Source organism: Streptomyces sp. NPDC024687 (assembly GCF_055559055.1).
In genome coordinates this window covers 1-111,916 of sequence record NZ_JBVHLJ010000004.1, presented here as the reverse complement: position 1 = coordinate 111,916, position 111,916 = coordinate 1, and the positions used below count along the sequence as shown (strand labels likewise).

Annotated in this window: 111 protein-coding genes, 1 rRNA gene, 1 pseudogene and 1 riboswitch (1 of these 114 cut by a window edge); of the genes and pseudogenes, 52 read left to right on the top strand and 61 right to left on the bottom strand. The window is 71.3% G+C overall.

Annotation, left to right across the window (positions count from 1 at the left end):
• Positions 1-386, top strand: the 3' portion of a protein-coding gene (locus ACZ39I_RS17235; protein ID WP_467245209.1) for a class I SAM-dependent methyltransferase. Its footprint begins 304 nt before the window's first position; 386 of the gene's 690 nt are visible here — the last part of the coding sequence; the start codon falls outside the window, past its left edge; its stop codon occupies positions 384-386.
• Here ACZ39I_RS17235 and ACZ39I_RS17230 read toward each other — a convergent pair whose 3' ends face one another.
• Together ACZ39I_RS17230 and ACZ39I_RS17225 are read right to left on the bottom strand one after the other, a co-directional pair.
• A complete protein-coding gene (locus ACZ39I_RS17230) occupies positions 387-761 on the bottom strand; it encodes a fic family toxin-antitoxin system, toxin component (RefSeq protein ID WP_467245208.1) in 375 nt (124 codons plus the stop codon). It lies immediately after the preceding gene.
• On the bottom strand, positions 758-982 hold the full coding sequence (locus tag ACZ39I_RS17225) for a hypothetical protein (RefSeq protein WP_007380443.1): 225 nt from the start codon (positions 980-982) through the stop codon (positions 758-760). The genes ACZ39I_RS17230 and ACZ39I_RS17225 overlap by 4 nt, the downstream gene beginning before the upstream one ends.
• A gap of 208 nt (positions 983-1,190) precedes the next feature.
• Here ACZ39I_RS17225 and ACZ39I_RS17220 point away from each other — a divergent pair, with 208 nt between their 5' ends.
• From ACZ39I_RS17220 to mug, 10 genes are all read left to right on the top strand, one after another.
• On the top strand, positions 1,191-2,027 hold the full coding sequence (locus ACZ39I_RS17220; RefSeq protein ID WP_467245207.1) for an ABC transporter ATP-binding protein: 837 nt from the start codon (positions 1,191-1,193) through the stop codon (positions 2,025-2,027).
• A gap of 4 nt (positions 2,028-2,031) precedes the next feature.
• On the top strand, positions 2,032-4,599 hold the full coding sequence (locus ACZ39I_RS17215) for an ABC transporter permease (RefSeq protein WP_467245206.1): 2,568 nt from the start codon (positions 2,032-2,034) through the stop codon (positions 4,597-4,599).
• A 49-nt stretch (positions 4,600-4,648) separates the two neighbouring features.
• A complete protein-coding gene (locus tag ACZ39I_RS17210) occupies positions 4,649-5,557 on the top strand; it encodes an LLM class F420-dependent oxidoreductase (RefSeq protein ID WP_467245205.1) in 909 nt (302 codons plus the stop codon).
• Between the two features lie 57 nt (positions 5,558-5,614).
• A complete protein-coding gene (locus ACZ39I_RS17205) occupies positions 5,615-6,040 on the top strand; it encodes a GNAT family N-acetyltransferase (RefSeq protein WP_451471928.1) in 426 nt (141 codons plus the stop codon).
• Between the two features lie 49 nt (positions 6,041-6,089).
• Positions 6,090-7,412, top strand: coding sequence for a hemolysin family protein (locus tag ACZ39I_RS17200; protein WP_467245204.1), 1,323 nt, complete (start codon positions 6,090-6,092; stop codon positions 7,410-7,412).
• Between the two features lie 199 nt (positions 7,413-7,611).
• Positions 7,612-8,625 carry a hemolysin family protein gene (locus ACZ39I_RS17195; protein WP_467245203.1) on the top strand — a complete coding sequence of 338 codons (1,014 nt, stop codon included), beginning with the start codon at positions 7,612-7,614 and terminating at the stop codon, positions 8,623-8,625.
• A gap of 54 nt (positions 8,626-8,679) precedes the next feature.
• Positions 8,680-9,468, top strand: coding sequence for an SGNH/GDSL hydrolase family protein (locus tag ACZ39I_RS17190; RefSeq protein WP_467245202.1), 789 nt, complete (start codon positions 8,680-8,682; stop codon positions 9,466-9,468).
• A 7-nt stretch (positions 9,469-9,475) separates the two neighbouring features.
• Positions 9,476-9,817: a DUF4326 domain-containing protein gene (locus tag ACZ39I_RS17185; RefSeq protein ID WP_467245201.1), complete on the top strand. Its 342-nt coding sequence runs from the start codon at positions 9,476-9,478 to the stop codon at positions 9,815-9,817.
• 59 nt (positions 9,818-9,876) lie between these two features.
• Positions 9,877-11,319, top strand: a complete 1,443-nt coding sequence (gene purB, locus ACZ39I_RS17180) for an adenylosuccinate lyase (RefSeq protein ID WP_467245200.1) — start codon at positions 9,877-9,879, stop codon at positions 11,317-11,319.
• Positions 11,316-11,864 (top strand): G/U mismatch-specific DNA glycosylase, encoded by a 549-nt coding sequence (gene mug, locus ACZ39I_RS17175; RefSeq protein ID WP_467245687.1) that lies wholly within the window; start codon positions 11,316-11,318, stop codon positions 11,862-11,864. Before purB ends, mug begins: the two co-directional genes overlap by 4 nt.
• A 4-nt stretch (positions 11,865-11,868) precedes the next feature.
• On the opposite strand, the gene ACZ39I_RS17170 is transcribed toward mug, so the two are convergent.
• Genes ACZ39I_RS17170 through ACZ39I_RS17160 form a run of 3 tightly spaced genes read right to left on the bottom strand, consistent with a single transcriptional unit; the run spans position 11,869 to position 14,019 of the window.
• Positions 11,869-12,315, bottom strand: a complete 447-nt coding sequence (locus ACZ39I_RS17170) for a hypothetical protein (protein WP_467245199.1) — start codon at positions 12,313-12,315, stop codon at positions 11,869-11,871.
• 56 nt (positions 12,316-12,371) lie between these two features.
• Positions 12,372-13,097 (bottom strand): ABC transporter permease, encoded by a 726-nt coding sequence (locus tag ACZ39I_RS17165; RefSeq protein ID WP_467245198.1) that lies wholly within the window; start codon positions 13,095-13,097, stop codon positions 12,372-12,374.
• Between the two features lies 1 nt (position 13,098).
• On the bottom strand, positions 13,099-14,019 hold the full coding sequence (locus ACZ39I_RS17160) for an ABC transporter ATP-binding protein (RefSeq protein WP_467245197.1): 921 nt from the start codon (positions 14,017-14,019) through the stop codon (positions 13,099-13,101).
• Between the two features lie 108 nt (positions 14,020-14,127).
• Between ACZ39I_RS17160 and ACZ39I_RS17155 the strand changes: the two genes are divergently transcribed.
• The 3 genes from ACZ39I_RS17155 (at position 14,128) to ACZ39I_RS17145 (ending at position 17,242) form a co-directional block, all read left to right on the top strand.
• Positions 14,128-15,297 carry a sensor histidine kinase gene (locus ACZ39I_RS17155; RefSeq protein WP_467245196.1) on the top strand — a complete coding sequence of 390 codons (1,170 nt, stop codon included), beginning with the start codon at positions 14,128-14,130 and terminating at the stop codon, positions 15,295-15,297.
• A 14-nt stretch (positions 15,298-15,311) separates the two neighbouring features.
• A complete protein-coding gene (locus tag ACZ39I_RS17150) occupies positions 15,312-15,974 on the top strand; it encodes a response regulator transcription factor (protein ID WP_403667658.1) in 663 nt (220 codons plus the stop codon).
• Positions 15,975-16,084: 110 nt separating this feature from the next.
• Positions 16,085-17,242 carry an ROK family transcriptional regulator gene (locus ACZ39I_RS17145; protein ID WP_352387025.1) on the top strand — a complete coding sequence of 386 codons (1,158 nt, stop codon included), beginning with the start codon at positions 16,085-16,087 and terminating at the stop codon, positions 17,240-17,242.
• Positions 17,243-17,299: 57 nt separating this feature from the next.
• Here the strand turns inward: ACZ39I_RS17145 and ACZ39I_RS17140 are convergent, their stop codons facing one another.
• Both ACZ39I_RS17140 and ACZ39I_RS17135 read right to left on the bottom strand, forming a co-directional pair.
• Positions 17,300-18,061: a GntR family transcriptional regulator gene (locus ACZ39I_RS17140; RefSeq protein WP_467245195.1), complete on the bottom strand. Its 762-nt coding sequence runs from the start codon at positions 18,059-18,061 to the stop codon at positions 17,300-17,302.
• Between the two features lie 167 nt (positions 18,062-18,228).
• A complete protein-coding gene (locus ACZ39I_RS17135) occupies positions 18,229-19,113 on the bottom strand; it encodes an RNA polymerase sigma-70 factor (RefSeq protein WP_467245194.1) in 885 nt (294 codons plus the stop codon).
• A 170-nt stretch (positions 19,114-19,283) separates the two neighbouring features.
• Between ACZ39I_RS17135 and ACZ39I_RS17130 the strand changes: the two genes are divergently transcribed.
• A complete protein-coding gene (locus ACZ39I_RS17130; RefSeq protein WP_467245193.1) occupies positions 19,284-20,114 on the top strand; it encodes an alpha/beta fold hydrolase in 831 nt (276 codons plus the stop codon).
• A gap of 93 nt (positions 20,115-20,207) precedes the next feature.
• Here the strand turns inward: ACZ39I_RS17130 and ACZ39I_RS17125 are convergent.
• Positions 20,208-20,996 (bottom strand): annotated as a pseudogene (locus ACZ39I_RS17125) (EamA family transporter); the annotation flags it as partial.
• A 47-nt stretch (positions 20,997-21,043) separates the two neighbouring features.
• Between ACZ39I_RS17125 and pdxR the strand changes: the two are divergent.
• The 3 genes from pdxR (at position 21,044) to ACZ39I_RS17110 (ending at position 25,778) form a co-directional block, all read left to right on the top strand.
• The gene (gene pdxR / locus ACZ39I_RS17120) at positions 21,044-22,498 is read left to right on the top strand and encodes a MocR-like pyridoxine biosynthesis transcription factor PdxR (protein WP_467245192.1); all 1,455 of its coding nucleotides are present in this window, start codon (positions 21,044-21,046) and stop codon (positions 22,496-22,498) included.
• A 132-nt stretch (positions 22,499-22,630) separates the two neighbouring features.
• Positions 22,631-24,220, top strand: coding sequence for an alkaline phosphatase D family protein (locus ACZ39I_RS17115; protein WP_467245191.1), 1,590 nt, complete (start codon positions 22,631-22,633; stop codon positions 24,218-24,220).
• Positions 24,221-24,356: 136 nt separating this feature from the next.
• Positions 24,357-25,778: a GNAT family N-acetyltransferase gene (locus ACZ39I_RS17110; RefSeq protein WP_467245190.1), complete on the top strand. Its 1,422-nt coding sequence runs from the start codon at positions 24,357-24,359 to the stop codon at positions 25,776-25,778.
• Here ACZ39I_RS17110 and ACZ39I_RS17105 read toward each other — a convergent pair.
• Positions 25,732-26,934: a trans-sulfuration enzyme family protein gene (locus tag ACZ39I_RS17105; protein WP_467245189.1), complete on the bottom strand. Its 1,203-nt coding sequence runs from the start codon at positions 26,932-26,934 to the stop codon at positions 25,732-25,734. The genes ACZ39I_RS17110 and ACZ39I_RS17105 overlap by 47 nt on opposite strands.
• Before the next feature lie 60 nt (positions 26,935-26,994).
• Here ACZ39I_RS17105 and ACZ39I_RS17100 point away from each other — a divergent pair, with 60 nt between their 5' ends.
• Both ACZ39I_RS17100 and ACZ39I_RS17095 read left to right on the top strand, forming a co-directional pair.
• The gene (locus ACZ39I_RS17100; RefSeq protein WP_467245188.1) at positions 26,995-27,489 is read left to right on the top strand and encodes an Lrp/AsnC family transcriptional regulator; all 495 of its coding nucleotides are present in this window, start codon (positions 26,995-26,997) and stop codon (positions 27,487-27,489) included.
• Positions 27,490-27,522: 33 nt separating this feature from the next.
• The gene (locus ACZ39I_RS17095; protein ID WP_467245187.1) at positions 27,523-29,214 is read left to right on the top strand and encodes a DUF885 domain-containing protein; all 1,692 of its coding nucleotides are present in this window, start codon (positions 27,523-27,525) and stop codon (positions 29,212-29,214) included.
• Positions 29,215-29,274: 60 nt separating this feature from the next.
• On the opposite strand, the gene ACZ39I_RS17090 is transcribed toward ACZ39I_RS17095, so the two are convergent.
• Together ACZ39I_RS17090 and ACZ39I_RS17085 are read right to left on the bottom strand one after the other, a co-directional pair.
• A complete protein-coding gene (locus tag ACZ39I_RS17090) occupies positions 29,275-29,790 on the bottom strand; it encodes an immunity 21 family protein (protein WP_467245186.1) in 516 nt (171 codons plus the stop codon).
• Positions 29,791-29,861: 71 nt separating this feature from the next.
• Positions 29,862-30,347: a rhodanese-like domain-containing protein gene (locus ACZ39I_RS17085; protein ID WP_467245185.1), complete on the bottom strand. Its 486-nt coding sequence runs from the start codon at positions 30,345-30,347 to the stop codon at positions 29,862-29,864.
• Between the two features lie 93 nt (positions 30,348-30,440).
• Here ACZ39I_RS17085 and ACZ39I_RS17080 point away from each other — a divergent pair, with 93 nt between their 5' ends.
• Positions 30,441-30,887 (top strand): Lrp/AsnC family transcriptional regulator, encoded by a 447-nt coding sequence (locus ACZ39I_RS17080; protein ID WP_352387048.1) that lies wholly within the window; start codon positions 30,441-30,443, stop codon positions 30,885-30,887.
• A gap of 18 nt (positions 30,888-30,905) precedes the next feature.
• Here the strand turns inward: ACZ39I_RS17080 and ACZ39I_RS17075 are convergent, their stop codons facing one another.
• The 5 genes from ACZ39I_RS17075 to ACZ39I_RS17055 form a co-directional block, all read right to left on the bottom strand.
• Entirely contained in the window at positions 30,906-33,899 is a 2,994-nt protein-coding gene (locus ACZ39I_RS17075) for an AAA family ATPase (RefSeq protein ID WP_467245184.1), read from the bottom strand.
• The gene (locus ACZ39I_RS17070) at positions 33,896-35,059 is read right to left on the bottom strand and encodes an exonuclease SbcCD subunit D (protein ID WP_467245183.1); all 1,164 of its coding nucleotides are present in this window, start codon (positions 35,057-35,059) and stop codon (positions 33,896-33,898) included. Before ACZ39I_RS17070 ends, ACZ39I_RS17075 begins: the two co-directional genes overlap by 4 nt.
• A gap of 103 nt (positions 35,060-35,162) precedes the next feature.
• Entirely contained in the window at positions 35,163-35,789 is a 627-nt protein-coding gene (locus ACZ39I_RS17065) for a YigZ family protein (RefSeq protein WP_467245182.1), read from the bottom strand.
• Positions 35,790-35,833: 44 nt separating this feature from the next.
• Positions 35,834-36,376: a SixA phosphatase family protein gene (locus ACZ39I_RS17060; protein ID WP_467245181.1), complete on the bottom strand. Its 543-nt coding sequence runs from the start codon at positions 36,374-36,376 to the stop codon at positions 35,834-35,836.
• Positions 36,373-37,089, bottom strand: coding sequence for a hypothetical protein (locus ACZ39I_RS17055; protein WP_467245180.1), 717 nt, complete (start codon positions 37,087-37,089; stop codon positions 36,373-36,375). Before ACZ39I_RS17055 ends, ACZ39I_RS17060 begins: the two co-directional genes overlap by 4 nt.
• Before the next feature lie 178 nt (positions 37,090-37,267).
• Here ACZ39I_RS17055 and ACZ39I_RS17050 point away from each other — a divergent pair, with 178 nt between their 5' ends.
• Both ACZ39I_RS17050 and ACZ39I_RS17045 read left to right on the top strand, forming a co-directional pair.
• Entirely contained in the window at positions 37,268-37,675 is a 408-nt protein-coding gene (locus ACZ39I_RS17050; RefSeq protein WP_467245179.1) for a CoA-binding protein, read from the top strand.
• A 58-nt stretch (positions 37,676-37,733) separates the two neighbouring features.
• Positions 37,734-38,942: a 4-hydroxybenzoate 3-monooxygenase gene (locus tag ACZ39I_RS17045; RefSeq protein ID WP_467245178.1), complete on the top strand. Its 1,209-nt coding sequence runs from the start codon at positions 37,734-37,736 to the stop codon at positions 38,940-38,942.
• Between the two features lie 4 nt (positions 38,943-38,946).
• Here ACZ39I_RS17045 and ACZ39I_RS17040 read toward each other — a convergent pair whose 3' ends face one another.
• Positions 38,947-39,306 carry an ArsR/SmtB family transcription factor gene (locus ACZ39I_RS17040; protein WP_352387062.1) on the bottom strand — a complete coding sequence of 120 codons (360 nt, stop codon included), beginning with the start codon at positions 39,304-39,306 and terminating at the stop codon, positions 38,947-38,949.
• Positions 39,307-39,370: 64 nt separating this feature from the next.
• Between ACZ39I_RS17040 and ACZ39I_RS17035 the strand changes: the two genes are divergently transcribed.
• Positions 39,371-40,411: a cation diffusion facilitator family transporter gene (locus ACZ39I_RS17035; protein WP_467245177.1), complete on the top strand. Its 1,041-nt coding sequence runs from the start codon at positions 39,371-39,373 to the stop codon at positions 40,409-40,411.
• Between the two features lie 40 nt (positions 40,412-40,451).
• Here ACZ39I_RS17035 and ACZ39I_RS17030 read toward each other — a convergent pair whose 3' ends face one another.
• Both ACZ39I_RS17030 and ACZ39I_RS17025 read right to left on the bottom strand, forming a co-directional pair.
• Positions 40,452-41,009 carry a YbaK/EbsC family protein gene (locus tag ACZ39I_RS17030; RefSeq protein WP_467245176.1) on the bottom strand — a complete coding sequence of 186 codons (558 nt, stop codon included), beginning with the start codon at positions 41,007-41,009 and terminating at the stop codon, positions 40,452-40,454.
• A 20-nt stretch (positions 41,010-41,029) separates the two neighbouring features.
• Positions 41,030-41,602: a helix-turn-helix domain-containing protein gene (locus ACZ39I_RS17025; protein ID WP_467245175.1), complete on the bottom strand. Its 573-nt coding sequence runs from the start codon at positions 41,600-41,602 to the stop codon at positions 41,030-41,032.
• A gap of 93 nt (positions 41,603-41,695) precedes the next feature.
• Between ACZ39I_RS17025 and ACZ39I_RS17020 the strand changes: the two genes are divergently transcribed.
• Positions 41,696-42,553, top strand: coding sequence for an EamA family transporter (locus ACZ39I_RS17020; protein ID WP_467245174.1), 858 nt, complete (start codon positions 41,696-41,698; stop codon positions 42,551-42,553).
• A gap of 458 nt (positions 42,554-43,011) precedes the next feature.
• On the opposite strand, the gene ACZ39I_RS17015 is transcribed toward ACZ39I_RS17020, so the two are convergent.
• Positions 43,012-43,800 carry an acyltransferase gene (locus ACZ39I_RS17015; protein WP_467245173.1) on the bottom strand — a complete coding sequence of 263 codons (789 nt, stop codon included), beginning with the start codon at positions 43,798-43,800 and terminating at the stop codon, positions 43,012-43,014.
• 106 nt (positions 43,801-43,906) lie between these two features.
• On the opposite strand from ACZ39I_RS17015, the gene ACZ39I_RS17010 reads away from it, so the two are divergent.
• On the top strand, positions 43,907-44,440 hold the full coding sequence (locus tag ACZ39I_RS17010) for a gamma carbonic anhydrase family protein (protein WP_467245172.1): 534 nt from the start codon (positions 43,907-43,909) through the stop codon (positions 44,438-44,440).
• A 2-nt stretch (positions 44,441-44,442) separates the two neighbouring features.
• On the opposite strand, the gene ACZ39I_RS17005 is transcribed toward ACZ39I_RS17010, so the two are convergent.
• Positions 44,443-45,093 (bottom strand): DedA family protein, encoded by a 651-nt coding sequence (locus tag ACZ39I_RS17005; RefSeq protein WP_467245686.1) that lies wholly within the window; start codon positions 45,091-45,093, stop codon positions 44,443-44,445.
• Positions 45,094-45,192: 99 nt separating this feature from the next.
• On the bottom strand, positions 45,193-46,989 hold the full coding sequence (locus ACZ39I_RS17000) for an RICIN domain-containing protein (protein ID WP_467245171.1): 1,797 nt from the start codon (positions 46,987-46,989) through the stop codon (positions 45,193-45,195).
• A gap of 467 nt (positions 46,990-47,456) precedes the next feature.
• Between ACZ39I_RS17000 and galU the strand changes: the two genes are divergently transcribed.
• Positions 47,457-48,410, top strand: coding sequence for a UTP--glucose-1-phosphate uridylyltransferase GalU (gene galU / locus ACZ39I_RS16995; RefSeq protein WP_467245170.1), 954 nt, complete (start codon positions 47,457-47,459; stop codon positions 48,408-48,410).
• An 82-nt stretch (positions 48,411-48,492) separates the two neighbouring features.
• On the opposite strand, the gene ACZ39I_RS16990 is transcribed toward galU, so the two are convergent.
• Positions 48,493-48,930: a DUF4442 domain-containing protein gene (locus ACZ39I_RS16990; protein ID WP_352387149.1), complete on the bottom strand. Its 438-nt coding sequence runs from the start codon at positions 48,928-48,930 to the stop codon at positions 48,493-48,495.
• A 155-nt stretch (positions 48,931-49,085) separates the two neighbouring features.
• On the opposite strand from ACZ39I_RS16990, the gene ACZ39I_RS16985 reads away from it, so the two are divergent.
• Entirely contained in the window at positions 49,086-50,384 is a 1,299-nt protein-coding gene (locus ACZ39I_RS16985) for an MFS transporter (protein WP_467245169.1), read from the top strand.
• Here ACZ39I_RS16985 and ACZ39I_RS16980 read toward each other — a convergent pair.
• The 3 genes from ACZ39I_RS16980 to ACZ39I_RS16970 form a co-directional block, all read right to left on the bottom strand.
• Positions 50,346-51,191: a spermidine synthase gene (locus ACZ39I_RS16980; protein ID WP_467245168.1), complete on the bottom strand. Its 846-nt coding sequence runs from the start codon at positions 51,189-51,191 to the stop codon at positions 50,346-50,348. The two genes, ACZ39I_RS16985 and ACZ39I_RS16980, sit on opposite strands and share 39 nt — an antisense overlap.
• A gap of 124 nt (positions 51,192-51,315) precedes the next feature.
• On the bottom strand, positions 51,316-52,485 hold the full coding sequence (gene tuf, locus ACZ39I_RS16975; RefSeq protein ID WP_467245167.1) for an elongation factor Tu: 1,170 nt from the start codon (positions 52,483-52,485) through the stop codon (positions 51,316-51,318).
• Between the two features lie 99 nt (positions 52,486-52,584).
• Positions 52,585-52,776: a hypothetical protein gene (locus tag ACZ39I_RS16970; protein ID WP_352387153.1), complete on the bottom strand. Its 192-nt coding sequence runs from the start codon at positions 52,774-52,776 to the stop codon at positions 52,585-52,587.
• A 26-nt stretch (positions 52,777-52,802) separates the two neighbouring features.
• Here ACZ39I_RS16970 and ACZ39I_RS16965 point away from each other — a divergent pair, with 26 nt between their 5' ends.
• On the top strand, positions 52,803-53,570 hold the full coding sequence (locus ACZ39I_RS16965; protein ID WP_467245166.1) for a TVP38/TMEM64 family protein: 768 nt from the start codon (positions 52,803-52,805) through the stop codon (positions 53,568-53,570).
• Between the two features lie 30 nt (positions 53,571-53,600).
• Here ACZ39I_RS16965 and ACZ39I_RS16960 read toward each other — a convergent pair whose 3' ends face one another.
• A complete protein-coding gene (locus ACZ39I_RS16960; RefSeq protein WP_467245165.1) occupies positions 53,601-54,770 on the bottom strand; it encodes a thiolase family protein in 1,170 nt (389 codons plus the stop codon).
• Positions 54,771-54,863: 93 nt separating this feature from the next.
• Between ACZ39I_RS16960 and ACZ39I_RS16955 the strand changes: the two genes are divergently transcribed.
• The 6 genes from ACZ39I_RS16955 to lnt all read left to right on the top strand — a co-directional run bounded on the left by ACZ39I_RS16955 (position 54,864) and on the right by lnt (position 60,105).
• On the top strand, positions 54,864-55,334 hold the full coding sequence (locus tag ACZ39I_RS16955) for a winged helix-turn-helix transcriptional regulator (RefSeq protein WP_467245164.1): 471 nt from the start codon (positions 54,864-54,866) through the stop codon (positions 55,332-55,334).
• Positions 55,335-55,486: 152 nt separating this feature from the next.
• A complete protein-coding gene (locus tag ACZ39I_RS16950; RefSeq protein ID WP_467245163.1) occupies positions 55,487-56,362 on the top strand; it encodes an undecaprenyl-diphosphate phosphatase in 876 nt (291 codons plus the stop codon).
• Between the two features lie 95 nt (positions 56,363-56,457).
• A complete protein-coding gene (locus tag ACZ39I_RS16945) occupies positions 56,458-56,637 on the top strand; it encodes a hypothetical protein (RefSeq protein WP_352392059.1) in 180 nt (59 codons plus the stop codon).
• Positions 56,638-56,734: 97 nt separating this feature from the next.
• Positions 56,735-57,907: an FAD-dependent monooxygenase gene (locus tag ACZ39I_RS16940; protein WP_467245162.1), complete on the top strand. Its 1,173-nt coding sequence runs from the start codon at positions 56,735-56,737 to the stop codon at positions 57,905-57,907.
• Positions 57,908-57,995: 88 nt separating this feature from the next.
• Positions 57,996-58,475, top strand: a complete 480-nt coding sequence (locus tag ACZ39I_RS16935; RefSeq protein ID WP_467245161.1) for a nuclear transport factor 2 family protein — start codon at positions 57,996-57,998, stop codon at positions 58,473-58,475.
• Between the two features lie 64 nt (positions 58,476-58,539).
• Complete coding sequence (gene lnt / locus ACZ39I_RS16930) at positions 58,540-60,105, top strand: apolipoprotein N-acyltransferase (RefSeq protein ID WP_467245160.1); 1,566 nt, start codon at positions 58,540-58,542, stop codon at positions 60,103-60,105.
• Here lnt and ACZ39I_RS16925 read toward each other — a convergent pair.
• The gene (locus ACZ39I_RS16925; RefSeq protein ID WP_467245159.1) at positions 60,029-60,934 is read right to left on the bottom strand and encodes a Gfo/Idh/MocA family protein; all 906 of its coding nucleotides are present in this window, start codon (positions 60,932-60,934) and stop codon (positions 60,029-60,031) included. The genes lnt and ACZ39I_RS16925 overlap by 77 nt on opposite strands.
• A gap of 114 nt (positions 60,935-61,048) precedes the next feature.
• Between ACZ39I_RS16925 and ACZ39I_RS16920 the strand changes: the two genes are divergently transcribed.
• Together ACZ39I_RS16920 and ACZ39I_RS16915 are read left to right on the top strand one after the other, a co-directional pair.
• Positions 61,049-61,561, top strand: coding sequence for a DinB family protein (locus ACZ39I_RS16920; RefSeq protein WP_467245158.1), 513 nt, complete (start codon positions 61,049-61,051; stop codon positions 61,559-61,561).
• Between the two features lie 199 nt (positions 61,562-61,760).
• Positions 61,761-62,219, top strand: coding sequence for a hypothetical protein (locus ACZ39I_RS16915; RefSeq protein WP_467245157.1), 459 nt, complete (start codon positions 61,761-61,763; stop codon positions 62,217-62,219).
• 12 nt (positions 62,220-62,231) lie between these two features.
• On the opposite strand, the gene ACZ39I_RS16910 is transcribed toward ACZ39I_RS16915, so the two are convergent.
• From ACZ39I_RS16910 to ACZ39I_RS16880, 7 genes are all read right to left on the bottom strand, one after another.
• The gene (locus tag ACZ39I_RS16910) at positions 62,232-62,753 is read right to left on the bottom strand and encodes a hypothetical protein (protein WP_352392066.1); all 522 of its coding nucleotides are present in this window, start codon (positions 62,751-62,753) and stop codon (positions 62,232-62,234) included.
• Between the two features lie 128 nt (positions 62,754-62,881).
• A complete protein-coding gene (locus ACZ39I_RS16905) occupies positions 62,882-63,565 on the bottom strand; it encodes a uracil-DNA glycosylase (protein WP_451471995.1) in 684 nt (227 codons plus the stop codon).
• Positions 63,566-63,633: 68 nt separating this feature from the next.
• Positions 63,634-65,214: an ABC transporter substrate-binding protein gene (locus ACZ39I_RS16900; RefSeq protein WP_467245156.1), complete on the bottom strand. Its 1,581-nt coding sequence runs from the start codon at positions 65,212-65,214 to the stop codon at positions 63,634-63,636.
• A 190-nt stretch (positions 65,215-65,404) separates the two neighbouring features.
• A complete protein-coding gene (locus tag ACZ39I_RS16895; RefSeq protein WP_467245155.1) occupies positions 65,405-66,169 on the bottom strand; it encodes an SDR family oxidoreductase in 765 nt (254 codons plus the stop codon).
• Positions 66,170-66,181: 12 nt separating this feature from the next.
• Entirely contained in the window at positions 66,182-66,943 is a 762-nt protein-coding gene (fabG, locus tag ACZ39I_RS16890; RefSeq protein ID WP_467245154.1) for a 3-oxoacyl-ACP reductase FabG, read from the bottom strand.
• A gap of 152 nt (positions 66,944-67,095) precedes the next feature.
• Positions 67,096-67,512: a DUF3037 domain-containing protein gene (locus ACZ39I_RS16885; RefSeq protein WP_393605713.1), complete on the bottom strand. Its 417-nt coding sequence runs from the start codon at positions 67,510-67,512 to the stop codon at positions 67,096-67,098.
• Positions 67,509-68,264 carry a HipA family kinase gene (locus ACZ39I_RS16880; RefSeq protein WP_451471999.1) on the bottom strand — a complete coding sequence of 252 codons (756 nt, stop codon included), beginning with the start codon at positions 68,262-68,264 and terminating at the stop codon, positions 67,509-67,511. Before ACZ39I_RS16880 ends, ACZ39I_RS16885 begins: the two co-directional genes overlap by 4 nt.
• 155 nt (positions 68,265-68,419) lie before the next feature.
• Here ACZ39I_RS16880 and ACZ39I_RS16875 point away from each other — a divergent pair, with 155 nt between their 5' ends.
• Positions 68,420-68,905 (top strand): Rieske (2Fe-2S) protein, encoded by a 486-nt coding sequence (locus tag ACZ39I_RS16875; protein ID WP_467245153.1) that lies wholly within the window; start codon positions 68,420-68,422, stop codon positions 68,903-68,905.
• Here the strand turns inward: ACZ39I_RS16875 and ACZ39I_RS16870 are convergent.
• Positions 68,892-69,548 (bottom strand): cysteine hydrolase family protein, encoded by a 657-nt coding sequence (locus ACZ39I_RS16870; protein ID WP_467245152.1) that lies wholly within the window; start codon positions 69,546-69,548, stop codon positions 68,892-68,894. The two genes, ACZ39I_RS16875 and ACZ39I_RS16870, sit on opposite strands and share 14 nt — an antisense overlap.
• 138 nt (positions 69,549-69,686) lie before the next feature.
• On the opposite strand from ACZ39I_RS16870, the gene ACZ39I_RS16865 reads away from it, so the two are divergent.
• Positions 69,687-70,154: a pyridoxamine 5'-phosphate oxidase family protein gene (locus tag ACZ39I_RS16865; RefSeq protein ID WP_390003913.1), complete on the top strand. Its 468-nt coding sequence runs from the start codon at positions 69,687-69,689 to the stop codon at positions 70,152-70,154.
• Positions 70,155-70,230: 76 nt separating this feature from the next.
• Here ACZ39I_RS16865 and ACZ39I_RS16860 read toward each other — a convergent pair whose 3' ends face one another.
• The gene (locus ACZ39I_RS16860) at positions 70,231-71,133 is read right to left on the bottom strand and encodes a LysR family transcriptional regulator (protein ID WP_467245151.1); all 903 of its coding nucleotides are present in this window, start codon (positions 71,131-71,133) and stop codon (positions 70,231-70,233) included.
• A gap of 74 nt (positions 71,134-71,207) precedes the next feature.
• Between ACZ39I_RS16860 and ACZ39I_RS16855 the strand changes: the two genes are divergently transcribed.
• Positions 71,208-72,131 (top strand): DMT family transporter, encoded by a 924-nt coding sequence (locus tag ACZ39I_RS16855; RefSeq protein WP_467245150.1) that lies wholly within the window; start codon positions 71,208-71,210, stop codon positions 72,129-72,131.
• 92 nt (positions 72,132-72,223) lie between these two features.
• Here the strand turns inward: ACZ39I_RS16855 and ACZ39I_RS16850 are convergent, their stop codons facing one another.
• Positions 72,224-73,555: an aminotransferase class I/II-fold pyridoxal phosphate-dependent enzyme gene (locus ACZ39I_RS16850; RefSeq protein ID WP_467245149.1), complete on the bottom strand. Its 1,332-nt coding sequence runs from the start codon at positions 73,553-73,555 to the stop codon at positions 72,224-72,226.
• A gap of 35 nt (positions 73,556-73,590) precedes the next feature.
• On the opposite strand from ACZ39I_RS16850, the gene ACZ39I_RS16845 reads away from it, so the two are divergent.
• Both ACZ39I_RS16845 and ACZ39I_RS16840 read left to right on the top strand, forming a co-directional pair.
• Positions 73,591-74,274, top strand: a complete 684-nt coding sequence (locus ACZ39I_RS16845) for a pyridoxamine 5'-phosphate oxidase family protein (protein ID WP_451472005.1) — start codon at positions 73,591-73,593, stop codon at positions 74,272-74,274.
• Positions 74,274-74,906 carry an FMN-binding negative transcriptional regulator gene (locus ACZ39I_RS16840; protein WP_467245148.1) on the top strand — a complete coding sequence of 211 codons (633 nt, stop codon included), beginning with the start codon at positions 74,274-74,276 and terminating at the stop codon, positions 74,904-74,906. The genes ACZ39I_RS16845 and ACZ39I_RS16840 overlap by 1 nt, the downstream gene beginning before the upstream one ends.
• Before the next feature lie 43 nt (positions 74,907-74,949).
• Here ACZ39I_RS16840 and ACZ39I_RS16835 read toward each other — a convergent pair whose 3' ends face one another.
• From ACZ39I_RS16835 to ACZ39I_RS16825, 3 genes are all read right to left on the bottom strand, one after another.
• Positions 74,950-75,861 carry a DMT family transporter gene (locus ACZ39I_RS16835; protein WP_467245147.1) on the bottom strand — a complete coding sequence of 304 codons (912 nt, stop codon included), beginning with the start codon at positions 75,859-75,861 and terminating at the stop codon, positions 74,950-74,952.
• A 193-nt stretch (positions 75,862-76,054) separates the two neighbouring features.
• The gene (locus ACZ39I_RS16830) at positions 76,055-77,053 is read right to left on the bottom strand and encodes an EamA family transporter (RefSeq protein ID WP_467245146.1); all 999 of its coding nucleotides are present in this window, start codon (positions 77,051-77,053) and stop codon (positions 76,055-76,057) included.
• A gap of 52 nt (positions 77,054-77,105) precedes the next feature.
• Entirely contained in the window at positions 77,106-77,672 is a 567-nt protein-coding gene (locus ACZ39I_RS16825; RefSeq protein WP_467245145.1) for a Clp protease N-terminal domain-containing protein, read from the bottom strand.
• A 424-nt stretch (positions 77,673-78,096) separates the two neighbouring features.
• On the opposite strand from ACZ39I_RS16825, the gene ACZ39I_RS16820 reads away from it, so the two are divergent.
• Positions 78,097-78,525 carry a type II toxin-antitoxin system Rv0910 family toxin gene (locus ACZ39I_RS16820; protein ID WP_467245144.1) on the top strand — a complete coding sequence of 143 codons (429 nt, stop codon included), beginning with the start codon at positions 78,097-78,099 and terminating at the stop codon, positions 78,523-78,525.
• 128 nt (positions 78,526-78,653) lie between these two features.
• Here the strand turns inward: ACZ39I_RS16820 and ACZ39I_RS16815 are convergent, their stop codons facing one another.
• Positions 78,654-79,277 carry a PadR family transcriptional regulator gene (locus tag ACZ39I_RS16815; protein WP_352392085.1) on the bottom strand — a complete coding sequence of 208 codons (624 nt, stop codon included), beginning with the start codon at positions 79,275-79,277 and terminating at the stop codon, positions 78,654-78,656.
• A gap of 301 nt (positions 79,278-79,578) precedes the next feature.
• On the opposite strand from ACZ39I_RS16815, the gene ACZ39I_RS16810 reads away from it, so the two are divergent.
• Positions 79,579-79,977: a nuclear transport factor 2-like protein gene (locus ACZ39I_RS16810; RefSeq protein ID WP_467245143.1), complete on the top strand. Its 399-nt coding sequence runs from the start codon at positions 79,579-79,581 to the stop codon at positions 79,975-79,977.
• On the opposite strand, the gene ACZ39I_RS16805 is transcribed toward ACZ39I_RS16810, so the two are convergent.
• Positions 79,898-80,788, bottom strand: a complete 891-nt coding sequence (locus tag ACZ39I_RS16805; RefSeq protein ID WP_467245142.1) for an alpha/beta hydrolase — start codon at positions 80,786-80,788, stop codon at positions 79,898-79,900. The genes ACZ39I_RS16810 and ACZ39I_RS16805 overlap by 80 nt on opposite strands.
• Before the next feature lie 196 nt (positions 80,789-80,984).
• Between ACZ39I_RS16805 and ACZ39I_RS16800 the strand changes: the two genes are divergently transcribed.
• Complete coding sequence (locus ACZ39I_RS16800; protein ID WP_467245141.1) at positions 80,985-81,797, top strand: PhzF family phenazine biosynthesis protein; 813 nt, start codon at positions 80,985-80,987, stop codon at positions 81,795-81,797.
• Between the two features lie 57 nt (positions 81,798-81,854).
• On the opposite strand, the gene ACZ39I_RS16795 is transcribed toward ACZ39I_RS16800, so the two are convergent.
• A complete protein-coding gene (locus tag ACZ39I_RS16795; protein ID WP_451472015.1) occupies positions 81,855-82,655 on the bottom strand; it encodes a CPBP family intramembrane glutamic endopeptidase in 801 nt (266 codons plus the stop codon).
• A gap of 184 nt (positions 82,656-82,839) precedes the next feature.
• Between ACZ39I_RS16795 and ACZ39I_RS16790 the strand changes: the two genes are divergently transcribed.
• The gene (locus ACZ39I_RS16790) at positions 82,840-84,618 is read left to right on the top strand and encodes a substrate-binding and VWA domain-containing protein (protein WP_467245140.1); all 1,779 of its coding nucleotides are present in this window, start codon (positions 82,840-82,842) and stop codon (positions 84,616-84,618) included.
• Between the two features lie 21 nt (positions 84,619-84,639).
• Here the strand turns inward: ACZ39I_RS16790 and ACZ39I_RS16785 are convergent, their stop codons facing one another.
• On the bottom strand, positions 84,640-86,157 hold the full coding sequence (locus ACZ39I_RS16785; protein ID WP_403667368.1) for a glutamate-cysteine ligase family protein: 1,518 nt from the start codon (positions 86,155-86,157) through the stop codon (positions 84,640-84,642).
• A gap of 524 nt (positions 86,158-86,681) precedes the next feature.
• On the opposite strand from ACZ39I_RS16785, the gene ACZ39I_RS16780 reads away from it, so the two are divergent.
• From ACZ39I_RS16780 to ACZ39I_RS16770, 3 genes are all read left to right on the top strand, one after another.
• Positions 86,682-87,248: a hypothetical protein gene (locus ACZ39I_RS16780; protein ID WP_390003873.1), complete on the top strand. Its 567-nt coding sequence runs from the start codon at positions 86,682-86,684 to the stop codon at positions 87,246-87,248.
• Positions 87,249-87,623: 375 nt separating this feature from the next.
• Positions 87,624-87,821: a DUF5999 family protein gene (locus ACZ39I_RS16775; protein WP_352392092.1), complete on the top strand. Its 198-nt coding sequence runs from the start codon at positions 87,624-87,626 to the stop codon at positions 87,819-87,821.
• A 193-nt stretch (positions 87,822-88,014) separates the two neighbouring features.
• Positions 88,015-89,052: a LacI family DNA-binding transcriptional regulator gene (locus ACZ39I_RS16770; protein ID WP_467245139.1), complete on the top strand. Its 1,038-nt coding sequence runs from the start codon at positions 88,015-88,017 to the stop codon at positions 89,050-89,052.
• Between the two features lie 865 nt (positions 89,053-89,917).
• On the opposite strand, the gene ACZ39I_RS16765 is transcribed toward ACZ39I_RS16770, so the two are convergent.
• From ACZ39I_RS16765 to ACZ39I_RS16750, 4 genes are read right to left on the bottom strand one after another with little or no spacing between them, the layout of a single operon-like run.
• On the bottom strand, positions 89,918-90,961 hold the full coding sequence (locus tag ACZ39I_RS16765) for an endo-1,4-beta-xylanase (RefSeq protein ID WP_467245138.1): 1,044 nt from the start codon (positions 90,959-90,961) through the stop codon (positions 89,918-89,920).
• A gap of 57 nt (positions 90,962-91,018) precedes the next feature.
• Positions 91,019-91,852, bottom strand: coding sequence for a carbohydrate ABC transporter permease (locus tag ACZ39I_RS16760; RefSeq protein ID WP_406175151.1), 834 nt, complete (start codon positions 91,850-91,852; stop codon positions 91,019-91,021).
• A complete protein-coding gene (locus tag ACZ39I_RS16755) occupies positions 91,849-92,847 on the bottom strand; it encodes a carbohydrate ABC transporter permease (RefSeq protein ID WP_467245137.1) in 999 nt (332 codons plus the stop codon). The genes ACZ39I_RS16760 and ACZ39I_RS16755 overlap by 4 nt, the downstream gene beginning before the upstream one ends.
• A 6-nt stretch (positions 92,848-92,853) precedes the next feature.
• The gene (locus ACZ39I_RS16750; protein ID WP_467245136.1) at positions 92,854-94,149 is read right to left on the bottom strand and encodes an extracellular solute-binding protein; all 1,296 of its coding nucleotides are present in this window, start codon (positions 94,147-94,149) and stop codon (positions 92,854-92,856) included.
• Between the two features lie 884 nt (positions 94,150-95,033).
• Between ACZ39I_RS16750 and ACZ39I_RS16745 the strand changes: the two genes are divergently transcribed.
• Together ACZ39I_RS16745 and ACZ39I_RS16740 are read left to right on the top strand one after the other, a co-directional pair.
• Positions 95,034-96,986, top strand: coding sequence for an APC family permease (locus tag ACZ39I_RS16745; protein WP_467245135.1), 1,953 nt, complete (start codon positions 95,034-95,036; stop codon positions 96,984-96,986).
• 47 nt (positions 96,987-97,033) lie between these two features.
• Entirely contained in the window at positions 97,034-97,453 is a 420-nt protein-coding gene (locus ACZ39I_RS16740) for a TOBE domain-containing protein (RefSeq protein ID WP_467245134.1), read from the top strand.
• Positions 97,454-97,507: 54 nt separating this feature from the next.
• Here ACZ39I_RS16740 and gcvP read toward each other — a convergent pair whose 3' ends face one another.
• Complete coding sequence (gene gcvP / locus ACZ39I_RS16735; protein WP_467245133.1) at positions 97,508-100,393, bottom strand: aminomethyl-transferring glycine dehydrogenase; 2,886 nt, start codon at positions 100,391-100,393, stop codon at positions 97,508-97,510.
• 175 nt (positions 100,394-100,568) lie between these two features.
• Positions 100,569-100,664, bottom strand: a riboswitch (glycine riboswitch).
• Between the two features lie 123 nt (positions 100,665-100,787).
• Between gcvP and ACZ39I_RS16730 the strand changes: the two genes are divergently transcribed.
• A complete protein-coding gene (locus tag ACZ39I_RS16730; protein WP_451472026.1) occupies positions 100,788-101,165 on the top strand; it encodes a PRC-barrel domain-containing protein in 378 nt (125 codons plus the stop codon).
• A gap of 345 nt (positions 101,166-101,510) precedes the next feature.
• Here ACZ39I_RS16730 and ACZ39I_RS16725 read toward each other — a convergent pair whose 3' ends face one another.
• The 11 genes from ACZ39I_RS16725 to rrf all read right to left on the bottom strand — a co-directional run bounded on the left by ACZ39I_RS16725 (position 101,511) and on the right by rrf (position 111,782).
• Positions 101,511-102,869, bottom strand: a complete 1,359-nt coding sequence (locus ACZ39I_RS16725; protein ID WP_467245132.1) for a DNA polymerase IV — start codon at positions 102,867-102,869, stop codon at positions 101,511-101,513.
• A gap of 57 nt (positions 102,870-102,926) precedes the next feature.
• Positions 102,927-103,625 carry a MerR family transcriptional regulator gene (locus ACZ39I_RS16720; RefSeq protein WP_352392103.1) on the bottom strand — a complete coding sequence of 233 codons (699 nt, stop codon included), beginning with the start codon at positions 103,623-103,625 and terminating at the stop codon, positions 102,927-102,929.
• A gap of 263 nt (positions 103,626-103,888) precedes the next feature.
• Positions 103,889-104,362, bottom strand: coding sequence for a bifunctional nuclease family protein (locus ACZ39I_RS16715; protein WP_004002801.1), 474 nt, complete (start codon positions 104,360-104,362; stop codon positions 103,889-103,891).
• 76 nt (positions 104,363-104,438) lie between these two features.
• A complete protein-coding gene (gene ftsR / locus ACZ39I_RS16710; protein ID WP_467245131.1) occupies positions 104,439-105,176 on the bottom strand; it encodes a transcriptional regulator FtsR in 738 nt (245 codons plus the stop codon).
• Between the two features lie 18 nt (positions 105,177-105,194).
• A complete protein-coding gene (locus tag ACZ39I_RS16705; RefSeq protein WP_403667326.1) occupies positions 105,195-106,100 on the bottom strand; it encodes an FHA domain-containing protein in 906 nt (301 codons plus the stop codon).
• A gap of 61 nt (positions 106,101-106,161) precedes the next feature.
• Positions 106,162-107,001 (bottom strand): DUF881 domain-containing protein, encoded by an 840-nt coding sequence (locus tag ACZ39I_RS16700; protein WP_467245130.1) that lies wholly within the window; start codon positions 106,999-107,001, stop codon positions 106,162-106,164.
• 5 nt (positions 107,002-107,006) lie between these two features.
• On the bottom strand, positions 107,007-107,339 hold the full coding sequence (locus ACZ39I_RS16695) for a small basic family protein (RefSeq protein WP_003988855.1): 333 nt from the start codon (positions 107,337-107,339) through the stop codon (positions 107,007-107,009).
• Positions 107,336-108,244 (bottom strand): DUF881 domain-containing protein, encoded by a 909-nt coding sequence (locus ACZ39I_RS16690; RefSeq protein ID WP_467245129.1) that lies wholly within the window; start codon positions 108,242-108,244, stop codon positions 107,336-107,338. Before ACZ39I_RS16690 ends, ACZ39I_RS16695 begins: the two co-directional genes overlap by 4 nt.
• Before the next feature lie 95 nt (positions 108,245-108,339).
• Positions 108,340-110,835, bottom strand: coding sequence for a mannose-1-phosphate guanyltransferase (locus tag ACZ39I_RS16685; protein ID WP_352392107.1), 2,496 nt, complete (start codon positions 110,833-110,835; stop codon positions 108,340-108,342).
• A gap of 113 nt (positions 110,836-110,948) precedes the next feature.
• On the bottom strand, positions 110,949-111,557 hold the full coding sequence (locus ACZ39I_RS16680; protein WP_467245128.1) for a CDP-alcohol phosphatidyltransferase family protein: 609 nt from the start codon (positions 111,555-111,557) through the stop codon (positions 110,949-110,951).
• A gap of 108 nt (positions 111,558-111,665) precedes the next feature.
• Positions 111,666-111,782 (bottom strand): 5S ribosomal RNA (gene rrf / locus ACZ39I_RS16675).
• Between the last annotated feature and the right edge of the window lie 134 nt (positions 111,783-111,916).

Sequence of the window (111,916 nt, the reverse complement as noted above, 5' to 3'; positions counted from 1 at the left end):
CCGGGGCCGCGGAGGCGCTGCCCGTCAAGAGCGAGGCCTTCGACGCCGTGGTGATCTCACTGGTGCTGTGCAGTGTGCGCGACGTCCGGCGGGCGCTCGGCGAGGTGCGCCGGGTGCTGCGGCCCGGCGGGGTCGTACGGTTCTTCGAGCACGGCAGGGGTGGCGGCCCGGCGATGCGCTTCACCCAGCGCGCCCTGGACCGCACGGTGTGGCCCCCGCTCAGCGGCGGCTGTCATCTGGCCCGCGACCCGGTCGCGGCCCTGCGCGAGGCCGGGTTCGAACTCGGCCCGTACCGGCGGGTGTTGATGCCGGAGAAGGGGCCGACGATGCCTACGTCCTTCTGCGTGCTGGGCACCGCCTGGCGGCCGCCACTTGAAGAGCCCTGATCACAGGGTCCACCTGCGCAGCTCGCGCGCGATGTCGTGCACCGAGGCGTCGCCCTTCTTGGCGACCTTGGCGAGATCCCGGACCAGTTCGGGCGAGGTGACGACCCTCAGTCCGCTCGCGACGAGATAGGCGTACCCGACCGCGCAGGCGAACAGCACGTTGGTGCGCTCCAACGCCGGGACGTGGATGAGGAGTTGCAGCAGCGCGGCGGCGCGCAGGTGCGGGCTGTCGTAGACGGGGATGTCGAAGATCTCGGCCTGGTGGCGTGCCACGGCGGCGACCAGGGCGCCCCAGTCGGTGACCTGGGGATCGCCCGGGCTCTTCTGCTCGGCGAGCATCAGGAGCCAGGCGAGATCGATGTGCAGATCGCTCAACGAGTCTCGTGGTCCTTGCCGAACTCCTCCGCGAACACGGATTCGTACTGCTTCATGAAGTCGGCCGCGGCCTCCACGAAGGCCTGGCCCGCCTCGCCGGTGTCCTTCATGACCAGTTCCTCGATGTAGCGGTTGACGCTCACGCCGCGGGCGAGGGCGCGTTCACGGGCGGCGCGGGCGGTGCCCTCGTCCACCCGCACGTTCAACTGAGTCTTCGCCATACCTCGAAGCTAGCGCCGAAGTGCTAGCAACGGCAAGAGGCACTCATGAGGGGTGGAGTGTGCCCCTTACATCGACATCGGGGGCCCGACCTGCGGTGGAGACCGTCTCGACCCCACGGGGGATATCCGGTGTGGGGTGGGTCACATTACCCTCGGCCGGATGGGGACCACCCGGTCCGCGAACGACGTCACGAGCGAGGAGAGAGCCTTGTCCACAGCTGCTGCGGAGCACGCCCCGGCCGACACGATCGCGGCCCGCGCCCGCGGTCTGACGAAGGCCTACGGCTCGGGCGAGACGGCCGTGCTCGCCCTGGACTCGGTGGACGTCGACATCGCGCGGGGCCGCTTCACCGCGGTCATGGGGCCCTCGGGCTCCGGGAAGTCCACCCTGATGCACTGTCTGGCGGGACTCGACACCGTCTCGGCCGGCCAGGTGTGGCTCGGCGACACCGAGATCACGGGGCTCAAGGAGCGTGAGCTGACCCGGCTGCGCCGGGACCGGATCGGGTTCATGTTCCAGTCGTTCAACCTGATCCCGACGCTGAACGCGGCCGAGAACATCACGCTGCCCATGGACATCGCCGGCAAGAAGCCCGACGAGAAGTGGCTGGACCAGGTCATCGACACGCTGGGCCTGCGGGATCGTCTCAAGCACCGGCCCTCGCAGCTCTCCGGCGGTCAGCAGCAGCGCGTCGCCTGTGCCCGTGCGCTCGCCTCCCGGCCCGAGCTGATCTTCGCGGACGAGCCGACCGGCAATCTCGACTCACGGGCGGGCCTGGAGGTCCTCGGGTTCCTGCGCGAGGCCGTCGACCAGCTCGGGCAGACCGTCGTCATGGTCACCCACGACCCGGGCGCCGCCGCCCACTCCGACCTGGTGCTCTTCCTCGGGGACGGACGGATCGTGGACAGGATGGAGCGGCCCACCGCGGAGGCCGTGCTGGAGCGCATGAAACGGTTCGACGTGATCCGCGGCCAGGTCGACGCCGACCGCGACGCCGAGCCCGAGCCCAAGGCCGGTCCCGACGCCGGTCCCGACGAGGGATGACCCCGTGCTGAAGGCGACGCTCCGCAGTTTCCTCGCCCACAAGGGACGGCTGCTGCTCTCCGCGCTGGCCGTGGTCCTGTCCGTGGCGTTCGTCTCGGGCAGCCTGATCTTCTCCGACACCCTGAGCCACACCTTCGACCGGCTCTTCGCCTCGACCGCGCCCGACCTCACGATCAGCCCGAAGAAGGAACTGAAGGAGGCCATCCCGTCGGGCACGACGGCCACCCTGCCCGCCTCGCTCGCGGACCGGGTCGCCCGCGTCGACGGGGTCGGCGCCGCACGCTTCGACGCGGAGGACGACGGGATCACCGTCGCCGACTCCGAGAACGAGTCGGTGGGCTCGACCACCGGCGCCCCCACCATCGGCACCGACTGGAACCCGACCTCGCGCAGCCCCGTGAAACTCACCTCGGGCCATGCCCCGCACGGCCCGTCCGAGGCGTTGCTCGACTCGGAGACCGCCGACCGCAAGAACCTGCGCATCGGCGACCCGCTCACCGTCATCGCGGGGCCCGGCTCGTTCAAGGTGCGGATCGTCGGCATCGTCACGTTCACCACCACCAACCCCGGTGCCACCCTGCTGTACCTCGACCCGCCGACCGCGCAGGCGAAGCTGCTCGGCTCCTCCGAGGCCGCCACCAGCGTCTCGGTCGACGCCGCCGAGGGCGTGAGCAACGACCGGCTCAAGCAGCGCGTGGCCGCCGCGCTCGGCACGGGCACCTACGAGTACCGGACCGCTGAGGAGCAGGCGAAGTCGGACGTCGACCAACTGGGCGGATTCCTCGACGTCATCAAGTACGTCATGCTCGGCTTCGCGGGTATCGCCGTCCTGGTCGGCATCTTCCTGATCGTCAACACCTTCTCCATGCTGATCGCCCAGCGCACCCGTGAACTGGGCCTGTTGCGCGCGCTCGGCGCCGACCGGCGCCAGGTCCGCCGCTCGGTGCTCACCGAGGCCACCCTGCTCGGCCTGGTCGGCTCCACGGTCGGACTGGGCACGGGCATCGGGCTCGCCGTCGGACTCATCGCGCTCATGAACGCCTTCGGCATGAACATCCGGACCGGCGACATGGTCATCGGCTGGGGCACCCCCGTGGCGGCGTACGTCGTCGGCGTGGGCGTCACCTTCGTCGCGGCCTATCTCCCGGCCCGGCGTGCGGCGGGCGTCTCCCCCATGGCGGCCCTCTCGGACGCCGAGATCGCCGGGATCGGACGGCCGCTCAGGGTCCGCGCCATCGTGGGCGGCCTGGTGGGCGCGGCGGGCACGGCCGCGCTCGTCGGCTGCACCCTGTCGTCCAGGACCGCCTCCGCCGCCTCCCTCCTCGGCCTCGGCGTCGTCCTGACACTCCTGGCCACCGTCATCGCCGGACCACTCCTGGTGCGTCCCGTGATCCGGGTGCTGGGCGGCGCCTTCCCGGCCCTCTTCGGCCCGGTCGGGCGGATGAGCCAGCGCAACGCCCTGCGCAACCCCCGCCGCACCGGCGCCACCGCGGCCGCCCTGATGGTCGGCCTCGCCCTGGTCGGCGGAATGTCCGTGGCCAGCGCCTCCATGTCCAAGTCCTTCGACGACCAGATCGACAAGACCCTGGGTGCCGACTTCGTCGTGCAGAACGGCAACTTCCTGCCGTTCCCGCAGGAGGTCACGGACACGGTGCGCAGGACCGACGGCGCCGGGCTCGTCGTACGGTCGAGGTTCGCACCCGTCGCCGTACGGCTGCCCGACGGCAAGCGCGTCGAGACCACCGCCGCCGGATACGACCCGCAGCTCGACGAGGTCGCCCACATCACCTACGCGCAGGGCGACACCGCGGCCGCGCTCGCCTCCGGGCACCTGGCCATGGACCTGGACTTCGCGCGCGACCACGACGTGAAGGTCGGCAGCAGGGTCCCCGTCGAGTTCCAGGGCGGGCGCCGGACCGAGCTGACCGTGGGCGCCCTCACCGACCAGGACTCGGCCGACGGCTTCGGGACGCAGGGCGGCATCTACTTCGGCCTGGACACGCTGGAGCGGTTCACACCGGGCGGCCAGGACTCCGCGCTGTACGTCAACGCCGCCTCCGGCACCGGCGCCGACCGGCTGCGCGCGGGCCTGGAGAAGACGCTCGACCCGTATCCGCAGGTCCAGGTACGCGACCTCGCCGACTACAAGGACCTGGTCCACGACCAGATCGCGGTCCTGCTCTATCTCGTGTACGCGCTGCTCGGGCTCGCGATCGTCATCGCGGTGCTCGGTGTGGTCAACACCCTCGCCCTGTCGGTCGTGGAGCGCACCCGGGAGATCGGGCTGCTGCGTGCCATCGGGCTCGCCCGGCGTCAGCTGCGGCGGATGATCCGGCTCGAGTCGGTGGTCATCGCGGTGTTCGGCGCGGTCCTGGGGCTCGCGCTCGGGCTCGTGTGGGGGGTGTGCACCCAGCAGGTGCTGGCCCTGCAGGGCATGAACGCGCTGGCGATCCCCTGGGGCACGATCGTCGCGGTCGTCGTCGGCTCGGCGGTGGTGGGCATCGTGGCGGCGCTGCTGCCGGCGCTGCGTGCGTCGCGCATGAACGTACTGGCGGCGATCGCGCACGAATGATGCAATCGCGGGGCAGACAACTCAAGTCGCTTGCAGTTGAGGAGAGTTCATGCCCCGCCCCGATCAGCCCCGCCCGTTTCGCTTCGCCGTCAACCTGACCGCCGCCGCCACCGACGCCGACTGGCGAGCCAAGTGCCGACGTGCCGAGGAACTCGGTTACGACGTGATCCTGGTCCCCGACCATCTCGGCAAGGTCGCGCCCTTCCCGGCGCTGGTCGCTGCGGCGGCGGTCACCGAGCGGCCGCGGCTCGGCACGTTCGTCCTCAACGCCGGGTTCTGGAACCCGGCACTGCTCGCCCGTGAGGTGGCCACGGTGGACGCCCTGACCGGCGGCCGCCTCGAACTGGGCCTGGGCACCGGCTATGTGCAGTCCGAGCACGACCGGGCGGGGCTGCCCTTCGGCTCGCCCGGTGAGCGGGTGGACCATCTGCGGCGCACCGTCGAGGAGTTGGAGCGCTTGCTGTCCTCGCCGGACCACGTGCCGCAACCGGTGCAGCGGCCCCGGGTGCCCCTGCTGATCGGCGGCATAGGCAACCGGATGCTGGAGCTGTCCGCCGAGCACGCCGACATCGCGGCCTTCACCGGGGCGACCCTGGTGCCGGGGAACACGACCGGCAAGCTGGCCCCGACCACCGCCGAGCAACTCGACGAGCGTGTCGCGCGCTATCGGCGACTGGCCGAGGGACGCAAGGAACCGGCCGAACTGAACCTGCTCATCCAGACGGTGGTCGTCACCGAGGACCGCGAGGCCGTCGCCACCCCGTTCCTGCACCGGCTGCCGGATCTGGCCCTCCAGGAGGCGCTGGAGCTGCCCATCATGCTGATCGGCACGGTCGAGGAGATCGTCGCGCAGGTGCGGGCACAGCGCGAGCGGTACGGCTTCACCTATCTGACGGTGCTGGAGGCGTCCATGGAGGCGTTCGCACCGGTGATGGCGGAGCTGCGCGGCGGCCGGTAGCCGTCCGCATCGTGGAATTTCCCGTCCGGTGGGAAACGGGGGTGATGGGATCGCCGTATGACCGATCTGCGGATACGGGCCGCGACGCCCGACGACCTCGACACCCTGCTGGCCTTCTGGAAGGAGGCCGCCGAGGGCACGAGCATCAGTGACGACCGGGACGGCGTGGAGCGGCTGGTCACGCGGGACCCCGAGGCGCTGATCCTCGCCGAACTCGACGGCGAACTCGTCGGCACGGTGATCGCCGGCTTCGACGGCTGGCGGTGCCATCTGTACCGGCTCGCGGTGCACCCGGAGCGCCGGCGGCGCGGGATCGGGACGGCACTGCTCGCGGCCGCGGAGGAGCGGTTCGTACGGCTCGGGGGGCGGCGCGGGGACGCGATGGTGCTGGTACGCAATGAGACGGCACAGCACGCATGGCGTGCGGCGGGGTATGCGCCCGAGGAGAAGTGGCGGCGCTGGGTGAAGCCCCTCGCCGGGTAGGACGGGCGATCCTGGGGACCCTGTCCGATCATGGGACGGAGGTGACCCGATGACCGAAGTGCTCCTCCTGCTGCTGGCGATCCTGCTCTCGCTGGCCTGCGGTGCCTTCGTGGCGGCGGAGTTCTCGCTGACCACGGTGGAGCGCGGACAGCTGGAACGCGCGGCGGAGCGGGGTGAGCGGGGCGCGTCCGGCGCCCTGAAGGCCGTACGGAATCTGACGTTCCAGCTGTCCGGGGCGCAGCTCGGGATCACCGTGACCAACCTGGTCGTCGGCATGCTCGCGGAACCGTCGATCGCCGCGTTGATCGCGGGGCCCCTGGAGTCGCTCGGGATCTCGCCGTCCACGTCCCGGTCGCTGGCCCTGGTGCTGGGCACCGCGCTGTCGACCGTCTTCCTGATGGTCGTCGGCGAGCTGGTGCCCAAGAACTGGGCGATCTCCTCGCCGTTGGCCATGGCCAAGCGGGTGGGCACCGCGCAGAGCTGGTTCAGCGCGGCCTTCCGCCCCTTCATCACGCACCTCAACAACACGGCCAACCGGGTGGTACGCCGCTTCGGGCTGGAGCCCGCCGAGGAGCTGGCCTCGGCGCGCGGTCCGCAGGAGCTGGCCGCGCTGGCCCGGCACTCCGCCCGGGCGGGCGCGCTGGAGGCGGACACCGCCGAGCTGTTCGTACGGACGCTCAACCTCGCCGACCTCACCGCGGAGAACGTGATGACCCCGCGGGTGCAGGTGATCGCCCTGGACGTCCAGGCGACCTGCGAGGACGTGGCGAACGCGACGCGCGCGACCGGGCTGTCGCGGTTCCCCGTCTACCGCGGCAGCCTCGACTCGGTCGTGGGCATCGCGCACATCAAGGACATCTTGGCGGTACCGGCCGAACGCCGGCCCCGCGCCTCGGTCGCCGAGCTGCTGCGCGAGCCGCTGCTGGTGCCCGAGTCGCTCACCGTGGACCGGCTCCTGGACCGGCTCTCCGGCAAGCGCACGATGGCGGTCGTCATCGACGAGTACGGCGGTACGGCGGGCGTGGCCACGCTGGAGGACATCGTCGAGGAGGTCGTCGGCGAGGTGCGCGACGAGCACGACCCGCACGAGACGCCCGACCTGGACCCCGCGGGCACCGACGAGGAGGGCAGGGAGCTCTTCCGGGCCGACGGTTCGCTGCGTGTGGACCAGCTGGCGCGCGTGGGCCTGCGGACCCCCGAGGGACCGTACGAAACGCTGGCCGGACTCCTGGCGACGGAACTCGGCCGCATCCCGGCCGTCGGCGACTCGGTGGAGGTCACCGGCTGGCAACTCGACGTCCTGGACGCACAGGGCCGCCGCGCGGCACGAGTACTGCTGCACGCGCCCTTGTCCGGGGAGGGGGGCGGGTGATGACTGCGGTCCGGTGGGCACGGGGGCCGACTCGAGCGGTGGCACCCCACGCAAAGCTCGTCGTCCAGGCACCCCAAGAGGAGGCACGAGCCAAACCCGCCGCCCCGGCACCGCAAAAAGCGCCCCGCGCAAAGCTCACCCCCCAGCCGCTCCGCGAGAAACCCACCGCCCCGCCGCCCCACCAGAGAAGGATTCAGTGATGACCGTCGTCCAGTTGCTCATCGGTCTGGCGACGCTTGTCGTGAATGCCTTCTTCGTGGGGGCCGAGTTCGCGCTGATCTCCGTTCGACGCAGTCAGATCGAGCCCTATGCCGATCAGGGGGACCGGCGTGCGAAGGGCGTGCTGTGGGGGCTGGAGCACGTGTCCGCGCTGATGGCGGCCGCGCAGCTCGGGATCACGTTGTGCACGCTGGTCCTGGGTGTGGTCGCGGAGCCCGCGATCGCGCATCTGCTGGAGCCGGTGTTCCACGCGGTGGGCGTGCCGGAGGGCGCGGGTCACGCCGTGTCCTTCGTCATCGCGCTGACCCTGGCGACCTATCTGCACATGCTGCTCGGCGAGATGGTCCCGAAGAACATCGCGCTCGCGGAGCCGGTGCGCAGTGCCCTGCTCCTCGGCCCCCCGCTGGTCGCCCTGGCGCGCGGACTGCGCCCGGTGATCTTCGCGGTCAACGCCTTCGCGAACGTCCTGCTGAAGCTGCTGCGCGTGGAGACCAAGGACGAGGTCACGGCCACCTTCTCGGACGCCGAGCTGGCACGGATCGTGCGGGACTCCGGCGAAGCGGGACTGATCGACGAGCGCGCGCGGGAGCGGCTGCACGACGCGCTGGAGCTCGGCCGACGGCCGGTACGGGACGTGGTGCTGCCCCTGGAAGGCGTGGTCTACGCGCGCGTGGGCGTCACCCCCGAGCAGCTGGAGGCACTCTCGAACGAGTCCGGGTTCTCACGGTTCCCCGTGGTCGACGAGGGACGCCGGATCGTCGGCTACCTCCACGTCAAGGACGCACTGGACGCCTCACCGCGGGATCTGCCGTTCCCGGTGCGGGACATGCGGCCGATCGCACGGATCCGGGAGAGCACACCGCTGGACGACGTGCTGACGGCGATGCGGCGCAGCCGGACGCATCTGGCCGCGGTGCTCGGCGCCGACGGCCGGCTGGCCGGACTGGTGACGATGGAGGACGTACTGCGGGAGCTGTTCGGACGGCAGTCGTGACGCCCCTCACCCACCGACCGGCAGGTATGTGACCGCGTTACCATTTCTTCCGCCATGCAGACGAATCCCACTTACTCCAGCCTGGTCGCGGTCGGCGACTCCTTCACCGAGGGCATGTCGGACCTGCTTCCGGACGGCTCCTACCGGGGCTGGGCCGACCTCCTGGCCGGCCGGATGGCCGCCGTGACGCCCGGCTTCCGGTACGCCAACCTCGCCGTGCGCGGCAAGCTGATCCAGCAGATCGTCGACGAGCAGGTCGACGTGGCGGCGGCGATGCAGGCGGACGTGATCACGCTGGTGGGCGGCCTCAACGACACCCTGCGCCCCAAGTGCGACATGGTCCGCGTGCGCGATCTGCTGACGGAGGCCGTGGAGCGGCTGGCCCCCGCATGCAAGCAGCTCGTCCTGATGCGCAGTCCCGCCCGCCAGGGCCCGGTCCAGGCGCGGTTCCGGCCGCGCATGGAGGAACTGTTCACCGTCGTCGACGAGCTCGCCGCCCGGCACGGCGCGGTCGTAGTCGACCTGTACGGCGCCCCCTCGCTCTCCGACCAGCGCCTGTGGGACGTGGACCGGCTGCACTTGTCGGCCGAGGGCCACCGCCGCGTCGCCGAGGCCGTGTGGCAGACCCTCGGCTACGACCCCGAGGACACGGAGTGGCGTACGCCGATCCCTGCGACGGTCCCTCCGAGGTGGCTCGCCCGGCGCATCGCCGACGCGCGCTTCGCCCGGCAGCACCTGGTGCCGTGGATCGGACGGCGCCTGACGGGCCGCTCCTCGGGCGACGGCCTGCCGCCGAAGCGGCCCGACCTCATGCCGTACGAGCACCTGCCGTACGAGCACTGAGGTCGTCGTGCACACGCGCGTGGTCAACGTCAGGGGCCGTATCCACGAGTACGGCCCCCGCCTCGAACACGCGCCCGCCGACCTCGTCTACGTCGGCCGCCGCTGGACCATGGGCGGCTGGGACCTGCCGAAGCACCCGCTGTACAACCCCTTCGCCTACGACACCCCCGCGCGCCGCAGGGACGGCACGCGGGCCGAGGTGATGGCGAAGTACCGGGCGTATCTGCTGGAGCGGCCGGATCTGCTCGCTCTGCTGCCCGGTCTTCGCGGCAGGGCCCTGGCCTGCTGGTGTGCGCCCGAACCATGCCATGCCGAGGTCCTGGCGGAGCTCGCGGAAGCGCTCTCGTAGGTTCCGACGAACGGGGCCCGGGCGCTGGCCTGCACGAATCGCCAGTAGAATCCGTACACGTGACTTCCGCTCCCGCCAAGCCCCGCATCCCCAACGTCCTCGCCGGACGCTACGCCTCCGCCGAGCTCGCCACGCTCTGGTCGCCCGAGCAGAAGGTGAAGCTCGAGCGTCAGCTCTGGCTCGCCGTGCTGCGGGCCCAGAAGGACCTCGGGATCGAGGTGCCCGAGGAGGCCCTCGCCGACTACGAGCGGGTCCTGGACACCGTCGACCTGGCCTCCATCGCCGAGCGCGAGAAGGTCACGCGGCACGACGTGAAGGCGCGGATCGAGGAGTTCAACGACCTCGCCGGGCACGAGCAGGTCCACAAGGGCATGACCTCCCGGGACCTCACGGAGAACGTGGAGCAGCTCCAGATCCGGCTCTCCCTGGAACTGATCCGCGACCGGAGCGTGGCCGTCCTGGCCCGCCTCGGCAAGCTGGCCGGGGAGTACGCCGAGCTGGTCATGGCCGGCCGCTCCCACAACGTGGCCGCGCAGGCCACCACCCTCGGCAAGCGTTTCGCGACCGCGGCGGACGAGCTGCTCGTGGCGTACGGCCGGGTCGAGGAGCTGCTGGCCCGCTACCCGCTGCGTGGCATCAAGGGCCCGGTCGGCACCGCCCAGGACATGCTGGACCTGCTGGGCGGGGACGCGTCGAAGCTGGCGGAGCTGGAGCAGCGGATCGCCGGTCACCTGGGCTTCTCGCAGGCGTTCACCTCGGTCGGCCAGGTCTACCCGCGCTCGCTGGACTACGAGGTCGTCACCGCGCTGGTGCAGGTGGCGGCGGCCCCGTCGTCGCTGGCGAAGACGATCCGGCTGATGGCCGGGCACGAGCTGGTGACCGAGGGGTTCAAGCCGGGCCAGGTCGGCTCCTCCGCGATGCCGCACAAGATGAACACGCGGTCCTGTGAGCGCGTCAACGGCCTGATGGTCATCCTGCGCGGCTACGCCTCGATGACCGGCGAGCTGGCGGGCGACCAGTGGAACGAGGGCGATGTGTCCTGCTCGGTGGTGCGCCGGGTTGCGCTGCCGGACGCGTTCTTCGCGCTCGACGGCCTCCTGGAGACCTTCCTGACGGTCCTCGACGAGTTCGGCGCCTTCCCGGCCGTCGTCGCGCGCGAGCTGGACCGCTACCTGCCCTTCCTCGCCACCACCAAGGTGCTGATGGGCGCAGTGCGCGCGGGCGTCGGCCGTGAGGTCGCGCACGAGGCGATCAAGGAGAACGCCGTGGCCTCCGCCCTCGCGATGCGCGAGCAGGGTGCCGAACGCAACGAACTCCTCGACAAGCTGGCCGCGGACGAGCGCATTCCGCTCGACCGGACCGGGCTGGACGCGCTGATGGCCGACAAGCTGTCCTTCACGGGCGCCGCGGCCGACCAGGTCGCCGCCGTCGTGGGCCGGATCGAGGAGATCGTCAAGCAGCACCCGGCGGCCGCGGGCTACTCGCCGGGGGCGATCCTCTGACCCGGTTCACCCCCGCGGACCTGGAGGCCGCCCGCGACCGGCTCGTGCCGGATGTCGTCGCGGACGGCCTCCGCGTGCTGTTCTGCGGCATCAATCCCGGGCTGATGACGGCGGCGACGGGCCATCACTTCGCCCGCCCCGGCAACCGGTTCTGGCCGGTGCTCCATCTGTCCGGCTTCACGCCGAGGCTCCTGAAGCCGTCGGAGCAGCAGGAGTTGCTGTCGTACGGGCTCGGGATCACCAATGTCGTGGCCCGGGCGTCCGCGCGGGCGGACGAGGTGAGCGCCGAGGAGTACCGCGAGGGCGGGCGGCTGCTGGCGGAGAAGGTGGCCCGGCTCGGGCCCCGCTGGCTGGCCGTGGTGGGAGTCACCGCCTACCGCGCGGCCTTCGACGACAGGAAGGCCCAGGTCGGCCCGCAGGAGCGGACGATCGGGAACTCGCGCGTATGGGTGCTGCCCAACCCGAGCGGCCTCAACGCGCACTGGACCGCGGCGACGATGGCGGAGGAGTTCGCCCGGCTGCGGGTGGCGGCGGAGCAGAACTAGTGGGTCACACCGGGTCGACGTCCGAGGCCACGGCGAGGACGTGGACCTCGTCGGTCTCGTCCCGGTAGCCCACGCCGAGGGCGATCCAGCGGTCCGAGCCCGGGGGCTGCCACAGGTCCAGGTCGTCCGCCACGGAACTCGCCGTGGCCCAGGGTTCGGGTATCTCGTCGCCCCGCTCGTCGTGCACCCGGAGCGTGCCCATCCCCCAGAGCGGCTGCTGCCTGCCCCAGCGGTCGTCCAACTGCTGCGCTATGGCGCTCTTCAGGGCGTAGAAGTCCGCCACGGCCGCCATGCGCCGTGTCGCATCACCGGTCCGCGTCCCGTGGCTCACCGCTAACGACTCGATGCGGTAGCCGGGTCCCGCCCCGTAGGGAACCGGCTCGCCGTCCGCCGCGGTCAGGTCGCGGGCGCACAGCGAGTCGATCGCGGCGAGGTACTTCGCACTGTCCATGTGATCCAGTAAACCGGCCGCCACTGACAATTGGCGGGGCGTCAGGCGACTTGGGGTCAGGCGTCCCGGTGTCGCACGCTCCAGGCGCCCGCGGCCAGGGCGGCGGCGGCCCAGGCGGCGGTCACGGCGAGTCCCGTCCACGGTCCCAGCGGGCCCTCGTGCGTCTCGTACAGGATGATCTGTCCCGCCCGGTCCGGCATGAAGTCGGTGGCGCCACCAGCCACATCGCCGATCACGAACGAGACGACCAGAACGAACGGGATCAGGAGCGAGAGCGCCGCCACCCCACTGCGCAGCGCTGCCGCGAGACCGGCCGCCAGCAGTGCCATCAGGGTGAGGTAGATCCCGCAGCCGACGACACCGCGTACCTGTTCACCGGTGCTGAGGCCGCTCGCCGCCTCGCCCAGCCCGGCCCGTGCCACGACGAGGGCGGCGCAGGCGGTCACCAGGCCGACCAGGAGGGTGGGTACGGCGATGGCGGTCGCCTTCGCCGCGAACCACCGCCCCCGGCGAGGCACCGCGGCCAGCGACAGCCGGAGCCCACCCCCGTGGAACTCCGACGACACCGCCATCGCGCCGAAGGAGATGGCCGCGATCTGGCCGGGCGCGACCCCGGACAGCGCCATGAAGAGAGGGTCGAACTCGGGGTCCGAGGTCTCCGAGACTCCGGCGATCGCGGAGAAGAGGGTGGTCGCGGCGAACAGAGCGAGCAGGGCGCCGAGGAGCGAGCGCAGCGTACGGATCTTCAGCCACTCGGAGTGCAGAACGGCGGTGAAGGACATGTCAGGCCTCCTGGGGCTGTGCGGTGAACTCGGTTTCGGTGGAGGTGAGGTCGAAATAGGCCTGCTCCAAGGTGCCTTCCTCCGCGGCCAGTTCGAGGAGGGGGACGCCCGCGGCGGAGACGAGGGCGCCGATCTCGTCCACGCGCGCGTGCTGGACGGTCCAGTGCCCGTCCTCGTGTTGCTCGGCGTCATGACCGTGCCGCGCGAGGGCGCTCTTGAGGGCGGTCGGGTCGCTCGTGCGGATACGGACGCCGGGCTGCACGCGTGCGTGGATGAACTCCCGCATCGGTGTGTCGGCGAGCAGGCGTCCCCGGCCCAGGACGACGAGGTGGTCGGCGAAGGAGGCGGTCTCGTTCATGAGGTGGCTGGAGACCAGCACCGTGCGGCCCTCTCCGGCCAGCCGGCGCAGCAACTCGCGGATCCAGACGATGCCTTCGGGGTCGAGGCCGTTTGAAGGCTCGTCGAGCATGACCACGCGGGGGTCGCCGAGGAGGGCGGCCGCGATGCCGAGCCGCTGCCGCATGCCCAGGGAGTACGTCTTCACCCGGCGCCTCGCGACCGGGGCCAGCCCCGTCTGCTCCAGCACCTCGTCGACCCGGCGGTCGGGGATGCGGTTGCTCGCGGCCAGCGTGCGCAGGTGATCGCGGCCGGTACGGGAGCCGTGCGCGGCCTGGGCGTCGAGCAGGGCGCCGACGTGACGCAGGGGCTCGTCGAGTGTGCCGTAGGCGCGGCCGCCGATCGTGGCCGTCCCGGAGGTCGGGCGGTCGAGACCGAGGACGAGCCGCATGGTGGTGGACTTTCCGGCGCCGTTGGGGCCGAGGAAGCCGGTGACACGGCCGGGCAGGACGCGGAAGGTGACGTCGTCCACGGCTCGTCGGGTGCCGAACTCCTTGGTGAGGGACTGGACTTCGATGCTGGTCATGGCAGCAGCCTGGCCGGTGGCACGGTGGCGGGGCCTCCCCCGCGCGTGGAGATCGGCTCCCCCGTGCGGGGGAGGCTCGTTGTCGGTGGCGGCTGGCACGATGACCGCATGGTCCGCTTGCTGCGCCCGTTCGGCCGGGCGGTGACGTACACACGATGGCTGCATCTGTTCGTCGCCGTCGTGTGGCCGGCCATGTGGCTGTTCGTCGAGGAGGCGTGGTGGATCTGGCCGTTGGCGGCCGCGACGCTCGCGCCCGCCGCTCTGGTGCCCGCGATGCGCACCGTGGAGGGGCTGCAGGCGAGGCTGCTGCTGACCGGACAACGGGACGACGGCGAGAGCCCCGACATCGTCGTCGCGCCGTCGGCGTCCTGGAGCGACCGGTGGCGGCTCCTCCTGTGGCTGGAGGCGCGGCTCCTGCTGGGCAACGCGACGGCGATGCTCACCGTGCAACTGCTCATCAGCGCCGTGGACCTGGTGGCGTCCGCCTTCGGTCAGGACAGCGACGAGGGCGTGCTGATCCTCCTCGACGGCCACCACTGGTGGCACCTCCTGCTCGCGCCCCTGTCGCTGGCCGCTCTGGCGGCGACCGTGGTCGGCTCGGGCCGTCTGATCACCGCGCTCGCGCTCCGGCTGCTCGGCCCCTCCCCCGCCGAGCGCCTGGCCGCCATGGAGGAACGCACCGAGCAACTCCTGGAGCGCACCCGTATCGCGCGTGAGCTGCACGACTCGATCGGGCACGCCCTGACCGTCGCCGTCGTCCAGGCGGGCGCCGCCCGGGCGGCCGGCGATCCGGCCTTCACGGACCGTGCGCTGGACGCCATCGAGGAGACCGGCCGGGCCGCGCTGGAGGATCTGGAGCGGGTCCTCGGCATCCTGCGCGAGTCCGAGCGGCCCGCGAGCAGCCGTCCGACGCTGACGGACGCCGGCCGGCTCCTGGAGTCCGCGCGCGCGTCCGGCGCGAAGGTGGATGCCGAACTGACCGGGCCGGTGGACACCGTCCCCGGGCCGGTCTCCCGCGAGGGTTACCGGATCCTCCAGGAGGCGCTGACCAATGTGCTGCGGCATGCCGGGGGCGTCCCGGTCCGGGTCCGTGTCGAGGTCACCGGCGGAACCCTCGCCCTGGAGGTCCGCAATCCGCTGACGGCCGACGTACCGGGCCCCGGGAGGGGCAGCGGGCTGCGTGGCATACGCGAGCGTGCGGCCCTGCTCGGCGGCCACGCGCACACCGGACCCGACCGAGGTGACTGGCAGGTGCATGCCGAGCTGCCGCTGCGCTGATCTACGCTGGCGGAATGCCGGTCACCGTTCTCCTCGTCGACGACGAACCCCTGGTCCGCGCCGGTCTGCGGGCGGTGCTGGAGGCGCAGCCCGACATCGAGGTCGTCGGCGAGGCGGCCGACGGGGCGGCGGTGATCCCCCTCGTACGGCAGCTGCGGCCCGACGTGGTCGCCATGGACGTACGGATGCCCCTGCTGGACGGCATCGAGGCCACGCGCGCGGTGCTGCGGACGGTCGAGGAGCCGCCGAAGATCCTGGTGGTGACGACGTTCGAGAACGACGAGTACGTGTACGAGGCGCTGCGGGCCGGTGCCGACGGGTTTCTGCTGAAGCGGGCGCGGCCGGCCGAGATCGTGCACGCCGTGCGGCTGGTCGCCGAGGGCGAGTCGCTGTTGTTCCCCGCCTCGGTACGGCAGCTGGCCGCCCAGTACGGCGACGAGGGCGGCAACCGTGCCGCCCGGGCCGCGATGGAGCGGGCCCGGCTGACCGAGCGGGAGGCCGAGGTGCTGCGGCTGATGGCGCGTGGTCTGTCCAACGCGGAGATCGCCGCGCGGCTGGTCGTCGGCACCGAGACCGTGAAGTCGCACGTCAGCGCCGTCCTGGCGAAGCTGGGGGCGCGGGACCGCACCCAGGCGGTGATCGCGGCGTACGAGTCGGGGTTCGTGGCGCCGGGCTGAGCCGAGCGCCCCGCCGGGGCGTGTGACGTATCTCCCGGCCCGGCACTGCCGACGGGGCGTTCGGCCGAGTACGATCCGCCCAACACGCGCACGAGCTGGGAGGACGGACGTTGGGGCGACTGACCGGCGGGGACCCCTCGCTCCTGCGAAGGATCAATTCCGCGGTGGTGCTGCATGCCCTGCGTGCCACGGACTGCGCGACGCTGACCGAGATCACCCGGGTGACGGGCCTGTCCCGGCCGACGGTCGAGGGGGTCGTCGAGGGGCTCATCGAGGGCGGCCTGGTGGTCGAGAAGGCGGCGGACGAGAGCGTCGCCCGACGGCAGGGGCGGCCCGCGCGGCGGTTCCGGTTCCGGGCCGAGGCCGGGCATCTGCTGGGCCTCGACATCGGGCCGCACCGGGTCGCCGCGCTCCTGTCCGACCTCGACGGCCGGGTGCTCGGCGCCGTCGCCAAGGACGTCGACGAGACGGCCCCTGCCGACGAGCGCCTGGAGCGGCTGCGCACCGCGGTCGCCGAACTGCTGCGCCGGGCCGGCGTCGCGCGCGACTCCCTGTGGGCCGTGGGCGTCGCCTCGCCGGGCATCGTGGAGGCGGACGGCACCATACGGCTGTGCGCGGCGCTGCCCGGCTGGACGGGGCTGCGGCTCGGCGAGCGGCTCAGCCGTTCCTTCAAGTGCCCGGTGCTGGTCGAGAACGACGCCAACGCGGCCGCGGTCGCCGAGCACTGGAAGGGCTCCGCCACCGAGTCCGACGACGTGGTGTTCGTGCTGGCCGGGCTGAGTCCGGGGGCGGGTTCACTGATCGGCGGGCGGCTGCACCGCGGGTACGGCGGGGCGGCCGGGGAGATCGGCGCGCTGCATCTGCTGGGCAGCGAGGTCAGCCCGGAGACGCTGCTGTCCACCACCGACGAGCCCTTGCACCCGCTCGACGAGCAGGCCGTCGCCGAGGTCTTCGCGCAGGCGCGCGAGGGCGACCAGCGGGCCCGGGCGGCCGTCGACCGTTTCATCCAGCGGCTCGTCCACGACGTGGCCGCGCTCGTCCTGGCCCTCGACCCGGAACTCGTCGTGGTCGGCGGCTGGGCGGCCGGTCTGGACGGCGTACTGGAGCCGCTGCGGCGCGAGTTGGCCCGCTACTGTCTGCGTCCGCCGAAGGTCGCCCTGTCGTTGCTCGGCGAGGCGGCCGTGGCGACGGGTGCGCTGCGGCTGGCTCTGGACCATGTGGAGGAGCAGTTGTTCGCCGTGGAGGGCACGGTCACGGCACGGCGCTGAGCGGTACGGTGAGCGGTCCAGTGCCCCGGACTCAGGCCCGGGGCACCGCCGTATCGCTCAGGAGGCCTGGCGTTCCGGGCTCTCGTGGATCTCCACCGCGCCGGAGTCCCCGAAGGTCAGCCGGCAGGTGTCCGCGCGGTAGGTGGCCACCGAGACCGCGGCGGTGCGGCCCCCGGCCAGGTAGCGGGTGGTGACGACGAGCACCGGGGCGCCGGGCAGGCGGTCCAGTTCCTTCGCGTCGTCCGCGCGGGCCGAGCCGAGTTCGACGGCGTTCTCCCGGCTCTCCAGCTCCAGGCGCTGCAGTTCGCGCAGCACCGCACGCGCGCGTGCCGCGCCCGACGGCGCGTCTATGGCGGAGAGCTCCGGCACCGACGCCTCGGGGATGTACAGCAGTTCGGCCGCGACGGGCTGGCCGTGGGTCATCCGGGAGCGGCGCACGGTGTGCACCGGCTGCTCGCGGTCGATACCGAGCGCGTCCGCGACGGACGCGGGCGGCACCGCGGCGGCGCAGTCGACGGTCTGCCAGTCGTCGCCGGCCGCACCGGGCCAGGCGTGCTGCTCGGAACCGACGGGCACACCCACCCGCGGCGGCGCGACGGTCGTCCCGACACCGCGGCGGCGCTGCAGCCTGCCTTCCAGCTCCAGCTGCTCCAGGGCCTGGCGGAGCGTGGCGCGGGCTACGCCGAAACGGGCGGCGAGGTCGCGCTCGTTGGGCAGGATCTCGCCCACGGAGAATTCGGAGTCCAATGCCTCACTGAGCACGGTCTTGAGATGCCAGTACTTCGGTTCCGGCACCGATTCGAGCTGCGTGGTCCCCACCCTTGCCTCCGCAATCGCCGTGTTCCGGCGGCGTTTTAGCGCCCTTGTTTATTAAAGGTTGTTGCACTTCTCTGCGACCATAGGGCGGCACCCCCCCTTGGTCAAGACCAATCCTCGATCCCCTGCAGGCCGCGCGGACGTGATGCCACACAGCGTTCATGAGGCTGTCAGACAACGGACAGGGCGCGCAGCTTGTCCGGGTTGCGGATGATGTAGACGGACTGGATACGGCCGTCCAGGATGTCCAGCTGGAAGACGGAGTCGGGCTTTCCGCCCGACAGGACGAGCACCGCCGGCCCGCCGTTGAGCTCCAGGAAGCGCCAATCGAAGTCCGGGACACCCCTGTTGGCGACGCCGACGATGAAGCGGCCCACGTGGTCGGCCGACTCCAGGATCCGCAGCGGCGCCTTGGCCTTGCCGCCGCTGTCGCCGACGAGCCGGACGTCCGGGGCGAGCAGCGACATCAGCCCCTCCAGGTCACCTCCGCCCGCGGCGGCGAGGAAACGCTCCGTCAGAGCGCGGCGCTGCGCCGGGTCCACGTCGTAGCGCGGCCGTCGTTCGTCGACGTGCCTGCGGGCCCGCCCCGCGAGCTGCCGTACGGCGGGTTCGGCGCGGTCGAGCATGGCGGCGATGTCGGCGTAGGGGTACCCGAAGGCCTCCCTGAGGACGAACACCGCCCGCTCCAGCGGTGACAGCGACTCCATGACGACCAGGACCGCGAGGGAGACCGAGTCGGCGAGGACGGCCTGCTCGGCGGTGTCGGGGACGGTGTCCCCGAAGTCGGTCACGTAGGGCTCGGGCAGCCAGGGGCCGACGTACGTCTCGCCGCGCGCCTTGACCTGGCGCAGCCGGTCGATCGCCAGGCGCGTGGTGACGCGGACCAGATAGGCGCGCGGTTCGCGCACCTCGCTCCGGTCGGCCGCCGACCAGCGCAGCCAGGCTTCCTGCACCACGTCCTCGGCGTCGGCGACGCGCCCGAGCATGCGGTAGGCGACGCCCAGGAGGACGGGACGGTGCTCTTCGAAGACATCGGTCTCGGTGTGAGTGGCCACGGGTTCATCCCAACGCAGACGCCGGGTCGTGTCCAGGCGGTTATGAGCGCGTGGCGGACCCGTGGACCGGCAGGGTCTACCCGCCAGTAGCAATTGCTGACAAGCTGTCTACGGCGCGTCCGCCGTGCGTCAGCGCCCCAGCCCCCGTAAGTCGCCGTCAAGGAGCCCTCATGTCCGCCACCGTCTCCTTCAAGGTCCCCTCCCCCGAGGGGCCGCATCCCGTGACCGTCTCCTACGCGCGCGTGGGCCGCGGCGAGCCGCTGCTCCTGCTGCACGGCATCGGTCACCACCGGCAGGCCTGGGACCCGGTGGTGGACATCCTGGCGACCGAGCGCGACGTCATCGCCGTCGACCTGCCCGGATTCGGCGCGTCGCCGGGGTTGCCCGAGGGGCTGTCGTACGACCTGGCGACCACGACGTCCGTGTTCGGGGCATTCTGCGAGGCACTTGAGCTGGACCTCCCGCATGTGGCGGGCAACTCCCTGGGCGGGCTGCTGGCCCTGGAGCTCGGCCGCGCACAGCTCGTGCGGTCCGTCACCGCGCTGGCTCCCGCGGGGTTCTGGTCGCAGGCCGAGCGGCGCTACGCGTTCGGGGTGCTGCTCGCGATGCGGCGCATCTCGCGGCGGCTGCCGCTGCCGCTGGTCGAGCGGCTGTCGCGCAGCGCGACCGGCCGCACGCTGCTCACGAGCACCATCTACGCCCGCCCGGGCCGGCGTTCACCCGAGGCCGTGGTCGCCGAGACGCTCGCCCTGGCGCAGGCCACCGGGTTCGACGAGACGCTCCGGGCCGGCACCGCCGTCCAGTTCGGCGACGACGTCCCGGGGCTGCCGGTCACGGTCGCCTGGGGCACCAGGGACAGGGTGCTCGTGCGCCGGCAGGGTGTGAGGGCCAAGCAGATCATTCCCCGGGCCCGGCTCGTGCGCCTGCCCGGCTGCGGCCACTGCCCGATGAACGACGACCCGGCCCTGGTCGCGCGGGTCATCCTCGACGGCAGCCGCTGAGCCCTTCCGCCCGCGGCTCAACGCCCCCGATCCGAGGGCGACTCCGGCGCCGACCAGGGCGCTGCCCACGGCCTGGGCGGCGCCGTAGGAGCCGGTGCCGACGAGGGGCGCGGTGGCGGCGGCCGCGACCGGGATGAGGCCGGAGAACAGCGTGGCGCGCTCGGCGCCGATCCGCTGCATGCCCATGTACCAGCACACGAAGCCGACGACGGTGACGACCGCCGCCTGCCACAGCAGCGCGGCGGTCTCGGTGGTGTCGGGACGGCGCAGCCACGCGGTGCCGTCCAGGAGCATTCCCGCCACCGCGGCCTCGACGGCGGCGACCGCGCAGACGGTGGCGGACAGCAGGCGTGGCCCCAGGGGCCGCAGCACCGGTACGGCGAGCACCGCGAAACCGACCTCACCGGCCAGCGCGCCCACCGAGAAGGCGAGGCCCGCGCCGTCGGTACGGCCCCAGCCCTGGACGGCGAAGGCGCCGACGGCCACGAACAACGCGCCCCGCAGGACACGGCGTCGGGGCCGGCGTCCCTCCAGCAGCGGGACCAGGACAGCCACCAGTACGGGGGCGCAGCCCACGAGCACGCCGGGGACGGCCGGTTCCGCCGTGCGTTCGGCGGCGATGACGGCGAGGTTGAAGCCCACCATGCCCACGGCGGCGAGCAGCGCGAGACGCGTCCACTGGCGGGCCGTGAGGGCGCGCAGCCGTGCCGCGGCCCCGCTCGCGGCCAGGGGGATCAGCAACAGCGCGGCGAGGCCGTAGCGCAGGGCCTGGCCGCCCGCGTACGGGTAGTCGCCGAGGAGGCTGTTGGCGGTGAAGGACCCTCCGACGAGGACGCAGGCGAGCGCGGCGAGGAGTGAGCCGCGCGTGGTGGTGGCGTTCATGGGGACGACGCTAGAAAGCACCGCGGCCCGGTTTAAGGTCCAGTGGCATGACGTCATCGGGGACCAATCCGCAGCAACGGCCGCAGGACGACCGCGTCGGCTCGGCCGCCTGGGAGCTGCTTCTGCCCGCCGTCTCCGCGCCGGCACGCACGCGTGGCCGTTCCCTTCAGGCGGCGCTGAGGGAGGCGGTCCGGTCCGGGCGGCTCGTGCCGGGGACCCGGCTGCCGTCGAGCCGGGATCTGGCCGCCGACCTAGGGGTGTCGCGCGGACTGGTCACCGAGGCGTACGAGCAGCTGACGGCGGAGGGCTATCTGCGCAGCGGCCGCGGGGCCGGCACCTGGGTCGGCGGTGCCGTGCGGGCCACCCGGCCACGCGCGCGTGACCTGGCCCCGCGCACCGCGGGCACCCGCGCGGACTTCGTCGCGGGGACGCCCGACCTGTCGTTGTTCCCGCGCACCGCCTGGGCCACCGCCCACCGGAGCGTGCTGGCCGAGCTGCCGCACCAGGACCTCGGCTATCCCGACCCGCGCGGGCTGCCCCGGCTGCGTGCCGCGCTGGCCGAGCTGCTGACGCGCCGCAGGGGCGTGGTCGCCGATCCGGAGCGGATCGTGGTCGTCTCCGGCGTGGCCCAGGCGACGACGCTGCTCGGATTCGCGCTCCACGCGCGCCGGTTGCGGACGGTCGGCGTGGAGGATCCCGGGAGCCCGCAGCACGACTCGCTGTACGCGGCGGCGGGTGTCACCACCGTTCCCGTACCGCTGGACGAGGACGGAATCTCCATCGGGTCCCTGCGGGATTCGGGCGTGCGCGCCGTCGTCACGACACCCTCCCACCAGTTCCCCACCGGCATCGCCTACTCCGCGCGGCGGCGCACGGAACTGCTCGACTGGGCGCGCTCCGTCGACGGCTTCGTGGTGGAGGACGACTACGACGGCGACTTCCGCTACGACCGGGCGCCCGTGGGGGCGCTCCAGGGACTCGATCCGGACCGTGTCGCCTACGCGGGATCGGTGAGCAAGTCCCTCGCTCCCGGGCTGCGGCTCGGCTGGCTGCTCGTGCCGCAGACGCTGGCCGACGAGGTCGTCGAGCGCAAACGGACCATGGATCTCGGCCATCCCACGCTCGACCAGGCGCTGTTCGCCCGGTTCGTGGAGCGCGGCGACTACGACCGCCAACTGCGCCGCTGCCAGCGCGCCTACCGGGAGCGGCGTGACGCGCTGGTCTCCGCGCTGGACGAGCACCTGCCCGGCACGGAGGTGTCCGGGATCGCCGCGGGACTGCATGTCATCGCCGCGCTGCCACACCGGTACGGCCCCCAGGAGACGTTCCTCGCCCGCCTCGGCGCGGCGGGCGTGGCCGTCCGCCCGCTGACGGACTACGCACACGCGCGTGCCGAGCCCGACGACAAGGAAGGCGTGCGGCTGGTCCTGGGATACGCGCACCTGTCCCCGACGCGGATCCGGGACGGCGTACGGCTGATGGCCGAGGCCGCCCGCGGCTGAGCCGCGCCCTCGGGCACACGGGTTCCCTTGTTCCCGCGGCCGGTTGTTCACCTGGGGTTCGCGTGTGCGCCGCGGTGGCCCCGTAGTTGTGGCAGCGCACACCGGCCGGATCCCGTCCCTGGAGGCGCCTCCATGTCACACCGTCCGTTCCCCGGCCGCCGCAGCGTGCTGCGCGGCTCCCTGGCCGCGTCGGCCGCCCTCACCCTGCCCGCCGCGGTGTCCGGAGCCGCACCCGCCTTCGCCCTCTCCGGGCGCCCCGGGGCGGGCTGGGGAGTGCAGACGGGAGACGTGACCTCCGACTCCGGTCTCGTGTGGGTGCGTTCCGACCGTCCGGCCCGGATGATCGTGGAGACCTCCGCGACGGAGTCGTTCCGCAATCCCCGCAGATGGCACGGTCCGCTGCTCGGCGCGGACACCGACTTCACGGGGACGACCAGGTTGCGCGGTCTGCCGTCGGGCGAGCAGATCCACTACCGCGTGCTGCTGGCCGACCCGGACGACCCGCGCCGCACCGGCGAGCCGGTCGCCGGCACCTTCCGCACGGTGTCCCCCAAGCGCCGGGACGGGGTGCGGTTCCTGTGGTCCGGCGACCTCGCCGGGCAGGGCTGGGGCATCAACCCCGACTTCGGCGGCTACACGATCTACCGGGCGATGGCCGAGCTCGACCCGGACTTCTTCCTGTGCAGCGGCGACAACATCTACGCCGACGGCCCGATCGCGGCGACCGCCGCCCTGCCCGACGGCAGCACCTGGCGGAACATCACCACCGAGGAGAAGTCCAAGGTCGCCGAGACCCTGGCCGAGTTCCGCGGCAACTTCCGCTACAACCTGCTCGACCACCACCTCAGGGCCTTCAACGCCCAGGTGCCGTCCGTCATCCAGTGGGACGACCACGAGGTGCGCAACAACTGGTACCCGGGCCAGACGATCCTCGACTCCGACGCCCGCTACACCGTAAAGAGCGTCGACGTGCTCGCGGGCCGGGCGCGGCGCGCGTTCAGCGAGTACTTCCCGGTCTCCACGCTGCGGCCGGGTACCCGGGAGGGCCGGGTGTACCGGGTGCTGCGGCAGGGGCCGCTGCTCGACGTGTTCGTGCTGGACATGCGGACGTACCGCAACGCCAACTCGCCCGACGACCAGACCGTGGACCCGCAGGGCATCCTCGGCCGGGAGCAGCTGGAGTGGCTCGAGCGGGAGCTGTCGCGCTCGCGCGCGGTGTGGAAGGTGATCGCCTCCGACATGCCGCTCGGCCTGGTCGTGCCCGACACCACGGAGGGCAGGGCGAACATCGAGGCGGTGGCGCAGGGCGATCCGGGCGCCCCGCTCGGACGGGAGCTGCAGATCGCGGAGCTGCTGCGGTACATCAAGCACCGGCGGATCACCGGCACGGTGTGGCTGACCGCCGACGTGCACCACACCTCGGCCCAGCACTACCAGCCGTCGCGGGCCGCGTTCACCGACTTCGAGCCGTTCTGGGAGTTCGTGTCGGGGCCGCTGAACGCGGGTGCGTTCCCGGCCAGTGCGCTCGACGGCACCTTCGGCCCCGAGCGGGTGTTCGTGAAGGCGCCGACCGCCTCGAACGTCTCCCCCGCGGGCGGCTACCAGTTCTTCGGCGAGGTCGACATCGACGGCCACAGCGGTGAGCTGACGGTACGTCTGCGCGAGCAGGACGGCACGGCGCTGTACACGCGGGTGCTCCAGCCCGGCCGGGTGGGCCAGTGACCTCTCGCCGACATCGCGCACGACTGAACTATTGAAAAAGGTACAAAAAAGCGCAGAACCATGCTTAACCGATCAGTCACAATGCGTTCGTGATCACGCAACACCGTTCCTCCACAGTGGCTGTATGACTCGAGACATGTCTGATGTGACCCGTGCGAAACACGGTCGCCCCGTGCACCACTGGCGGCGCGACCTCATCGAACTCGCCGCCCTGTTCACGGCCGTCGCGGTGGCCGACACCGTGGCGAACCTGATCGGGCACGGCCCCGACGGCACCGCGCTGCTGGTGATCTCGGCGGTGGCCCTGGCCGCCACGGCGGGCTTCCACACCTGGTGGGCACGCCGCCACGGTCACGCACCCCCGACGGGTGATACCGGCGCCCGGCCGCTGCCCGAGGGGGAGCGGGCCGGGCCTGCCGACCGGCCGCCGGTGACCTCGGACCCGGTGGTCACCGAGAGCACGCTGTGGCGGATGCGCACCACGGTCAAGGACGAACCGGGCTCGCTGGCCGCCCTGTGCACGGTCCTCGCCGGGCAGCGGATCGACATCCTCAGCCTGCAGACCCACCCGCTGGCGATGGGGACGGTCGACGAGTTCCTGCTGCGCGCCCCCGGCACGCTGGAGGGCTCCGAGATCACCCGGGCCGTCGCGCGGGCCGGCGGCTCGGACACCTGGATCGAGCGGGCCGACACCCACGATCTGGTGGACGCCCCGACCCGGGTGCTCGGCCTCGCCACCCGCACCGCGCTGGACGCGGCGGAACTCCCGCTCGCGTTGCGGCAGTTGCTGGGCCGCAGCACGATCCGGTCCCTGCCGGCCACTTCGACAGGAGCGGCTCAGGGAGTGCCCGTGGAAGGGGTTCTGGAGGACACCGTGATGCGGTTGCGGGCGCCGGAAGGCGGAGTGATCACCGTGGAGCGGCCGCATCTGCCGTTCACACCGACGGAGTTCGCCCGGGCCCGGGCCCTGGTCGAGCTGGACGCCCGGCTCGGTCCGCGGGTGCCGCGCAGCCAGGACGTGATGACGCTGCCGGAAGGCCGGGACATCACCGTCCGGCGTGCCGACACCGGTGACCTGGAGGCGGCCCGGGCGATGCACGAGCGGTGCTCGTCGCGGACGCTCACCATGCGCTACCACGGGCCCGTCGGTGACGCCGACCGGTATCTCAACCACCTGCTCAGTCCTCGTTTCGGTCGCACGCTCGCCGTGCAGACCGCGTCGGGGCGGATCGTGGGACTCGGGCATCTGCTGTGGGACGGCGACGAGACCGAGGTGGCCCTGCTCGTCGAGGACGCGTGGCAGCGGCTGGGCATCGGGAGCGAGCTGCTGGAGCGGTTGGTCGCGCTGGCTGTCGAGGCCGGGTGCGAGAGTGTGTACGCCGTGACCCAGTCGTCCAACACCGGGATGGTCGCGGCGATGCGGGGGCTGGGGCTCCCCCTCGACTACCAGATCGAGGAGGGGACCCTGGTGATCACCGCACGTATCGCTCCGCAGCAGGCGGCCGAGCCTGCTATGGGCGTCGCCGAGCCGCAGGCCGACACAGCTCGGCGTCCCTGACCGGGCGCTGCAGTGCTGCGTCCAGATCCGCCCACAGGTCCTCGACGTCCTCCAGCCCCACCGACAGCCGGAGCAGTCGGTCGCTCACGCCCGCGTCCCTGCGGTCGTGAGCGTCCACGATGCGGTGGCTGATGGAAGCCGGATGCTGGATGAGGCTGTCCACACTGCCCAGGCTCACCGCCGGGGTGATCAGGCGAACCCGGCTGATCACCCCGTGCGGGTCGCCGGCCACCTCGAAGGCGATCATCGCGCCGCCGATGCGCGGGTAGTGGACCCGGGTGACACGCGGGTCGGCCGCCAGGCGGCGGGCGAGTTCGGCGGCGTTCGCGGACGCCGCCCGCACCCGTACCGGAAGAGTGGCGAGACCTCGCAGCAGGAGGTAGCCGGCCAGCGGATGCAGGACGCCCCCCGTGGCGAAACGGACCTGCCGCAGGTGCCCGGCGAACTCCTCGTCGCAGGCCACCACCCCCGCCATCACGTCCCCGTGGCCGCCGAGGTACTTGGTGGCGCTGTGCAGCACCAGGCGGGCACCGAGCTCCGCGGGGCGCTGGAGCACCGGCGTGGCGAAGGTGTTGTCCGCGAGGAGGGGCACGGAACCGCAGGAGTGCGCCAGGGCCCGCAGGTCGATCTCGGCGAGGGTGGGGTTGGCCGGGGACTCGACCAGGACCAGGCCGGTGTCCGGGCGCAGCGCGTCGGCGACTCCCGCCGGGTCGGTCCAGGTGACCTCCGTGCCGAGGAGTCCGGCGCTCAGGAGGTGGTCGCTGCAGCCGTACAGGGGGCGTACGGCCACCACGTGGCGCAGGCCCAGGGAGGCCCGTACGAGGAGGACCGCCGTGAGCGCTGCCATACCGCTGGCGAAGGCGACCGCGGCCTCGGTGTTCTCCAGACGGGCCAGGGCGGTCTCGAAGCGCGCGACGGTCGGGTTGCCGAGGCGTCCGTACACCGGCGGGCCCTCCGGCTCGGCGCCGGTGGCGGCGAAGGCGTCGATGCGGGCGGCCTCGCCGCGGCTGTCGTAGGACGGGTAGGTCGTCGACAGGTCGATGGGCGGGGCGTGCAGTCCCTGGCCGGCGAGGTCGTCGCGGCCGGCGTGGACGGCCTCGGTGGCCAGTGCTCTGAGCGGCGTACGAGAGGCGGTGGCGGTGCGCGCTGAGTCCATGCCCGCAAGGGTGAACACCGACCGGCGTTCTCGTGGACAAGCCCGTGCTACGTTCGGCCGATGGCCGAATCTGTCGTACTGGACCCGGTGGACCTGCATCTGCTGCGGCTGCTGCAGAACGACGCCCGGACCACCTACCGCGATCTCGCCGCCCAGGTCGGTGTCGCGCCGTCGACCTGTCTGGACCGGGTGACCCGGCTGCGCCGCTCGGGCGTCATCCTCGGACATCAGCTGCGGCTGGATCCGGCCAAGCTGGGCCGGGGTCTGGAGGCACTGCTGTCGGTTCAGGTGAGGCCGCACCGGCGGGAGCTGGTCGGGCCGTTCGTGGAGCGGATCCGGGCGCTGCCGGAGTCGCGGACCGTCTTCCATCTGACCGGCCCCGACGACTATCTCGTGCACGTGGCCGTGGCGGACATGGCGGATCTGCAGCGGCTGGTGCTGGACGGGTTCACCTCCCGGCGCGAGGTGGCCCGGGTGGAGACCCGGCTGATCTTCCAGCAGTGGGACTGCGGGCCGCTCCTTCCGCCGGCCACGCCGACAGCGGAATCGGGGTGACGCCCGCGAGGTCCGCATATGAGGATGGACCGCATGTCTGAGACTCAGAGCCCGCTGCCCCGTCAGGTCGCCGACGCCTACGTCGACGAGCTCATCGCCCTCGATCCGATCACCGGTACCTACCTGGGTGTGAAGGAGAGTTCGAGCAAGCTGCCCGACACCTCACCGGCGGGCCAGGAGGCGCTCGCGGAGCTTCGGCGGACCACGCTGGCCAGGCTCGACGAGGCCGAGCGGCACCCCGGCGCGGACAGCGACATCGAGCGTCGGTGCGGCCGACTGCTGCGGGAGCGGCTGACGGCCGAACTCGCCGTGCACGAGGCCGACGAGGGGCTGCGCGCGGTCGGCAACATGGCCACGCCCGCGCACGAGATCCGTGAGGTCTTCACCGTCACCCCGATGGAGACGGAGGAGGACTGGGCGGCGATCGCCGAGCGGCTGCGATCGGTGCCGACCGCGTACGCGGGCTACCGCGAGTCCCTCCAACTCGGCCTGGACCGCAAGCTGTACGCGGCGCCGCGTCCGACAGCCACCTTCGTCGAGCAGCTCACCGAGTGGGCGGACACCGACGGCAACGGCCGTGGCTGGTTCGAGGACTTCGTCTCGGCGGGCCCCGAATCGCTGCGCGCCGGGCTGGACGAGGCCGCCCGCGCCGCGACCGCCTCCGTGGTGGAGCTGCGCGACTGGATGCGGGACGTGTACACGCCGACGATCGAGGGTGCCCCGAACACCGTGGGCCGGGAGCGGTACGCCCGCTGGGCCCGCTACTTCAACGGCACGGACCTCGATCTGGACGAGGCGTACGCGTACGGCTGGTCCGAGTACCACCGGCTGCTCGGCGAGATGAAGCAGGAGGCCGAGAAGATCCTGCCGGGCGCCGAGACGCCGTGGGTGGCGCTGGCCCACCTCGACGAGCACGGCACGCACATCGAGGGTGTCGACGAGGTCCGCGACTGGCTCCAGGGTCTGATGGACCAGGCGATCGACTCGCTGGACGGCACCCACTTCGAACTCGCCGAGCGGGTGCGGAGGGTGGAGTCGTGCATCGCCCCGCCCGGCGGCGCGGCCGCCCCGTACTACACGCCCCCCTCGGAGGACTTCTCGCGGCCCGGCCGCACCTGGTTGCCGACCATGGGGCAGACCCGCTTCCCGGTCTACGACCTCGTCTCGACCTGGTACCACGAGGGCGTGCCGGGCCATCACCTCCAGCTCGCCCAGTGGGCCCATGTCGCGGAGAACCTCTCCCGCTATCAGGCGGCGGTGGGCGGGGTCAGCGCCAACGCCGAGGGCTGGGCGCTGTACGCGGAGCGGCTGATGGACGAGCTCGGCTTCCTGACGGACGCGGAGCAGCGGCTCGGCTATCTCGACGCGCAGATGATGCGGGCCGCCCGGGTCATCGTCGACATCGGCATGCATCTGGAACTGGAGATCCCGGCGGACTCGCCCTTCCACCCGGGCGAGCGGTGGACCCCCGAGCTGGCGCAGGAGTTCTTCGGCGCGCACAGCAGTCGGCCGGCGGACTTCGTGGAGAGCGAGCTGACCCGCTACCTCACGATCCCCGGCCAGGCGATCGGCTACAAGCTCGGCGAGCGGGCCTGGCTGCTGGGCCGGGAGAAGGCCCGCGAGCGGCACGGCGACGCCTTCGACCTCAAGGCCTGGCACATGGCGGCGCTGTCGCAGGGGTCGCTGGGACTGGACGACCTGGTGGACGAACTGGCGCAGCTCTGACGCTCGGGTTCAGGTGACCGACTCGGACCCGTGATCCGGGTCGGTCACCGACCGCAGCCGTCAGTCCGACAGCCGCCGCAACTGCACGAGCCCCAGCCAGGTCTCCGGCCCGGGCCGCACATGTGCGGCGCGTACCGCGTACCGGCCGGGGGCGAGCGAGACCTTCAAGTGGTCTCTGTCGACCGACTCGTTGCCGGGCCAGGCCGCGTCGAAGAGGACGACCGGACCGGGTACCGTCCAGCTCACCTCGGCCTCCCAGACGGCGGTGGCGAGCGCGGCGGGGACCGCCGCGAGGAGTTCGTCCTCGGAGTCGGCGGCACACCACCGTACGAAGGTGTCGTGGTCGGCGAGGTAGGAGGTCGAGGTGGGCTCGTCCCCGAAGACCAGTGCGGCGGAGTCGCCGACCGGCAACAGACCTACCGTGCGGTCGACTTCGCAGGCCCGGTCGTAGTCCGAGACCGTCTCGTCGCCGTCGGCGCCCGCCCAGAAGGGCAGCACCGTCTCCGGCACCGCTATGAGCGGGCCGCCGCCCGACTCGACCCACTCCACCGCGCCCGGCTCCGCGTATCGCACCATGGGCCAGAACCTACACGCACCGGAACCTCGGGGTTGCACCTGCACAGGAACCCCACGTCGGTCTCCGGAACTCAGCAGCCGCAGTCCTGCGAGTCGGCCGGTGCGGTCAACGTGTCGGCGGCGCGCCGCTCGCGGCCCTGCCAGGTCTCGAACGCGAAGCCCTCGCGCACCCAGTACTCGAAGCCGCCGAGCATCTCCTTGACCCGGTAGCCGAGTTCGGCGAGGGCGAGTGCGGCACGGGTGGCGCCGTTGCAGCCCGGGCCCCAGCAGTACGTCACCACGGGGACGGACCTGTCGAGGAGCTGTTCGGCCTGCTCGGGGATGAGGGCGGTGGGCAGGTGGACCGCGCCCCGGATGTGGCCCTGGTCCCAGGCGGCGGTGGAGCGGGAGTCGAGGACCACGAAGCCGGGGTCGCCGTCGGCGGCGAGCGCGGCGGCGACGTCGGACACGTCGGCGTGGAAGGCGAGGCCGGCGCGGAAGTGGGCGGCGGCCTCGGCCGGGGCGGCGGGGGCGACGCGCAGGACGGGGTTCACGGTGAGCGGGTCGGTTGTCGTCATGCCGGAAATCTATGGTCGCTGATCACCGACCTGAAGGGGGATTCCACGGCGTGCACCTTGCCCGGCCGGGGATTGCCCTGCTATCCCTCGGACATGACCGTGTATTCCCCGGACGCCACCGACTGGCGCATTCTCGACGTCCTCCAGCGGGAGGGCCGGGCCAGTTTCGCCGAGCTCGCCCGTGCCGTGTCGATGTCCGCGAGCGCGGTAACCGAGCGGGTGCGGCGGCTGGAGGAAGCGGGCGTCATCCAGGGGTACGCCGCCGTCGTGGACCCCGACCGGCTGGGCCTGCCGATCCTGGCCTTCGTCCGTCTCCGGTACCCCAACGGCAACTACAAGCCCTTCCACGACCTGGTCGCCGTGACGCCCGAGATCCTGGAGGCGCACCACGTGACAGGCGACGACTGCTTCGTCATCAAGGTCGCTGCCCGCTCGATGCGGCACCTGGAGGAGGTGTCGGGAAAGATCGGCACGCTGGGCTCGGTGACCACGAGCGTCGTGTACTCCTCCCCGCTCCCCCGGCGGCCCCTGGGGCGCTGACGTCAGCCTCCGCCGGCCTCAGCTTCCGCCCCGCTGTCTCAGCACCGACCCCGAGCGCCCCTTCACGACCTCCAGCTGAGCGTGGATCCGCCGGCGCAGGTCGGCCACGTGGCTCACGATGCCCACGCTGCGGTCGCGTTCCCGCAACGAGTCCAGGACGTCGAGGACCTCGTCCAGGGTCTGGTCGTCGAGGCTGCCGAAGCCCTCGTCGATGAAGAGGGTGTCGAGCCGGACCCCGCCGGCCTCGTCGGTGACGACGTCCGCGAGGCCGAGGGCCAGGGCGAGCGAGGCGAAGAAGGTCTCGCCGCCCGACAGGGTGGCCGTGTCCCGCTCGCGTCCGGTCCAGGCGTCGACGACGTGCAGTCCGAGTCCGCTGCGGCCACGGCCGCTGCGGTCGTCGGAGTGGACGAGGGTGTAGCGGCCGGACGACATCCGTTGCAGACGCGCCGTCGCGGCGGCCGCCACCTGCTCCAGGCGGGCCGCGAGCACATAGGACTCCAGACGCATCTTGCGTTCGTTGTCGGCCGAGGTGCCGGCGGCGAGCGCGGACAGCCGGGCCACCCGGTCGTACTCCTCGCGCAGCGGTGCCAGCCGTTCGAGGCCGGTGGCCGAGCGGGCGGAGAGCCGGTCGAGTTCGGCGCAGCGCCGGGCGGCCGCGTCCCGCGCGGAGGCGGCCTCGCGGACCCGGCGGCCCGCGTCGGCGGCGGCCCGCTCAGCCCGCGCCACGTCGGCGGGCGGTTGCTGGGCGGCGTCGGCGGTGTCGGTCTCGGCGAGTACGGCCCGTACGGCGGCCTCCTCGGCCTGCCAGGCGTCCAGCCGGTGCTGGAGGTCGCGGTGGGCCGCCTCGTCGAGGAGGGCGGCGGCCGCGGCCTGCGGGGTGTCGAAGCCGGCCCGGAAGGCGGCGTCGGCGAGCCGGGCGTCGGCGTCCTTGAGCCGCTGGGCGGTGTCCTCGGCGACGCGCGCGGTGTCGGCGGCGTCGGTGAGCAGCGCGGCCTGCCGCTCCAGCTGGGCGGCGCGGGTGGCCACACTGTCGGCGGCACCGCGCGCCTGGGTCAACTCCGCTGCCAGGGTGGTGCGTTCCCGGTCCAGGGCGTCCCGGCGGGCGCCGCGGGAGGCGGTGCGCACGGCGGCCTCCTGCTGGGCGGTCAGCCGTTGTTCGCGCTCCCGCTCGGCCTGCCGCAGGTGTTCCGTCGCGGTGTGCAGCGCCGACGCGGCGGTGCGGGCCTGGGCGTACTCGCGCTCCACGTCCTCCGCCTGGACGGCGAGTTCCTCGGTGGAGCTGTCGCCGGCCTCACCCTGGGCGGCGGCCAGCGCCCGCTGGACGAAGGCGAGTCGCCGCTCGGCCTCGGCCCGCTGTTCGTCGGCGTGCTGCGAGCCGGCGAGCGCGCGCTCCTCGGTCTCCCGGTCGACGTGTCCGGCGTCCTTGCGGGCGGGGGCGGGGTGCTCGGTCGCGCCGCAGACCGCGCAGGGCTCGCCGTCGGTGAGCTGTGCGGCCAGCTCGGCGGCGATGCCGTTCAGCCGCCGCTCCTTGACGTCCAGCCAGTCGGCGCGGGCCTTCAGGGCCCGGTCCGTCGCCTCGACGACCTGCTGCTGGGCGTCGTCGGTGTCCCGGGCGAACTGGTCGCGCTGGCGGGCGGCGGCGAGTCGCCTGCGGGCGGGCTCGCGCTGCACGGCCAGCTGTTCGGCGCGGGTGGCCGCCTCCTGGGCGGATTCGACGGCATGCTGAAGACCCGCGCGAGTCTCTTCCCACCCGGTCAGCCATACCTCGGCCTCCTGGAGGATGTCCTCGTCGGAGCGCTCCTGGCGGTCCAGGCCGGCGCGCTCGTCGTCGAGTTCGGCGAGCCGCTGCTCGGCGCGCCGCGCCGCGTCCAGGCCGCCCAGCTCCTCGGCCGCCCGGCGTGCGGCGGTGGCGAGTCCGGCGGCGCCCGCCCCCGCGTAGGTCTCCGGCAGCAGCCCACGCGCGTGTGTCTCGGCCGCGACCGCCCGCCGGTGCTCGGCCTCGGCCGCTTCCCGCAGTTCCAGTGCGGGCGCCACCGCCTCCGCCTTGCGGGCCCGCTCCATCCGGGCCTGCGCCTGGTGGTAGCCGTCGGCGCGCTGTTCGAGCAGCGCAGCCCGCTCGTGCGCCTGGGCGAACCGGCGTTGCAGCCGGTCGACTTCGCGTGCGTCGGCCAGGGCCCGCTCGGCGGCGGCCTGGGCGGACTCCGCGGCACCGAGTCCGCAATGGGCGATCGTCAGCTGCTCACGGGCGGTGCTGCGGGCGACGGCGGCCGCGCTCAGGACGGCCTCGGCGAGACCCGGCTCGCCGGGCGCCAGCTCGGGCAGCTCCATCGCGTCACCGGCGGCCTGCTGCATGCGGTGCGCGTCGGCCAGCAACGCGGCGTCGCCCTCGCGCACCTGTGCCTCGGCGGCGCGGCGTCGCTCGGCCAGTCGCTTCTCGACCTCGGCGAACCGGTGGGTGTCGAAGAGCCGTCCCAGCAGCTTGCCGCGCGCCTCGGCGTCGGCCCGCAGGAAGCGCGCGAAGTCGCCCTGGGGCAACAGCACGACCTGGCAGAACTGTTCGCGGCTCATGCCGAGCAGCTGGGTGATCTCCTCACCGATCTCCTGGTGGGACCGGCTGAGGTCCTTCCAGGCCCCGGCGACCGCGTCGTACTCGCGCAGCCAGCTCTGTGCCTTGTCGAGCGTCGTGCCGGTACCGCGCTTCTTCGGGCGCTCCCAGGGCGGCTGACGGGTGACCTCCAACCGGCGGCCGGCGACGGTGAGTTCGAGGCGGATCTCGGTGCGGGTGCCCGCGGCGGCGTGATCACTGCGCAGCGCCGTCCCCTGGCCGCTCTGCCGGGCGCCCGGCACCGAGCCGTACAACGCGTAGCAGACGGCGTCGAGCACGGAGGTCTTTCCGGCGCCCGTCGGCCCGTGCAGCAGGAACAGTCCGGCCGCCGACAGCTCGTCGAAGTCGACCGTCTGGGAACCGCCGAACGGTCCGAAGGCGGCGATGTCCATCCGGTGCAGCCTCACCGCGCCACCTCCCGCACGGCCTCGTCCGCGCGCACGGTGTCGAACGCGTCCCGCAGCACGGCCTGTTCACGCTCGTCCGGACCCGCGCCGCGCACATGGGCCACGAAGTCCTCGGCGATCTCCTGGTCGCTGCGGCCGGCCAGCCGCCGGGCGTACGACACCTCGGGGTCGTCCGGCGCCCGCTCGGGATCGAACACGAGGCTGAGCGTGTGCGGGAAGCGCTCGCAGAGCCGGGCCATGGGTTCCGCCGGGCGGACCGGGTCGGTGAGGGTCGCCTCCACCCAGGCCTCCTCCTGTGGCACGAGCCGCGGGTCGGCGAGCAGTTCCTCCAGCGTCCCCCGGATCCGGGCCAGCGCCCGCGGCACCGGGCAGTCGACACACTCGGCGGTGACCGCGCCCTCGGCGTCCAGGTCGACCAGCCACGTGCTCTTGCGGTGGTCGGTCTCCGAGAAGGAGTACGGCAGCGGGGAGCCGGAGTAGCGCACGCGCTCGGTGATGGTCTGGCTGCCGTGCAGATGCCCGAGGGCCACGTAGTCGACCCCGTCGAAGACACCGGCGGGCACGGCCGCCACTCCCCCCACGGTGATGTCCCGCTCACTGTCGCTGGCCTCGCCGCCGGTGACGAAGGCATGGGCGAGGACGACGGACCGCGTCCCCCGCGCGCGGGCAGCGAGGTCAGCGCGGACCCGGTCCATCGCGGCGGCGAGCACGGCCTCGTGGCCCGCCCTCTTCACCCCGAACACGTCCTTCACCAGGGCGGGTTCGAGATAGGGCAGGCCGTAGAAGGCGACGTCACCGTGGGTGTCGGAGAGGACCACGGGGGTCCCGCAGGCCGCCGGCTCGGTCCGCAGATGGATGCCGGCGCGCCCGATGAGTCCCGCGCCGACACCCAGGCGGCGGGCGGAGTCGTGGTTCCCGGAGATCATCACCGTCGGCACGCCGAGGTCGGCGAGCCGGTGCAGGGCGTCGTCGAACAGCTCGACCGCGGCGAGCGGCGGCACCGCGCGGTCGTACACGTCTCCCGACACGAGCACCGCGTCCACCCCGTGCTCCCGCACGGTCGCGACGAGGTGACCGATGAACTCGGCCTGGGCCCCGAGCATGTTGACCCGGTGGAACGCCCGGCCGAGGTGCCAGTCGGAAGTGTGCAGCAGTCTCATGATCCCCGACCCTAACGGCCGGGTCTGACATCACGGGCGGTTACTCCCGTATCGACCCGTCATGAGCGGAGGCAGGGAAGGCCGTTATGCCCGAAAAGTGCAACTAGGCGTCTCCGTACGCCTCTCCCCCGAGCGTGAACCCGGCCGCCCCCGCGGTCACGTCCGCCAGCCATCCCCGGAACGCCTCCACGTCCGCGTCCGGCAGGCCGATCTCGATCGTGACCGCCTCGCCGTACCGCACGTCGCGTACCTCGCGTCCGGTCGAGTGCAGGTCGTTCTGCACCTTGCCCGCGCGCTGGTGGTCGACGGTCACCGTGGCGAGGCGGAACCGGCGGCGGGTGAGGGTGCCCACGGCGTCCAGGGCCTCACCGACCGCACCGCCGTAGGCCCTGATCAGCCCGCCCGCGCCGAGCTTGACGCCGCCGTAGTAGCGGGTGACGACGGCGACGACGTACCGCATGTCGCGGCGCAGCAGCATCTGGAGCATGGGGACGCCCGCGGTGCCGCCGGGTTCGCCGTCGTCGCTCGCCTTCTGGATCGCGGCGTCGGCGCCGATGACGTACGCGTAGCAGTTGTGGGAGGCGTCGGCGTGCGCCCTGCGGACGGAGGCGACGAAGTCCTGGGCCTCCTGCTCGGTGGCCGCCGGGGCGAGGGCGCACAGGAAGCGCGAGCGGTTGACCTCGGTCTCGTGCACGCCCGCGCGGGCCACTGTGCGGTACTCGTCCTGCATCCGGTCAGCCTAATCCGTCGGTGAACGCGTCCCGGCGGGCCGGCTCATCGCAGCTTGCCCCGCGGCACCAGCACGGACGTGAGCAGTGCCGTCCCCGGCTCCAGGGCCCGCCAGGACGTGCCGTGCCAGGCCAGCACCGCGATCGCCGAGGTCGGGAACTTCATCCGCACCTCGTCCAGCGCGTCGTCGACGCCGTCCCCGGCCAGGGTGAGGACCAGGTCCTCCAGGCCGGGGTTGTGTCCGACGAGGAGCAGGGTCGCGACCTCGGGAGGCGTCCCGTGCACGGCGGCCAGCAGCTCCGGTACGTCGGCTCCGTACAACTCGGGGTCGAGCCGTACCGGCGGTGGGGTGTCCCACTGGGCGGATGCCAGTTCCCAGGTGTGCCGGGCGCGTACGGCGGTGGAGCACAGGACGAGGTCGGGCAGCAGGCCGGAGGCGGCGAGGACACGGCCCGCCTCCGGCGCGTCCCGGCGGCCGCGGGGCCCGAGGGGGCGTTCATGGTCGGCGACACCCTCGGGCCATGCGGACTTGGCGTGTCTCAGCACGACCAGACGGCGTGGCGGGCCCGCTCCGGTGCGCTCGGTCATGCCGGTGATCCCAGGTCACGGGTGAGCTCGAGACCGAGCAGCCGGTCCGCGTAGGCGTAGGTCTCGAAGCGGGCGCCCTCCGGCAGCTCCGACTCCTCGACCCAGCGCAGCACGCGCAGCACCTCGGGTACGTCCAGGTCGTCCTCCCAGGCGGTGCGGAGCCGTCCGCGCACCTCGTCGGGGACGGGCCGGGAGGGATGCCGGGCCCAGGCGGCGACGGCCCGGCGCCAGCGCAGGAGGATGCCGCGGGCCTCGGACAGGGCCGCCTCGTCGAGCCGTGCGGGCGTGCTCCGGGGCGGGGTGAGCAGGGCGAGGCGGACCTCGGCGGGGTCGGCGCCGTGCGGGACGTCCGGCGTCTCGACGGGCGCGACGGCGATCCGGACCCCGTCCGGAGCCGCACCGCTCTCCCCCACCACATGGACGGCCTGGGACTCTCCCCAGCCGGGACCGACGTCCCGGCGGTCCTCGAAGGGCCGGATGCCCAGGGCGGCGGCGCCCGCCTGCAGCTCCGCCTGTCCGCGGTCGCCGGTGAGCAGCGCCCACACGGGCGTCCCGCCGATTTCCAGGGCCCGGACGAGGAGATCGGCGACGAGCAGGATGCGGAGGGCGGAGGCGTCGTGGCCCGGCACATGGGCTTCGACTCGGGTCAGGCCCCTGCGGGCGGGGACGGCGTCTACGGGCCGGCCGGTTCGGGCGTCTGTGATGCGCAGCACGGGGTGAGCGTAGGCGGGCGGAGGGCCGCGCGCAGGTGACTGGCCGGTATTCCGGACACGGTGACGGAATCGGACCCACCGGCGCCGACGGCGGAGTAGGGGCCCCGACCGGGAAGACCCGGCCGGCGGCCTGTGTTGCCTCCCATGGCACAGTTCCCCCTTCTCCAGGAGATCCGACGTGTACGGCGACCCAGCGACGATCCGCAAGATCCTCACCGAACTCGGCGACACCTGGGCCGTCGTGGGCCTGTCGTCGAACCAGCGGCGCGCGGCCTACGGCGTCGCCGCGGTCCTCCAGCGCTACGGAAAGCGGATCGTGCCGGTCCACCCCAAGGCGGAGACCGTGCACGGTGAGCGGGGATACGCCTCCCTCGCGGACATCCCCTTCGACGTGGACGTGGTCGACGTGTTCGTGAACGCCGACCTCGCCGGAGCGGTGGCCGACGAGGCCGTGGCGAAGGGCGCGAAGGCCGTGTGGTTCCAGCTGGACGTCATCGACGAGGCGGCCTACGACCGCACTCGCGCCGCCGGCCTCGACATGGTCATGGACAGGTGCCCGGCGATCGAGATCCCCCGCCTGGGCTGAGCCCTCCGCCGCATCACCGAAATCCCGGCAAGCGCCGGGGCGCCGACATAATGACCGGGTGACCTCACACGCCGACTCCGGTGCGCCACAACGCTTTCCCGTCGTGACAGTCGGTGCCGGGCCCGCCGGGCTGACGATCGGCAACATCCTGCGGGCCGCGGGCGTGGACTGCCTCGTCCTGGAGGTGGAGACCCGCGCGTTCATCGAGCAGCGGCCGCGCGCGGGCGTCCTCGAGGAGTGGGCCGTACGGGGTCTGCAGCGGCGCGGTCTCGCCGACACCCTGCTGGAGCGCGCCCGGTTGCACACCGAGTGCGAGTTCCGCTTCGCCGGCGAGCGCTTCCGCTTCGCGTACGGCGAGCTGACGGGACAGCACCACTTCGTCTACCCGCAGCCCCTGTTGGTCACGGACCTGGTCCGCGAGTACGCCGACGTACGCGGCGGCGAGATCCGCTTCGGTGTGCAGGACATCCGGCTGCACGACCTGGAGACGCCCCGGCCGTCCGTGTCGTACACCGATGGCACGGGTGAACGGCACCTGGTCGAGTGCGAGTTCGTGGCCGGCTGCGACGGGGCCCGCGGGGTGACCCGCACGGTCCTGCCCGGGACCACGAACATCGCCCGCCACGACTACGGCATCGGGTGGCTGGCGCTGCTCGCCGAGGCGCCGCCGTCCTCCGGCTGCGTCCTGTTCGGCATCCACCCGAACGGTTTCGCCGGGCACATGGCCCGCAGCCCCGAGGTCACCCGCTACTACCTGGAGTGCCCGCCCGGCGACGACCCCGAGAACTGGCCCCACGACCGCGTCTGGGCCGAACTCCAGCAGCGCCTGGGCGCGGACGGCACCCCGCCGCTGGCCGAGGGCCGGCTGATCGAGAAGCGCGTCCTCGACATGCACAACTACGTGGTCGAGCCGATGACGTTCGGCCGCCTCTTCCTCGCGGGGGACTCCGCCCACCTCACCGCGCCCATAGCGGCGAAGGGCATGAACCTCGCCCTGCACGACGCCTTCCTGCTCGGCGACGCGCTCGTCGCCTACCTCGGCAAGGGCGACGGGAGCGGTCTCGACGGCTACTCGGAGGCCTGCCTGCGGCGCGTGTGGGACTACCAGGAGTTCTCCCAGTGGCTCTCCGAGGTCTTCCACGGCGCCTCGTCGGGCGACGAGTACCGCGCGGGCACCACCTTCGCCCGCCTCCGCCGCCTGTTCACCTCACCCGTGGCGGCCGCCGCCTTCGCGGAGCAGTACCTCGGTACGGCGGCCGCGTACTGATCCCTCAGTCGTGCACCGGCCGGTCGCTGAGCCGGTGGTCCGCCACGTTCAGGGCCTCGTCGACGAGCCGGCGCAGATGGCCGTCGCGCAGGGTGTAGATGACCCGGCGCCCCTCCTTCCGCGTGTTCACCAGTCCGGCCAGTCTGAGCCGCGCCAGGTGCTGACTGACGGCGGGCCGGGCCGCCCCGCACGCCTCCGTGAGCGTCGTGACATCGGCCTCTCCCCCGGTCAGAGCGTGCAGCAGGGTGAGGCGGGTGCGGTCGCCGAGCAGGGCGAGGATCTCGGCGGCGAGCGCGAACTGCTCCTCGCCGGGGGTGCGCGGGTGCGCATCGTGTGCAGTTGATAGGTGCATGCGTGCGCTCATACGCACATAATGGCTCCGTGGGCGCGGTACGTCCACCACCGGCGCACATCGGAAGGGGCACCACGTGAGCGACCACGACCACGGGCATCACCATCACCACGCCCATGAACACCGGCGCGGTGTCCGCCACCGCCTCGCCCATCTCCTCACCCCCCACTCCCACGAGACCGCCGACAAGCTCGACTCCGCCCTGGAGTCCTCCGCCCGCGGCATGCGCGCCCTGTGGGTCTCGCTGGCGGTGCTGGGAGTCACGGCCCTGGCGCAGGCGGCCGTCGTCGCCGTGTCCGGGTCCGTCGCGCTGCTCGGTGACACGGTGCACAACGCGGCGGACGCGCTGACCGCCGTACCGCTGGGCATCGCCTTCGTGCTGGGCCGGCGTGCGGCCACCCGCCGTTTCACGTACGGCTACGGACGAGCCGAGGATCTCGCGGGCATCGTGATCGTGCTGACGATCGCCGCGAGCGCGGCCTTCGCGGGGTGGGTGGCGATCGACCGGCTGCTCGATCCGCGTCCCGTGGCGCACGTCCCGGCGGTCGCCGCGGCCGCGCTGGTGGGCTTCGCGGGCAACGAGTGGGTCGCCCGCTACCGCATCCGGGTGGGCCGGGACATCGGCTCGGCGGCGCTGGTGGCGGACGGACTGCACGCCCGCACCGACGGGTTCACCTCACTGGCCGTGCTCGTCGGGGCCGGCGGCTCGGCCCTCGGCTGGCAACTCACCGACCCGATCGTGGGATTGGCGATCACGGCCGCGATCGCGCTGGTCCTGCGGGACGCGGCGCGCGAGGTGTTCCGGCGGGTGCTCGACGCCGTCGACCCGGATCTCGTGGACCGGGCCGAGGGCGCGCTGCGGGAGGTCGAAGGGGTGCGCGGGGTGGGCGAGTTGCGGTTGCGCTGGATCGGGCACCGGCTGCGCGCGGAGGTGGCGGTCGTGGTGGACGGGGAGATGACGGTACGTCAGTCGCACGCGGTCGCCGTGGCGGCCGAGCACGCCCTGCTGCACGCGGTGCCCCGCCTCACGGCAGCCCTGGTGCACGCCGATCCGGACCCGGCCCCGGGCGAGGCGGACCCGCATCACGCCCTCGCCCACCACGCCACTCCGGCCTGAGGTCGGGAGGCGGCCGTCCGGTCAGGTGGCGCAAGCCTGGTCAGGCGACGCCGAGCCCCTCCAGCACCACGGCTCCCGGGAGCTCCGCGAACGCCTTGCCCGGAACGAGCAGCTTCCCGCGCCGACGCCCGCTGCCGACCAGGACGTACGGCAGGTCGACCACCGCCGAGTCGATCAGCAGCGGCCAGTCGGCGGGGAGTCCGACCGGGGTGATGCCGCCGTACTCCATGCCCGTCTCCCCCGTCGCCGTGTCCATCGAGGCGAACGACGCCTTGCGGGCGCCGAGTTGGCGGCGGACGGCCCCATTGACGTCGACCCGGGTGGTGGACAGCACCACGCACGCGGCGAGGGTGGACTCGCCGCCGCGCTTGCCGGCCACCACCACACAGTTCGCCGACTGCTCCAGGAGTTCCCGGCCGTAGTGCTCCACGAAGACCGCGGTGTCCGCCCACTGCGGGTCGGTGTCGACGTACACGAGCTGCTCGGCGGGGACGCTGCCGCTCCAGTGGCGTACGGCGTCGGCGACCGGGCGGATCAGCTCGTCGAGGGCGGCGGGGGCGGGGGTGGCGTGGTCGAAGTGTCCGATGGGTGCGTCCATGACGGCACGCTAACAGCCGCTCAGGACACGCCCGGTACCGAGACCGCCAGCATCCACTGCGCGGGCACGTCGCCCTGATTGGCGTACACGTGCTCGGCGTTGGCCTCGAAGGTGACGCTCGCCCCGGCGGGGATCCGGTGCTCGACGCCGTCGACGGTCAGGGTCATCTCGCCCTCCGTGACATGCAGGATCTCGACCGTCCCGGCGGGGTGCGGGTCCGACCTGCTGCTCTCGCCCGGCATCATCCGCCACTGCCACATCTCCAGCGGGCCGGGGGCGTCCGCGCCCGCGAGCAGCCGGCTCCAGCTGCCCGCGTCCGTGCTCCACAGCCGCACCACCTGCTCGGGCGGGACGATCCGCACCTTCGGGCCCTGCTCGTAGTCGAGGAGCGTGGTGATGCTGATGCCGAGGGCGTCGCCGATCTTCACGACCGTGCCGAGGCTGGGGTTGGTGCGGGCCTGCTCGATCTGGATCAGCATGCCCCGGCTGACCCCGGCCCGGGCGGCGAGGGCGTCCAAGGTGAAGCCGCGCTCGGTCCGCCAGCGCTTGACGTTGCGCGCCAGGGACTGGGTCAGCAGGTCGAGGTCCGACACATCACGTCCAATATTCTGTATGACACAGTGCAACTGAATGAACTACGGTGGGGTGCACCCGATCGTTCACCGAACTGTACTGCGAGGCGAGCCGTGACAGCATTCTTCGCCCTGGCCACCAGCCTGTTGTGGGGCCTGGCCGACTTCGGCGGCGGGGTGCTGACCCGGCGGCTCCCGGCGCTCACGGTGGTGGTGGTCTCGCAGGCGATCGCGGCGGGAGTGCTCGGGGCGATCGTGGTGGCGACGGGCGGCTGGAGCGAGGCAGGTCCCCGGCTGTGGTTCGCGTTCGCCGCGGGGCTGGCCGGACCGGTCGCCCTGATCTGCTTCTACAAGGCGCTCGCGCTGGGCCCGATGGGGGTCGTCTCCCCGCTGGGCACGCTGAGCGTGGCGGTCCCGGTCGGGCTCGGTCTCCTCCTCGGCGAGCGTCCCGGGCCGGTGCAGGCCGCGGGCATCGCGGTGGCCGTCACCGGAGTGGTCCTGGCGGGCGGCCCACAGTTGCGCGGAGCTCCGGTGCAACGCCGGGCGATCGTCCTCACCCTGATCGCGGCGCTCGGTTTCGGCACGGTGTTCGCCCTGATCGCGGAGGCGTCCACGACCGTGACCGGCCTGTTCCTGGCCCTGTTCGTGCAGCGCGCGGTCAGCGTGGCGGCAGGGGGCGCCGCGCTGTATGTCTCGATGCGACGGGGCACCCCCGCCCTGCCGACCACCGGCTTCCCCTGGCCGTCCCTCCCCGCGCTCGCCTTCGTCGGCCTCGCGGACGTGGCGGCGAACGGCACGTACTCGGTGGCCGCCCAGCACGGCCCGGTCACCGTGGCCGCCGTCCTCGCCTCGCTCTACCCGGTGGTCACGGCCCTGGCCGCCCGCGGCTTCCTCAGCGAACGCCTCCGCGCCCTCCAGGCGGCAGGCGCAGGCCTGGCCCTCATCGGCACCCTGCTCCTCGCGACGGGCTGACCCGACACCGCGTCTGCTGACCCCCGGCGGGGCCGACGACGGCCGCGGGCCGGGCCACGGTCGGCCCCGATTCGCACCACGTCGAACCGCCCCGCCCACCCATGCCCCAACCGCGCGCGGGCCCGACCCCGGTCAGCACCCCGCTCTTTCGCAACCGACCGCCCCGGCACCACGTCCACCCAATCGGCCGCCCGCGCGTTGACCCCACTGCGGGCCCAACGCGGCCGCGAGCCAGGCCCTGGCCGGCACCACTCCGCCCCTCGCAACCGGCTGACTGCGCACCGCGTCGAGCGGCCCCGCCCACCCCATGGCCCTACGGCGCGCACGGGCGCGGCCCTGGCCTGGACCCTGCTGCTCGCAACAGACCGCCCCGGCACGGCCGCCCGCCTGCCCGCCGACCCCACGGCGGGCACGAGCCTGGCCCCCTACTCACGACAGCCGACCGAGCGCGTCCCCCCTCAGTCCAGCCCCGCCAGTCGCGTCGCCCCGTCCTCGGTCAGTTCGGCGAGCTTCGCCGCTGTCTCCTCGTCCAGGCCGGCCAGGGCGTTGAGCTGTTCCGCCGTGGCTCCCTCGGGTATCGGTACCGGGGCCGGGGTCCTGAGCGGTGGCTGCCAGCCGTCCTCGGCGGTCCATCGGCGTACGACCCGGGCGGGCGCCCCCGCCACCACGGCGTGGTCCGGCACCACACCCCGGACCACGGCCCCGGCGGCGACCACGACGTTCCGTCCGATCCGCGCCCCCGGCAGGATCACCGCGCCCGTCCCGATCCAGCACCCCGGCCCGATCTCCACCGCCTCCATCCGCGGCCACTGCTTGCCGATGGGCTCGTGGGGATCGTCGTAGGAGTGATTCGTGGACGTGACATAGACGTACGGCCCGAAGTAGCAGTCGCTGCCGATGGTGACCGTGGTGTCGGCGATGACGTGGCTGCCGCGCCCGAGCACGACCCCGTCGCCGATGCGCAGGATCGGCTCGGGACCCAGGTCGAGGTCGGGCATCAGGCCGGCGGTCAGGGTGACCTGCTCGCCGACGATGCAGTGGGAACCGACGTGGATCCACGGCTCACCGAACACCGTGCCGAGCGGAAACGCCAGCCGGGTGTGCGCCCCCAGCGCGCCGAAGCGGAAGCGCCCCGGGCGCTCGGCGGTGACGGAGCCCGTGCGCTGCACCCAGGCCCAGCCCGCGTGGACGGCACGCTGAACGAGACGGCCCCGCCAGGATGAGAACGTGTTCTTACTCTTCGGCACGACCTCACCGTACTGAGCACACACCGCCCGCATGAGCCCGACGGCTTGTGATCTGCGCCCCACCGGGTGGCGTACGGTTCGGGGACATCACGAACCAGGAGGCGAAATGGCGCACAAGGCGTTGATCACGGGCATCGGCGGAAGAGAACCGAAGATCGACGAGGAGGCCTTCGTCGCGCCCACCGCGTCGGTGATCGGTGACGTGACGCTCCAGGCGGGGGCGAGCCTCTGGTACGGCGCGGTGGCCCGCGGCGACGTAGAACGCATCTCAGTCGGCGCCCGGAGCAACATCCAGGACAACTGCACCCTGCACGCCGACCCCGGGTTCCCGGTGACGATCGGCGAGCGGGTGTCGGTGGGGCACAACGCCGTCGTCCACGGCGCGACGGTCGAGGACGACTGCCTGATCGGCATGGGCGCGACGGTGCTCAACGGTGCGGTGATCGGGGCGGGTTCCCTGGTGGCGGCCCAGGCACTGGTACCGCAGGGCATGCAGGTCCCGCCCGGTTCGCTGGTGGCGGGTGTGCCGGCGAAGGTGCGCCGGGAGCTGACGGAGGAGGAGCGTCAGGGGGTCACCCTGAACGGAACGCTCTACGCGGACCTGTCCAAGGCCCACAGCGAGGTGCACGAGGCGCCGTAGGGTCAGTCGGCGGCCGGGACGGTCTCCGGTTCGGCCGCCTGCATCTGTGCCGTCGCCTTCTTCGCCTTGCGCTTCAGCACCAGCATCGAGGTCAGTCCGATCAGCACGGCCAGCACCAGTCCGAGCCAGGAGAACTTCTTCAGCCAGGACTCGGCGACGATCCCGACGTAGTAGATGACCGCCGTCGTACCGCCCGCCCAGACGATGCCGCCCAGCACGTTGGCGGTCAGGAACTTCCAGTAGGGCATCCGCAGCACACCGGCGAGCGGTCCGGCGAAGATCCTCAGCAGCGCGACGAAGCGGCCGAAGAACACCGCCCACATCCCCCACTTCTCGAAGGACCGCTCCGCCGTGGCGACATGGCCCTCGCTGAAGTGTCTCGGGAACCTGTCGCCCAGCCAGGTGAGCAACGGCCGGCCGCCCTTGCGTCCGATCGCATAGCCGATGGAGTCACCGATCACCGCCCCGGCGCTGGCGCACGCGCCGAGCACGAGGGGGTTGACCCCCGCGTGCTGCGAGGACAGCAGCGCGGCGGAGACCAGGATGATCTCGCCCGGCAGCGGAATGCCCAGGCTCTCCAGGCCGATGACCAGGGCCACCAGGGCGTAGACGGCGGCCGGGGGCACGGTGTCGAGCCATTCCTGGACGTGCAACGCCGGTTCCTCCTGAGTCGCGTTCCCGGCGCGCGCCAACTGCCGACGCACGCCGGGGCAGCCTACCGGTTCACGAGAACCGGCGTCCGGATCACCGGCTCAGCGGCCGACGCCCCGCCCCACACCGGCGACGAGTACGCCAAGGGCCGATGCGCCGGGTGCCGTCACCGAGGTCGCGGTGTCCACGACCGCGCCCACCACCGATCCGGCCTGCTCGACCGGCCCGGCCGGGAGCTGCGGAAGGGCCGGCTGGGCATCGCTGTGGTCGACCTGGGCCACCCGTGTCCCGTACTGCTCACGCGGGGTTCCTTGCGGGTCCGGCGACCGGCCGGGACTCCCGTCGCGGTCGGCGTCGGAACCGGGAGGCGGGGCCGGGGCGAGAGAAGGTGCGCCCGGATCCCCGCCGGGCCCCCCGGAGGGGCGTACCGACTCGGTGCCCTGGGGCGACCCGGTGCCCTGCTGGGCGGGCGCGCTCTCGTCGGCGGACTCCAGCAGCCAGCGCTGCCCCTTCGAGCCGCTCCGCTCGGCGACCACGACGGCCTCCCCCTTGCCGGGCTTGCCGGGCGCGACCAGGAGCCCCTTCCCACGGCGCAGCAGCAGTTCGCCGCGCACGGTGAGGTCGTAGCGGAGCTCTCCCGTGCGGGTCAGGCAGTCGGCGACCACGACCCACCGCTTCTCGGCGTCCGAGTCGAGGCAGAGCCCGGGGTCGGCCGCGCTGCGCAGCAGTCCGTCCTCCTGGTAGGTCCACTGCTGGGATTCGGCGGAGGAGCACTGGGCCAGCACGGCCTTCGTACCGTTCGCGATCCGCGCGTCGTGGGTGTCGAGGCACAGGCCGGCGTCGGCGTTGCGAAGCCTGCCGTGGCCCACCGCGACGGGGTTGCTCATGGAGGCCGTGGACGGGGATCCGACGCTCTGCGAGACCTCCGACGGGCTGGGCAGCACGGTGTTGCCGCTCACCGCGCCCCAGGTGACGCCGGTCGTGGGAACACCGCCGTCGTCGGACCAGCCCTTGGTGACCAGCACCGTCGCGAGCAGGGCCAGGGAGGTCAGACCGGCGCCCACGAGAACGGCCCGGGCGCTCTTGCGCGGCTGGGCGCGCAGGCCTGCCGGGACGGGGCGGTGGCGCCCGCCGGGCTTCGTACGGGCCGTGCCGGGCGAGGCGGCGACCGGACGCTCGGCGGCACGGGCGGGCCGGGAGTCGAGATAGCGGTGGGCGCCCCAGCCGAGGACCGTCTCGGCGAGCAGCACCTCGAGACCACCCTCGAAATGGCTGAGCTGTTCGGCGGCGTGACGGCAGTACCGGCATTCCGTCAGATGCTTGCGGACATCGGGCAGAAGCCCCCCGCCCCGACGAATCGGGACATCCAGGAGACGGTTGTAGAAACGGCATTCACTGGCGGGCGCCAGTTCCCGGTGGGCACGGACGCACCCGGTGCGGAATTGCTCGCGCGCCTGCTCGAGGGCGGTCGCCGCCCGGGACGCGTCCACACCCAGTAGACCGGCCGGTACAGATATGGGTTCGGCCTCGACTTCGGCATGCCACAACAGGCATTGAGAAGCACCGGGAAGTGCCCGGAATGCGCGCTCGGCGAGCAATCGCCTTTCCGGGGTGACGGACCTCGCCGCACGGAGACCACGGCCACCGATCGTCTTGCGAAGTTCCGGCAGCACGGCGGATATTTCGTCGTCCGCGGCCCACTCCTTGACGAACTCCCTCACCGCGACGAGAAGTTGGGGCCGCAGTGCACCGTCACCCGCCCGGTCGAGCACGCGGTGAAAAGCGGCCGCGGCCGCCATCGAGGCCGAACCCGACCAGGAGGCGAGGCAGATGACCGAGTACTCGTAGGTCGCCTGCCAGTGTCGCGCCATCAGCAGCGCGACGGCATGGCCGTCCACGTTGTTCCCTCCCAGCCGGGCCAGGAGATCGCGGTCGGACTCCGCCGGACTCGATCCGGGGCGTGGGGGGTAAGGGGGTCGTGGGGGGTAAGCGGATTGCACGGGACCAATTCCTTCCAAGCCGCAGGACTGCATGGAATATGCGGTCCTCGGAAAGCAGGCGCCTGATTGGTGCATACCTATGCCGCGTCAGATGTGACCCGGCCTTCGGGGGGGGCGATCACCTTCGCACAATTTACGTACAGCAAACAAGAACGTGGAGTGACCCATGTTCAAAAAGAAGCGAGTTCAGAAATGTTACCGCCGGTAGCCGCACCCTTATTCGAAATATGCGGGGCGGGGGTGCGCCGAGTTCTCCGCGCAGCCGGATGCTTGGCCCACGAAATCTCCGGCTCCCGGCCGGGTCCACAGCGGGCTCCCAGGCGTCTTACGGTGCGCTCTCATCCCGCTGACGCAGCATGACCCGCATGATCGTTCCCCACACGACCGACACCACCGCCCCCGCCCGCACGGTCCGCAAGGCGGTCGTCCCGGCCGCCGGGCTCGGCACCCGGTTCCTGCCGGCGACCAAGGCGACGCCGAAGGAGATGCTCCCGGTCGTCGACAAGCCGGCCATCCAGTACGTCGTCGAGGAGGCCGCCGCGGCCGGGCTCGAGGACATCCTGATGGTCACCGGCCGCCACAAGCGGGCCATCGAGGACCACTTCGACAGCGCCTTCGAGCTGGAGCAGGCCCTCGCGGCCAAGGGCGACTCGGTACGGCTCGACGCAGTGCGCGATCCCGCGCGCCTGGCCGACATCCACCACATCCGTCAGGGCGAGCCGCTCGGTCTCGGCCACGCGGTGCTGTGCGCCCGCCGCCACGTCGGCGACCAGCCGTTCGCCGTCCTGCTCGGCGACGACCTGATCGACCCGCGCGAGAGCCTGCTCAGCACAATGCTCGACGTCCGCGAACGGTACGCCGGGAGCGTGGTCGCCCTCATGGAGGTGCCGCGCGAGCAGATCCACCTCTACGGCTGCGCGGCGGTGGAGCCGACGGAGGAGGAGGGCGTGGTCCGGGTGACCGGCCTCGTGGAGAAGCCCTCCCCCGAGAACGCCCCCAGCGCCTACGCGGTCATCGGCCGCTATGTCCTCGACCCCGCGGTCTTCGGCGTCCTGGACCGCACCCCGCCGGGCCGCGGCGGCGAGATCCAGCTCACCGACGCCCTCCACACCCTCGCGACCGGCGGCACGGTCCACGGCGTCGTCTTCGACGGCCTCCGCTACGACACCGGCGACAGGGCGGACTACCTCCGCACGGTGGTCCGCCTGGCCTGCACCCGTACCGACCTGGGCCCGGAGTTCATCGACTGGCTCAAGGGGTTCGTGGCGGAGCTGGAGCGGGGAGAGACGGCCGGACGGGGGCGACCGTGGGCGGCTTGAGCGAGGAAGGCAGGGCGAGGCAGGGCCCCCGCCCTGCCACACCCTCCGGCGCCCCGGGCCACGCCCGGCAAGTTCCCCGGACTCAGCTGTTGGGCCGCAGTGTCCACACCACCGTCATCTCACCCGTGACCGCCCCGTCCGCGCGGCGGATCTCGATGGTGACGGGGAACTCGGGGCGCTCGCCCGCGTCGAGTTGGGCGACGATGTCGGAGGCGGGGCGGCCCAGGGTCGCCGTGGCGGTCACCGGGCCCATCGCGAGCTTGCGGTAGGCGATCTCCGCGTGGACGGCGAGCGGTACCGCGCGCGAGAGCTGGTCGCCGAACGCGGCCAGGACGACCGCACCACTGGCCGACTCGCCGAGCGTGAACATCGCGCCGGCGTGCGGTCCACCCACGTGGTTGTGGAACTCCCCCTGGTCGGGCAGGGCAACCACGACCTTCTCCGGGCCGGTCTCCAGGAACTCGAGGTTCAGGGTCCGGACCATGGGCACGGTGACGGCGAGCATCTCGCCGACGGACATCTGGTCTGCGCTCATGTCCGCGAGGTTACCCACGAGTAGATCGCGCTGACCAGGGCCGGGACCAGTGATCGACGTCTCCTTGCGGGCGGTACCGCAGCCCGATCCGCCCCGCAAAGGGTTTGGCAAGTCGCCACCCCGGCGGCGATAGTCGCCCGGTGACCCCCTCCGCCGACTCCTCCCGCACCCGCAGACCCGCCTGGGCGAGCCGCAACTACGGCCTGCTGACCGCCGCCGCGTTCGTGACCAACCTCGGCAGCAACGGCGCCCTCATCGCCGCCGCGTTCGCCGTCCTGGAGGCGGGTGGCGACAGCGGTGACGTGGGCCTGGTGGCCGCCGCGCGCACGCTCCCGCTGGTGGTGTTCCTGCTGATCGGCGGTGCCGTGGCGGACCGCGTGCCCCGGCACCGCGTGATGGTCGCGGCCAACACCCTCAACTGTCTGTCCCAGGCCGCGTTCGCCGTCCTCGTCCTGACCGGTGAACCCCGGCTGTGGCAGATGATGCTGCTCACCGCGCTCGGCGGAACGGGCCAGGCGTTCTTCAGCCCGGCGGCCGAGGGCATGCTGCTGTCCTCGGTGAGCGGCGAACAGGCCGGCCGGGCCTTCGCGGTGTTCCGGATGGCGATGCAGGGCGCGGCGCTGGGCGGCGCCGCGCTCGGCGGGGCGATGGTCGCCGTGGTGGGTCCCGGCTGGGTGCTCGCGGGGGACGCCGTGGCGTTCGCGGTCGCGGGTTCGCTGCGCTCCTTCCTGGACGTCAGTCACATCCCGGCCCGCGCACCGGGTGCCGGCGTGCTCGCCGACCTCCGCGACGGCTGGCGGGAGGTCGCGGGCAGGCCGTGGCTGTGGGCCATCGTCGTGCAGTTCTCTCTCGCCAACGCCGTTCTGGGCGCCGCCGACGCGGTCTACGGCCCCCTCGTCGCCCGCGACGACCTGGGCGGCGCGGGCCCCTGGGGTGTGGCCCTCGGCTTCTTCGGCGCCGGCACGGTCGTCGGCGCCCTTCTCATGACCCGGTGGAAACCGCGGCGGCTGCTGTTCGTGGGCATCCTGTGCGTGTTCCCGTTGGCGCTGCCGTCCGCCGCGCTGGCCGTACCGGTCTCGGTGCCCCTGCTGTGCACGGCGATGTTCGTGGCCGGCGCGACCGTCGAGGTGTTCGGCGTCTCCTGGATGACCGCCCTGCACCAGGAGATACCGGAAGAGAAGCTCTCCCGGGTCTCGGCCTACGACTGGTTCGGCTCGGTGGCCCTCGTGCCGCTCGCGGCCGCGCTGGCGGGCCCGGCGGAGTCGGCGTTCGGACGCTCCGCGGCCCTGTGGGGCTGCTCGGGCCTGATCGCGGCGGTCACGGCGGCCGTCCTGTTCGTACCCGACGTCCGCAACCTGCGCCGGAGCACCAAGCAGGTCGCCCAGGTTGCCGTGCACGACTCAGCCGATACCGAACGCCCCGTCGGGGGGCTCGGGTGAGGCCACGGCCTCCTTGTCCCGCACCGGCCGTGCCGCACCGATGAACGTCCGCAGCCCGGCGCCGTGTTCGACCCGGGCGGGGAAGGCGTCGGCCGCCGTACGCCGTGCCAGAGCCGCCGTGTCGAGAGGCAGCCGCGCGGCGACGAGCACCGCGTTCCCGAACCGCCGCCCGCGCAGCACCCCCGGTTCGGCGATCAGCACGAGCTCCTCGAACACCTCGGCGAAGTTCGCGAGTTGGGACCGCAGAAAGGCGAAGGGCGCCGCGTCGGCGAGGTTCGCGAGATAGACACCGTCGCCCCGGAGTACGCGCGCGACCTCGCGGGCGTACTCCAGGGACGTCAGGTGCGCCGGGACGCGCGACCCGCCGAAGACGTCGGCGACCAGCACGTCGGCACAGTCCGCGGGGGCGCTTTCCAGCCACGCCCGGGCATCGGCCGCGTGCAGCGCGATCCCGGCTCCCTCGGGAAGCGGCAGATGCTCGGCCACCAGCTCCAGCAGAGCCCGGTCGGCCTCGACGACGTGCTGCCGGGAGCCCGGCCGGGTGGCGGCCAGATACCGCGGCAGCGTCAGCGCACCCCCACCGAGATGGACGACGTCCAGCGCGCGTCCCTCCTCCCCCAGGCCGTCCAGAACGTGCCCGAGCCGCTGCGCGTACTCGAACTCCAGATACGTCGGCTCGTCGAGATCGACGTACGACTGCGGAGCCCCGTCCACGGTCAACAACCAGGCCCGCTCCCGGTCCACGTCAGGCATCAACTTGGCGAACCCGTGATCAACGGCACGGGCGACGGGCAGGGACTCGGTCATCTTGTCATTGTGCCTGGGCGAGAGCGCCCCGACAGGGGCGCGGGGCTGTATCGATCTGCGGCTCCGCCGCGCGGGCGCGACCAGCCACAACGACCGCGCAGTCCCCCACACACCGCAACCACCCTCACGCAAGGGCAGTAACGGTTCCCGCCCCGACGGTCCGCCCACCCTCACGGATGGCGAATCCGAGACCTGGCTCAAGCGGCACATCCCGCCCCAGTTCAACGGTCATCACGACACGATCCCCAGGCCGGGCAACGGCCACCTCACCGAGGTCGACGTCCCCCACGACATCCGCCGTACGGATGTAGAACTGCGGCCGATACCCCGTGGAGACGGGCGTCGTACGCCCACCCTCACGCGCCGACAGCACATACACCTGTGCGGTGAAGCGACGGCTCGGCACCACACTGCCGGGCGCGGCCACGACATGCCCCCGCCGGACCGCGTCCCGGGGAACGCCCCGCAGCAGCAACGCCACGTTGTCCCCGGCCTGCGCCTCCTCCATCGGCTTGCCGAAGGTCTCGACCCCGGTCACCACCGTCTCCACGGCGGCCCCGAGCACGTCGACCCGGTCACCCACCCGCACGGTGCCCCGCTCGACCGCGCCGGTCACCACGGTCCCCCGGCCGGTGATGGTCAGCACGTTCTCGACGGGCATCAGGAACGGGGCGTCCAGATACCTCTCGGGGATGGGCACGTACGTGTCCACCGCGTCGAGCAGCGCCTCGATCGACGCCGTCCAGCGCGGGTCCCCCTCCAGGGCCTTGAGCCCCGAGACCCGTACGACGGGCACGGCGTCGCCGCCGTAGCCGTGCGCGGTGAGCAGCTCACGGACCTCCAACTCGACGAGCTCGACCAGTTCCTCGTCGGCCGCGTCCGCCTTGTTGAGGGCGACGACCACGTGGTCGACGCCCACCTGCCGCGCGAGCAGCACGTGTTCGGCGGTCTGCGGCATGATCCCGTCGAGCGCGGAGACGACGAGGATCGCCCCGTCGAGCTGCGCGGCCCCGGTGACCATGTTCTTGACGTAGTCGGCGTGGCCCGGCATGTCCACGTGCGCGTAGTGCCGGGTGTCGGTCTCGTACTCGACGTGCGCGATGTTGATGGTGATCCCGCGCGCGGCCTCCTCCGGGGCGCGGTCGATGCGGTCGAACGGCACGAAGGTGCCGCTGCCGCGCTCGGACAGGACCTTGGTGATGGCGGCGGTCAGGGTGGTCTTGCCGTGGTCGACGTGGCCCATCGTGCCGATGTTCAGGTGCGGCTTGGTGCGCACGTAAGCGGTCTTGGACATGGCTGTACCTCGAAGCCTCTTCGTGTTCGCGGAAGAACGGGGACCCCAAGGACTTGCCGACCCTCCCCCTGCGGGGTCCGCCGGACGATCCGGGAAGGGTCAGCTTCGGGCGCCGTCTGCGGCGGCCAGGAACACGGGAACGGCAGCCTTCGGCGCATCCGCGACTGCGGATGCTGCGAGAGCGAAGGCGTACCGGAACATGACGCAGATCATGTCCGACGTGTCGTCCCACGTCGAACGGTTTTTGTGGCCGCCCGTCCACGCGAGCGGCGGCATCCATACGGCGATCACACATCCATGTCGGTTACCGTCACTGGATGCTCGATGCCACCACCCGCTCTGGGGGCACCGCCACGGCCACTCCCCCGGCCATCGCCACGGAGTTCGCTCTCCCCGTCCCCGCTCCGGTGCGTCTCACCGCCCGCTGCACGAGAGCGCTGCTGTCGCCGTGGTTCCGGCTCTCCCTGCTCGTCGCGCTGCTCGCGGGCGCCGCGTCCACCGTTCTGCTCTTCGAGCCGCAGCGACTGCTCTCCGACGGCTGGCCGCCCCAGCTCGGCGGGGTCGCGGCCGCGGTCGTGTTCGGGGTGGCGTACGGGCTGTGCACGGTGGCGTTCGTGCCACGGCCGCTGCTCAATCTCGCCGCCGGCGCGCTCTTCGGGTCGCAGCTGGGACTCGCCTCGGCGCTCGGCGGGACGGTGCTCGGGGCCGGCATCGCGTTCGGTCTGGGCCGGGTGCTCGGGCAGGACGCGCTACGGCCGTTGCTGCGGGGCCGGTGGCTGAAGGCGGCGGACGGGCAGCTCAGCCGGCACGGCTTCCGCTCGATGCTGGTGGCGCGGCTGTTTCCCGGGGTGCCCTTCTGGGCGGCCAACTACTGCGCCTCCGTGTCCCGTATGGGATATGTGCCGTTCCTCGCCGCGACGGCGCTCGGGTCGATTCCGAACACCGCCGCGTACGTGGTGGCCGGGGCGCGGGCTTCCGCCCCGACCTCGCCGGCGTTCCTGATCGCCATGGCCGCGATCGCCCTGCCGGGGCTGGCGGGTGCGGTGGTGGCGTGGCGCAAGCGGCATCATCTGCGGCGCCCCTGACGCGCTCCGGTCACCCTCCGATCACGCCGGTCACACGCTTTCCAGAACCATCGCGTTGGCCAGTCCGCCCGCCTCGCACATCGTCTGCAGGGCGTAACGGGCCCCGCGTTCGCGCATCGCGTGGACCAGGGTCGTCGTCAGACGGGTGCCGCTCGCGCCCAGGGGGTGGCCGATCGCGATCGCCCCGCCGTGGACGTTGACCTTGGCCAGATCCGCGCCCGTCTCCTGCTGCCAGGCCAGGACCACGCTGGAGAACGCCTCGTTGACCTCGAACAGGTCGATGTCGTCCAAGGTGAGGCGGGCCCGGCGCAGGACCTGCTCGGTGGCCGGGATGACGCCGGTGAGCATGAGGACGGGGTCGGAGCCAGTGACGGCGAAGCTGTGCAGCCGGGCCAGGGGGCGCAGGCCCAGGCGTTCGGCGGTCTCGCTCGACGTGATGAGGACCGCCGAGGCGCCGTCGTTGATCGGGCTGGCGTTGCCCGCCGTGACGTTCCACTCGATCTGCGGGAAGCGTTCGGCGAAGTTCGGGTCGTAGTAGGCGGGCTTGAGGCCGGCAAGGATCTCGGGCGTGCTGCCCGGGCGGACGCACTCGTCGCGGGAGACCCCGTCCAGGGGGGCCACCTCGGCGTCGAAGAGGCCCTTCTCCCAGGCCGCCGCGGCCTTCTGGTGCGAGGAGACGGCGAACGCGTCCATCTGTTCGCGGCCGATCGACCACTTGGCGGCGATGAGTTCGGCGCTGATGCCCTGCGGGACCAGGCCGTCCTTGTAGCGCTCGGCGATGCCTGGGCCGAAGGGGTCCTTGCCCTCGGGCACGTTCGACCACATCGGCACGCGGCTCATCGACTCGACCCCGCAGGCGACGACGATGTCGTACGCGCCCGCGATCACGCCCTGCGCGGCGAAGTGCACGGCCTGCTGCGAGGAGCCGCACTGGCGGTCCACCGTGGTCGCCGGGACCGTCTCCGGAAAGCCGGCCGACAGAGCCGCGTAGCGGGTGGTGTTCATGGCCTGCTCGCCGACCTGGTCGACGGTGCCGCCGATGACGTCGTCGATGAGCGCCGGGTCGACGCCGGAGCGCTCCACGAGGGTGCGCAGGGTGTGGGCGAGGAGTTCTACGGGGTGCACGTGCGCGAGGGCGCCGCCTGGCTTGCCCTTGCCCAGGGGAGTGCGTACGGCTTCGACGATCACTGCGTCACGCATGCTGCGGGCCTCCACGGCTACCAGTGAGTAGGAAATCCAAACTCACCATAGCTCGGTGAGTAGGAAAAACAAACCCTCTACTAGACTGGGCGTATGGCCGCCACCAAGGACCCGCGCCCCTGCTCGATCGCCGACGCCCTGACGCTGGTCGGCGAGAAGTACTCCCTGCTGGTGCTGCGGGAGGTCTGCCTGGGCAACGGCCGCTTCGACCAGCTCGTCCGCAACCTCGGCGCCCCGCGCGACATCCTGGCCACCCGGCTGCGCCGGCTCGTGGACGCCGGGATCCTGACCAAGCGGGTCTACAGCGAGCGGCCGCAGCGCTTCGAGTACCGGCCCACCCAGGCAGGACTCGAACTGGAGCCGGTGCTGCTGACGCTCATGGCGTGGGGCGACCGGCACCTGCGCGAGGACGACGACCGGCCCATGGTCCTGGAGCACAGCTGCGGCCATGAACTGGAGCCCGTCGTCGTCTGCTCCGCCTGCGGCGCCACGGTGCTGCACGAGGACCTGACGTCCCACCCGCAGGCTCCCGGCTGGACGGTGACCGGCCCGACGGCCGCGTAGGCGCCCACCGGCCGTGGGCCCCGACGGGCCCGCCCCCCTGGCCGGGCCGTCACCGCCGGGCGTTACGCTGCCCTCGCACCCCGATCACCGCGCCCGGTGATGTGGCGCGCCCGACTCCCTTCACACGACCAGCACTTGGACGCCGTAACTTCATGTCTTGGTTCGAATCACTCATCCTCGGACTCGTCCAGGGGCTGACCGAGTTCCTTCCCGTCTCCTCCAGCGCGCATCTGCGCCTGACCGCGGCCTTCGCGGGCTGGAAGGACCCCGGGGCGGCCTTCACCGCGATCACCCAGATCGGCACCGAGGCCGCCGTGCTGATCTACTTCCGCAAGGACATCGGGCGGATCATCTCGACGTGGAGCCGTTCCCTCGTCAAGAAGGAGCTGCGCAGCGACCACGACGCGCAGATGGGCTGGCTGGTGATCGTCGGGTCCATCCCCATCGGGGTGCTGGGGCTGCTGTTCAAGGACCAGATCGAGGGGCCGTTCCGCGATCTGCGCATCACCGCCACGATGTTGATCGTCGTCGGCATCGTCATCGGCGTCGCCGACCGGCTGGCCGCACGCGACGAGACCGGTGGGCGGCACCGCGCGCCCAAGCAGCGCAAGGGACTTGAGGACCTCGGTGTCAAGGACGGCCTGATCTTCGGCCTGTGCCAGTCCATGGCCCTCGTCCCCGGGGTCTCCCGCTCCGGCGCCACCATCAGCGGCGGCCTCTTCATGGGCTACCGGCGCGAGTCCGCGGCCCGCTACTCCTTCCTCCTCGCCGTCCCGGCCGTACTGGCCTCCGGTCTCTTCGAGTTGAAGGACGCGCTGGAGAGCGACCATGTCTCGTGGGGTCCCACGATCTTCGCCACGGTGATCGCCTTCGTGGTCGGTTACGTGGTCATCGCGTGGTTCATGAAGTTCATCTCGACCAAGAGCTTCATGCCCTTCGTCTACTACCGCGTCGCCCTCGGCATCGTCATCATCGCCCTGGTCACGATGGGCGTCCTGAGCCCCCACGCGGCGGAGTCGGCCGGCTGATCCGCGCACCCGCCCCGAAACCCGTGACGCATCGCATACCTTCTGTGTAGCCGTCCGGTAGCGCACTGTCAGTGCTTGCGCCTAGGCTTGTCCGCATGTCCCCCGATTCCCTGACCCCTGGTTCCGTGCGCTCCGCCGCCGAGGTGAACGAGCAGATCCGGGCGCTGTGGATGCGCGCCGGCGGCACCCTGTCCTCCCAGGAGCGCGCCGAGTACGAACAGCTGGTGGTCGAGTGGGCGGCCGCGATCCGCGCCGACATCATCGAGGCGGCCTGAGCCGCACGGAGGCCGAAACTCCTTGTACGGCCCCGCGGTTGCCTCCGGTAGCCTGCCCGGACCCACCGTCGAGTCTCCCTCGAAGTGAGGTCATGCCATGAGAGCGGTCGTCGTGGGCGCGGGCATCGGAGGACTGACCGCGACGCTGAGCCTGCGCCGGGCCGGCCATGACGTGACCCTCCTCGAGCAGTCGCGGCGGCTCACCGAGATCGGCGCCGGCATCCAGCTCGCCCCCAACGCCACCCGTGTACTGCGCCGCCTCGACCTGCTCGACGCCGTCGCGGAACACGCCACGCGCCCCGCCCACATCAGCTTCCGCACCTGGTCCGACGGCTCCGAGATCTGCCGCTATGTCATCGGCAGGGAGGCCGAGGAGGAGTTCGGGGCGCCGTACCTCCAGCTCCACCGGGCCGATCTCCAACGGGCACTCGTCGCCGCCGTACCGCCCGATGCGCTGCGCCTGGACACCGCCGTCGTCGGGATCGACCAGGACGACAGGGCGGCCCACGTGACCACGGCGAGCGGTGAACGCCTGGACGCCGACCTGGTCGTGGCCGCCGACGGCATCCGCTCCGCCGCCCGCCGGTGGCTCTTCGGCGCGGACGAGGCGGTGTTCTCGCACACCGCCGCCTACCGGGCCCTGCTCCCGGCCGCCGAGGTCGCCGACCTGGACCTCCCGGAGTACGCCGGCTGGCTCGGCCCGGACCGCCACGTCGTCCACTACTGGCTGCGCGGCGGTGAACTCCTCAACTTCGTGGCCGTGTTCGTGACGGACCGGGCGGCCCAGGAGTCGTGGACCGCGCGGGCGGAACCCGGCGAGCAGCTGCGCACCTTCGCCGGCTGGGACCCCCGGCTGCTGACCGTCCTCGACCGCGCGGGCCAGGTCTTCCGGTACGGCATCCACACCCGCGCCCCGCTCCCCCGCTGGAACGTCGGCCGGGTCACCCTGCTCGGCGACAGCGCCCACGCGATGGTGCCCTTCCAGGCCCAGGGCGCGGCCCAGGCCATCATGGACGCGGCCGTGCTCGGCGACTGCCTCACCGGTACGGCACCGGACGAGGTGCCCGACGCGCTGGACCGGTACGTCCGCAGGCGGGCCCCGGCCGCCACGGCCGTACAGACCAGTTCCGCGCGTGCGGGCCACGACTACCACGTGCCGGACGGGCCCGAAGCCCAGGCGCGCAACGCCCGCCTGGTCGCCCTCGCGGCCGAGAACAGGTTCGGCCCGCACTCGGCCGCCTGGCCGGTCGACGTCCTGGCCGACGGCTGACCGCCCGTTCCCGGCCGCCCCCGCCCCGCCTCCCGAATGTCACCGCACGCCCCTTGGCGCGGCCCGCCGCATGCCCAACACTGAGCCGATGACGCAGCGTGTAGAGCTCGCGACCGTGATGGACCGGCTGGCCGTGGACGCACTCGTCACCGACTACGCCGTGGCCGTGGACGACGGCGACTGGGAGGCGTACCGGGGACTGTTCACCGCCGACGGGCGGGCCGACTACCGCTCGGCGGGCGGGATCGAGGGGGACGCGCAGCACGTCGCCGCATGGCTGGAGGAGAGCCTGCGGCTGTTCTCGATGCGCCAGCATCTGATCGTCAACCGCCGTATCCGGTTCGGCGTCGTGAACCAGGACCCCGACACGGCCCGCGTCCAGGCCGACTACATCAACCCCATGCGCCTCGCCGGCGACACCTCCGCCACCGCCCCCGACTTCGTCTGCGGCGGCCGCTACGCCTTCGCCCTGCTGCGCACGGACGACGGCTGGCGGCTGCGCGAGGTCGTGGTGCGGGAGAAGTGGCGGCGTCTGCCGGACCCCCGGCCCGCACCTGTGATCAACTGAGCCGACGCCCTCGGGTGGTCAACCACACGCACTTCGGAGACCCACACGGGGTAGGAGGCGCCGTATGAACACGCTCGGCCACTGGCTTGCCTCCCCCTGGCGACGCTCCACCGTCGCCGTGCTGGCAGGCGCCCTCCCCCTCCTCGCCTTCCCGGCACCATCCCTGTGGTGGTTCGCCTACGTCGCCCTCGTCCCGTGGATCGCGCTGATCCGTTCGGCGCCCACGGCGAAACGGGCGGCGTACGACGGCTGGGCCGGCGGTTTCGGGTTCATGGTGGGCATGCACCACTGGCTGCTGCCGACCCTGAGCGTTTTCATCTTCGTCATCGGCGCCCTGCTCGGCGCGCTGTGGGCCCCGTGGGGCGCGCTGGTCCGGCACTTCCTGGCCGGGGCGCCCTCACGCGGCCGGATCGCCGCCGCCCTGGCCGTACTGCCGTCGGGCTGGCTCGGCATCGAGCTGGTCCGCTCCTGGCAGGGGCTCGGCGGCCCCTGGGGCGTGCTCGGCGCCAGCCAGTGGGAGGTCGCACCGGCGCTGCGGCTGGCCTCGGTGGGCGGAGTGTGGCTGATCAGCTTCCTGCTCGTGGCCGTCAATGTGGCGGTCGCCGTCCTGGTGACGGTCCGTGCGTCCCGGGTCCCCGCGGTGGCGGGCCTGGTCACCGCGGCCGCCGTGGCCTCGGCGGCCTGGATGTGGTCGCCGCGCCCCGACACGGGGGGCGGCACACGGATCGCCGTCGTCCAGCCCGGTGTCATCGAAGGCCCGGACCGGCGCTTCGCCCGCGAGGAGCAGCTGACCCGCGACCTCGCCGGGCAGGACGTCGATCTCGTCGTCTGGGGCGAGAGCAGTGTCGGCTTCGACCTCGGGGACCGGCCCGACCTGGCGAAGCGGATCGCTGCGCTCTCCGAGGAGACCGGCGCCGACATCCTCGTCAACGTGGACGCCCGCCGCTCGGACAAGCCCGGCATCTACAAGAGTTCCGTGCTGGTCGGCCCCGGAGGGCTCACCGGCGACCGCTACGACAAGATGCGGCTGGTCCCCTTCGGCGAGTACATCCCGGCCCGCTCGCTGCTCGGCTGGGCCACCTCGGTCGGCAAGGCCGCGGGCGAGAACCGCAGGCACGGCTCCGAGCAGGTCGTGATGGACGTCGGCCACGGGCTGAAGGTCGGTCCCATGGTGTGCTTCGAGTCGGCGTTCCCCGACATGAGCCGTCATCTCGCCGAGGACGGCGCCCAGGTGCTGATCGCCCAGTCGTCGACCTCGTCCTTCCAGCAGAGCTGGGCCCCCGCGCAGCACGCCTCGCTCGCCGCCCTGCGCGCCGCCGAGACGGGCCGCCCGATGGTGCACTCGACCCTGACCGGCGTCTCCGCCGTCTACGACGCGAGCGGCCGGCGCGTGGGCCGGTGGGTCGGCACCGATGCCGGCGCCTCCCGCGTGTACGACGTACCGCTGGCGACCGGCACGACGCCGTACGTCCGCTTCGGGGACTGGACCGTGCACGCGGCCCTGCTGATCCTCCTGGCGTGGTGCACCACCGACGGCCTGCGCACGCTCCGGCTCAGGCGGACCGCTCCAGAACCGCTTGTACCACCCGCTCGCACAGCTCATGGGTCGCCAGCGCGTCCCGGGCGCTGAGCACCTTCCCCGCGCGCACGGCGTCGAGGAAGGCGAGCACCGCCTGCTCGATGCCGCGCTGCCGGGCCACCGGCACCCAGTCGCCGCGCCTGCGCACGGTCGGCTGGCCCTTGTGGTCGATCACCTCGGCGAGGTTGAGCACCTGCCGCTTGGTGTCCTGCCCGGACACCTCCAGGATCTCCTCGGCCGAGCCGCTGAGCCGGTTCATCACCCCGAGCGCGGTGAAGCCGTCCCCGGCGAGCTGGAGCACGACGTGGTGCAGCAGGCCGTCCGCCACCCGCGCGCGTACCGTCACGTCGTCGACCGGCCCCGGCACCAGGAAGCGCAGGGTGTCCACGACGTGGATGAAGTCGTCGAGGATCATCGCGCGCGGCTCCTCCGGGAGCCCGATCCGGTTCTTCTGCATGAGGATCAGCTCGCGCGGATGGTCGGCGCACTGCGTGTACCCGGGGGCGAACCGCCGGTTGAACCCGACGGCCAGACTCACGTTCCGCTGCTCGGCGAGCGCCACCAGCCTTTCGGAGGCGGCGAGTTCGTAGGCGAGCGGCTTGTCGACGAAGGTCGGTACGCCCGCCTCCAGCAACCGCGTGACGATCTCGGGGTGCACGATCGTCGGCGCGTGCACGAACGCGGCGTCGAGGTCCTGGGCGAGCAGCGAGTCGAGGTCCCGGTGCCGTTGCCCCTCGGGCAGGTGGAGCCCGTCGGCGACCCGGGTCAGGGTGGCCGGCGTCCGCGTCTGCACATGCAGTTCGACGTCGGGCCGACCGCCGAGCACCGGCAGATACGCCTTCTGCGCGATGTCACCGAGTCCGATGCAGCCGACCTTCACGTGGACTCCTCCAGGTTGTCCGGCCAGGGCCTTGCCGGAAGCATACGGCGGCCGCGGCGGGCCCCGGCCGGCGCCCGGGAATTCGCTGGTGGTGAGGTGGGTCAGGATGCGAGCATGACGACTCAGCGCCCCGAACCCGCGACCACCGCCGACGAACGCAGCATGCTGGAGGGCTGGCTTGAGTACCACCGGAGCACCTTCGCCTGGAAGTGCGAGGGACTGACCGACGCCCAGCTCAGGACCGCCTCGGTGGAGCCCTCCACGCTCTCCCTGATGGGCCTGGTACGGCACATGGCGGAGGTGGAGCGCAGCTGGTTCCGCCGGGTCCTGGCCGACGAGGACGCGGGGCCGATCTACTACACCGAGGCCGACCCGGACGGCGAGTTCCGTCTCACCGAGGCCGACACCTGGCAGGAGGCGTACGGCACCTGGCAGGCCGAGATCGACAGGAGCCGGGAGAACGCGGCCCGCTTCGGCCTGGACGACGTCACCGTGGGCAAGCACCGCCGCACCGGCGAGCGGTTCAACCTGCGCTGGCTCTACACCCACATGATCGAGGAGTACGCCCGCCACAACGGGCACGCCGACCTGATCCGCGAGCGCATCGACGGCGCCACCGGCGACTGACGTCAGCACCGGGCGGCGGGAGCACGCCGTACGGGGACGGAGATCACCCGTGCGGGGCAACCTCCGCTCGTCCGCTGTCGCCCAGGTCGCCCGAACCAGCAGAGTGACGCGGGTGCATCGAACCACGACTACCGCAACGCTCCTGGTCACCGTGGCTGTCTCGGCCCTCACCGGCTGTGTGACCGTCCAGCGTCCACCCGTGTCCGGGCCGCCGCCGACGACGGCGCCGTCGCAGCTGCCGGGGCCGGTGGACGCCCGTCCGGACGGTCGGGCGGAGCCGCAGATCGTGCAGGCCCCGGCCGAGGAGGCGCTGTCCATGATCGACCCGTCCCCGTCCTCGAAGCCGGGGAGAGCCGCCCCTCGCGACAGGGCCCCGGGGACCGCGGCGGCGGCCCCCGCGCAGCCGCGGGACCGACAGCCGGCCCGCGCGCATCCGGCGCACCCCGAGCGACCCGGGCGCCGGGCCCATCCGGAGCCGTGGCACCGGGACCCCTCGCACCACCGGCAGCCGCGCGTCGAGATCCCGGACGTGGCCAGGTCGGTCCCCAAATCGGTTCCCAAGGGTGCGAAGGACGTCTGCGCGCTCGGCAGGAAGTACGGCCGCTGGCAGGAGGGCAGCCCGCAAACGGTCATCTGCGACCAGACCTACGGGCGTTGAGACCCCTGGGTCTCAGGGCCGCTGCCGCGGCGGCCCCCACCGTCCGTGACCGCCGGATCCGCCGTCGCCGAGTCGCAACTCCAGTCTGCTGATCGCCGCCCGCACACCGTCGCTGTAGCTGTCCTCCCCCAGGGCGTCCGCCGCCCTGCGGGCCCGGCGCAGATGGGTGCGGGCGGCGTCCGCGCGGGCGAGCCGCACATAGTCGGCCGCCAGATTGAGGTGCAGCGTGGGATACAGGGCGCGCACGGCGAGCGCGCTCTCGTGCCGGGCCGGCCGGTCGTCGGTGAGCTCCTCGGCGGCCGTCAACGCCCTGAGATCCCAGGCGAGTTCGTCGCAGGGGTCGTCCTGGGCGTCGGCCATGTAGTGGGCCAGGGTGCAACGGTGCAGCGGGTCGCCGTCCTCACCGATCTCCGCCCACAGGGCCAGGAAGCGGTGGCGGGCCTCCTCCCGGTCCCCCGCGTGACACAGCATGACGACCTGCCCGATCCGTGTCATCACGGCATCCGGCGCCGTCCGCTCCTGTCGCTCCGTCACGCGTCCTCCATGCCCCTGGCCGACCCTCGTCGCTGTCCCTCCCGACGCTAACCGTCGGCACTGAAAATCCCGGTCAGGCGGGACCGGGCCGGTCAGGTGCGGTACCGGTCCGGTCGCCGGTGGCGGGGTCAGCCGAGGTTCGGGATCGTCCAGTCGACGGGCTCGTGGCCCTGCTGGGCGATCGCCTCGTTGATCTGCGTGAACGGGCGGGAGCCGAAGAACTTCTTCGCCGACAGCGGGGAGGGGTGCGCGCCCTTGACCACCACGTGCCGGCTCTCGTCGATCAGGGGGAGCTTCTTCTGCGCGTAGTTGCCCCACAGCACGAAGACCGCGGGGTCGGGCCGCTCGGCCACCGCGCGGATCACCGCGTCGGTGAACTTCTCCCAGCCCTTGCCCTTGTGCGAGTTGGCCTCGCCGGCACGGACCGTGAGCACCGCGTTGAGCAGCAGGACGCCCTGGCGGGCCCACGGCATGAGGTAGCCGTTGTCCGGGATCTCGAGGCCCAGCTCCTCCTTCATCTCCTTGTAGATGTTCCGGAGGGAGGGCGGGGTCCGGACGCCCGGGCGGACCGAGAAGCACAGCCCGTGTCCCTGGCCCTCGCCGTGGTACGGGTCCTGACCGAGGATCAGGACCTTCACCCGGTCGTACGGCGTCGCGTCGAGGGCGGCGAAGACCTCCTCGCGCGGCGGGTAGACGGGACCCCTCGCCCGCTCGTCCTCGACGAAGTCCGTCAGCTCCTTGAAGTACGGCTGCTGCAGCTCGTCGCCCAGAACCCCGCGCCAGGACTCGGGCAGCATGGCGATGTCGGTCACGTCAATTCCTCACGATGTGCGGTCACTTGCAGGCTTCAGAACCTACAGGCGCCCACTGACAACCGCTGCTACCAGCTGGTCTTCCAGTACAGCTCCCACATCGTCATCATGGTCGCCGGGTCGATGACCTTCTCGAGGCCGCCGATCTCCTCGTTGGCGGCCACGTACTGCTTGCCCTGCCACAGCGGCACCAGCCGTGCGTCGTTCACGAAGACCTGCTGGGCTTCCTTGATCTGCGGCGCGACGGCCCCGCGGTCGCTCTCCGCGCGCGACTCCGGGAGCAGCTTGCCGGTGATCTCGGGGGCGTCGTACGGGGTGCCGAGCGCGTTCTGCTTGCCCACGAAGGGCGCGATGAAGTTGTCGGCGTCGTGGAAGTCGGGGAACCAGCCGCGCCCGAACACCGGGTACTCGCCGTTCTGGTAGCCCTCGACGTAGGTCTTCCACGGGCGGCTCTTGAGGGTGATCGTGAAGAGACCGGAGGCCTCCAGCTGCCGCTTGAGCTCCTGGAAGGCGGGCTTGGTCGTCGAGCCGTAGCGGTCGCTGGTGTACCAGAGGGTCAGCGGGACGCGCTCGGTGATCCCCGCTTCCTTGAGGAACTTCTTGGCCTTGGCCACGCTGGGGTCTCCGAAGTCGTCGAAGAAGCCCGTGGTGTGGCCGGTGAGTCCGGCCGGGACCATGGAGTACAGCGGCTCGACGGTGTCCTTGTAGACGTAGTGCACGAGCGCCGGGCGGTCGACGATCTGGGCGACGGCCTTGCGGACCGCGGGCTTCGCGGACCACGGGTCACTGGGGTTGAACACCAGGTAGCTGATCTCGGTGGTGGGGTTCTCGACGAGCTGGAGCCCCTCCTTCTGCTGGTTGACCTCGATGTCCACGGTGTCGGAGGCGCCGAGACCCCGGTACACGACCGAGATCTCCTTGTCCTTGAGGGCCTTGACCATCTCGTCCGACTGCTGGAAGTAGCGGATGGTGACGGACTTGTTCTTGAGGTCCGCTATGCCTTTGTAGTTGTCGTTGCGGACGAGTTCGGCCTTCCGGCCCTCCTGGTAGGAGTCGAGGCTGTAGGGCCCCGAGCCGCTGACCTTCCCGTCCTTGCGGATCGCGTTCGCGGAGTACTCCGCGGGGTCCACGATCGACATGGCCGGGGTGGTGAGCACGAGGGGGAAGGTGGCGTCGGGCTGGCTGAGGTGGAAGACGACCTCGCGGTCGCCCTTCGTCTGCACCCGGGAGAGCGTGCCCAGCAGACCGGCGGGGCCGCCGTTGACGTTGATCTTCTTGATCCGGTCGATCGAGTACTTGACGGCCTTGGCGTCCAGGGTGTGCCCGTTGGAGAACTTCAGGCCCTCGCGCAGCGTGCAGCTGTAGACGGTGCTGGTCGGGTCCGTGAACTCACAGCGCTCGGCGGCGTCGGGTTCGGGGTCGGACACCCCGGGCGAGTAGTTCAGGAGCGTCTGGTAGACGTTGCGGAACAGCTCCCAGGAGTTGTCCCAGGAGGCCGCGGGGTCCAGGGTGGCCGGGGCGCTGGTGGTCCCCACGACGATCGACTTCCCGCTGTCGGAGGAGTCCGAGGAGAACACACCACATCCCGCCACGGTGGATATGGACACGAGCGCCGCGAGAGGCGGCAGGTATCGGTTCCGCTTGAACACGCGCTTGCTCCTCGAAATGCCGTGCCGAGAGTCGGCAAAACATACCGCAGCACCACGCACACTCAACCGGTTCGGTCACAGGCGACTTGATCGTCGTACCGTGATGACCCTGTAAGGCCGCTGTGAGGCTTTTGTGCGTCGACACGGGCGCCGTAGGTGTCAAGGGGCGCCCGTGCCGAGGCGGCGGGGGTCAGCCCACGCCGGCGTTGAGGAAGATGCCGCCGTCGACGACGAGCGTCTGGCCGGTGACCCAGTCGGACTGCGACGAGGTGAGGAAGGCCGCGGCGCCGCCGATGTCGGAGGGCACACCGAGCCGGGCCAGCGGGTAGGACGCGGCGGCCTCCTCCTCCCGGCCCTCGTACAGGGCCTGCGCGAACTTGGTCTTCACGACGGCCGGGGCGATCGCGTTGACCCGTACCTTGGGGGCGAACTCGTGCGCGAGCTGCTGGGTGAGGTTGATCATCGCGGCCTTGCTGACGCCGTACGCGGCGATGAAGGGCGAGGGCGCGATGCCCGCGACGGAGGCGATGTTGACGATCGCCCCGCCGTTGTCCTTCTGCCAGGCGTGCCAGGTCTTCTGGGCGAAGCCGAGCGCGGAGATCACGTTGGTCTCGAAGACCTTGCGCGCCACGTTCAGGTCGAGGTCGGCGATGGGCCCGAACACCGGGTTGGTCCCGGCGTTGTTGACCAGGTAGTCGACCCGGCCGAAGGCCTCCATGGCCCGATCGACGGCGACGGCCTGGTGTTCCTCGTCGTGCGCCTTGCCGGCGACGTAGACGGCGCGCTCGGCGCCGAGCTGCTCGACGGCCTCCTTGAGCGCGTCCTCGGTGCGGCCGGTGATGACCACCCGGTCACCGCGCGCGACGAGCGCCTCGGCGACGCCGTAGCCGATACCGCGGCTGGCGCCCGTGATGAGCGCGACCTTGCCCGAAAGCTCGGGGAGTTGCGAAGTCATGGTCCCGTTTCCCTAGTTCAGCGGTCCGCCGGCGACGTACAGCACCTGGCCGGAGACGAATCCGGCCGCCTCGCCCGTGAAGAAGGCGATGGCGTTGGCGATGTCGTCGGGCTCGCCCACGCGCGCGACCGGGATCTGGGTGGCGGCCGCGGCCTTGAACTCCTCGAAGCCCATGCCGACGCGCTCGGCGGTCGCGGCGGTCATGTCGGTGGCGATGAAGCCGGGGGCGACGGCGTTGGCGGTGATGCCGAACTTGCCGAGCTCGATGGCGAGGGTCTTGGTGAAGCCCTGGAGTCCGGCCTTGGCGGCGGAGTAGTTGGCCTGGCCGCGGTTGCCGAGCGCCGAGGACGACGACAGGTTGACGATCCGGCCGAAGCCCGCGTCCACCATGTGCTTCTGGATGGCCTTGGTGACCAGGAACGAGCCCCTGAGGTGCACGTTCAGGACGGTGTCCCAGTCAGAGACGCTCATCTTGAACAGCAGGTTGTCGCGGAGCACGCCCGCGTTGTTCACGAGGATCGTCGGCGCGCCGAGCTCCTCGGCCACGCGCGCGATGGCGGCCTGCACCTGGGCCTCGTCGGAGACGTCCGCGCCGACCGCGATCGCCCGGCCGCCGGCCGCGGTGATCTTCTCCACGGTGTCCTTGCAGGCGGCCTCGTCGAGATCGATCACGGCGACCGCGCGGCCCTCGGCCGCCAGTCGTACGGCGGTGGCCGCGCCGATGCCGCGCGCGGCGCCCGTGACCACGGCTACCCGCTGCTCAGTGGTGGACATTGCTGTTCTCCTCGCCCTTGAGAAATCGACTTGGGAAAACGACCTGGGAATGTACGGCCCGTTGGGTGAGCGACCGCTTAGTACCTTCAGCACCCGTGACGCTAGAAGCCATGGCACGCGGTGTCAACGTCACACGAGCGGCGTGTGATCCATTACCTGACCAGCAGCTCGAGCAGACGCTCCGGTTCGGCGGCCGGATCGGTGGTGAGGCCGGTGTGCACGGGGCCCGGCTGGACGACGGTGGAGCGGGGTGCGATCAGCCAGCGGAAGCGCCGTCCGGCGTCGTCGCGCGCTGCCTGCCCGGCCGCCGCGCCCCCGGCGCAGACCCCTTCGACGGCCTGGAGCGCGGCCCGCACGCCGGCCACGTCCGCGTGCGGGTCGAGCGCCCGCAGCCGGGCTTCGTCGAGGTGGGTGCGCACACCGACGTAGGCCTTGGCGCGGCAGTACACGAGCACCCCGGCGTTGATGCCCTCGCCGCGTTCGATCCGGGGGACGACCCGCAGCAGGGCGTACTCGAAGACCTCGCGGTCGTCGGTGCGGCCGCCCCTGATGATGTGGCGCTCGGTCACTGGATCCCCTCGATCCGCTGGTGGACGACGGCCGCGCGCGCGAGCAGCGGCCGTGCGTAGGTCCGCCGGAGCTCGTCCGGCGACTCGAAACCGGGCTCGTCCGCCAGCCAGGCGTCCGGGATCTCGGCGGTGACCTCGGCGAGCAGGTCCTCGGTGACCCGGGGGGCCAGTTCGGCGGCGGCAGCGGCGACATCCGGCGCGAAGGGCTTGAGGACGTGGTCCGAGGCGTCGTAGGGGCGGGCGGCGGACTTCTCGGCGCCGGGCCAGTTGTGCTGCCAGATCATGGTCGCGCCGTGGTCGATGAGCCACACCTCGCGCCGCCACCACAGCAGGTTGGGGTTGCGCCAGGAGCGGTCGACGTTGTTGACCAGCGCGTCGAACCAGACGATCCGGCCGGCCTCCTCGGCGTCCACCGGGAAGGCGAGCGGGTCGAAGCCGAGCGCTCCGGAGAGGAAGTCCATGCCGAGGTTGGTGCCGCCGCTGGACTTGAGGAGCTCCTGCACCCGCTCGTCGGGCTCGCCCAGTCCCAGGTCCGGGTCGAGGTCGAGCGTCAGGAGCCGCGGCACCCGGAAGCCGAGCCGGCGGGCGAGTTCCCCGGCCACCACCTCGGCGACCAGCGTCTTGCGGCCCTGGCCTGCCCCGGTGAACTTGATGACGTACGTCCCGTGGTCGTCGGCCTCGACGAGCCCCGGCAGCGAGCCACCCTCACGCAGGGGCGTGATGTAGCGGGTCGCGATGGCTTCCTTGAGCATCGCCCCAGGTTACTGGCCGACAGCGAAGCGATAGCTCCGCTTTACCCGGCGCTGGTCCCGAACGCGTTTAGATCTCGACATCGTCTGAACACCCCGAGTCGGGCGACCGTACCCATGGACAGCTCCACCACGTCCGCGTTGGAAGGAATGTCAGCATGACCAGCGAACTGCCCCATCCCGTTCCGGCTCCTGCTCGCCGTACCGTCGTGGCCGCGGTGGGCGCGGCGGGACTCGCCGTCGCGCTGACCGCGTGCGGATCGGGCGACGATTCCTCCGACTCCTCCTCGGGCACCCAGGCGGGTGCGAATGCGAGCGGTGGGGGTTCGAGCGCGAGCTCCGGCAGTGGCTCCGGCGGCACCGTCCTGGCGAAGACCTCCGACATCCCCGAGGGCGGCGGAAAGATCTTCAAGGACCAGGGTGTCGTGGTGACCCAGCCGGCGGCGGGCACCTACAAGGCCTTCTCGTCCAAGTGCACGCACGCGGGCTGCGCGGTGGGCAGTGTGGCCAACGGCGTCATCCACTGTCCGTGCCACAACAGCGAGTTCTCGGTCGAGGACGGCAGCGTCAAGAAGGGGCCCGCGACCAAGGCGCTGCCGGCCGAGCAGATCACCGTGAGCGGGGACTCGATCACGCTGGCGTGACCGGTGTGCGCCGGGTGTGCCGAAAGCCGGCCAGCACCTCGTCCGTGGTCGCGAGGGTGGCGACGAGGGCGAGCGTGTGACGGATCATCGCCGGGGTGTAGTCGGAGGGCACCCCTGCGATGGCGTCCGTCACCACCACGGCGCGGTAGCCGCGGTTCACCGCGTCGAAGACGGCGTTGGGGACCGCCACGTTGGCGGAGACCCCGGTCACGACCAGGGTGCGGCAGCCGAGGTTGCGCAGCAGCGCGTCGACCTCGGTGCCCTGGATCGGCGACAGTCCGTGCAGCCGTCGTACGACGAAGTCCTCCTCGCTCACCTCGATCGGGGCCGCCACCCGCACCGCGGTGGTCCCGGACAGCTGCTGGACGGGCAGGCGTTCGGCGGCGTGGAAGAGGCGGGCGTTGCGGTTGGCGCCGCGCCCGTCCGGACGGCGTTCGGCGATCGCGTGGATCACCTGGACCCCGCTGCCGTGCGCGGCGGCGACCAGTCGGGCGACGTTGGCGAGAGCTCCCGAGGTCTGTGCCGCCCGGGCGAGTTCGGGCAGGGCGCTGTCCGGTCCGACGACGCCCTGCTGGCACTCGACGGTGAGCAGGACCGTGGCCTCGGGATCGAGCAGTTCGCTGAGTCGTTCGTACGACGGCACGGTGGCTCCTCGTCGCCGGTGGTCCGGAGCCGGTGACAGTAGTCACCATTGCGTGGGGACGGAAGACGACCCATCCTTTTCTGACGTGATGTCAGAGGATCTCTCCTCTGACACGACGTGAGAGAAAGAGGGGGACGTATGACCGTCACTCAGCGTCGGGGCCGGAAGATCATGATGACGCCGGGCGAGCTGGACGAGTTCCTCACCAGCCAGCGCACCTGCCGGGTCGCCACGGTTTCCGCCGATGGCGCTCCGCATGTGAGCACGCTCTGGTTCGCCTGGGACGGCACCTCGATGTGGCTGTACTCGGTGGTGAAAAGCAAGCGCTGGACCGACCTCCGCCGCGATCCCCGGGTCGCGATCGTGGTCGACACGGGCGAGGAGTACGACGAGTTGCAGGGTGTCGAGCTGTCCGGGACCGTGGACTTCGTGGGCGAGGCGCCGCGCACCGGCGAGCTCCGCGCCGAACTCGACGTCCCGGAGACGCTGTTCGCCCGCAAGAACTTCCGCCTGGAGGAGATGCCGCACGACGGACGGCACGCGTGGATACGGCTGACCCCGGAGAAGATCGTCTCCTGGGACTTCCGCAAGCTGGGCCCCGCGTAGTCCGGTCCGGCGGACGGGGCCCGACGGCGAGGACGTCTCAACGGGGGCCTCGATCGGCTCGCTCCACCGGACGGAGTCAAACGGCTTTCTCCGCCGCCGACTTCAGCGCCTCGACCGCCGCCCGGATCGACGGGCGGCGGTCGGCGTCCGCGCGCCACACGGCGTAGATGTGCCGGCTGACCGACTGCCGTACGGGCACGGTCCGCACGCCCTCCGGGACCGGCCCGCGCCCGAGCCGGGGTGCCACGCACACACCGAGTCCGGCGCCCACCAGGGCGAGCTGGGTCGGGTGCTCCTCCGCGCGGTGCGCGACGCGCGGTTCGATGCCCTTGGAACGCAGGGTGTGCATCAGCCACTCGTCGCAGAACTCGCCCTCGCCCCAGGTGATCCAGTCGTCGTCGGCGAAGTCCTCCAGGTCGACCTCGCCGCGCCGCGCGTGCTGGTGGGTCACGGGCATCGCCACGTCGGCCGTGTCGTCGACGATCGAGGCCTTGACCAGCCCCTCCGGCATGGCCAGCGGCTTGTTGTACCAGTCCAGGACGACCGCGAGGTCGAAGTTACCGCGGATCACGGCGAGGACCGCGGCTTCCGGATCCATCTCGCGCGAGCCGATCCGCAGGGCCGGATGCGCCGAGCGCAGTGCGCTGATCGCGGCCGGGAACAGTCCACGCACCGCCGTCGGGAACGCGGCGAGCCTCAACTCCCCCACCACCTGACCGCGTTGGGCCTCCAGGTCGGACTGGGCGAGTTCGACCTGGGACAGGATGCGAGCCGCGTGGTCGGCGAGAAGCCGGCCGGCGTCGGTGAGCCGCACCCCCCGGCCGTTCTTGGCGAGGAGCTGCTGGCCGACCTCGCGCTCCAGCTTGGACATCTGCTGCGAGACGGCCGAGGTCGTGATGTGCAGGCCCTCGGCGGCGCCGCTGACCGAGCCGTGCCGGGCGAGGGCGTCGAGGGTGCGCAGGCGCTCCAGGTTCAACATGTAAGCAATGCTACGAGATATCTCGCTGGAAAACTCGCTTGTGCTACGAGATCGTGTGCTGGACCCTGGTCGGCATGACCACCGCGACCGTCACCGAAACCCCGGCTCGGGCCTCCCGCCGCCCCGCCCTGGACTGGCGTCTGCGCTTCGGCGTGCTCTCCCTGATCTGGGGGTTCAGCTTTCTGCTCATCAAGGTGGGCACCGAGGCGTACGCGCCCTTCCAGGTGACGCTCGGACGGCTGGTGTTCGGGACACTGGTGCTCGCGGCGGCGATGGTGGTGAAGCGGGAGCGGCTCCCTCGCGGGGTGCGCACATGGGGGCATCTGGCGGTCGCGGGGCTCCTGCTGAACGCGCTGCCGTTCTCGCTCTTCGCCTACGCGGAGCTGACGATCCCGTCCACGCTGGCGGGGATCTGCAACGCGACCTCGCCGTTGTGGGGGATGCTTCTGTCCCTCGTCGCACTGTCCGAGGACCGGCCCACGCGCGTGCGTGTCGCCGGGCTCGGCCTCGGGTTTCTGGGGGTGCTGACGGTTCTCGGCGCCTGGCAGGGGTTCAGCGGGCTGGACGCCAGGGGGACGGCCATGGCGCTGCTGGCCTCGCTCAGCTATCCGGTCGGGTGGATCTACGTGCGCCGGACCCTGGCCGGGGTGGGGCACTCCCACATATCCCTGACAGGGGCTCAGTTGCTGCTGGCCACGCTTCAGCTGGCGGTCGTCACACCGCTGTTCGCCGGGATACCGACGCACATCGAGGTGCTTCCCCTGCTTGCCGTCGCGGCTCTGGGTGCGCTCGGTACGGGAGTGGCCGTGCTCCTGCAGTACGGGCTGGTGGCGGAGGTGGGGCCGACGACCGCGCAGATGGTCACGTACTTCATTCCGGTCATCGCCACGGGGGCGGGGATCGCGGTGCTCGGGGAGTCGGTGAGTTGGTCGACGCCGGTGGGGGCGGTGGTCGTTCTCGCGGGGGCCGCGCTGACTCAGGTGCGGCGGGGCGCCTAGCGGGGTGGGGTGTGCGGATCGGTGGCGACTGCGGGTTCGTTGTGGCTGGTCGCGCAGTTCCCCGCGCCCTTGAAGGCAGCTCACCTTCCCCCTTACACGTAATTCCGGGCAGGTGAGGGGCCCAAGGCCCTCGCGATCGCGTCCGCCAAGGGGGCGACCTCGGCTGCCGTCATCGTCGATACGGTCACCCGGACCCCCTGCGGTGCGCCCATCCTGAAGCGGGCGCCCGGGGCCACCGCCCAGCCTGCGTGCAGGAGGCGGGAGACCGCACCCGTCTCGTCCGGGACCGGGATCCACACGTTGAGGCCGCTGCGGCCGTGGGCCTCGACTCCGCGTTCGGCGAGCGCGTCGATCAGCCGGTCGCGGCGCTCGCGGTAGGCGGTCGCCACCTCCGCCGTGTCCAGTACGCCGTCCGCCCACAGGTGCACCACCGCCCGCTGGGTGACGCGGCTGACCCAGCCGGGGCCCAGGCGGTGGCGGCCGTGGACCCGGTCGACGGTGACCTCGTCGCCGGTGAGGACGGCCAGGCGCAGATCGGGTCCGTAGGCCTTGGCCACCGAGCGCACGAAGGCCCAGTGGCGGGTGACTGCGGCCAGCGGATGCAGGGGGAGGTCGACGATGCCGTGGCCGTGGTCGTCCTCGATGAGGAGGGTGTCCGGGTGATCCTCCAGGACCGCGCGCAGGGCACGCGCGCGCGTGGCGGTCACCGAGGCGCCGGTCGGATTCTGGGCCCGGTCGGTGACGATCAGGGCTCGGGCGCCCGACTCCAGGGCGCGGCGTACGTCTGCGGCCCGCGGCCCCTCGTCGTCCACGCCCACCGGGGCGATCCGCAGGCCGAGCGCCGGGACCAGGTCGAGGAGGCTGCCCCAGCCGGGGTCCTCCACGGCGACCGTGTCGCCCGGCTTGAGGTGGGCGGCCAGGACGCGCTCGATCACGTCGAGGGATCCGGAGGCCACGGCGAGCGGGCCGCCCGGGACACCGTCCGCATCCAGCGACTTCCGTGCCAGGCGGGCCAGTTCGGGGTCCACGGTCGCCTCTCCGTACAGGACCGGCTCCCGGTCGCCCTGTTCGGCGGCCGCCGCGAAGGCCGGCGCCAGCGGGGGCAGCAGCGCCGGGTCCGGGTTGCCGTTCGCCACGTCCCGCACGCCCTCCGGTACGTCCACCCGGATGTAGTCGCGGCCCGTGGTCGCCGGCTTCGACCGGACCCGGCTGCCCCTGCGCCCGGCGGTCTCGATGACCCCGCGCTCACGCAGGGTGCGGTACGCGGCCGCGACCGTATTGGGATTCACGCCCAGCTCGGTCGCCAACTCCCGCATGGGCGGAAGCAGTTGGCCGGGCCCCAGCTCTCCGGAACCCACCGCACGCTCGACGCTCGCCGCAATCTCCGCTGCGCGTCGCCCTTCGATCCGATATTCTCCTAGCACAAAGCATATTATGCACTAGTGCAATGGAGAACGCAATGCAGGGGACCGCAGCGACCACGCCGGAGCCGACCGCCTACGCGCCGACCGACCGCACCGTCCCGACCCGCTCCCCCGGCCGGGCCTCGTACGACAGAGAACTGGTGCACTCGATACTCGACGAGGGGTACGTCTGCCATCTCGGCTTCGTCCGGGACGGCGCCCCGGTGGTGTTGCCCACGCTGTACGGCCGGGTGGGCGAGCGGCTCTACGTCCACGGCTCGACGGGTTCGCGCCCGCTGCGGATGACCGGCGAGGCCGACCCCGGCCTGCCGGTGTGCCTCACGGTCACGCATGTCGACGCGCTGATCCTGGCCCGCTCGGCCTTCCACCACTCGATGAACTACCGGTCGGTGGTGGTGCACGGCCTCGCGTACGACGTCACGGACCCCGAGGAGAAGCGCCTCGCCCTCGACGCGCTGGTCGACCATGTGGTCCCTGGGCGGGCTCGCGACTCCCGCCCGGCGAACAAGAAGGAACTGGCCGCCACCGCCGTCATCCGCCTCGACCTCGACGAGGTCTCCGCCAAGCTCCGCACCGGCGGCGTCAACGACGAGCCCGAGGACCTCGCCCTGCCCCACTGGGCCGGCGTGGTCCCGCTGCGCAAGGGCTACGGCACCCCGGTCGCCGACGGCGACCTGGACCCCGGCACCGAGGTCCCGGACTACCTGGCGGTGCTCTGATGCTGATCCACCCCTGGGACGCGGCCCGTGACGACGCCGAGTGGCAGCAGTGGCTCGCCGTCCACGACTTCGGGCAGCTCGCCGTCAACGGCACCGCGGGCGAGCCGCCGTTCGTCCAGCCGCTGCACTTCGTCTACGACCCCTCGCGGGGCGAGGCACTCACCCACCTCGCGCGGCCGAACCCGCTGTGGGGTGCGCTGGAGGCGAGTCCGGACTGCCTGCTGAGCGTCGTCGACGACTACGCGTACGTCCCGGGTCCGTGGCAGGCAGAACCGGACGGCCCCGCCGAGCACGGCACGCCCACGAGTTTCTACGCGGCGGTCCAACTGCGCTGCCGGGCCCACGTGGTGGACGACCCGGCGGATAAGGCCGTACTCCTGAACCACCAGGTCGGCCACTTCCAGCCGGAGGGCGGCTCCGCACGGGTGGCGGTGGGCGAGGTGCCGTACGGGCGGACGCTGTCGGGGATCCGCGGGCTGCGGCTCGAAGTGACCGGTGTGCGGGCGAAGTTCAAGTACGCCGGCAAGAGAACCGCCGAGGTCCGGGAGCGGATCGCGGACGGACTCGCGGACCGGGGCGGTCCGGGGGACGCGGCGGCGCGCGAGCATCTGCTGCGGCGGCAGCGCGCCTGAGGCTGAGAAAGGGGCCCTTCACGGAGAAGGGCCCCTTCGCCCGTCAGGCGACCGCGCGCGCCTCCGTCACCGCGAGCCCCCCGACCGCGCCCAGCATCAGCAGGGTGCCGAGAAGGACGGCCGGGGTCAGGCGCTCGCCGAACACCAGGACGGCCAGCACCGCCGCGCTCACCGGTTCGAGCAGCATGATCACGGCGACGGTGGTGGAGCGGACGACCGCGGCGGCCGCGAAGTAGAGGCCGTAGGCGAGAGCCGTCGGGACGGTCGCCAGGTAGGCCAGCAGGCACAGCAGCAGGGCGGGTCGGGCCGTGTGCGGAAGCAGCCCTTCGGCCAGCGCGAGGGGCAGCAGACAGATGCTGGTGACCGCGAACACCGCTACGGACGTCCCGGCGGACTCCGCCCGGGCCGCGCGGGTGATCAGGGTCATCACACAGCAGCCGGCCGCCGAGAGCAGCCCGAGCAGCACACCCAGGGGGTGCACCGACGCCCCCGCGCCGCCCAACGTCAGCACACCGAGTCCGGCGAGTGCTCCGGCGACAGCGACGGCTCCGCCCCGACCGAGCCGCTCCCCGAGGCTCAGGCGTGCCCCGAGCGCGATGAGCACGGGACCGGCGCCCAGGGTGACGACGGTGGCCACGGCGAGCCCGGTGGACCGTACGGCGGCGAAGTAGGCGGTCTGGAACACCGCGAGCCCGACGCCCGACGCGCCGACTCGCAGGGCCCTGCGCCCCAGCGGTTCCGAGACGGCCATACGCGCGCGTGGCCGTACGGGACGGACTGCGAGGAGCACCGCCAGGCCGGCCGAACAGCGCCAGAAGGACAGGGACACCGGGCCCAGGTCACTGGTCCGGTAGACCAGTGCGGCGACCGCCCCCGCGGTGCCCCAGGTGGCACCGGCGACGATCAGGTAGATGAGGCCTCGCCCGACGGGCAGGCCTGAGGAAGCATGTGACACGTGTTCTCTCCGCAGTCGCGCCGAGGCGCGGAAGTTCGGAAGAGGACGCCCGCTCGGTGGCAGGGGTCCGCGGACTTCGTCTGCGGGCAGCACCGTTCAGCCCGGCGGCATGGCCGGGCATGGTCTCCGGAGGGCCCGCCTCAGGCGGCCGGCGGAGAGGAGATGAGCGTGCGCGTATGCATGCTCCGGGAGCCTAGGCGGCGTTCTCCCGGGCGGACAACCGACTTTCGGCGCCACCGGCCGCGACCGGCTCCGCGGAACCCTTGGACGGGGTCGAGGACTGCGCGATGAAGGCACCCAGCAGGACGACCGCGCCGCCCACGATCTGCGGGGCCGAGAGGTGCTCGCCGAGCAGGACCCAGGCGAGGACGGTCGCGACGACCGCTTCCAGACAGGCCACCACTCCGGCTATCGCGGGCGAGAGCCTGCGTACCGAGACCACGCCGGTGACATAGGCGAGGACGGTGGCGATCAGCACGATCCAGCCGAGCAGCAGTCCGGCCGCCACCGGGGTGCCGTTCATGTCGGCGCGCTGCGCGAGGACGGAGAAGTCCATGGTCCACGGGTGGGCCACGGCCGTCAGGACGACGGTGCCGACGAGGAGGCCGTACGCGATCACACCGAGCGGGTCGGGGGCCTGGTCCCCGGAGTCGCTGCCCTGGTCGGACAGGACGAAATAGCCGACCTGGCAGCAGGCGGCGCCGAGCGCGAGGAGCAGTCCGAGGGCGTCGAAGCTGAGGCCCGACCAGACCTCGACGACACAGGCGAGCCCGCCGACCGCGAGGACCACACCGAGCGCGGCGGCGCGGGTGACCGGCCGTCGCTGCACGAACCGCACCCAGCCGAGCACCAGGGCCGGGGCGAGGTACTCGACGAGCAGGGCCACACCGACCGGGATGCGGGAGATGGAGGCGAAGTAGAAGGCCTGTACGCCCGCCACACCCAGCAGCCCGAAACCGGCGAGCAGGGCCGGACGGCTGCGCAGGAGCGCGCGGTGGCGGACGGCGAGCGGCAGCATCACCAGGGCGGCGCCCGCCACCCGCAGCCACACCACGTGGAGCGGGTCGAGACCCGCCTCGATCAACGGCTTGGCCGCGACCCCGGATCCGCCGAAGGCGAGTGCGGACACCAGCGCGAGACCGAGCCCGACTCCCCTGCCGCCACCGGCCCTGCTGCTCTCAGACGTATGCACCGACCCATGATGACAGGGCACGACATGAGCGTCACCCCCGTTGACTCCTGTCTCAGCGGCTGGACCGCGGCGGGCCGCCCCACAGCCCTCCGGGCAGGCGGCCGTGGATCCGCGCGGACACGGCCCGCGCGTCGATTCCCGCACGGGCCAGCACCTCGACGGCCCGCGACTCGGGGTCCGCCAGGATCGCCGCGAGCAGGTCCATCCCGCGGGCGGGTCCGTCGGCACGGTGCTCGGCCCGGGCGCAGGCGTGGTCCATGGCGCCCGCGGCGAGCGGTGAGAAGCCCTCGGCCGCCGTCACGACAGGCACCGCGCCGGAGTCCTCGACTGTGCCCTGCCAGCGCAGCCCATAACCGATGCTGCGCTGCACGAGATACCCGAGGAGCCGTGGCAGCTGGGGTTCCGCCTCGAGGACGGCGTACGCCTCGGCGTCGGCGTCCAGCAGCGAGTGCAGCAGATGGGCCGTGTCGATCTGCCGGTCCCCGCCCCTGAGCGCGCGCCTGCGGGCGCCGGACACCACCGCTGCCAGTTCCGCGCTGAGCCTGACATCGCCGTCCGGACGGGCCGGCAGCGGGCCGCTCTGTTCGCGGGCCGACTGCCGGGGGATACGGGGGTGCACGTCCCCACCCCATCAGTCCCACCGCTTCCTGACATCCCCGAGGGGAAGCATCTTCGGGTCCCACGGAGAGCGGACGGCGGAGCCGGGATCTCCTCCTTGCGGATGACATCAGGCGTTTCCGTCCCGGTGGGCGCGCGCCGCCTTGTCGTGCGCCCCTGGCGCAACCGCCCCACGAGAAGCAGTACGTACGCCCCGAAGGACGCGCGGCTCCCCGACCTGTTCTGGGAGGCGTGGCACTGTCACGACGAAAGCGCGTTCCCGCGCGTGGGACCTGTTCGAGGCGGCGGTGATACGGCGGGTGGGCTGAACGCCCCCTTTGAACATCGCTCCGCACTCCACTTCCTGACGGTTCATCAGTATTGAATGTTGGGCCCGCTGCGGCTACTTTCCGCGACACCACAGACCGACACGAAGAGGTGGCCGCATGGCGGAAATCAGCGCGGAGGCACGCATCCCGGCACCCGCGGAGAAGGTCTGGGCCCAGCTCACCGACTGGTCCGCGTACGGCGAGTGGAACGCGACCCACACCAGCTTCCCCAAGGGCGGCCCGACGGTCCTCGAACCGGGCGGGACCTTCCAGGAGAACATGAAGCTGATGGGTTTCCCCGCCGAGGTCGAGTGGACCATCGACCAGGTGGAGCCGGCCCGGCTGTTCGCCATCCGGGGCATGGGCCCGATGGCGGTGAGCGTGGCCACGCGCTACACCCTGACGCCCGACGGCGACGCCACCACGGTCCGCATCGACGGCGAGTTCACGGGCGCAGCCGTCTCCCTGATGGCGGGCAAGCTGAAGGACTCGGGGACCGCCGCACTGAACGAGTCGCTGCGAAAGCTGGCCGGACTGGTGGTGTGAGCGCCGCACCAGCGCACGAGTGAGCGCCGCGCAGGCGCCCGCTGAGCACACGAAGGCGCCCCGCGGATCGCTCCACGGGGCGCCTTCTGATCGCCGTACGGCTGCCGGCCCCCGTCCGGGGGCTCGTCTCAGCCCTCGTCGGCGAGGATGAGGTACAGCTTCTTGCGGGCCTCGTTGATGACGGCCACCGCCTTCTCGCGCTGTTCCTTGCTGCCGGTCTTCCAGACCTGCCCGAAGGCTTCCATCAGGCCGAAGCCGGCCTGCCGGATCTCGCCGAGTGCCTCGAAGTCGATGCCGCGGGAGGCTTCCTCCCAGGGCGCCTCGGGGCCCTCCTCGGCCGCGGTACGGCCGGCCTCGGTGAGCGAGAACAGCTTCTTGCCGCCCTCGGTCGCACTGGCGATCAGCCCCTCGTCCTCCAGCAGCTGAAGGGTGGGGTACACCGAGCCGGGGCTGGGCTTCCACGCCCCGCCACTGCGCTCGGCGATCTCCTGGATCATCTCGTAACCGTGCATCGGCCGGTCCTTGAGCAGGGCCAGGATCGAGGCGCGCACGTCTCCGCGCCGCGCCCTCCCCCTGGGGCCGCCCCGGCCCCTCGGCCCCCAGGGTCCGGGGCCGAAGCCCGGCCCTCCGAAGCCGGGGCCACCGGGACCGCCCGGCCCGAAGGGCCCGAAGGCACCCCGCAGGCTCTCGGGACCACCACGGCCCCGACGACCGGCTCCACCATGTCCACGCTCGAATCCGTGGGAACGCATCGCAATCACTCCATCCATCGTTGATCTGTCGCGATGCGTCAACGATATATCGGAACCGATCGCATGACAAGGCCCTGAATACAGCCTGCTCACCCCGGCGGTCACGCCCAGCAATACGGTGACAACCAGTGCGGCGCGCAGTTCGGAATCCTCGGCAGCGGGCAGGACGCACGGACGTGATCGGCTGCAGCCTGGTCGGTGAGCATCGATCGCATCATCGCCGGCGTGCCCTCAGGAAGGCCGCCGAGCTTGAGGCCGAGCGAGGCCAGCAGATCTCGCCGATCTCTACGCCACCGACGCGGTGCACGAGTTCCCGTTCTCCTCCCCCAGCTTCGAGGGGCGTGAGGCCGTGCGCGCCGGCTACCGGGCAGCGCGGGGCGCCGGCCCCGTCCAGGTGGAGGCGGTCAGGAGGGTCGCGGCCTACGACACCGCCGATCCCGAAGTGAGCGTCGCGTTCACCGTCCCCGGCCTCCTGATACTCCACGTCCGCAACGGACCGGTCACGCGAGTCCGCGACCACCTGGACGGCTTGGGCGTCGCAAGCGCAAGGACAGGACGCATGCGCCCTGTCCCATCAGCCAAGGCGCAGCAGCGACCGAACCAACCGTTGAGACAGGACCTCACCCCAAGGCAGCGCCCAACGTGGTGGCCATCAGGTCGATGGCTTCCCTTCCGGCCGCCACCGGGCCCGTGTGGGTGAAGTAGTGGTCGACACCCTCGAAGACGCGGTGGGTGACCGGGACGCCGGCGGCCTCCAGGGCCTTGGCGTAGGCGTCTCCCTCGTCGCGCAGGCGGTCGTTCTCCGCGGTGATGACCAGGGCGGGGGGAAGTCCGGCGAGATCGTCGGCGAGGGCGGGCGAGGCGTGGGGGTGGGCGCGGTCCGCGGGGTCGGGGACGTAGGCGGCGGTGAAGATCCGCATGAGCCGCGGGCCGAGCAGCGGCTTGGCGATGAGGGACCGCTTGGTGGCCGGGTCGGCGACCTGGTCCAGCAGTGCCGAGTCCAGGATCTGGAGGCGGGGCGTGAAGGTGCCGCGTTCCCGGGCCAGCAGGCAGACAGCGGCGGTGAGGTTGGCCCCGGCACTGTGTCCGCCCACGGCGAGCCGCGAGCCGTCCCAGCCGCCGGCGGCGCCGTTCTCGGCGACCCACGCGGTGACGTCGTAGGCCTGGGTGACGGGTACGGGGTACGGCCGCTGCGGCGCGACCGCGTAGTCGACGTTGATCACGACACAGCCGGCGGTGGCGGCAATGTAGCGGCAGATGTGGTCGTCCTGCTCGGGGCGGGCCACCACGAACCCGCCGCCGTGGAAGTTGACGTACACCGGGGCGGGGGCCTCGGTGGTGGCCGACGGGCGGTAGACGGTGCACGTCACCGGCCCGGCACCGGTCTCCACCCGGAGGGTCTCGGTACGCGCCGGGATGTCGGTGAAGCGCAGGTCGTCGTGTACGCGGGACATCACACGGCCGAGCAGGAGCTGGATCCCCCTGGCCTGGATTCCGGGGCTGAAAGGCATGGCTGAGCACCCATCGCTACAAGTTTAAACAAACAGGATTCCTGATAATGAGTGCTCGCCGACGAGAGCGCAATGGGCGGAGCGCCACTCCCCTCGTCGACGCCGGACGGACGGTCGGCGCAGTCTCCGTGAAATCGGTCCAGCGGCCCGCGATTGGCCTTGTCCCGAGCACAAGATCACGCCGTACCGTCAGCGCATGCGTATCCGAATCGTCGACGCCTTCACCGACCGCCCGTTCGCCGGCAACCCGGCCGGGGTCCTGCTCCTGGACGACGCCTTCCCGGACGACGACCGGCTCCAGAACATCGCCCTGGAGGTGAACCACGCCGAGACGGCCTTCGCCCACCGGCTCCCCTCAGGCGCCGAGGCCGACTGGGCGCTGCGGTGGTTCACACCCGCCACCGAGGTGAACATGTGCGGGCACGCGACGCTCGCCACGGCCCACGTCCTGTACAGCACCGGCGCCCACCGGGGCCCGGTGCGGTTCGCCACCCGCAGCGGGGTCCTCATCGCCACACCCGGCGAGGACGGCTCGATCACCCTGGACTTCCCGACCGCCCCGCTGGCCCAGGTCGCACTTCCCGAGGGTGTCGCCGGGGCGCTGGGCGCCGAGCCGCTGACCGCCTTCGACACCGGGCCGAACATCGGTGACCTGCTGCTGGAACTGGCCGACGAGAAGACCGTGCACGCCCTGCGACCCGACCTCAAGGCCCTGGCCGCCTACTCCGAGCGCGGCGTCATCGCCACCGCCCGCGCCGAGAACCCGGACCTGGGCCACGACTTCGTCTCCCGCTGCTTCTTCCCGAACGTCGGCATCGACGAGGACCCGGTCACGGGCAGCGCGCACACGGCCCTGGCACCCTACTGGTCGCAGCGGCTCGGCCGTACCGATCTCACCGGACTGCAGGCCTCGCCCCGCTCCGGCCGGGTCCGCACCGCGCTGCGCGGTGAGCGCACTCTGCTGACGGGCCGCGCGGTCACGGTCATCGAGGGCGAGCTGCTCGTCTGACCAAGGGCTTCACGCCCCGAGGGCTTCAGGCCCCGAGGGCTTCAGGCCCCAAGGGCTTCACGCCGTGGGCAGCCAGCCCACCTTGCCCGCGAGCAGCGCGTATCCCACGAACGCCCCGATGTCGAGCAGGGAATGTGCCACCACCAGGGGGCCCACCCGGCCCCACCGCCGGTACAGGTACACGAACACCACGCCCATGACCATGTTGCCGATGAAGCCGCCGATGCCCTGGTAGAGGTGGTAGCTGCCGCGCAGTACGGAACTGGCCACCAGGGCGGTGCCCGGGGTCCAGCCCAACTGGTGGAGCCGGCGCAACAGATAGCCGACGACGATCACCTCTTCCAGGATCGCGTTCTGCATCGCCGAGAGGATCAGCACGGGGTACTTCCACCACACGTCGGGCAGTGCCTCGGGCACCACGGTGAGGTTGAAGCCCAGGCCTCGTGCGGCCAGGTAGAACGCGATTCCGGTGCTGCCGATGACGGCCGCGATCCCGGCCCCGCGGGCGAGGTCGGGCCCGGGCCGGGTCCGGTCGAAGCCGAGGGTCCTCAGGCTCTGTCCCTCGCGCAGCAGGAAGTGCGCGACCAGGAGAACGGGCACCAGGGCCGACGCGATCCCGAAGAGTTGCCAGGCGAGATCCAGCCAGGGGCGGCCGGGCGCGGCCGAGGCGTTGAGGGTCGCCGCCTGATCCTTGAGACCCCCCGGTTTGGTGACCGATCCGACAAAACTGATCAGCGCGGACACACCGCTCGCACCGAGCGAAAGCCCCAGAACGAGCAGCGTCTCGTCACGGAAGAACTTCCGTGAGAGCGCCCTCTGCGGAAAAGAATCGGCCACTGCCCCTTCCTCCGCCTGCACACCTGCCTCCAGTTGAGTAATCCAGCCTCATCCCCATCGCCGCCCCGCTAGGGTCCTTCGAAAGGAATAACGAAGATCGTGCGCATGGCCGTCGGGGGGACGGACGCCGTACGGGGGCGTACCTCCCTCCTTCCTGCCGTACACGGCTGTGCCGGCACGAACATCAGGGGAGGGCACCACCGTCATGGGACGTCACAGCTTGCCCGATCAGTATGGGGCGGGCGGCAGCGACCCCCGCCCACGTGCGCGCCGCCGCACGGTGGCCATCGCGACGGTTCTCGTCCTGACCGTCGCCGGCGGTACGGCCGCCGCCGTCCAGGGCGGTCTGTTCTCCTTCGGCTCCTCCTGCCGGGACGAGGCGGTACGGATCGAGGTCGCCGCCTCCCCCGATGTGGCCCCCGCGCTGCGCGCCGCGGCCGAGCGGGCCGGCGACGAGAGCCTCACCTCCGACGGGCGCTGCGTCGACATCTCGGTGACCGCGCGCGAGTCGTACAAGGTCAGGGACACGCTCGCGGCCGGCAAGGACCCCGGTGCGCAGGTGTGGGTGCCGGACTCGGGCGTGTGGCTGGACCAGATCTCCGCGGACGCGGGCGCGACGAAGGTGGCCCGCGTCGGCAACGTGGCCTCCAGTCCGGTCGGGATGGCGATGGTGCCGGCCGCCGCGAAGTCGCTGGGCTGGCCGAAGAAGACGTACGGCTGGCTCGAACTGGCGGGCGCCACCCTGCGGGACGACTCGCTCAAGCTGGGCGCCGCCGACCCCGCGCGCAGCGCGTCCGGGCTGCTCGCCCTGACCCGGCTCAGCAGTGCGGCGGGCCGGGTCGAGGGCGGGGCGACGCAGGCCGCGGCGATGATGAAGTCGCTCTCGCAGCGCATCTCCGACAGCGACGGCCAGCTCGTGGAGACGCTGCCGCGGGACTCCTCGGGCACCGAGCAGGGCAACCCCAAGCGCAACCAGGCGCTGGTCCTGTCCGAGCAGGCGTCGTTCGCGTACAACTCCTCGGCGGAGTCCGGTGACGGCGGTCTGGACTTCTTCTACCCCGAGGACGGTTCACCGCGGCTGGACTACCCGTACGCGCTCGTCGACCAGACCCGGCTGAGCACGGACGAGAGCCGGGCGGCGATCCGCTTCATGACGTATCTGCGCAAGCCGGAGCAGGAGCAGCTGCTGACCGACCGGGGGTTCAGGACCTCCGACGACCAGGTGTCGGCCTCCCTGGTCGCGAAGGCCGGGGGCAAGGTGCCGCAGCCGTACACGGCGGAGGCCGGTGAGCCCCCCTCCGCGACAGCGCTCCAGGAGGCCCTCGGCACCTGGACGATCACCGTGCAGAGCGCGCGGATCACCACGGTCGTGGACGCGTCCTCCTCCATGTCGGAGGCCGTGCCGGGTACCGGTCGCTCCCGGATGGACGTGACCAAGGGCTCTCTCCTCCAGGCCCTCGCCACCTTCACCCAGGAGGACGAGATCGGCCTGTGGGAGTTCTCCACCAAGCTCGAGGGCGACAAGGACTACAAGGTCCTCGTGCCGACGGACCGACTGGGCGACAGCACGGCGGCGGGCGGCACCCAACGGGAGCGGCTGTCGGCGGCCTTCGGCGGCCTGGAGCCGGTGCCGGGCGGCGCGACGGGGTTGTACGACACCACTCTCGCGGCGTACAAGGAGGCGACCGGCTCGTACGCCGAGGGAAAGTTCAACGCGCTGGTGGTACTGACCGACGGCGTCAACCAGGACCCCGGCAGCATCTCGCGCGGGGCGCTGGTCTCCCAGCTGGAGAAGCTCTCCAACCCCGCACGCCCGGTCCCGCTCATCGTGATCGCGGTGGGCCCCGACGCCGACCGCGCGGAAGCCGAACAGCTCGCCGAGGCCACCGGCGGTTCCGGTCAGCAGGTCAACGACCCGGCCCAGATCCACACGGTGATCCTGAAGGCGATCGTGGCCGCGGGCGCCCAGGGCGGCAGCGGCTGACTGCGCCCGCCGCGGCGGCCCTCACCCCAGCGGCACCGGCTCCGGCAGCCCCACCGGCCAGGTGTGCACCGGCTCCCCCTGGCGCATCAGCTCGCCGTACCGCCGCGTCGTGGCCGCCAGCGCCGCGTCCCGCGACAGTCCCGCCTCCAGTGCCCGGTGGAACGTCGCCGCCTGCCAGGACGCCCCGTTGGCCCGGCGCCGGCACCTCTCCTCGATCACCCCGAGATACAGGTCCCGGTCGGCGGGCTCGACGCCCCACGCCGCGAGCCCCGCCTCGGCCAGCGGCAGCAGTTCGTCGCGTACGAGGCTCACCGCGTCGACCTCGACCGTGCCGCCGTGGCGACCGCGCCGGGGCCAGACCATGCGCGCGTCGATGCCGTGCCGGCAGGCGGCGTCGAAGTTGGCCGCGGCCGCCTCGAAGGGCAACCGGGTCCACACCGGCCGCGACTCCTCGGCGAGGGCGCGGACGAGGCCGTAGTAGAAGGCCGCGTTGGCGATGACGTCGGTGATGGTGGGGCCGGCGGGCAGCACACGGTTCTCGACGCGCAGGTGCGGGACACCGTCGGCGATGTCGTATACGGGCCGGTTCCAGCGGTACACCGTGCCGTTGTGCAGGACGAGTTCCGCGAGCGAGGGCACGCCGCCCTCGTCGAGCACCTTCAGCGGGTCCTCGTCGTCGCAGATCGGCAGCAGGGCCGGGAAGTAGCGCAGGTTCTCCTCGAAGAGGTCGTACGCCGAGGAGATCCACCGTTCCCCGAACCAGGTGCGCGGCCGCACGCCCTGGGCCTGGAGCTCCGGCGGACGGGTGTCCGTGGACTGCTGGAAGAGCGGCGGCCGGGACTCGCTCCACAGCTCACGGCCGAACAGGAAGGGCGAGTTGGCACCGACGGCTATCTGCACCCCGGCCACCGCCTGCGCGGCGTTCCACACGTCGGCGAAGCGCCCCGGGGTGACCTGGAGGTGCAACTGCACGGAGGTGCAGGCGGCCTCCGGGGCGATGGACTTCGAGGTGCAGGTGAGGCGTTCCACCCCGTCGATGTCGAGGACGAAGTCCTCACCGCGCGCGGCCACGATCTGGTCGTTGAGGAGGGTGTAGCGGTCGACGTCGGACAGGTTGGAGGAGACGACGTCGTCCCGGTCGAGGGTCGGCAGAATGCCGATCATCACGATTCCGGCGTCGAGCTCGCCCGCTTTACGGTCGGCATATGCCAGGGAAGTACGGAGTTCCTCCGCCAGCCGGTCGAATACCCTGCCGCCCAGCCGGTGTGGGGCGATGTTGACTTCCAGGTTGAACATGGCGAGTTCTGTTTGGAAATCTCGGCTTGCGATGCGTGCGAGGACCTCTCCATTCAGCATTCTCGGCATACCGTCGGTGCCGACCAGATTCAATTCGATCTCCAGCCCCATCAGGTTCTTGGGGCCATCGAACCGCTGCTCCGCCAGAAGCCGCTCCAGCCCCGTCAGGCAAGTGCGGAGCTTGTCGCGGTAGCGCTGGCGATCGGACAGGTCGAACTGGCCTGCCACGACCTTCTCCCCCATGGAAGGGTCCTTCCTCGTCGCGTCATGAGTCAGGTGGGATGATGCCCCGCCGGAACGATCGGTAACGTCCCGCCGGGTCCCCGGACCCGCTACCCTGTTGGATGTGACCGGTGGCACATTCACTCGGCATGGGGCCGTCAGCAGTTTCGAGTGCCCCGAAGAACTCGTGAAAAACGCCGACGAGAATTGGCCGACCGCTTCCCGCGCCTTCCCCGAGGTCACCGCCGCGAAGCAGCCGCGGTATCGGGATGATTCCCGCGTATCGCCGACCGAATGGCTCCTTGCCCGATACAGCGGAAACGGCTAGCCGAAACACCATCTCAACACATGTCGTATAAACTCCGCGAACAAGGCAGAGGGTTGGCACCCGCGGTCCTGGATCCTGCCATCGAGTGACGTACGGCAGTCCTCACCCGCATCTGCGTCACCGGACCCCGGCCCCCGCCTCTCTGACCCGTGAGCTGACAGCGTCGTCCGCCCCCGCCCTCGTGCCACCGTGCCTGTCGAATGAGAGGCGACCCACCATGCCGCTGCATGTCCCTCCGGCTCCCGCACCCGCACTTCGCTCCGTCCTCACCGCACTCGCCTCGCCCACCGCGGTCCGCGAGGCCCGGACCCCTTCCCTGTTGCGCGCCCAGGGACCCGTCACACCCGAGCTCCCCCTGCCCGTGCACGTCCTGGACGGCACCGCCACCAGGCTGACCGGGTGGCGTTTCCTGATCCGCTGCGGCGAGCGCTCGGTGGCCGCCGCGGAGACCATGCTCACCCCGGACGGCTGGGCGTTCTCGCACTTCTTCGAGGGCCCCTACATCGCGTCCACCGAGCGCGCGCTGCGTCAGGCGGAGGTGATGCAGCAGCCCTACCAACCGCGCCTGCTGTCCATCCCGGGCCTGTACATGCTCGCGCTATGGCTGCACGGCGACTGCGCGGCGGACGCCGGCACGGGCCGCCTCGCCGCCACCGACCTGCTCGTCCCGCTGGCACCCGCCCCGCCCGGCATCGCGGCCCACCGCCCGCACCGGGCCGCCGAGCTGCTCCCGGTCCTGACCCATCGGGTGACCCCGGCCCCGCTGCTCGGCTCACCCGCTTGAAACCTCGCCCCGGACGCTCGTACCCCGCCCCGGAATTCCGGGTAGCGGGGTACGACTCCGTTTGGGCGCCATTGCGGTCGTGGAAAAGCCGCAGGGATCACTCGGAAAGTATTTGCTCGTACGAGCGCACAATGGCTCGGACGAGCCGAACGCGGGACTCTGTCCAGGTGGACTAGCCCTTTCCGGCCCCCTCCAACCACCCGAAGGGACAGTGCGGTTGAGATGAACCGTCCGGCCGGGTGATGCGTCTCCAACCTGTGAAGAAGTGGTGATGCGAAATACCTGCGGATTGGCGCTCGTAGGGCAACACTGGGTTCAGACTGAGTAATCACGACGGGGGACGTCATGACCACAACACAGCGAAAGATCCCACCAATGTGCCAGCACCAGTCACCGTGTCCTACAGCCGACTCCGCCGACCGGGAATCCGCCCGCCTCGTGGCGCACCACCCGGAGCAGGGCTGGAGCCTGCTGTGCAACGGCGTTCTGCTCTTCGAGGACACCGGTGAGCTCCTGCCCGACGGTCGGGTCATCGCCCCGCACCGCCCGCTCGCGGGGGCCACGGCCGCCTGAGCACGCCCGGGCGGGCCGCGTCCCGCCCGGAGACCTTGAGGGGCCGGCTCGCAGCATCGTCTGCGCACCGGCCCCGACGCATGTTCCTCGGCGATCACTCGCTGTGACGCCTTGTGTATGGGGCTACTCTTCCGGAAGACTCCTGGAAGTTTCGAGCGCGACGCTTTCGAGGCTCCGACGCGGAGGTGGGCAAGTGACAACAGGCGAGGCCGGCGCCGAGCCCCGGGCCAGGGTCACCATCACGGAGATCGCCCGGCAGGCCGGAGTCTCGGTGCCGACGGTGTCCCGGGTGGTCAACGGTCGGTCGGACGTGTCCCCGCACACTCGCGCCCGGATCGAGGAACTGCTCCAGCGCTACGGCTACCGCAAGCGTGCCCCGGCCCCCGGCGCCCGTGTCGCCCTGCTCGACCTGGTCTTCAACGACCTCGACAGCCCCTGGGCCGTGGAGATCATCCGCGGAGTCGAAGAGGTCGCCCACGCGGAAGGCGTCGGCACCGTGGTCTCCGCGATCCACGGCCGCTCGGGCGACGCCCGCGAGTGGATGCGCAACCTGCGCGCCCGCGCCTCCGGCGGGGTCATCCTGGTCACCTCGGCGCTGGACACGGTCCTCCATGAGGAACTGCGCGCGCTCGGCGTCCCGTTGGTGGTCGTCGACCCGGCCGGCTCACCCGCGCTGGACGCCCCCACCATCGGCGCCGCCAACTGGTCGGGAGGGCTCGCGGCCACCGAACACCTGCTGTCGCTGGGCCACCGCAGGATCGGCCTGATCGCCGGACCACCGAGGCTGCTGTGTTCCCGGGCCCGCCTCGACGGCTACCGTGCGGCCCTGGAAGGCGCCGGGCTCACCCTCGACGAGGCGCTGGTCGTGCCGGGCGACTTCCACCCGGAGTCCGGTTTCGCGGGGTGCGAGAAGCTCCTCGACCTGCCCGACCCGCCGACCGCCGTGTTCGCGGCCAGCGACCAGATGGCCCTCGGCGCAATCGAGGCGCTGAGGAGGCGTGGACTGAGGGTGCCGGAGGACATGAGCGTGGTGGGTTTCGACGACCTTCCGGAAGTCCGCTGGTCGGCACCCCCGCTGACGACCGTGCGCCAACCCCTCGCCGACATGGGCAAGCTGGCCGCCCGCACAGTCCTCGAACTGGCCCGCGCGGAACACCCGCACTCACCCCGCGTGGAACTGGGCACCGAGCTGGTGATCCGCTCCAGCACGGCACCACCGGCGACGGCCTGACATGCCGGCAGTGGCCTTGAACCGGCCCGTGAGGAACTCCTACGGACTCATCGCGCGCGGGACTGGGCGGGACTGGAGCGAGCTGGCGGTGCGGTCGAACACTGACCGTGCGGTCGAGCACGCCCCCCCGGCCACTGCCCGACGGCCCACGGCGATACCCCCCGACACCACCGCACCCGCCCGCGCGAAGCGGCCCCGCCGACGGCGTCCATCACTCACCGGGCAGCTGAAGCGGTACCTGCCTGATCCGCCACGCCATCCAGAGGGCGAGCCCAATACGTCGGCGGGAACCTGCGGAGTGGGTGCGGACGGCCGACCTTCGCCCGGCCTGACAGGGCCAGGCGAGAACGCTCGGCCCTCGTCGACCTGGGGTGGGCAGGCATTCCTGGCCCGACCTTCCGGGCCAGGCCAAAACGATCGGCCCCCGCCGAGCCGCGCCACAGGCAGGCACTTCCGACGCAGCCCGACCGGCCCAAGCCAGACTGAACGCCTCCCGCCGCCGGATGCGAGCGCACGGTTCCCGCTCCGCCTGACCGGGACAGGGCAGAACGAACACCTCCCGCCCGAGCGCTGCGAGCGGCCGACTCTCACCGCACCCGATCAGGCCGAGCCACAACGGCCGCCGGCCGAGGGGGTCTGCGAACGAAGGACTCCCCCGCAACCCACCCGGCCCAAGCCCCGAACCCGTGCGGAGGGCAACGCCCCGCACCGGCTCGGCAGCGCCAGGGGCTCGCCGCGTCTGACGAACCCCGGCCGGCCAGGTGGGCGCAGCCAGGGTTCCTGCCCCGGTGGGACCGTCGATCCCACCCGTCCGTCGTCGCCGGCGCCCCGGCAGGACAGCCGGGACGCCGCAACCACCCAGCCCCTACTTCAACGCCGCCCGGATCGCGTAGTACGCCGGCTTCGGCTGGAACTGCTCGTCCCACGGCAGCGCGGCGCCCTCGCCGTCGAAGAACGCCGGGATCCAGGAGTACTTGTCGGTGTAGTCCCAGATGGTGATGCCGACGCACCGCCGCACCGCGAGGCACGCGTCGGTCACGTCGGCGTACCAGTCGGCCTGTTGGGCCAGCTTCTCCTCGGTCGCGGGCAGGATCATCCGGATGTCGACCTCGGTGAGCGCGGTGTCGAGGCCCAGCTTGGAGAAGCGGCGCAGGTTGTCCTCCAGCGTGGTCGGATAGCCGTATTGGAGCGCCAGATGGGCCTGGAGACCGATGCCGTCGAGCGGGACGCCCTGCGCCTTCAGCTGCTTGGCCAGGTTGTAGTAGGCGTCGCTCTTCGGGCCCACGCCCTCAATGTTGTAGTCGTTGAGGTAGAGCTTGACCTTGGGGTCGGCCTGGCGGGCCCAGCGCAGGGCGTCGGCGATGTAACCGGGGCCGAGGGTCTTGTAGAAGACGGTCTCCCGGTAGGTGCCGTCCTCGTTGAAGGCCTCGTTGACGACGTCCCAGGCGAACACCTTGCCCCGGTAGTGCCGTACCTCGGTCTGGATGTGCTTCTTCAGTACGGGCCTCAGCTCGGCCGCCGTCCACTCCCGCGAGGTGATCCAGTCGGGCAGCTGGCTGTGCCAGACGAGGGTGTGGCCGCGCACCTTCTGGTGGTGCGCGCGGGCGAGGTTGACGATCTCGTCGCCCGCGGTCCAGTCGAAGACGCCCTGCTGGGGTTCGGTGGCGTACCACTTCATGCCGTTGCCGGGCGTGATCTGGTCGAACTCGCTGCCGAGGATCTTCTTGTACGGCTCGTCGACGAGCTCGGGGTTGTCGGTGGCACTGCCGAAGTAGCGGCCGTGCCGCTGGGCGAGGTCGGCGAGGGTCTGCGGCTTGCCGTGGGCCTGGGCGGCGGGCCCGGTGGCGATGCCCGCGGCGACCAGGACGGCCGCGAGGGCTCCGGCGAGTCTGAGACGGTTCTTGCGCATGTGGTGCGACTCCTCACGTGCGGGTGGGTGTGAGCCGTACTGCCGAAGGCGCCGGGGTCATCCCTTCGTCGCGCCCGCGGTGAGGCCGCCGACGAGCTGGCGCTCGGCGACCGAGTAGAAGGCGAGGGCGGGAACCATCGCCAGGACGAGATAGGCGAAGACGCGGGCGTACTCCGCGGAGTACTGGCCCTGGAACTGCTGCACGCCGATCGGGAGCGTCCACCAGGTGTTGTCGGTGAACACCAGCAGCGGCAGCATGAAGTTGTTCCAGCTGGTGACGACGGCGAGCACCGAGACCGTGCCGAGCGCGGGCCGTGCCATGGGCAGCAGCACCCGCCAGAAGAACCCGAAGGGGCTGCACCCGTCGAGGGTGGCCGCCTCCTCCAGCTCACCGGGGATCTCCCGGAAGAAGGCCCGCAGGATGATGATCGTCATCGGCAGTCCGAAGGCGGCCTGCGGAAGGATCACGCCCAGTGGGTTGTCCAGCAGACCGAGCGAGCGCAGGAGCAGGAACAGCGGGAGCACCGCCACCGCGAAGGGGAACATCAGCCCCATCGTGAAGAGCGTGAACAGCGCCTCCCGGCCGCGGAAGGCGAACCGCGCGAAGGAGAACGCGGCCAGCGCGGACGCGGCGACCACCAGGACGGTCGTACCGACCGCGATCAGGGTGCTGCTGCCGAGCAGCCGCCAGAAGTCCGAGCCGGCCAGGATGTCGGTGTAGTTGCCGGTCCGCCAGTGCTTCGGCAGCCCGAAGGGGTTGCTGGAGAGCTCGTCGGTGGACTTGAACCCGGACAGGACGGCGTACACCAGGGGTACGACCATCACCGCGCCGACGGCGACGAGGACCAGGTGCAGGGGCAGGGTCCGTGCGGTGCTGTTGCGGGCGGTCATCGACCGTCCCCCCTCATCGTCGTGGTGGCCCCTTCGAGGTCGCGGCGGAGCACGAACCGCTGGTAGGCGAGGGCGAAGACGAGGCAGATGCCGAACATGACCACGCTGATCGCGCTGGCGTAGCCGACCTGGTAGCGCTTGAAGCCGTACTGGAACATGGTCACGGCCATGGTCTCGGAGTGGTGGTCGGGGCCGCCCTGGGTGACCACCCACACCAGGTCGAAGAGCTGGATGGAACCGATGACCGACAGGAAGACGCTGATCCGCAGGGTGGGCGCGAGGAGCGGCAGGGTGACGTTGCGGAAACGCTGCCAGGCACTGGCGCCGTCGATGAGGGCCGCCTCGGTCAACTCCCGTGGGATGGACTGGAGTCCGGCCAGGTAGAGCATCATGTGGAAGCCGAAGTACTTCCACATCATGACCAGGAAGAGCGTCGCCATGACGTAGGAGGGATCGGCGAACCACAGCCCGCCCAGGCCGTCCAGGCCGACCGCGCCGAAGATGTGGTCGGCGAGACCGGAGTCCGGGGCGAAGACCATGCTGAACAGCACGCCGGTGATCGCCTCGGACAGGACATACGGGGCGAAGAACAGCATCCGGTAGACGGCTCTGCCGCGCAGCTTCTGGTTGAGCAGGACCGCCATGGCGAGCGCGAACGGCAGCTGGAACGCGAGGGACAGCACGACCAGCACCAGGCAGCGCCACAGGTCGCCCAGGAAGACCGGGTTGTCGAAGAGAGCCGTGAAGTTGTCCATGCCGACGTAGTCGGAGGGCATGCCGAAGCCGCCCCAGCGGAAGAACGCGGCGTACAGCGCGAACAGCATCGGCAGCAGGACCATGCCGATGAACAGCACCAGGGCGGGCAGTTGGAAACTGACCGCGGTCAGCCAGTGCAGTACGCGCCGACGGCCCCGCCCCCGGGCCCTGACCGATTCCGGGGGCGGGAGTTCGGTGCCCGGACCGCTCCGCTTGTCTGCGAGGAACGTGGAGGTCATCGCGGGCTACTGCTCTTCCTTCGCGGTCTGCGTGATCGACTGGGCGACCTGTTCCGGGGACTTGGAGCCGGCGATCAGCGCGGCCACGCTGTCGTTGACCTCCTGGCCCACGGCGGGCGCGTACGCCTGGTCGAGATAGAGCTGGAAGCCGGTGGCGGCCTTCAACTGGGCCTGTACGAGCTTGAGGTTGGGGTCGGTCATGGCCTTCTCGGCGTTCGGGAGCACGGGAAGGACGCTGGTCTTCTTGACCAGTTCCAGCTCGGTGGCCTCGGAGGCGAAGAACTTCAGGAAGTCGACCGCCGCCTGCGGGGCACCCCGGCGCAGGGCGTGTCCGCCGCCTCCGCCGAACACCTCGGTGATGGCGCCCTTGCCGCCCTCGACCGCGGGGAAGGGGAAGAAGCCCAGGTCGTTACCGAGACCCTTGCCGGAGTCGGCCTGGACGGACGGGGCCCACTGGCCCATGAGTTCCATGGCCGCCTTGCCGTTGCCGACGGCCGCCGCCTGGCCGGTGGGCGTGGAGTAGGCGGCGTTGAGGAAGCCCTTCTGGAAGGGCTGGAGGGCGACGAGTTCCTTGAGGTGCCGACCGGCCTCGACGAACCCGGCGCCGGTGAAGTCCTTGTCCTCGCTGGCCTTCTGGAGGGCGTCGATACCGGCGGTGCGCATCGCGAGGTAGGCCCAGTAGTACATGCCGGGCCACTTCTCCTTGCCGGCCAGGGCGATGGGCGTGATGTTCTTCGACTTCAGCTTGCTCACGGCCTCCAGGAAGCCGCCCCAGGTGGTGGGGGGTTCGCTGACACCGGCCTGCTGGAAGAGCTTCTTGTTGTACCAGAAGCCGATCATGCCCATGTCGAAGGGAATGCCGTAGACCTTGTCGTCGAGGATGTACGGCTCCTTGGTGACCTTCAGCAGACCGTCGGCCCACGGCTTGGTCCGGTCGGTCAGGTCCTCGACGAGCCCCGCGTCGACCTGCTGCTTGAGGACGCCGCCGCCCCAGGTGTGGAAGATGTCGGGGAGCTTCCCGGAGGCGGTCAGCGCCGTCATCTTCGACTTGTAGGCGTCGTTCTCCAGCTGAACGATCTTTATCTTGACCTTGGGGTTCGCGGCCTCGAATTTCTTGGCGAGGGCCGCCCAGACACTCTTCGCCGGCTCGGTGGTGGAGATGTTCCACCACTCCACCGTGGTGGTCCCGTCGGACGATCCTCCGTCCGAGTCGCCGCCACAGCCGGTCAGTGTCGTCATGCCCAGACCGGCCGCGGCGGACGCCGCCAGAAAGCCACGGCGGGACAGTGCCGGGTCGCCCATGATGCGCTCCTTGAGTACGGGACGGAGCCGTCCTTGTCCGTCCTGCGGTCCGAAAGTTTCGGAATAGATCCAGAAAGCTTCGCTGCTGCCGCACCCTAGAGACAGCTACGGAACGGTGGCAACCCCCTGTGCGGGGGGAATGTTCGCGGATCGAGTCGCCAACTCACCCCCGGAAGGGCTCGCTTCGAAGAACCAGGACCGCTTGCCGTACGAACACTTGCCGTGCGATCGCCGATCCGCGCCGCTTCACGCGACTCCCTCCGGCGCCGGGACATCCGGGCGTGGGCATCCCGCGACGGCCACGCACCGAGCCCCTGACAAGGACCGGATCGGCCCGCAGCACACCGGGTCGGGGGTAACCTCCGATGGCCGAGGGACCGCACATCCGACGCCATCCGACCATCGGAGCAGCCGAAACATTCGGTAGCACGGGCGAACATTACGAAGCGGTCCGCGCGGAGATCCCCCACAGACCGCATCACCCAGGCCCAGAAGGCTGGCACCGACCAGGGGCCGGGGTGACCGGCAGTGACGCCCCGTCCGTGTGCGGCGGCGTTGCCGTCCCGGCCTCTCGGCGCTACCACGTTTCGGGCGCGGGTTCACGCAGCCCCTCCACGCCTTGGCGGGCGCCGTAATTCCCCGACCCCGCCATGACTCTGCGTGTCCACCTCCGCCGCCCCACCCACGCGGCTCACACGGGAACGTGCGTCGCCCCTCATCTGGCTCATCACCCGCCGCCGGACCCCACGACCCGAGTCTTAACGGAAGTTTGACGCCCGTAGACCCTCCAGCCAGAGGCCCGAACATCACTCTCCGCTTACGCTGATCCCGCCGTCAGACGGACGGCCGGATCCCAGCCGAGCAGCACCCCAGGAGCACCCCCGATGGCCCTCACCGAAGACCCACCCTCCGGTCGTCTGCGTGCATGGATGCTGGAGGGTCTGTCCGACATGGGCAAGGGCGGCGGCCACACGGGCCCGCACGCCCAACCCGAACCCCCGCACCAGGGCCAGTCCTGGTACCGGGTGATGTGCCTGACCGGCGTCGACTACTTCTCCACCCTCGGCTACCAGCCCGGCATCGCCGCCCTCGCGGCCGGCCTCCTCTCCCCCGTCGCCACCATCGTGCTCGTCCTGGTCACCCTGGCCGGCGCCCTGCCGGTCTACCGCCGCGTGGCCGAGGAGAGCCCCCACGGCGAGGGCTCCATCGCCATGCTGGAGCGCCTGCTGTCCTTCTGGCAGGGCAAGCTCTTCGTTCTGACCCTGCTCGGCTTCGCCGCCACCGACTTCCTGATCACCATCACGCTGTCCGCGGCGGACGCCTCGACCCACCTGATCGAGAACCCCCATCTGACCGGCGCCCTGCACGACCAGAAGATGCTGATCACCCTCGTCCTGGTCGCCCTGCTCGGCGCGGTCTTCCTCAAGGGGTTCCTGGAGGCGATCGGTGTCGCGGTCGCCCTGGTCGGCCTGTATCTCGGTCTCAACGTCGTGGTGGTCGCGGTCGGTCTGTGGCACGTCATCACGGCAGGGCATGTGATCACGGACTGGTCCGGCGCCCTGACCGCCGAGCACGGCAACGTGTTCGCCATGGTCGGCGTGGCCCTGCTCGTCTTCCCCAAGCTCGCGCTCGGCCTGTCCGGCTTCGAGACCGGCGTCGCCGTCATGCCCCACGTCAAGGGCGAGTCCGGTGACACCGAGGAGCGTCCGACCGGCCGGATCCGCGACACCAAGAAACTGCTCACCGCCGCCGCCCTGATCATGAGCGTCTTCCTGATCGCCACCAGCTTCATCACCACTCTCCTGATCCCGGAGAAGGAGTTCGAGTCGGGCGGCCAGGCCAACGGCCGCGCCCTCGCGTATCTCGCCCACGACTACCTGGGCGGCGTCTTCGGCACGGTCTACGACATCTCGACCATCGCCATCCTGTGGTTCGCCGGCGCCTCCGCGATGGCCGGCCTGCTCAACCTGATGCCCCGCTACCTGCCCCGCTACGGCATGGCCCCGCACTGGGCCCGCGCCGTACGCCCCATGGTCATGGTCTTCACCCTCATCGGCTTCCTGGTCACCTGGATCTTCGATGCCGACGTCGACGCCCAGGGCGGCGCCTATGCCACCGGCGTCCTGGTCCTCATCAGCTCCGCCGCGATCGCGGTGACCATCGCGGCGCGCAAGGCCGGCCAGCGGGGCTGGACGATCGGCTTCGCGGTCATCTCGGCGGTCTTCCTCTACGTCACCGTCGCGAACGTCATCGAACGCCCCGACGGTGTCAAGATCGGCGCCTGCTTCATCGCCGGCATCATCCTCGTCTCCCTGCTCTCCCGGCTGGCCCGTGCCTTCGAGCTGCGCGTGACCAGCGTGCGGCTGGACGCCATGGCGGAACGTTTCATCCGCGACATCGCCAGCCGCAAGATCCGCTTCATCGCCAACCAGCCCGACCAGCGTGACCAGGCCGAATACCGCGACAAGATCGAACAGATCCGGGCCGACAACGACATCCCCGGCGAGGACTTCGTCTTCGTCGAGGTCACCGTCCTGGACCCCTCCGAGTTCGAGGCGGGCCTGACCGTCCGCGGTGAAGTCCTGCACGGCCGCTACCGCGTCCTGACCCTGGAGTCCTCCTCCATCCCGAACGCCCTGGCCGCCCTCCTCCTGCATGTCCGCGACCTCACCGGCTGCACCCCCCACATCTACTTCGAATGGACCGAGGGCAGCCCCTTCCACCACTTCCTGCGCTTCTTCCTCTTCGGCCAGGGCGAGGTCGCCCCCGTCACCCGGGAGGTCCTGCGCGAGGCGGAACCCGACCGCGCCCGCCGTCCGCGCGTCCACACCGGCTGACCGGCACATACCCGACATACGCTGCGTACGGCCCTAAGTTGATGCCCATGATCCTGAGCATCCGCAACCAGCTCCCCGGCACCGTCACCACCGTCACCCGGGGCGAGGCCATGGCGACGGTCAAGATCCGCCTCGACGGTGGGCAGGACCTCACTGCCGCGATCACCCTCGATGCCGTGGAGGATCTCGGCCTCACCCAGGGTTCTTCCGTACGCGCCCTGGTGAAGTCGACGGAGGTTTCCCTCGCCACCGCCCCGGTCCGGGGCCTGTCCATCCGCAACCAGCTCCCGGGCACGGTCACCGCCGTGGCCACCGGCGCCGCCATGGCCACGGTGAAGATCGCCGTCGAGGGCGGCGAGTTCACCTCCGCGATCACAACGGACTCTGCGACGGACCTCGCCCTGGCCGTCGGCACCCCCGTGGTCGCCCTCATCAAGTCGACCGAGGTGTCACTGGCGAAGGAGTAGACCCCGCCACAACGAGAAAGGGCCCCGCCGAAACGGGGCCCTCATCGCATCGAGTCAGTCCTCGTACGCGTCCAGCGGCGGGCACGAACACACCAGGTTGCGGTCACCGAAGGCCTGGTCGATCCGCCGCACCGGCGGCCAGTACTTGTCCGCGACCGACACCCCGGCCGGGAACACGGCCTCCTCGCGCGTGTACGCGTGCTCCCACTCGCCGCCCAGCGCGCCGGCGGTGTGCGGGGCGTTGCGCAGCGGGTTGTCGTCGGCGGCCCACTCCCCGGTGCCGACCTTCTCGATCTCTCCGCGAATGGCGATCATCGCCTCACAGAACCGGTCGAGTTCGGTCAGGTCCTCGGACTCGGTCGGCTCGATCATCAGGGTCCCGGCCACCGGGAACGACATGGTCGGCGCGTGGAAGCCGTAGTCGATGAGCCGCTTGGCCACGTCGTCGACGCTCACCCCGGTCGCCTTGGTCAGCGGCCGCAGATCGATGATGCACTCGTGCGCGACCAGCCCGCCGGGACCGGTGTAGAGCACGGGGTAGTGCGGCTCGAGCCGCTTGGCGATGTAGTTGGCGGAGAGCACCGCCACCTGCGTGGCCCGCTTGAGCCCCTCACCGCCCATGAGCCGGACGTACGCCCAGGAGATCGGCAGAATGCCCGCGGAGCCCCAGGGAGCGGCCGAGATGGGCCCCACGCCCGTCTCCGGCCCGGCCTCGGGCTGCATCGGGTGGTTCGGCAGATACGGCGCCAGGTGCGCCCGTACGCCGACCGGACCGACGCCCGGGCCGCCGCCCCCGTGCGGGATGCAGAAGGTCTTGTGCAGGTTCAGGTGGGAGACGTCACCGCCGAAGTGCCCCGGCTTGGCCAGTCCCACCAGAGCGTTGAGGTTGGCCCCGTCGACGTAGACCTGCCCGCCCGCCTCGTGCACCTGCGCGCAGATGTCGGCGACGTGCTCCTCGAACACCCCGTGCGTCGAGGGGTACGTGATCATCAGCACCGACAGCTCGTCGCGGTACTGCTCGATCTTGGCCCGCAGGTCCTCGACGTCGATCTCACCGTCCCCTGCGGTCTTGACGACGACGACCTTCATGCCCGCCATCACGGCGCTGGCGGCATTGGTCCCGTGCGCGGACGACGGGATCAGACACACGGTCCGCTGCTCGTCCCCGTTGGCCCGGTGGTACCCGCGTACGGCGAGCAGCCCGGCCAGTTCGCCCTGCGACCCCGCGTTGGGCTGCAGCGACACCTTGTCGTACCCGGTGACCTCGGCGAGCTGTTCCTCCAGCTCGCGGATGAGCGTGAGGTAGCCCTGCGCCTGCTCGGCGGGCGCGAAGGGGTGCAGCTGCCCGAACTCGGGCCAGGTGACCGGCTCCATCTCCGTGGTCGCGTTGAGCTTCATGGTGCAGGAGCCCAGCGGGATCATGCCGCGGTCCAGCGCGTAGTCCCGGTCGGCCAGCCTGCGCAGGTAGCGCAGCATCGCGGTCTCGGAGCGGTGCTGGTGGAAGACGGGGTGGGTGAGGACGGCGTCGCCGCGCAGCAGCGCGTCCGGCAGCGCCTCCTCGGTGGCCGCGTCCAGCTCCTCGATGTCGGCCTCGACCCCGAAGGCGTTCCACACGGCACTCAGCTGGGCCCGCGCGGTGGTCTCGTCACACGCGATGGACACATGGTCGGCGTCGACGAGGTGGAGGTTGACGCCGTTCCGCCGCGCCGCGGCCACGGTCTCGGCGGCCTTCGCCGGCACCCGCACGGTCAGCGTGTCGAAGTAGGAGCCGTGCACGACCTCGACCCCGCCGGCCGTCAGCCCCGCGGCGAGGATGTTCGCGTACCGGTGCGTCCGCCGCGCGATGCCCCTCAGCCCGTCGGGCCCGTGGTAGACGGCGTACATCCCGGCCATGACCGCGAGCAGCACCTGCGCGGTGCAGATGTTGCTGGTCGCCTTCTCCCGGCGGATGTGCTGCTCACGCGTCTGCAGAGCGAGCCGGTAGGCCTTGTTGCCGTCGGCGTCCACGGACACGCCCACGAGCCGCCCGGGCAGGCTCCTGGCGAACTTCTCCTGTACGGCCATGTATCCGGCGTGCGGCCCGCCGAATCCCATCGGCACGCCGAACCGCTGGGTGGTCCCGACCGCGATGTCCGCCCCGAGCTCGCCCGGCGACTTCAGCAGGGTCAGCGCGAGCAGATCGGCGGCCACGGTCACGAGCGCGCCGAGCTCGTGAGCCTGGTCGATGAGCGGCTTGATGTCCCGTACGACCCCGGAGGCGCCGGGGTACTGGACGAGCACCCCGTTGATCTCACGTGCGGCGACCTCGGCCGGGATCCCGTCGCTGAGGTCGGCGACGACGACCTCCAGACCGGTCGGCTCGGCGCGGGTCTGGATCACGGCGATGGTCTGCGGCAGCGCGTCGGCGTCGACGAGGAAGAGGCCCTTCTTGTTCTTCCCCATCCGGCGGGACAGTGCCATGGCCTCGGCCGCCGCGGTCCCCTCGTCGAGCAGCGAGGCGCCGGAGGTCGGCAGCCCGGTGAGGTCGGCGACCATGGTCTGGAAGTTGAGCAGAGCCTCGAGCCGCCCCTGCGAGATCTCCGGCTGGTACGGCGTGTAGGCCGTGTACCAGGCAGGGTTCTCCATGACGTTACGGAGGATGACGGGCGGAGTGAAGGTGCCGTAGTACCCGAGCCCGATCATGGAGTCGAGCACCTGGTTCCGGTCGGCCAGCGACCGCAGTTCGGCCAGCACCTCGGCCTCGGTACGCGCACCGGGCAGTTCCAGCGCATCGGCGTTCTTGATCACATCGGGCACGGCGGCGGCCGTGAGCTCGTCCAGCGAGCCGTAACCGACCTGCGCGAGCATCTTGGCGCAAGCCTCGTGGTCAGGGCCGATGTGGCGCTGCTCGAAGGGGATGCCCTGTTCGAGCTCGGAGAGCGGAGTGCGGTGGGCGGTCATTGCGGAGGCCTCCTGGTCTGACGCGACCTTCGAGGGGTACCCCGGCACGGGTACCCCGACGGCCTCCCCCTCTGTCATCTCGACCTGAGAGCTTCACCGGCCGCCCGAAGGCCGCCGGCTTTCACCGTCGGTGAGAGCGGAAGCCGTCGACACCCGCCCTGCTTTCCAGAGTGACCTCGTCCGTGCGGTACGTGAGCCTGAGAGATTCCGGGGAGGATTTGCTCCTTCGGCGCCTCCGATGGTGTCCGGAGGACTCTCCCGCACGGGATCAGCAGCCGCTGGCAAGCCTACCAGCGAGGGCGCCGCACGGGTCTTCGAGTGGCCGCACACCCCGATGTGCTCTTTCGTAGTGTTTACGACCGCTTCGGATGATTTGCGACCAAGTGGAGGGCACGTGCAGACCGACATCGATCCGCGCAACCTGATCGGCCGCAAGGCGTTCGACCGCAACGGCACCAAGATCGGCACCGTTGACGAGGTCTACCTCGACGACGCGACGGGCGTGCCGGAGTGGGCTGCCATACGCACCGGCCTCTTCTCCCGGGACGCCTTCGTCCCCCTGGAGCCGAGCGAGCTGGTCGACGGCACCCTGCACGTCCCCTTCGACCGCAGCCTCATCAAGGACGCCCCCGACTTCGGCGTGGGCCGCCACCTCTCCCCCGAGCAGGAACTCCAGCTCTACCACCACTACGGCCTCGACCTGGCGGCCCCACCCCCGTTCCCGGACCGGGACTTCGGCAAGCTGGCCGGCACGGGAGACGCGGAAGCCTGACGCCGCGCCCGCCGACGAACCCGTCACGGGTGGTGCGGACGCGCACGGCAACGGCTCGGCCGACTTCAGCCGAGGATCACCGACACGGAAGGTCCGCACCCGCCCCGGCTTCGCAGCACAAGCCCCGTCAACCGCCCCACCACGCCCCCGTCGGCCGCCCACTGCGGTCAACCCCACTGGGGCCATCCGCGCCCGCCAACGAACCCGTCACGAGTGATGCGGACGTGCACCCATCACCTCGACCAACGGCAACGGCGCAGCCGACTCAAGCCCAGGATCATCCACAAGAAACGTCCGCACCCGCCCGGCTTCGCAGCACAAGCCCCGTCGGCCGCAACGAACCCGTCACGCGTGTTGCGGACGTGAACCCGTCACTTCGACCAACGGCAACGGCTCGGCCGACTCCAGCCGAGGATCATCGACACGAAACGTCCGCACCCGCCCCGGCTCCGAATCCGGCGTCTCGAACCGCACGGTCACCCTGCCCAGCCCGCTCCCCTGCACCCACCCGTGCCCGTACTCGGCATGCCGCACGTCATGTCCGGCGACCCACCGCCGCTCGACCACCACGTCCCGCTCCTCGGCAGGAACGTCATCAGCCACCTCCTCGACGCCAGGATCCGCTGCCTCCCCCGCCGCCTGGGCGAACAGATCCTCCTGAGTGAAGTCGGCAAGCCCGGAAACCCCCACCCCCAGCAACCGCACACCCCCCGTCGAGTCGACGCCCTCCAGCAACCGCAGGGCGGCCTCCTTCACCACCGCAGGATCATCCGTGGGCCCCCGCAGGGTCTCGGACCGCGTCAGCGTCGAGAAGTCGTACCGCCGCACCTTCAACACGATGGTCCGCCCCGACAGCCCTGCCTCCCGCAGCCTGCGCACACACCGGTCCGCCAACCGCTGCACCTCGAGCCCCACCCGAACCCGGTCATGGATGTCCACGTCGTACGTGTCCTCCACCGACACCGACTTCGTCTCCCGCTCCGCCACCACGGCCCGCTCGTCCCGCGCCAGCGCCATGGCGTACAGCCCGTGCCCGTGCGCCTTCCCGAGCAGCCGTACGAGCTCGTCCTCCCCCGCCTCGACGATCTCGTCGACGGTATGGATCCCGGCCCGCCGCAGATGGTCCCCGGTCGCCGGCCCCACCCCGGGCAGGGTCCGCACCGACATCGGCCCAAGCATCGCCCGCTCGGTGCCCGGCTCGATCACCACCAGCCCGTCCGGCTTGGCCTGCTCGGAGGCGATCTTCGCGAGCATCTTGGACGCGGCCAGCCCCACCGACCCCGTGAGGCCTGTCCCGGCCCGTATGTCGGCCCGCAGCTTCGCCCCGACCAGCCGCGCCGACGCCTCGTCCCAGGCCGCTCCACCGGCCTCCAGATCGACGAACGCCTCGTCCAGGCTCAGTGGCTCCACCAGCGGCGACAGCGCCCGCAGCAGCGCCATCACCTGCTCGCTGATCGCCTTGTAGAACCCGAAGCGCGGCACGAGATACGCGGCGTTCGGCGCGAGCCGTCTCGCCTGGGCCATGGGCATCGCCGAATGCACCCCGAACACCCGGGCCTCGTAGGACGCGGTGGCCACCACACCGCGCGGCCCCAGCCCGCCCACGACGACCGCCTTCCCGCGCAGACTCGGCTTGGACGCCTGCTCCGCCGAGGCGTAGAAGGCATCCATGTCGAGATGCAGGATCGTGGGCGCTTTTCTCACATGTCCGATGCTGCCCTACGCCACTGACAATGCCCCGCCGATGCGAGCGGGGCAGCGTCAGACCGCCCGGTTGCGGCGCCTGGCCAGCTCGTCCGCCGGGTTGTGTCCGATGAGCGTCTCGCCGGTGTCGATGCGCTCCCCGTGCAGCTGCGACAGGGCGCTCTCGACATCCCGCCACACCACGCCCACGGCGATCCCGAAGATCCCCTGGCCACCCTGGAGCAGCGCGTGCACCTCGTCGGGCGAGGTGCACTCGTAGACCGTGGCCCCGTCGCTCATGAGCGTCATCCGCTCCAGATCCTGGAAACCGCGCTCACGCAGGTGCTGGACCGTGGTGCGGATGTTCTGCAGCGACACACCGGTGTCGAGGAACCGCTTGACGATCTTCAGGACGACGACGTCCCGGAAACTGTAGAGCCGCTGCGTCCCCGACCCGTGAGCGGGCCGCACGCTCGGCTCCACGAGCCCGGTGCGCGCCCAGTAGTCGAGTTGCCGGTAGGTGATGCCGGCCGCCGCGCAGGCCGTAGGGCCGCGATAGCCGATCTCCTCGGACGCCATGGACGTCGCCCCTCCGCTGCTCGGCACGGCCGCCGGTCGCTGCGGAGCGTGATCGGCCGCGCTGCCCTGAAACGGGCTGCCGTGATGGGGATCCCCCCAACTCGAACGCAGTTGAGAGCTTGGGGGAGGGTACGGACCGCTTGCCCCGAGACTCCGTCCGGGGGCACCCCCAGCCGTACCGTCGCCGCTGCTTCTCACGCCGACCTCCGTCCTTGACCTGCCTTCTCGACGGTAGGCAGTCACCAGGGGTGCGTCAACGATCGCCACACTCGGCACGCCGAGTGATAATCACCCTAGGAGTGGTTTCCCGTACCCCACCGCGGGGAAAGGCTAGCGGGTTGCGCTCCGAACGGGCCGCAGGACGCTCTCACGCGCCGGTGGCAAATGCCGGCATTTCCGTGACGACCGGACACGGCCGAGCCGTCACGGACCACTGATCCGCCGGCTCGGCCGCATCCGTCTCACTGACTGCTGGTGCCGAAGTCCTCGGGGGAGATCTGGTCGAGGAACTCGCGGAACTTCTCCACCTCGTCCTCCTGCTCGTCCGGAATGGCGATACCGGCGTCGTCGAGCACTCCGTCGCTGCCGTAGATCGGCGTCCCGGTGCGCAGGGCCAGCGCTATGGCGTCGGACGGCCGCGCGCTCACCTCGACCCCGCTGGCAAAGACCAGCTCCGCGTAGAAGACGCCCTCACGCAGATCCGTGATGCGCACTTCGGTGAGCTCCTGGCCGACCGCCTCCAGCACGTCCTTGAACAGGTCGTGGGTCAGTGGTCGTGCGGGGGCCATGCCCTGCTGCGCGAAGGCGATGGCCGTCGCCTCCCCCGGCCCGATCCAGATGGGGAGGTAGCGGTCGCCTCCCACTTCACGCAGGAGCACGATCGGTTGGTTGGAGGGCATTTCGACCCGGACACCTACGACATCGAGCTCGTTCACACAGCAACCCTAGGCCGTGCCCGGGACGTTTGGGTAGTCGGGCAGGAAACGGGTGACGATCCGGCCCCCGGCACCCTCAGGGCAGGCGCACGCCGAGCGCGGTCTGCACAAGTGCCGCGTGCAGCTTCACGGTCAGCCCCGCGAGTTCCTTGGCGCGAGCTTCGGCGTGTGCGCGGGTCTGCGGGTTGCGGTGGCGCTTCAGCGGGGCCACCACCTGGTCCACGAGCCCGGCCTCACGGTCGGCGGCCGCCTTCATCGCGCGCAGATGCCGCGGCTCGATCCCGAACCGCCCGAGTTCCACGACAAGCGCCGCCACCGTCACCGCCTCGGCATCGTAGGCCCCGTCCGGCAGCGGCGTGATGAGGCCGTACGCCTCCCACTCCGCCAGCTGCGGCTCGTCGATCTCGGCGGCGGCGAGCAGCTCTGCCCGGCCGACCCGGGCCACGGTGGGGCCCTCGGAGACCTCCAGGACCGTTTCTCCGTCCCGCTGGCGGCCCACTGTGGGCAGGGCGACGGCCTCGCCGCGCTCCATGGCGTCCAGGTGCTCCCGGATCACCTTGAGCGGCAGATAGTGGTCCCGCTGCATCCTCAGGACGTGGCCGAGGCGCTCGACGTCCCGGTTGCTGAACTTGCGGTACCCGGAGGGGGTCCGCTGCGGCTCGATGAGGCCCTCGGACTCCAGGAAACGGATCTTGGAGATCGTGACTTCGGGGAACTCGTCGCGCAGCACGTTCAGCACTGTGCCGATGCTCATCAGCCCACTGTCCGTGGCGGCGGTGCCGTGGCCGGCACCGCCGCTCGGTGTTTGAAGCATGGACCTTCCCTGGGAGGGTCAGTAGCCCTGCTGGCTCGCGTAGAACACCAGCCGGTACTTGCCGATCTGCACCTCGTCGCCGTTGTTCAGAGCGACCGAGTCGATCCGCTCGCGGTTGACGTACGTGCCGTTGAGACTGCCCACGTCGGACACCGTGAACGAGCCGTCCTGACCGCGGCGGAACTCCACGTGCCGACGCGAGACCGTGACGTCGTCGAGGAAGATGTCGCTCTGCGGGTGCCGCCCGGCCGTGGTCAGCTCGCCGTCCAGCAGGAAGCGGCTGCCCGAGTTCGGCCCGCGGCGCACCACCAGGAGCGCGGAGCCCAGCGGAAGCGCGTCGACGGCCGCCTGTGCCTCCGGCGAGAGCGCCGGCATCTGCGTCTGGCCGGTGACCTCGGAGTCGTAGGCCTCGAGTCCCGAGATGGAGATGGTGGAGGTCGTCTCCGAGGGACGCTCGGGCACGGCCCCGGCCCGCAGCGGAGCGCCGCAGTTGGAGCAGAAGCGGCTGTTCTCCGCGTTGCGGTTACCGCACCTCGTACACACCAGGGCCGACATAGGGGAAAACCCTCCACCCGTACTTGAGGTTGACGGCTGCCCGAAACCTATGCCGCCGGACTGGGCGGGGTCAACAGACGGCACGCCCTGACCTCCGGAAACGTCACCACCCTGACCGGCGACCTGGTCCCGGAACAGCGGGCGCTGACCCTCGGCGTCGGGCTGTGCGCGATGACGAGCGGTCGCGTTGTCGCTACCTTCTCGCGCGCTCTTGCCGAACAACTTCGCAAACAACTTCACGGGCGATTCCCCTTGACCGAAACAGACCCGCCCGTGGGGCAGGACGAACCCTGATTGAACACACCGGTCGACCCGGACACCCTCACAACGTCCGTTTCCACCAGACAGTTTCCACCACGCACCACCCATTCGGTGCGCCGACCCCCCGCAACCTCATGCCCTGGCCGATTGCCCCCCATGCGCCGCCGGTTCACCGGGAGGACGACCGAGCGTAGTCAGGCCGCTTCGCCGCTCGCAAGGCGTCCACGACGATCTTGTCCGACCGCTCGACGGCGACGGTGGCCTGCTCCTTCTCGAGAGTCTGCACCACACCTCCAGGGATGTTCAGCGCCGGTTCGAGGTCCTGCGGATTGCCGATGACCTTGAAACGAAACGGCGCGGTGATCTTGTTCCCGTCGACGCTCACGCTCTTGTCCGAATCCGACAGATAGGTGCCTGCGGTGACCCGTACGCCGTTCACCTGGATCGCCTCCGCCCCGGCCGCTCGCAGTTCCTGGATGGCGTCGAGCAGCATGTCCGCCTCGACCGCCCCCTTGGTGTCCTCGATCGTCATCGTGATGCCCGGCCCCTGCGCGGCCACGGTGCCCGCGAGGATGCCGAGTTGCCGCTCCTTCTCGACCGTCTGCTTGCGGGCCTCCTCTGCCTGGTCAGAGCTGTTCTCCAGCTCGTCCCGCTGCTTCTCGAGGCCCTGCTTCTCGTCTTCAAGACGCTGAGTACGGTCGTCCAGTTCATCGAGGATGCGTACGAGATCTTCCTGCCGCGCTCCCCGTAGCGCACTGTCGCTGTCGCTGTTGGACGCCACCTGAACCGCCAGGCCGAATCCGAGGCCGAACAGCAGTACCGCGACGATGAGTTGGGCCCGCGTCACACGCGGCGGCCACAGCCCGTTCACGAGCCTCTGACGGCCGGTGAGCCCGGGCTCCTCCTGCGCCTCCGCTTCCGCTTCCGCTTCCGCGGGAGAGGTCGCCGGGAGTTCCTCGGGCAGTTCCTTGCGCAACCTGTATTCGGGCGTCTCTTCCGGTTCGCTCATCGGCCTCACGCCCGGAAGACGTGCCGGCGGATCGCCGCGGCGTTCGAGAAGATCCGGATGCCGAGCACGACGACGACACCCGTCGACAACTGGGCGCCCACGCCCAACTTGTCGCCCAGGAACACGATCAGCGCGGCCACGACCACGTTCGACAGGAACGACACGACGAACACCTTGTCGTCGAAGATGCCGTCCAGCATGGCCCGCAGCCCCCCGAAGACGGCGTCGAGCGCCGCCACCACGGCGATCGGCAGATAAGGCTCGACAACCGCCGGAACCTCGGGCCGGACCAACAGGCCGGCCACGACTCCCACGACGAGGCCCAGTACGGCGATCACGATGTGCCCTTCTCAGTTCTCGGCTCTGCTGTACGTACGATCACACTCGGTGCAGCCGGCAGCCGGAGGTCGTCCTCCACGGAGATGGCGGTCCGGATGCCGTAGTTCTCTTCCAGGGCGTGCAGATACAGCCCGTCGGCACTGTCCTGGAACCTGGTGCTCAGCCGCTGCCCGTCCCCCACAGCAAGCACCGTATAGGGCGGAACCAGCGGCTTGTTGTCGACCAGTATCGCGTCACCCGCGGCCCTGATCGCCGACAGCGCGGTCAGCCGCTGTCCGTTGACGGAGACGGCTTCGGCACCGGACTCCCACAGCCCGTTCACGACCCGCTGCATGTCACGGTCGCGCACCCGCCCGGTGTCGGAGAATCCCGAGGTCTCACGCGGGTTCCCGTCGCCGCCGCCCGTGCTGGCTTCCTTGGCGTCGTTCACGACCAGTTTGACGCCGGGGCCGTGCACCTCCACGGCGCCCGACAGAATGCCCACGAGATCGGCCTGGCCACTGTCACCACTCTGCTTGAGAGCCTCGCGCTGCCGGGTGCTGACGTCGTCACGCAGCTGGTCGACGCTCTCCTCGAGCTTGTCCGCCGTCTCGGTCTCGCGGTCGATACGGTCGATGAGCTCCTCGCGCTCCTTGGCCACGACCGGGGCGGCCACCCGTGCCTGCGCCGCCCCGACGGTGACCACGAGAGCGGCGAGCACCAGGCCGACGGCCAGCCCCAGTCTCGCCCGCAGTGTCCTGGGCAACTTGGCGTCGCCGGCGGCCTTCTTGCGGGCCGCGGCCTCGGCGTACCCGTCGTCGAGGCTGTGGTCCATGACGTTGGTGAGCAGCGACATGGAGGCGTCCGGGCGCGACGGGCGCGTGGGGGTGCTCCGAATGGGGGACTGCTGCGGCATGCCGCACATCGTCGCACGTCGCGGCCCCTACCTCCGAATGGCCCCATCGGCGTGCCGGACAGGCCCCCTTGGGGACACATGTCCGGCACGCACGCGTGCGTGGTTCAGCGGCCGGCGCTGTCCACGACCGCCGACCACTCGTCCAGCAGGGCCTGCGCGGACGCGTCGTCGGGACCCTCGGCCCACAGATGCGTGACCGCCTCCGCCGGGTCCGGCAGGACCATCACCCAGCGTCCGTCGGTCTCGACGACCCGAACACCGTCGGTCGTGTCGACAAAGCGATCGCCCGCCGCCTCCACGACCCTGCGCATCACCAGCCCCTTGACGGCCCACGGAGTCGCCAGATCCCGCTTGAGGACATGCGCCCGCGGAATCCGCGCGTCGATCTGGCTGAGCGTCAGCTGGGTCCGCGCGACCAGTCCGATCAGCCGTACGAAGGCCGCCGTACCGTCGAAGACGCTGCTGAACTCCGGGATGATGAAGGCACCCTTGCCGTCACCACCGAAGATCGTCGAGTCGTCCCGTCCGACCCTGGTCAGATCGTCGGGCGAGGTGGTCGTCCACTCGACCTGCGTGCCGTGGTACGCCGCCACCTGCTCGCCGATCCGCGTGGTGGTCACCGGCAGCGCCACCCGGCCGCTGCGCCGCTCAGCGGCGACCAGATCGAGCATGACGAGCAGCGCCCGGTCATCCTCGATGATCCGCCCCTTCTCGTCGACGAGGGACAACCGCTCACCCACAGGGTCGAACCGCACGCCGAACGCGGCCCGCGCGGACGCCACGATCTCGCCGAGCCGCACCAGCCCCGACCGCCGGGCATCCGCCGTCTCCGTCGGCCTGGACTCGTCAAGCCCCGGGTTGATGGTCAGCGAGTCCACGCCGAGCTTCCCGAGCAGGCTCGGCAGCACCAGACCGGCGCTGCCGTTCGACGCGTCCACGACGACCTTCAGCCCGGCCTCGGAGATCCCGGTGATGTCGACGTTCCGCAACAGCGAGCCGGTGTACGAATCGAAGACGCTGGCGGGGAAGTGCAGGTCCCCGATCTCGCCGGGGAACGCCCGCCGGTACTCCTGCCGTGCGAACACCCGGTCCAGTTTGCGCTGACTGCCCTGCGAAAGGTCCGCACCCTGGCCGTCGAAGAACATGATGTCCACGGAGTCCGGCACCCCGGGCGTGGTCCGGATCATGATCCCGCCGGCACTCCCCCGCGCGGTCTGCTGCCGCGCCACGGGCAGCGGTACGTTCTCCAGGTCGCGTACGTCGATGGCGCTGGTCTGCAGTGCGGAGATCACCGCCCTCTTCAGTGCCCGCGCGCCGCGGGAGTGGTCACGGGCGGTGGTGACGGTCGAACCCTTCTTGAGGGTCGTCGCGTAGGCGCCTGCCAGCCGGACCGCGAGTTCGGGGGTGATCTCGACGTTGAGGATGCCGGAGACGCCACGGGCGCCGAAGAGATGCGCCTGGCCCCGGGACTCCCAGATGACCGAGGTGTTGACGAAGGCACCGGCTTCGATGGTCTTGAACGGGTAGACCCGCACATTCCCCTGAATGATCGATTCCTCGCCGATGAGGCACTCGTCACCGATGACCGCGCCGTCCTCGATACGAGCCGCGCGCATGATGTCGGTGTTCTTCCCGACGACACAGCCACGGAGATTGCTCTGCTGGCCCACATACACGTTGTCGTGCACAACGGCCTTGTGCAGAAAGGCTCCGCTCTTCACGACGACGTTCGAGCCCACGACGGAGTGTTCGCGGATCTCCGCGCCGGCCTCGACCTTGGCATAGTCGCCGATGTACAGCGGACCACGGAGAACGGCGTCGGGATGCACCTCGGCGCCCTCGGCCACCCATACGCCCGGGGAGAGCTCGAAGCCGTCGATCTCGACGTCGACCTTGCCCTCCAGGACGTCGGCCTGTGCCTTCACATAGCTCTCGTGGGTGCCGACGTCCTCCCAGTAGCCCTCCGCGACATAGCCGTAGACCGGCTTGCCTTCCTTCATCAGCTGCGGGAAGACATCGCCGGACCAGTCCACGGGCACATCGGGGTCGACGTAGTCGAAGACCTCGGGCTCCATGACGTAGATGCCCGTGTTCACCGTGTCCGAGAAGACCTGGCCCCAGGTCGGCTTCTCCAGGAAGCGCTCGACCTTGCCTTCCTCGTCAACGATGGTGATGCCGAATTCGAGGGGGTTGGGCACACGTGTCAGACAGACGGTGACCAGTGCGCCCTTTTCCTTGTGGAAGTTGATGAGCTCGGTGAGGTCGAAGTCGGTCAGGGCATCACCGGAGATGACGAGGAAAGCATCGTCCTTCAACGCCTCTTCGGCGTTCTTGACGCTTCCGGCGGTACCGAGTGGCTTCTCCTCATTGGCATAGGTGAGCTCCATTCCGAGCTCTTCACCGTCACCGAAGTAGTTCTTGACCAGTGAGGCCAGGAACTGAACGGTGACGACGGTCTCGTTGAGCCCATGCCTTTTGAGCAGCCGCAGCACGTGCTCCATGATCGGCCGGTTCACCACCGGCAGGAGCGGCTTGGGCATGCTCGAGGTCATGGGACGAAGGCGTGTGCCTTCGCCTCCGGCCATCACGACGGCCTTCATGTCGGAAGCGTCCTCCTTAAGAGATACGGTCTAGCCGACTTCACCCGTCCAGATTGTCCCGCACTTTTATGCCGGGGGCCATCGAGCCGCTACGGCCGTGCCAACGGGCGAGTTCAGTCGGCCGTGGCGTCCGCACGGACCAGGCGGCGGACTTGTACCACGTAGAGCACTCCTGCCCACCAGTACAGCGTTGTACCCCATCCGGCGAACGCCCATCCGAAAATAGCAGCGAGTGACGAGATCCATCCAGTTCCGTCACTGAGCAGGAGCAGCGGGAACGCGTACATCAGGTTGAAGGTGGCGGCCTTGCCGAGGAAGTTCACCTGCGGCGGCGGATAACCGTGACGCCTGAGGATGCCCACCATCACCAGGAGCATCAGCTCTCGCAAGAGCAGTGCAGCCGTCAACCAGATTGGCAGAATCTCGCGCCAGGTGAGGCCGACCAGAGTCGAGAGAATGTAGAGGCGGTCGGCCGCGGGGTCGAGCAGCCGGCCGAGGCTGCTGATCTGGTTCCACCGCCGGGCGAGCTTGCCGTCCAGGTAGTCGCTGATCCCGCTCAGCGCCAGTACCAGCAGCGCCCAGGTGTCACTCTTGGGCCCTCCGAACTCGGGCCTGAGGATCAGCCACAGGAAGAGCGGCACCCCAGCGAGCCGCGCCATGCTGAGGATGTTGGGGATGGTGAGGACCCGGTCCGTCTGGACCCGGGTCTCCTGGACCTCCACCCGGGAGCCTCCTGTGGGAAATGTGCCGACGATGCTCCCTGACCCTACCTCAACGCAAAAAAGCTCCGGCTCTTGGGCTGGTGCCCAAGAGCCGGAGCTCTAAAAGGAGTTCGGCGGTGTCCTACTCTCCCACAGGGTCCCCCCTGCAGTACCATCGGCGCTGTAAGGCTTAGCTTCCGGGTTCGAAATGTAACCGGGCGTTTCCCTCACGCTATGACCACCGAAACACTATGAAGTTACGACCGGAAAAAGCACAGTCGTTGCCTCAGAACTAACACAGTGGACGCGAGCAACTGAGGACAAGCCCTCGGCCTATTAGTACCGGTCACCTCCAGCGGTTACCCGCCTTCCAGATCCGG

Coding starts and splice junctions, on each gene's coding strand:
- ACZ39I_RS16685 (WP_352392107.1), bottom strand. CDS start 110,835: ATGAAGGCCGTCGTGATGGCCGGAGGCGAAGGCACACGCCTTCGTCCC.
- ACZ39I_RS17130 (WP_467245193.1), top strand. CDS start 19,284: ATGTCCGCCACCGTCTCCTTCAAGGTCCCCTCCCCCGAGGGGCCGCAT.
- ACZ39I_RS17085 (WP_467245185.1), bottom strand. CDS start 30,347: ATGACGACAACCGACCCGCTCACCGTGAACCCCGTCCTGCGCGTCGCC.
- ACZ39I_RS17095 (WP_467245187.1), top strand. CDS start 27,523: ATGTCTGAGACTCAGAGCCCGCTGCCCCGTCAGGTCGCCGACGCCTAC.
- ACZ39I_RS16775 (WP_352392092.1), top strand. CDS start 87,624: ATGTGCCAGCACCAGTCACCGTGTCCTACAGCCGACTCCGCCGACCGG.
- ACZ39I_RS17065 (WP_467245182.1), bottom strand. CDS start 35,789: ATGCAGGACGAGTACCGCACAGTGGCCCGCGCGGGCGTGCACGAGACC.
- ACZ39I_RS16790 (WP_467245140.1), top strand. CDS start 82,840: ATGGGACGTCACAGCTTGCCCGATCAGTATGGGGCGGGCGGCAGCGAC.
- ACZ39I_RS16935 (WP_467245161.1), top strand. CDS start 57,996: ATGACGCAGCGTGTAGAGCTCGCGACCGTGATGGACCGGCTGGCCGTG.
- ACZ39I_RS16880 (WP_451471999.1), bottom strand. CDS start 68,264: ATGCTCAAGGAAGCCATCGCGACCCGCTACATCACGCCCCTGCGTGAG.
- ACZ39I_RS17200 (WP_467245204.1), top strand. CDS start 6,090: ATGACCGAAGTGCTCCTCCTGCTGCTGGCGATCCTGCTCTCGCTGGCC.
- ACZ39I_RS16895 (WP_467245155.1), bottom strand. CDS start 66,169: ATGACTTCGCAACTCCCCGAGCTTTCGGGCAAGGTCGCGCTCATCACG.
- pdxR (WP_467245192.1), top strand. CDS start 21,044: ATGACGTCATCGGGGACCAATCCGCAGCAACGGCCGCAGGACGACCGC.
- ACZ39I_RS16785 (WP_403667368.1), bottom strand. CDS start 86,157: ATGGGGGAGAAGGTCGTGGCAGGCCAGTTCGACCTGTCCGATCGCCAG.
- ACZ39I_RS16920 (WP_467245158.1), top strand. CDS start 61,049: ATGACGACTCAGCGCCCCGAACCCGCGACCACCGCCGACGAACGCAGC.
- ACZ39I_RS17030 (WP_467245176.1), bottom strand. CDS start 41,009: ATGGACGCACCCATCGGACACTTCGACCACGCCACCCCCGCCCCCGCC.
- ACZ39I_RS16950 (WP_467245163.1), top strand. CDS start 55,487: ATGTCTTGGTTCGAATCACTCATCCTCGGACTCGTCCAGGGGCTGACC.
- ACZ39I_RS16875 (WP_467245153.1), top strand. CDS start 68,420: ATGACCAGCGAACTGCCCCATCCCGTTCCGGCTCCTGCTCGCCGTACC.
- ACZ39I_RS17080 (WP_352387048.1), top strand. CDS start 30,441: ATGACCGTGTATTCCCCGGACGCCACCGACTGGCGCATTCTCGACGTC.
- ACZ39I_RS16940 (WP_467245162.1), top strand. CDS start 56,735: ATGAGAGCGGTCGTCGTGGGCGCGGGCATCGGAGGACTGACCGCGACG.
- ACZ39I_RS16740 (WP_467245134.1), top strand. CDS start 97,034: ATGATCCTGAGCATCCGCAACCAGCTCCCCGGCACCGTCACCACCGTC.
- ACZ39I_RS16960 (WP_467245165.1), bottom strand. CDS start 54,770: ATGCGTGACGCAGTGATCGTCGAAGCCGTACGCACTCCCCTGGGCAAG.
- ACZ39I_RS16860 (WP_467245151.1), bottom strand. CDS start 71,133: ATGTTGAACCTGGAGCGCCTGCGCACCCTCGACGCCCTCGCCCGGCAC.
- ACZ39I_RS17165 (WP_467245198.1), bottom strand. CDS start 13,097: ATGTCCTTCACCGCCGTTCTGCACTCCGAGTGGCTGAAGATCCGTACG.
- ACZ39I_RS16780 (WP_390003873.1), top strand. CDS start 86,682: ATGCCGCTGCATGTCCCTCCGGCTCCCGCACCCGCACTTCGCTCCGTC.
- ACZ39I_RS16845 (WP_451472005.1), top strand. CDS start 73,591: ATGCAGGGGACCGCAGCGACCACGCCGGAGCCGACCGCCTACGCGCCG.
- ACZ39I_RS17040 (WP_352387062.1), bottom strand. CDS start 39,306: ATGAGCGCACGCATGCACCTATCAACTGCACACGATGCGCACCCGCGC.
- ACZ39I_RS16865 (WP_390003913.1), top strand. CDS start 69,687: ATGACCGTCACTCAGCGTCGGGGCCGGAAGATCATGATGACGCCGGGC.
- ACZ39I_RS16690 (WP_467245129.1), bottom strand. CDS start 108,244: ATGTGCGGCATGCCGCAGCAGTCCCCCATTCGGAGCACCCCCACGCGC.
- fabG (WP_467245154.1), bottom strand. CDS start 66,943: ATGTCCACCACTGAGCAGCGGGTAGCCGTGGTCACGGGCGCCGCGCGC.
- ACZ39I_RS17195 (WP_467245203.1), top strand. CDS start 7,612: ATGACCGTCGTCCAGTTGCTCATCGGTCTGGCGACGCTTGTCGTGAAT.
- ACZ39I_RS17160 (WP_467245197.1), bottom strand. CDS start 14,019: ATGACCAGCATCGAAGTCCAGTCCCTCACCAAGGAGTTCGGCACCCGA.
- ACZ39I_RS16800 (WP_467245141.1), top strand. CDS start 80,985: ATGCGTATCCGAATCGTCGACGCCTTCACCGACCGCCCGTTCGCCGGC.
- ACZ39I_RS17090 (WP_467245186.1), bottom strand. CDS start 29,790: ATGGTGCGATACGCGGAGCCGGGCGCGGTGGAGTGGGTCGAGTCGGGC.
- ACZ39I_RS17110 (WP_467245190.1), top strand. CDS start 24,357: ATGTCTGATGTGACCCGTGCGAAACACGGTCGCCCCGTGCACCACTGG.
- ACZ39I_RS17060 (WP_467245181.1), bottom strand. CDS start 36,376: ATGACCGAGCGCACCGGAGCGGGCCCGCCACGCCGTCTGGTCGTGCTG.
- ACZ39I_RS17225 (WP_007380443.1), bottom strand. CDS start 982: ATGGCGAAGACTCAGTTGAACGTGCGGGTGGACGAGGGCACCGCCCGC.
- ACZ39I_RS16990 (WP_352387149.1), bottom strand. CDS start 48,930: ATGTCCGTCGGCGAGATGCTCGCCGTCACCGTGCCCATGGTCCGGACC.
- ACZ39I_RS16840 (WP_467245148.1), top strand. CDS start 74,274: ATGCTGATCCACCCCTGGGACGCGGCCCGTGACGACGCCGAGTGGCAG.
- ACZ39I_RS17155 (WP_467245196.1), top strand. CDS start 14,128: ATGGTCCGCTTGCTGCGCCCGTTCGGCCGGGCGGTGACGTACACACGA.
- ACZ39I_RS16955 (WP_467245164.1), top strand. CDS start 54,864: ATGGCCGCCACCAAGGACCCGCGCCCCTGCTCGATCGCCGACGCCCTG.
- ACZ39I_RS16755 (WP_467245137.1), bottom strand. CDS start 92,847: ATGACCTCCACGTTCCTCGCAGACAAGCGGAGCGGTCCGGGCACCGAA.
- ftsR (WP_467245131.1), bottom strand. CDS start 105,176: ATGCTTCAAACACCGAGCGGCGGTGCCGGCCACGGCACCGCCGCCACG.
- ACZ39I_RS17170 (WP_467245199.1), bottom strand. CDS start 12,315: ATGGACAGTGCGAAGTACCTCGCCGCGATCGACTCGCTGTGCGCCCGC.
- ACZ39I_RS16700 (WP_467245130.1), bottom strand. CDS start 107,001: ATGAGCGAACCGGAAGAGACGCCCGAATACAGGTTGCGCAAGGAACTG.
- ACZ39I_RS16805 (WP_467245142.1), bottom strand. CDS start 80,788: ATGCCTTTCAGCCCCGGAATCCAGGCCAGGGGGATCCAGCTCCTGCTC.
- ACZ39I_RS17190 (WP_467245202.1), top strand. CDS start 8,680: ATGCAGACGAATCCCACTTACTCCAGCCTGGTCGCGGTCGGCGACTCC.
- gcvP (WP_467245133.1), bottom strand. CDS start 100,393: ATGACCGCCCACCGCACTCCGCTCTCCGAGCTCGAACAGGGCATCCCC.
- galU (WP_467245170.1), top strand. CDS start 47,457: ATGATCGTTCCCCACACGACCGACACCACCGCCCCCGCCCGCACGGTC.
- ACZ39I_RS17150 (WP_403667658.1), top strand. CDS start 15,312: ATGCCGGTCACCGTTCTCCTCGTCGACGACGAACCCCTGGTCCGCGCC.
- ACZ39I_RS16750 (WP_467245136.1), bottom strand. CDS start 94,149: ATGGGCGACCCGGCACTGTCCCGCCGTGGCTTTCTGGCGGCGTCCGCC.
- ACZ39I_RS16855 (WP_467245150.1), top strand. CDS start 71,208: ATGACCACCGCGACCGTCACCGAAACCCCGGCTCGGGCCTCCCGCCGC.
- ACZ39I_RS17105 (WP_467245189.1), bottom strand. CDS start 26,934: ATGGACTCAGCGCGCACCGCCACCGCCTCTCGTACGCCGCTCAGAGCA.
- lnt (WP_467245160.1), top strand. CDS start 58,540: ATGAACACGCTCGGCCACTGGCTTGCCTCCCCCTGGCGACGCTCCACC.
- ACZ39I_RS17070 (WP_467245183.1), bottom strand. CDS start 35,059: ATGAGACTGCTGCACACTTCCGACTGGCACCTCGGCCGGGCGTTCCAC.
- ACZ39I_RS16765 (WP_467245138.1), bottom strand. CDS start 90,961: ATGCGCAAGAACCGTCTCAGACTCGCCGGAGCCCTCGCGGCCGTCCTG.
- ACZ39I_RS17100 (WP_467245188.1), top strand. CDS start 26,995: ATGGCCGAATCTGTCGTACTGGACCCGGTGGACCTGCATCTGCTGCGG.
- tuf (WP_467245167.1), bottom strand. CDS start 52,485: ATGTCCAAGACCGCTTACGTGCGCACCAAGCCGCACCTGAACATCGGC.
- ACZ39I_RS17210 (WP_467245205.1), top strand. CDS start 4,649: ATGCCCCGCCCCGATCAGCCCCGCCCGTTTCGCTTCGCCGTCAACCTG.
- ACZ39I_RS16745 (WP_467245135.1), top strand. CDS start 95,034: ATGGCCCTCACCGAAGACCCACCCTCCGGTCGTCTGCGTGCATGGATG.
- ACZ39I_RS16820 (WP_467245144.1), top strand. CDS start 78,097: ATGGCGGAAATCAGCGCGGAGGCACGCATCCCGGCACCCGCGGAGAAG.
- ACZ39I_RS17010 (WP_467245172.1), top strand. CDS start 43,907: ATGGCGCACAAGGCGTTGATCACGGGCATCGGCGGAAGAGAACCGAAG.
- ACZ39I_RS17205 (WP_451471928.1), top strand. CDS start 5,615: ATGACCGATCTGCGGATACGGGCCGCGACGCCCGACGACCTCGACACC.
- ACZ39I_RS16760 (WP_406175151.1), bottom strand. CDS start 91,852: ATGACCGCCCGCAACAGCACCGCACGGACCCTGCCCCTGCACCTGGTC.
- ACZ39I_RS17115 (WP_467245191.1), top strand. CDS start 22,631: ATGTCACACCGTCCGTTCCCCGGCCGCCGCAGCGTGCTGCGCGGCTCC.
- ACZ39I_RS16980 (WP_467245168.1), bottom strand. CDS start 51,191: ATGACCGAGTCCCTGCCCGTCGCCCGTGCCGTTGATCACGGGTTCGCC.
- ACZ39I_RS16965 (WP_467245166.1), top strand. CDS start 52,803: ATGCTCGATGCCACCACCCGCTCTGGGGGCACCGCCACGGCCACTCCC.
- ACZ39I_RS16815 (WP_352392085.1), bottom strand. CDS start 79,277: ATGCGTTCCCACGGATTCGAGCGTGGACATGGTGGAGCCGGTCGTCGG.
- ACZ39I_RS16945 (WP_352392059.1), top strand. CDS start 56,458: ATGTCCCCCGATTCCCTGACCCCTGGTTCCGTGCGCTCCGCCGCCGAG.
- ACZ39I_RS16705 (WP_403667326.1), bottom strand. CDS start 106,100: ATGGGTGGTGCGTGGTGGAAACTGTCTGGTGGAAACGGACGTTGTGAG.